At 72.1% G+C, this 113,244-nt stretch carries 111 protein-coding genes, 1 pseudogene and 1 riboswitch (2 of these 113 cut by a window edge); of the genes and pseudogenes, 68 read left to right on the top strand and 44 right to left on the bottom strand.

Going from position 1 to position 113,244, the window contains the following annotated elements; all coding sequences use genetic code 11:
• The 3 genes from aceA to KME79_RS12815 all read left to right on the top strand — a co-directional run.
• On the top strand, positions 1-937 hold the 3' portion of the coding sequence (aceA, locus tag KME79_RS12825) for an isocitrate lyase (protein ID WP_148032372.1). It extends 350 nt beyond the left edge of the window; 937 of the gene's 1,287 nt are visible here — the last part of the coding sequence; the start codon falls outside the window, past its left edge; its stop codon occupies positions 935-937.
• 140 nt (positions 938-1,077) lie between these two features.
• On the top strand, positions 1,078-1,611 hold the full coding sequence (locus KME79_RS12820; protein WP_308248890.1) for a SigE family RNA polymerase sigma factor: 534 nt from the start codon (positions 1,078-1,080) through the stop codon (positions 1,609-1,611).
• Positions 1,608-2,909: a TolB family protein gene (locus KME79_RS12815; protein ID WP_219544606.1), complete on the top strand. Its 1,302-nt coding sequence runs from the start codon at positions 1,608-1,610 to the stop codon at positions 2,907-2,909. The genes KME79_RS12820 and KME79_RS12815 overlap by 4 nt, the downstream gene beginning before the upstream one ends.
• Here KME79_RS12815 and KME79_RS12810 read toward each other — a convergent pair.
• Together KME79_RS12810 and KME79_RS12805 are read right to left on the bottom strand one after the other, a co-directional pair.
• Complete coding sequence (locus tag KME79_RS12810; RefSeq protein WP_219544605.1) at positions 2,902-3,735, bottom strand: siderophore-interacting protein; 834 nt, start codon at positions 3,733-3,735, stop codon at positions 2,902-2,904. The two genes, KME79_RS12815 and KME79_RS12810, sit on opposite strands and share 8 nt — an antisense overlap.
• Positions 3,736-3,864: 129 nt before the next feature.
• Positions 3,865-4,845: an alpha/beta hydrolase gene (locus KME79_RS12805; RefSeq protein WP_219544604.1), complete on the bottom strand. Its 981-nt coding sequence runs from the start codon at positions 4,843-4,845 to the stop codon at positions 3,865-3,867.
• Between the two features lie 349 nt (positions 4,846-5,194).
• Between KME79_RS12805 and KME79_RS12800 the strand changes: the two genes are divergently transcribed.
• The 3 genes from KME79_RS12800 to KME79_RS12790 are packed head-to-tail and all read left to right on the top strand — an operon-like array spanning position 5,195 to position 7,423.
• Entirely contained in the window at positions 5,195-5,890 is a 696-nt protein-coding gene (locus tag KME79_RS12800; protein WP_308248889.1) for an ABC transporter permease, read from the top strand.
• Positions 5,883-6,671 (top strand): ABC transporter permease, encoded by a 789-nt coding sequence (locus KME79_RS12795; RefSeq protein ID WP_219544603.1) that lies wholly within the window; start codon positions 5,883-5,885, stop codon positions 6,669-6,671. Before KME79_RS12800 ends, KME79_RS12795 begins: the two co-directional genes overlap by 8 nt.
• A gap of 2 nt (positions 6,672-6,673) precedes the next feature.
• The gene (locus tag KME79_RS12790) at positions 6,674-7,423 is read left to right on the top strand and encodes an ABC transporter ATP-binding protein (RefSeq protein ID WP_246639719.1); all 750 of its coding nucleotides are present in this window, start codon (positions 6,674-6,676) and stop codon (positions 7,421-7,423) included.
• Here the strand turns inward: KME79_RS12790 and KME79_RS12785 are convergent.
• Positions 7,420-7,878 carry a hypothetical protein gene (locus KME79_RS12785; protein WP_246639718.1) on the bottom strand — a complete coding sequence of 153 codons (459 nt, stop codon included), beginning with the start codon at positions 7,876-7,878 and terminating at the stop codon, positions 7,420-7,422. The two genes, KME79_RS12790 and KME79_RS12785, sit on opposite strands and share 4 nt — an antisense overlap.
• Positions 7,879-8,024: 146 nt before the next feature.
• Between KME79_RS12785 and KME79_RS12780 the strand changes: the two genes are divergently transcribed.
• Together KME79_RS12780 and KME79_RS12775 are read left to right on the top strand one after the other, a co-directional pair.
• The gene (locus tag KME79_RS12780; RefSeq protein WP_219544601.1) at positions 8,025-8,561 is read left to right on the top strand and encodes an MFS transporter; all 537 of its coding nucleotides are present in this window, start codon (positions 8,025-8,027) and stop codon (positions 8,559-8,561) included.
• 48 nt (positions 8,562-8,609) lie between these two features.
• Positions 8,610-9,320 (top strand): YcnI family copper-binding membrane protein, encoded by a 711-nt coding sequence (locus KME79_RS12775; RefSeq protein WP_219544600.1) that lies wholly within the window; start codon positions 8,610-8,612, stop codon positions 9,318-9,320.
• Positions 9,321-9,389: 69 nt separating this feature from the next.
• On the opposite strand, the gene KME79_RS12770 is transcribed toward KME79_RS12775, so the two are convergent.
• From KME79_RS12770 to KME79_RS12760, 3 genes are read right to left on the bottom strand one after another with little or no spacing between them, the layout of a single operon-like run.
• Positions 9,390-10,343 carry an ABC transporter permease gene (locus tag KME79_RS12770; protein ID WP_219544599.1) on the bottom strand — a complete coding sequence of 318 codons (954 nt, stop codon included), beginning with the start codon at positions 10,341-10,343 and terminating at the stop codon, positions 9,390-9,392.
• Positions 10,330-11,307 (bottom strand): ABC transporter ATP-binding protein, encoded by a 978-nt coding sequence (locus KME79_RS12765; protein WP_148032382.1) that lies wholly within the window; start codon positions 11,305-11,307, stop codon positions 10,330-10,332. The genes KME79_RS12770 and KME79_RS12765 overlap by 14 nt, the downstream gene beginning before the upstream one ends.
• Positions 11,304-12,452, bottom strand: coding sequence for a LolA family protein (locus tag KME79_RS12760; RefSeq protein WP_219544598.1), 1,149 nt, complete (start codon positions 12,450-12,452; stop codon positions 11,304-11,306). Before KME79_RS12760 ends, KME79_RS12765 begins: the two co-directional genes overlap by 4 nt.
• Positions 12,453-12,579: 127 nt before the next feature.
• On the opposite strand from KME79_RS12760, the gene KME79_RS12755 reads away from it, so the two are divergent.
• Positions 12,580-13,254 carry a response regulator transcription factor gene (locus tag KME79_RS12755; RefSeq protein ID WP_148032384.1) on the top strand — a complete coding sequence of 225 codons (675 nt, stop codon included), beginning with the start codon at positions 12,580-12,582 and terminating at the stop codon, positions 13,252-13,254.
• The gene (locus tag KME79_RS12750; RefSeq protein ID WP_148032385.1) at positions 13,247-14,605 is read left to right on the top strand and encodes a sensor histidine kinase; all 1,359 of its coding nucleotides are present in this window, start codon (positions 13,247-13,249) and stop codon (positions 14,603-14,605) included. Before KME79_RS12755 ends, KME79_RS12750 begins: the two co-directional genes overlap by 8 nt.
• Positions 14,606-14,753: 148 nt before the next feature.
• On the opposite strand, the gene KME79_RS12745 is transcribed toward KME79_RS12750, so the two are convergent.
• Entirely contained in the window at positions 14,754-15,623 is an 870-nt protein-coding gene (locus KME79_RS12745) for a LysR family transcriptional regulator (protein WP_148032386.1), read from the bottom strand.
• 765 nt (positions 15,624-16,388) lie between these two features.
• Between KME79_RS12745 and KME79_RS12740 the strand changes: the two genes are divergently transcribed.
• Both KME79_RS12740 and KME79_RS12735 read left to right on the top strand, forming a co-directional pair.
• Positions 16,389-17,396 (top strand): neutral zinc metallopeptidase, encoded by a 1,008-nt coding sequence (locus KME79_RS12740; RefSeq protein ID WP_219544597.1) that lies wholly within the window; start codon positions 16,389-16,391, stop codon positions 17,394-17,396.
• 1,257 nt (positions 17,397-18,653) lie between these two features.
• On the top strand, positions 18,654-19,976 hold the full coding sequence (locus KME79_RS12735) for an LCP family protein (RefSeq protein WP_308248887.1): 1,323 nt from the start codon (positions 18,654-18,656) through the stop codon (positions 19,974-19,976).
• A 68-nt stretch (positions 19,977-20,044) separates the two neighbouring features.
• On the opposite strand, the gene KME79_RS12730 is transcribed toward KME79_RS12735, so the two are convergent.
• Both KME79_RS12730 and KME79_RS46255 read right to left on the bottom strand, forming a co-directional pair.
• Positions 20,045-20,725: a glycoside hydrolase family 25 protein gene (locus tag KME79_RS12730; RefSeq protein ID WP_219544596.1), complete on the bottom strand. Its 681-nt coding sequence runs from the start codon at positions 20,723-20,725 to the stop codon at positions 20,045-20,047.
• A gap of 213 nt (positions 20,726-20,938) precedes the next feature.
• Positions 20,939-22,975 carry a spermine/spermidine synthase domain-containing protein gene (locus KME79_RS46255; RefSeq protein WP_219544595.1) on the bottom strand — a complete coding sequence of 679 codons (2,037 nt, stop codon included), beginning with the start codon at positions 22,973-22,975 and terminating at the stop codon, positions 20,939-20,941.
• 183 nt (positions 22,976-23,158) lie between these two features.
• On the opposite strand from KME79_RS46255, the gene KME79_RS12720 reads away from it, so the two are divergent.
• On the top strand, positions 23,159-24,514 hold the full coding sequence (locus KME79_RS12720; protein ID WP_219544594.1) for a S8 family serine peptidase: 1,356 nt from the start codon (positions 23,159-23,161) through the stop codon (positions 24,512-24,514).
• Between the two features lie 7 nt (positions 24,515-24,521).
• Here KME79_RS12720 and KME79_RS12715 read toward each other — a convergent pair whose 3' ends face one another.
• Together KME79_RS12715 and KME79_RS47415 are read right to left on the bottom strand one after the other, a co-directional pair.
• The gene (locus KME79_RS12715; protein WP_219544593.1) at positions 24,522-24,959 is read right to left on the bottom strand and encodes an ABC transporter permease; all 438 of its coding nucleotides are present in this window, start codon (positions 24,957-24,959) and stop codon (positions 24,522-24,524) included.
• Complete coding sequence (locus KME79_RS47415) at positions 24,848-25,081, bottom strand: ATP-binding cassette domain-containing protein (protein ID WP_372452422.1); 234 nt, start codon at positions 25,079-25,081, stop codon at positions 24,848-24,850. Before KME79_RS47415 ends, KME79_RS12715 begins: the two co-directional genes overlap by 112 nt.
• Here KME79_RS47415 and KME79_RS47410 point away from each other — a divergent pair.
• Positions 25,008-25,205 carry a hypothetical protein gene (locus KME79_RS47410; RefSeq protein ID WP_372452423.1) on the top strand — a complete coding sequence of 66 codons (198 nt, stop codon included), beginning with the start codon at positions 25,008-25,010 and terminating at the stop codon, positions 25,203-25,205. The two genes, KME79_RS47415 and KME79_RS47410, sit on opposite strands and share 74 nt — an antisense overlap.
• Positions 25,202-25,633 carry a TetR/AcrR family transcriptional regulator gene (locus KME79_RS46915; protein WP_308248886.1) on the top strand — a complete coding sequence of 144 codons (432 nt, stop codon included), beginning with the start codon at positions 25,202-25,204 and terminating at the stop codon, positions 25,631-25,633. Before KME79_RS47410 ends, KME79_RS46915 begins: the two co-directional genes overlap by 4 nt.
• On the opposite strand, the gene KME79_RS12700 is transcribed toward KME79_RS46915, so the two are convergent.
• Entirely contained in the window at positions 25,630-25,935 is a 306-nt protein-coding gene (locus KME79_RS12700; protein WP_148032393.1) for a DUF4190 domain-containing protein, read from the bottom strand. The two genes, KME79_RS46915 and KME79_RS12700, sit on opposite strands and share 4 nt — an antisense overlap.
• Before the next feature lie 86 nt (positions 25,936-26,021).
• Between KME79_RS12700 and KME79_RS12695 the strand changes: the two genes are divergently transcribed.
• Positions 26,022-26,480 (top strand): nitroreductase family deazaflavin-dependent oxidoreductase, encoded by a 459-nt coding sequence (locus KME79_RS12695; RefSeq protein WP_219544592.1) that lies wholly within the window; start codon positions 26,022-26,024, stop codon positions 26,478-26,480.
• Between the two features lie 57 nt (positions 26,481-26,537).
• Positions 26,538-27,350, top strand: coding sequence for an ion transporter (locus KME79_RS12690; protein WP_219544591.1), 813 nt, complete (start codon positions 26,538-26,540; stop codon positions 27,348-27,350).
• Positions 27,351-27,381: 31 nt separating this feature from the next.
• On the opposite strand, the gene rpsD is transcribed toward KME79_RS12690, so the two are convergent.
• Positions 27,382-27,996, bottom strand: coding sequence for a 30S ribosomal protein S4 (gene rpsD, locus KME79_RS12685; protein WP_148032396.1), 615 nt, complete (start codon positions 27,994-27,996; stop codon positions 27,382-27,384).
• Positions 27,997-28,062: 66 nt separating this feature from the next.
• Here rpsD and KME79_RS12680 point away from each other — a divergent pair, with 66 nt between their 5' ends.
• Together KME79_RS12680 and KME79_RS12675 are read left to right on the top strand one after the other, a co-directional pair.
• Complete coding sequence (locus KME79_RS12680) at positions 28,063-28,791, top strand: DUF2470 domain-containing protein (protein WP_219544590.1); 729 nt, start codon at positions 28,063-28,065, stop codon at positions 28,789-28,791.
• Positions 28,792-28,867: 76 nt separating this feature from the next.
• Entirely contained in the window at positions 28,868-29,386 is a 519-nt protein-coding gene (locus KME79_RS12675) for a hypothetical protein (RefSeq protein WP_219544589.1), read from the top strand.
• A gap of 464 nt (positions 29,387-29,850) precedes the next feature.
• Here KME79_RS12675 and KME79_RS12670 read toward each other — a convergent pair whose 3' ends face one another.
• Positions 29,851-31,053: an ROK family transcriptional regulator gene (locus KME79_RS12670; RefSeq protein ID WP_219544588.1), complete on the bottom strand. Its 1,203-nt coding sequence runs from the start codon at positions 31,051-31,053 to the stop codon at positions 29,851-29,853.
• 136 nt (positions 31,054-31,189) lie between these two features.
• Between KME79_RS12670 and zwf the strand changes: the two genes are divergently transcribed.
• The 4 genes from zwf to eda all read left to right on the top strand — a co-directional run bounded on the left by zwf (position 31,190) and on the right by eda (position 36,548).
• Positions 31,190-32,665, top strand: coding sequence for a glucose-6-phosphate dehydrogenase (zwf, locus tag KME79_RS12665; RefSeq protein ID WP_271277664.1), 1,476 nt, complete (start codon positions 31,190-31,192; stop codon positions 32,663-32,665).
• Positions 32,666-32,670: 5 nt separating this feature from the next.
• Complete coding sequence (edd, locus tag KME79_RS12660; RefSeq protein ID WP_219544636.1) at positions 32,671-34,617, top strand: phosphogluconate dehydratase; 1,947 nt, start codon at positions 32,671-32,673, stop codon at positions 34,615-34,617.
• A gap of 232 nt (positions 34,618-34,849) precedes the next feature.
• Positions 34,850-35,809, top strand: coding sequence for a glucokinase (gene glk / locus KME79_RS12655; RefSeq protein ID WP_219544587.1), 960 nt, complete (start codon positions 34,850-34,852; stop codon positions 35,807-35,809).
• A gap of 127 nt (positions 35,810-35,936) precedes the next feature.
• A complete protein-coding gene (eda, locus tag KME79_RS12650; protein ID WP_219544586.1) occupies positions 35,937-36,548 on the top strand; it encodes a bifunctional 4-hydroxy-2-oxoglutarate aldolase/2-dehydro-3-deoxy-phosphogluconate aldolase in 612 nt (203 codons plus the stop codon).
• Here eda and KME79_RS12645 read toward each other — a convergent pair whose 3' ends face one another.
• Complete coding sequence (locus KME79_RS12645; protein ID WP_219544585.1) at positions 36,549-37,130, bottom strand: hypothetical protein; 582 nt, start codon at positions 37,128-37,130, stop codon at positions 36,549-36,551.
• A gap of 134 nt (positions 37,131-37,264) precedes the next feature.
• Between KME79_RS12645 and KME79_RS12640 the strand changes: the two genes are divergently transcribed.
• The 4 genes from KME79_RS12640 to KME79_RS12625 all read left to right on the top strand — a co-directional run bounded on the left by KME79_RS12640 (position 37,265) and on the right by KME79_RS12625 (position 40,176).
• Positions 37,265-38,323 (top strand): helix-turn-helix domain-containing protein, encoded by a 1,059-nt coding sequence (locus tag KME79_RS12640; protein ID WP_219544584.1) that lies wholly within the window; start codon positions 37,265-37,267, stop codon positions 38,321-38,323.
• A 94-nt stretch (positions 38,324-38,417) separates the two neighbouring features.
• Complete coding sequence (locus KME79_RS12635) at positions 38,418-39,413, top strand: alpha/beta hydrolase (protein ID WP_219544583.1); 996 nt, start codon at positions 38,418-38,420, stop codon at positions 39,411-39,413.
• A 126-nt stretch (positions 39,414-39,539) separates the two neighbouring features.
• Positions 39,540-39,758: a hypothetical protein gene (locus KME79_RS12630; RefSeq protein ID WP_219544582.1), complete on the top strand. Its 219-nt coding sequence runs from the start codon at positions 39,540-39,542 to the stop codon at positions 39,756-39,758.
• Positions 39,759-39,954: 196 nt separating this feature from the next.
• Positions 39,955-40,176 (top strand): hypothetical protein, encoded by a 222-nt coding sequence (locus KME79_RS12625; RefSeq protein WP_219544581.1) that lies wholly within the window; start codon positions 39,955-39,957, stop codon positions 40,174-40,176.
• Positions 40,177-40,260: 84 nt separating this feature from the next.
• Here KME79_RS12625 and KME79_RS12620 read toward each other — a convergent pair whose 3' ends face one another.
• Positions 40,261-40,815, bottom strand: a complete 555-nt coding sequence (locus KME79_RS12620) for a hypothetical protein (protein WP_219544580.1) — start codon at positions 40,813-40,815, stop codon at positions 40,261-40,263.
• Between the two features lie 215 nt (positions 40,816-41,030).
• Between KME79_RS12620 and KME79_RS12615 the strand changes: the two genes are divergently transcribed.
• The 8 genes from KME79_RS12615 (at position 41,031) to KME79_RS12580 (ending at position 49,576) form a co-directional block, all read left to right on the top strand.
• Entirely contained in the window at positions 41,031-42,419 is a 1,389-nt protein-coding gene (locus KME79_RS12615; RefSeq protein ID WP_219544579.1) for a hypothetical protein, read from the top strand.
• Positions 42,420-42,604: 185 nt separating this feature from the next.
• Positions 42,605-43,954 (top strand): extracellular solute-binding protein, encoded by a 1,350-nt coding sequence (locus KME79_RS12610; RefSeq protein WP_219544578.1) that lies wholly within the window; start codon positions 42,605-42,607, stop codon positions 43,952-43,954.
• Positions 43,954-44,919, top strand: coding sequence for a carbohydrate ABC transporter permease (locus KME79_RS12605; RefSeq protein WP_246639717.1), 966 nt, complete (start codon positions 43,954-43,956; stop codon positions 44,917-44,919). The genes KME79_RS12610 and KME79_RS12605 overlap by 1 nt, the downstream gene beginning before the upstream one ends.
• A complete protein-coding gene (locus tag KME79_RS12600; protein WP_308248885.1) occupies positions 44,916-45,737 on the top strand; it encodes a carbohydrate ABC transporter permease in 822 nt (273 codons plus the stop codon). Before KME79_RS12605 ends, KME79_RS12600 begins: the two co-directional genes overlap by 4 nt.
• Positions 45,734-46,996, top strand: a complete 1,263-nt coding sequence (locus KME79_RS12595; RefSeq protein WP_219544577.1) for a 6-phospho-beta-glucosidase — start codon at positions 45,734-45,736, stop codon at positions 46,994-46,996. Before KME79_RS12600 ends, KME79_RS12595 begins: the two co-directional genes overlap by 4 nt.
• The gene (locus KME79_RS12590; protein ID WP_219544576.1) at positions 46,993-47,961 is read left to right on the top strand and encodes an N-acetylglucosamine kinase; all 969 of its coding nucleotides are present in this window, start codon (positions 46,993-46,995) and stop codon (positions 47,959-47,961) included. The genes KME79_RS12595 and KME79_RS12590 overlap by 4 nt, the downstream gene beginning before the upstream one ends.
• A 102-nt stretch (positions 47,962-48,063) precedes the next feature.
• Positions 48,064-48,276, top strand: coding sequence for a hypothetical protein (locus KME79_RS12585; protein WP_372452419.1), 213 nt, complete (start codon positions 48,064-48,066; stop codon positions 48,274-48,276).
• Between the two features lie 22 nt (positions 48,277-48,298).
• Positions 48,299-49,576 (top strand): ROK family transcriptional regulator, encoded by a 1,278-nt coding sequence (locus KME79_RS12580; RefSeq protein WP_308248884.1) that lies wholly within the window; start codon positions 48,299-48,301, stop codon positions 49,574-49,576.
• 60 nt (positions 49,577-49,636) lie between these two features.
• On the opposite strand, the gene KME79_RS12575 is transcribed toward KME79_RS12580, so the two are convergent.
• Positions 49,637-50,593, bottom strand: coding sequence for a cyclase family protein (locus KME79_RS12575; protein WP_246639716.1), 957 nt, complete (start codon positions 50,591-50,593; stop codon positions 49,637-49,639).
• 121 nt (positions 50,594-50,714) lie between these two features.
• On the bottom strand, positions 50,715-51,878 hold the full coding sequence (locus tag KME79_RS12570; protein WP_219544575.1) for an MSMEG_1130 family ribosome hibernation factor: 1,164 nt from the start codon (positions 51,876-51,878) through the stop codon (positions 50,715-50,717).
• 188 nt (positions 51,879-52,066) lie between these two features.
• Between KME79_RS12570 and KME79_RS12565 the strand changes: the two genes are divergently transcribed.
• From KME79_RS12565 to KME79_RS12545, 5 genes are all read left to right on the top strand, one after another.
• Complete coding sequence (locus KME79_RS12565) at positions 52,067-53,245, top strand: cytochrome P450 (RefSeq protein WP_219544574.1); 1,179 nt, start codon at positions 52,067-52,069, stop codon at positions 53,243-53,245.
• Positions 53,242-53,430, top strand: coding sequence for a ferredoxin (locus KME79_RS12560; RefSeq protein ID WP_219544573.1), 189 nt, complete (start codon positions 53,242-53,244; stop codon positions 53,428-53,430). The genes KME79_RS12565 and KME79_RS12560 overlap by 4 nt, the downstream gene beginning before the upstream one ends.
• A complete protein-coding gene (locus KME79_RS12555; RefSeq protein ID WP_219544572.1) occupies positions 53,427-54,527 on the top strand; it encodes an NAD(P)/FAD-dependent oxidoreductase in 1,101 nt (366 codons plus the stop codon). Before KME79_RS12560 ends, KME79_RS12555 begins: the two co-directional genes overlap by 4 nt.
• A 12-nt stretch (positions 54,528-54,539) precedes the next feature.
• On the top strand, positions 54,540-55,460 hold the full coding sequence (locus KME79_RS12550) for a LysR family transcriptional regulator (RefSeq protein ID WP_219544571.1): 921 nt from the start codon (positions 54,540-54,542) through the stop codon (positions 55,458-55,460).
• 69 nt (positions 55,461-55,529) lie between these two features.
• Complete coding sequence (locus KME79_RS12545) at positions 55,530-55,925, top strand: RidA family protein (protein ID WP_219544570.1); 396 nt, start codon at positions 55,530-55,532, stop codon at positions 55,923-55,925.
• On the opposite strand, the gene KME79_RS12540 is transcribed toward KME79_RS12545, so the two are convergent.
• The 4 genes from KME79_RS12540 to KME79_RS12525 all read right to left on the bottom strand — a co-directional run bounded on the left by KME79_RS12540 (position 55,922) and on the right by KME79_RS12525 (position 59,609).
• Positions 55,922-56,914 carry a DUF5937 family protein gene (locus KME79_RS12540; RefSeq protein ID WP_219544569.1) on the bottom strand — a complete coding sequence of 331 codons (993 nt, stop codon included), beginning with the start codon at positions 56,912-56,914 and terminating at the stop codon, positions 55,922-55,924. The two genes, KME79_RS12545 and KME79_RS12540, sit on opposite strands and share 4 nt — an antisense overlap.
• A gap of 111 nt (positions 56,915-57,025) precedes the next feature.
• The gene (locus KME79_RS12535; RefSeq protein ID WP_219544568.1) at positions 57,026-58,093 is read right to left on the bottom strand and encodes an ABC transporter substrate-binding protein; all 1,068 of its coding nucleotides are present in this window, start codon (positions 58,091-58,093) and stop codon (positions 57,026-57,028) included.
• On the bottom strand, positions 58,090-58,623 hold the full coding sequence (locus tag KME79_RS12530; RefSeq protein ID WP_148032423.1) for a SigE family RNA polymerase sigma factor: 534 nt from the start codon (positions 58,621-58,623) through the stop codon (positions 58,090-58,092). The genes KME79_RS12535 and KME79_RS12530 overlap by 4 nt, the downstream gene beginning before the upstream one ends.
• Positions 58,624-58,700: 77 nt before the next feature.
• Positions 58,701-59,609 (bottom strand): LysR family transcriptional regulator, encoded by a 909-nt coding sequence (locus KME79_RS12525; RefSeq protein ID WP_219544567.1) that lies wholly within the window; start codon positions 59,607-59,609, stop codon positions 58,701-58,703.
• Between the two features lie 85 nt (positions 59,610-59,694).
• Between KME79_RS12525 and KME79_RS12520 the strand changes: the two genes are divergently transcribed.
• From KME79_RS12520 to KME79_RS12500, 5 genes are all read left to right on the top strand, one after another.
• On the top strand, positions 59,695-60,555 hold the full coding sequence (locus KME79_RS12520; protein ID WP_148032425.1) for an FAD binding domain-containing protein: 861 nt from the start codon (positions 59,695-59,697) through the stop codon (positions 60,553-60,555).
• 1 nt (position 60,556) lies between these two features.
• Positions 60,557-61,024, top strand: a complete 468-nt coding sequence (locus tag KME79_RS12515) for a (2Fe-2S)-binding protein (RefSeq protein WP_148032426.1) — start codon at positions 60,557-60,559, stop codon at positions 61,022-61,024.
• Positions 61,021-63,369, top strand: coding sequence for an aerobic carbon-monoxide dehydrogenase large subunit (locus KME79_RS12510; RefSeq protein ID WP_219544566.1), 2,349 nt, complete (start codon positions 61,021-61,023; stop codon positions 63,367-63,369). Before KME79_RS12515 ends, KME79_RS12510 begins: the two co-directional genes overlap by 4 nt.
• Positions 63,366-64,142, top strand: a complete 777-nt coding sequence (locus KME79_RS12505; protein WP_219544565.1) for an XdhC family protein — start codon at positions 63,366-63,368, stop codon at positions 64,140-64,142. Before KME79_RS12510 ends, KME79_RS12505 begins: the two co-directional genes overlap by 4 nt.
• A 117-nt stretch (positions 64,143-64,259) precedes the next feature.
• On the top strand, positions 64,260-66,140 hold the full coding sequence (locus KME79_RS12500; RefSeq protein ID WP_219544564.1) for a serine/threonine-protein kinase: 1,881 nt from the start codon (positions 64,260-64,262) through the stop codon (positions 66,138-66,140).
• Between the two features lie 65 nt (positions 66,141-66,205).
• Here the strand turns inward: KME79_RS12500 and KME79_RS12495 are convergent, their stop codons facing one another.
• From KME79_RS12495 to KME79_RS12485, 3 genes are all read right to left on the bottom strand, one after another.
• Positions 66,206-67,084, bottom strand: coding sequence for a carbohydrate kinase family protein (locus KME79_RS12495; protein WP_219544563.1), 879 nt, complete (start codon positions 67,082-67,084; stop codon positions 66,206-66,208).
• A 213-nt stretch (positions 67,085-67,297) separates the two neighbouring features.
• Positions 67,298-68,323: a LacI family DNA-binding transcriptional regulator gene (locus tag KME79_RS12490; RefSeq protein WP_219544562.1), complete on the bottom strand. Its 1,026-nt coding sequence runs from the start codon at positions 68,321-68,323 to the stop codon at positions 67,298-67,300.
• A gap of 257 nt (positions 68,324-68,580) precedes the next feature.
• Positions 68,581-70,050: a glycoside hydrolase family 13 protein gene (locus KME79_RS12485; RefSeq protein ID WP_148032431.1), complete on the bottom strand. Its 1,470-nt coding sequence runs from the start codon at positions 70,048-70,050 to the stop codon at positions 68,581-68,583.
• A gap of 230 nt (positions 70,051-70,280) precedes the next feature.
• Between KME79_RS12485 and KME79_RS12480 the strand changes: the two genes are divergently transcribed.
• Positions 70,281-71,564: an ABC transporter ATP-binding protein gene (locus KME79_RS12480; protein ID WP_148032432.1), complete on the top strand. Its 1,284-nt coding sequence runs from the start codon at positions 70,281-70,283 to the stop codon at positions 71,562-71,564.
• 84 nt (positions 71,565-71,648) lie between these two features.
• Here the strand turns inward: KME79_RS12480 and KME79_RS12475 are convergent, their stop codons facing one another.
• The 5 genes from KME79_RS12475 to KME79_RS12460 all read right to left on the bottom strand — a co-directional run bounded on the left by KME79_RS12475 (position 71,649) and on the right by KME79_RS12460 (position 75,702).
• Entirely contained in the window at positions 71,649-72,833 is a 1,185-nt protein-coding gene (locus KME79_RS12475; RefSeq protein WP_219544561.1) for a type 1 glutamine amidotransferase family protein, read from the bottom strand.
• A 487-nt stretch (positions 72,834-73,320) separates the two neighbouring features.
• Positions 73,321-74,538: an acyltransferase family protein gene (locus KME79_RS12470; protein ID WP_308248883.1), complete on the bottom strand. Its 1,218-nt coding sequence runs from the start codon at positions 74,536-74,538 to the stop codon at positions 73,321-73,323.
• Positions 74,539-74,651: 113 nt separating this feature from the next.
• Positions 74,652-75,254: an ACT domain-containing protein gene (locus KME79_RS12465; RefSeq protein ID WP_187281236.1), complete on the bottom strand. Its 603-nt coding sequence runs from the start codon at positions 75,252-75,254 to the stop codon at positions 74,652-74,654.
• Positions 75,255-75,418: 164 nt separating this feature from the next.
• Positions 75,419-75,541 carry a hypothetical protein gene (locus KME79_RS46250; RefSeq protein WP_281429356.1) on the bottom strand — a complete coding sequence of 41 codons (123 nt, stop codon included), beginning with the start codon at positions 75,539-75,541 and terminating at the stop codon, positions 75,419-75,421.
• Positions 75,538-75,702, bottom strand: a complete 165-nt coding sequence (locus KME79_RS12460) for a VOC family protein (RefSeq protein WP_219544559.1) — start codon at positions 75,700-75,702, stop codon at positions 75,538-75,540. Before KME79_RS12460 ends, KME79_RS46250 begins: the two co-directional genes overlap by 4 nt.
• Before the next feature lie 177 nt (positions 75,703-75,879).
• Here KME79_RS12460 and KME79_RS12455 point away from each other — a divergent pair, with 177 nt between their 5' ends.
• Positions 75,880-76,437, top strand: coding sequence for a hypothetical protein (locus KME79_RS12455; RefSeq protein ID WP_148032436.1), 558 nt, complete (start codon positions 75,880-75,882; stop codon positions 76,435-76,437).
• A 2-nt stretch (positions 76,438-76,439) separates the two neighbouring features.
• Here the strand turns inward: KME79_RS12455 and KME79_RS12450 are convergent, their stop codons facing one another.
• From KME79_RS12450 to KME79_RS12430, 5 genes are read right to left on the bottom strand one after another with little or no spacing between them, the layout of a single operon-like run.
• On the bottom strand, positions 76,440-77,696 hold the full coding sequence (locus KME79_RS12450) for a right-handed parallel beta-helix repeat-containing protein (RefSeq protein WP_246639715.1): 1,257 nt from the start codon (positions 77,694-77,696) through the stop codon (positions 76,440-76,442).
• A gap of 52 nt (positions 77,697-77,748) precedes the next feature.
• On the bottom strand, positions 77,749-79,539 hold the full coding sequence (locus tag KME79_RS12445; RefSeq protein ID WP_219544558.1) for a glycoside hydrolase family 13 protein: 1,791 nt from the start codon (positions 79,537-79,539) through the stop codon (positions 77,749-77,751).
• Between the two features lie 3 nt (positions 79,540-79,542).
• Complete coding sequence (locus KME79_RS12440; RefSeq protein WP_219544557.1) at positions 79,543-80,382, bottom strand: sugar ABC transporter permease; 840 nt, start codon at positions 80,380-80,382, stop codon at positions 79,543-79,545.
• Complete coding sequence (locus KME79_RS12435) at positions 80,379-81,947, bottom strand: ABC transporter permease subunit (protein ID WP_219544556.1); 1,569 nt, start codon at positions 81,945-81,947, stop codon at positions 80,379-80,381. The genes KME79_RS12440 and KME79_RS12435 overlap by 4 nt, the downstream gene beginning before the upstream one ends.
• Before the next feature lie 6 nt (positions 81,948-81,953).
• Entirely contained in the window at positions 81,954-83,213 is a 1,260-nt protein-coding gene (locus tag KME79_RS12430) for a sugar ABC transporter substrate-binding protein (protein WP_219544555.1), read from the bottom strand.
• A gap of 329 nt (positions 83,214-83,542) precedes the next feature.
• Between KME79_RS12430 and KME79_RS12425 the strand changes: the two genes are divergently transcribed.
• From KME79_RS12425 to KME79_RS12410, 4 genes are all read left to right on the top strand, one after another.
• Positions 83,543-84,892, top strand: a complete 1,350-nt coding sequence (locus KME79_RS12425) for a sensor histidine kinase (RefSeq protein ID WP_219544554.1) — start codon at positions 83,543-83,545, stop codon at positions 84,890-84,892.
• A gap of 98 nt (positions 84,893-84,990) precedes the next feature.
• Complete coding sequence (locus KME79_RS12420) at positions 84,991-87,033, top strand: N-acetylneuraminate synthase family protein (protein ID WP_148032440.1); 2,043 nt, start codon at positions 84,991-84,993, stop codon at positions 87,031-87,033.
• Between the two features lie 5 nt (positions 87,034-87,038).
• Entirely contained in the window at positions 87,039-88,016 is a 978-nt protein-coding gene (locus KME79_RS46245; RefSeq protein ID WP_219544553.1) for a glycosyltransferase family 2 protein, read from the top strand.
• Positions 88,013-89,296 carry a polysialyltransferase family glycosyltransferase gene (locus KME79_RS12410; RefSeq protein WP_219544552.1) on the top strand — a complete coding sequence of 428 codons (1,284 nt, stop codon included), beginning with the start codon at positions 88,013-88,015 and terminating at the stop codon, positions 89,294-89,296. The genes KME79_RS46245 and KME79_RS12410 overlap by 4 nt, the downstream gene beginning before the upstream one ends.
• A gap of 37 nt (positions 89,297-89,333) precedes the next feature.
• Here the strand turns inward: KME79_RS12410 and KME79_RS12405 are convergent, their stop codons facing one another.
• On the bottom strand, positions 89,334-90,494 hold the full coding sequence (locus KME79_RS12405) for a DUF6716 putative glycosyltransferase (protein WP_308248892.1): 1,161 nt from the start codon (positions 90,492-90,494) through the stop codon (positions 89,334-89,336).
• 2 nt (positions 90,495-90,496) lie between these two features.
• Positions 90,497-91,450, bottom strand: a complete 954-nt coding sequence (locus tag KME79_RS12400; RefSeq protein WP_219544550.1) for a hypothetical protein — start codon at positions 91,448-91,450, stop codon at positions 90,497-90,499.
• Positions 91,451-91,547: 97 nt separating this feature from the next.
• Here KME79_RS12400 and KME79_RS12395 point away from each other — a divergent pair, with 97 nt between their 5' ends.
• The 11 genes from KME79_RS12395 to KME79_RS12345 all read left to right on the top strand — a co-directional run bounded on the left by KME79_RS12395 (position 91,548) and on the right by KME79_RS12345 (position 103,242).
• Complete coding sequence (locus KME79_RS12395; RefSeq protein WP_219544549.1) at positions 91,548-92,363, top strand: aldo/keto reductase; 816 nt, start codon at positions 91,548-91,550, stop codon at positions 92,361-92,363.
• 48 nt (positions 92,364-92,411) lie between these two features.
• Positions 92,412-93,368 carry a Gfo/Idh/MocA family protein gene (locus KME79_RS46910; protein ID WP_219544548.1) on the top strand — a complete coding sequence of 319 codons (957 nt, stop codon included), beginning with the start codon at positions 92,412-92,414 and terminating at the stop codon, positions 93,366-93,368.
• Between the two features lie 114 nt (positions 93,369-93,482).
• Positions 93,483-93,620: riboswitch (cyclic di-AMP (ydaO/yuaA leader) on the top strand.
• Positions 93,621-93,633: 13 nt separating this feature from the next.
• Positions 93,634-94,332 carry a CHAP domain-containing protein gene (locus KME79_RS12385; RefSeq protein ID WP_246639714.1) on the top strand — a complete coding sequence of 233 codons (699 nt, stop codon included), beginning with the start codon at positions 93,634-93,636 and terminating at the stop codon, positions 94,330-94,332.
• 93 nt (positions 94,333-94,425) lie between these two features.
• A complete protein-coding gene (locus tag KME79_RS12380; protein WP_246639750.1) occupies positions 94,426-94,857 on the top strand; it encodes a YciI family protein in 432 nt (143 codons plus the stop codon).
• 181 nt (positions 94,858-95,038) lie between these two features.
• A complete protein-coding gene (locus tag KME79_RS12375) occupies positions 95,039-96,283 on the top strand; it encodes an RNA polymerase sigma factor (RefSeq protein WP_219544546.1) in 1,245 nt (414 codons plus the stop codon).
• A 270-nt stretch (positions 96,284-96,553) separates the two neighbouring features.
• The gene (locus tag KME79_RS12370; protein WP_219544545.1) at positions 96,554-97,882 is read left to right on the top strand and encodes an ABC transporter substrate-binding protein; all 1,329 of its coding nucleotides are present in this window, start codon (positions 96,554-96,556) and stop codon (positions 97,880-97,882) included.
• Positions 97,883-97,951: 69 nt separating this feature from the next.
• A complete protein-coding gene (locus KME79_RS12365) occupies positions 97,952-98,908 on the top strand; it encodes a carbohydrate ABC transporter permease (protein ID WP_148032449.1) in 957 nt (318 codons plus the stop codon).
• Positions 98,905-99,756, top strand: coding sequence for a carbohydrate ABC transporter permease (locus KME79_RS12360; RefSeq protein ID WP_148032450.1), 852 nt, complete (start codon positions 98,905-98,907; stop codon positions 99,754-99,756). Before KME79_RS12365 ends, KME79_RS12360 begins: the two co-directional genes overlap by 4 nt.
• Positions 99,753-101,162 (top strand): GH1 family beta-glucosidase, encoded by a 1,410-nt coding sequence (locus tag KME79_RS12355; protein ID WP_148032451.1) that lies wholly within the window; start codon positions 99,753-99,755, stop codon positions 101,160-101,162. The genes KME79_RS12360 and KME79_RS12355 overlap by 4 nt, the downstream gene beginning before the upstream one ends.
• Positions 101,143-102,141 carry a LacI family DNA-binding transcriptional regulator gene (locus KME79_RS12350; RefSeq protein WP_219544544.1) on the top strand — a complete coding sequence of 333 codons (999 nt, stop codon included), beginning with the start codon at positions 101,143-101,145 and terminating at the stop codon, positions 102,139-102,141. Before KME79_RS12355 ends, KME79_RS12350 begins: the two co-directional genes overlap by 20 nt.
• A gap of 63 nt (positions 102,142-102,204) precedes the next feature.
• Positions 102,205-103,242 carry a phosphotransferase family protein gene (locus KME79_RS12345; RefSeq protein ID WP_219544543.1) on the top strand — a complete coding sequence of 346 codons (1,038 nt, stop codon included), beginning with the start codon at positions 102,205-102,207 and terminating at the stop codon, positions 103,240-103,242.
• Here the strand turns inward: KME79_RS12345 and KME79_RS12340 are convergent.
• From KME79_RS12340 to KME79_RS47400, 3 genes are read right to left on the bottom strand one after another with little or no spacing between them, the layout of a single operon-like run.
• Positions 103,186-103,674 (bottom strand): flagellar hook assembly protein FlgD, encoded by a 489-nt coding sequence (locus tag KME79_RS12340; RefSeq protein WP_219544542.1) that lies wholly within the window; start codon positions 103,672-103,674, stop codon positions 103,186-103,188. The genes KME79_RS12345 and KME79_RS12340 overlap by 57 nt on opposite strands.
• A 12-nt stretch (positions 103,675-103,686) precedes the next feature.
• A complete protein-coding gene (locus KME79_RS47405) occupies positions 103,687-103,881 on the bottom strand; it encodes a zinc ribbon domain-containing protein (protein ID WP_372452421.1) in 195 nt (64 codons plus the stop codon).
• 4 nt (positions 103,882-103,885) lie between these two features.
• Entirely contained in the window at positions 103,886-104,140 is a 255-nt protein-coding gene (locus tag KME79_RS47400) for an IS200/IS605 family accessory protein TnpB-related protein (RefSeq protein WP_372452418.1), read from the bottom strand.
• A gap of 153 nt (positions 104,141-104,293) precedes the next feature.
• Here KME79_RS47400 and KME79_RS44735 point away from each other — a divergent pair.
• Positions 104,294-104,452: pseudogene (locus KME79_RS44735) on the top strand (transposase); the annotation flags it as partial.
• Positions 104,453-104,583: 131 nt separating this feature from the next.
• On the opposite strand, the gene KME79_RS12325 reads toward KME79_RS44735, so the two are convergent.
• A complete protein-coding gene (locus KME79_RS12325; protein ID WP_219544541.1) occupies positions 104,584-105,339 on the bottom strand; it encodes an anti-sigma factor in 756 nt (251 codons plus the stop codon).
• Positions 105,340-105,484: 145 nt separating this feature from the next.
• Here KME79_RS12325 and KME79_RS12320 point away from each other — a divergent pair, with 145 nt between their 5' ends.
• Positions 105,485-106,828 (top strand): class II 3-deoxy-7-phosphoheptulonate synthase, encoded by a 1,344-nt coding sequence (locus KME79_RS12320; RefSeq protein ID WP_148032458.1) that lies wholly within the window; start codon positions 105,485-105,487, stop codon positions 106,826-106,828.
• Positions 106,829-106,919: 91 nt separating this feature from the next.
• Positions 106,920-107,687: an SAM-dependent methyltransferase gene (locus tag KME79_RS12315; RefSeq protein WP_219544540.1), complete on the top strand. Its 768-nt coding sequence runs from the start codon at positions 106,920-106,922 to the stop codon at positions 107,685-107,687.
• Between the two features lie 63 nt (positions 107,688-107,750).
• On the opposite strand, the gene trxA is transcribed toward KME79_RS12315, so the two are convergent.
• Both trxA and KME79_RS12305 read right to left on the bottom strand, forming a co-directional pair.
• Positions 107,751-108,125: a thioredoxin gene (gene trxA / locus KME79_RS12310; protein ID WP_148032460.1), complete on the bottom strand. Its 375-nt coding sequence runs from the start codon at positions 108,123-108,125 to the stop codon at positions 107,751-107,753.
• Between the two features lie 162 nt (positions 108,126-108,287).
• Positions 108,288-109,979: an ExeM/NucH family extracellular endonuclease gene (locus KME79_RS12305; RefSeq protein ID WP_219544539.1), complete on the bottom strand. Its 1,692-nt coding sequence runs from the start codon at positions 109,977-109,979 to the stop codon at positions 108,288-108,290.
• Between the two features lie 106 nt (positions 109,980-110,085).
• Between KME79_RS12305 and KME79_RS46240 the strand changes: the two genes are divergently transcribed.
• Both KME79_RS46240 and KME79_RS12295 read left to right on the top strand, forming a co-directional pair.
• The gene (locus tag KME79_RS46240; RefSeq protein WP_219544538.1) at positions 110,086-111,135 is read left to right on the top strand and encodes a pentapeptide repeat-containing protein; all 1,050 of its coding nucleotides are present in this window, start codon (positions 110,086-110,088) and stop codon (positions 111,133-111,135) included.
• A 64-nt stretch (positions 111,136-111,199) separates the two neighbouring features.
• A complete protein-coding gene (locus tag KME79_RS12295) occupies positions 111,200-111,859 on the top strand; it encodes a permease prefix domain 1-containing protein (protein ID WP_219544537.1) in 660 nt (219 codons plus the stop codon).
• Here the strand turns inward: KME79_RS12295 and KME79_RS12290 are convergent.
• The gene (locus KME79_RS12290) at positions 111,837-112,181 is read right to left on the bottom strand and encodes a PadR family transcriptional regulator (RefSeq protein WP_148032464.1); all 345 of its coding nucleotides are present in this window, start codon (positions 112,179-112,181) and stop codon (positions 111,837-111,839) included. The two genes, KME79_RS12295 and KME79_RS12290, sit on opposite strands and share 23 nt — an antisense overlap.
• An 87-nt stretch (positions 112,182-112,268) precedes the next feature.
• Here KME79_RS12290 and KME79_RS12285 point away from each other — a divergent pair, with 87 nt between their 5' ends.
• Positions 112,269-113,244, top strand: the 5' portion of a protein-coding gene (locus tag KME79_RS12285) for a cytochrome ubiquinol oxidase subunit I (protein ID WP_219544536.1). 191 nt of this gene lie beyond the right edge of the window; 976 of the gene's 1,167 nt are visible here — the first part of the coding sequence; its start codon is at positions 112,269-112,271; the stop codon falls past the right edge of the window.

The raw sequence follows: 113,244 nt of genomic DNA, 5'->3' as shown, positions 1-113,244 counted from the left end.
GGCCGTGGTGCGCCGCATCAACAACGCGCTGCTGCGCGCCGACCAGATCACCTGGTCGGAGGGCCGGGAGGACGCGCCGCACTGGCTGGCGCCCATCGTGGCCGACGCCGAGGCCGGGTTCGGCGGCGTGCTCAACGCCTTCGAGCTGATGAAGGGCATGATCGCCGCCGGCGCCGCCGGCGTGCACTGGGAGGACCAGCTCGCCTCCGAGAAGAAGTGCGGCCACCTCGGCGGGAAGGTGCTCATCCCGACCGGCCAGCACATCAAGACCCTCAACGCCGCCCGCCTCGCCGCGGACGTCGCGGGAGTCCCCTCACTGGTCATCGCGCGGACCGACGCCCAGGCCGCGACGCTCCTGACCAGCGACGTGGACCCGCGCGACCAGGAGTTCTGCACCGGCGAGCGCACCGCCGAAGGCTTCTACCGGGTGCGCAACGGCATCGAGGCGTGCATCGCCCGCGGCCTCGCCTACGCCCCGCACTCCGACCTGCTCTGGATGGAGACCGGCACGCCCGACCTGGACGTGGCCCGCGAGTTCGCCGAGGCGATCAAGGCCCGGTATCCGGACCAGATGCTGGCCTACAACTGCTCGCCTTCCTTCAACTGGAAGCAGCACCTGGACGACTCCACCATCGCCAAGTTCCAGCGCGAGCTGGGGCACATGGGGTACAAGTTCCAGTTCATCACCCTCGCCGGGTTCCACTCGCTGAACTACTCGATGTTCCACCTCGCCCAGGGGTACGCGACCGACGGCATGACCGCGTACGTGGACCTGCAGGAGGCGGAGTTCGCCGCGGAGGCGCACGGATACACCGCCACCCGCCATCAGCGCGAGGTCGGCACCGGCTACTTCGACCTGGTCAGCACGGCCATCTCGCCCGACTCCTCGACCACCGCGCTCAAGGGGTCGACCGAGGAGGAGCAGTTCGCCCACTGACCGCATGAGCTCGCCGGTTACCTCCAGGGCATGGGTGGTTCCCCCCGGCGAACGGCCGCGCCAGACCTTCCCCGGCCTGGCGCGGCCGACCCATGTCCGCCAGCCCGTGCAACGGATCGGCCGCGTTCCTTCTCTGAGAGGTGGAAGGAATCGACGGAAGGCTGGAGCAGGTGGATGGAGACGCCCGATTCGCGGAGTTCGTCGCCGAGCGGGGTGAGGCGCTGATGCGCTACGGCTACGTGCTCGCGGGCAACCCGCACGACGCCGCCGACCTGGTGCAGGAGGCGCTGCTCAAGGTGCGGGCCGCCTGGCCGCGGCTGCGCTCGAAGGACAACCCCGAGAGCTACGCGCGCACCACGATGGCACGGCTGCACATCGCGGCCTGGCGGCGGCGCAGACGCGAACAGCTCACCTGGGAGCCACCTGACAGGGAGCACCGCGACGCGCTGCCCAGCGGCGACGAGCGCGCCATGTGGCTGGCGCTGTCCGGCCTGCCCCGCAAGCAGCGCGCCGTCCTGGTGCTGCGCTACTACGAGCAACTCGACGACGCCGAGATCGCCAAGGTGCTCGGCGTCTCCCGCGGCACCGTGCGCAGCCAGGCGTCGCGGGCGCTGGACAAATTGCGCGCCGCCGTCCCCGCCGAGTGGAGCGCGGTCGGGGAGGGAGCGCGATGAACCGGACGCCCGACGTGGAGGACACCCTGCGCAGGACGCTGCGGCAGGCCGCAGGCCAGGCGCCCGGACTGCCCGCCGAGGCGGCCGCCTCCCAGGTGGAGGCCCGCTACCGGCGGCGCAGGCAGCGCAGGCAGGCGCTGCTCGCCGGCGCGGCGGTCGTGGTGATCGCGGGCGGGGTCGCGGGCGGCCTGCGCGCCGCAGACCGGGCCGCCGACCGGGCCGCCACCGTGACCCCGGACGCGACGGCGACGGCGGCAGTGTCGCCGCCCGTGTCGCCGGCTGTGTCGCCGCCCGTGTCGCCGCCCGTGTCGCCGGCCCAGTCCCACGCCCCGTCCTACGACGTCAAGCCGGAGCCGATCGGATCGGTGTGGCCGGAGGCGCTGCGCGAGGTTCCCGCCAAGACGCCCGACGGCAAGAAGATCCAGCCGATCCTCCTCCTCGACGACCGGACCCTGCTCGTCTCCACCTGGGCCTCGTTCGAGAAGACCGACGCCCTGTACGCCTACGACCTGGACACGCTCGCCCTGCGCGAGATCACCCACGTGGTGACCCCCGAGGGGACCGTGCTGTTCGCGTCGGGCTTCGACGCCGCAGGCGGGCACGTCGCCTGGTGGACGCAGCTCAAGGACGGCACCGCCCAGATCTGGGCGGCTCCCCTGACGGGCGGCGAGGCACGGGTCATCGGGAGCCGCGAGCTGGACGAGCGCGGCGTGGACAAGGTCGAGATCGTCGGTGACCGGGTCGCGTTCTCCGCCCGCTCCGGGGGCGTGTTCACGGTCCCGCTCGGCGGCGGTGAGGTGGAGCCGGTCGCGAACGGGGCGGGCATGCACCTGCTGTCCTGGCCGTGGATCGGCACTCCCGGCCCGTACGGCGCGGGCGAAGGCACACGCTACGGCCTGATCCGCAACCTGCGGACCGGCGAGACCGACCGGGCCCTGGTACGGGACGGCGAGCGGGTGCATGCCTGCGGCGTGACGCTCTGCGTCGGCAGCTCCGGGGCGGCCCCCTTCCACCGGATGCGCGACGGCTCCCAGCAGCAGGAGCTGCCCGGCGGCATGGCCAGGACGCCGCCCGCCCTGGATCGCTTCCACGTCGCCTCGGTCCGCTACGGCCGGCACGCGGGCGGCGTCGCGCTCTTCGACCTGCGCACCGGGGCTTCCGCCGACCTCGGCATTCCGTCGAAGCGTACGGCGGGCGGATTCAGCCTCATGAGGCCCGGTTTCGACGACGACGGCAGGTTGCTCGCCTACCCGGTCGGGGACACCCTGCGCGTGATCGACGTCACGAAGATCAAGTGAGGATGGCGGCTTCCTCGGCCTCGACCTGCTTGTTCCAGTCCTTCTTGACCGCGCGCCACGACTCGTCGTCCGCTCCGGCCCGCCAGTAACCGGAGATCGACAGGTGCGCCATCGGGATGCCCAGGCCGACCCGCAGGTGGCGGCGGAGCTGCTTGACGAACCCGGCCTCGCCGTGCACGAACGCCTGCACCCGCCCGGCCGGGAAGCCGAAGGAGCACACCGCCTCCACCAGGGCCTGCCCGACCGGGCGGTCGCCCCGGTACAGCCAGACCACCTCGACGTCGCCGGGGGTGCTCAGCTTGATCTCCTCCTCCGGCCCCGCCACCTCGATGAACGCGAACGCCCGCGCCCCCTCGGGCAACGCCTCCAGGGACGCGGCGATGGCGGGCAGCGCGCTCTCGTCACCGGCGAACAGGTGCCAGTCGGCCTCCGGGCCGGGCGCGTAGCCGCCGCCGGGTCCGATCATGAGCAGCTCGTCACCCGGTCCGGCGTTGGCCGCCCACGGGCCGGCCAGGCCCTCGTCGCCGTGGTAGACGAAGTCGAGCGTCAGCTCGCGGGTGTCGGGGTCCCAGGCGCGCACGGTGTAGGTGCGCAGCCGCGGCCAGAACTCGCGCGGCATGGTCTCCCGTACCTGCTTGACGCTGAACGGCTCGGGGTAGTCGACCCCCTCGTGCGGGAACACGATCTTCACGTAAGTGTCGGTGTGGCCGGACGTCTCGAAGTCGCGGAGTCCGTCACCTCCGACGATGACCCGGATCATGTGCGGCGCGATGCGCTCGGTACGCAGCACGACGCCTCGGTGGTGATCCCTCGGCTTACCGGTCATGCGGAACAGCTCCTTGCTTAGGGGTGCCTAACCTACACTCTGCTCCCCGCGCGGCGTCAGCGCGATGCGAAATGTCACTCTCGCCCCTCTGCCCCTGTCCCGGCAGCCGATTCACCCCGTGCGCGACCTTCAGGCGGCGGCCTCGTCCTCCGCCGCCAGCTCCTCCAGACCGGCCACGGCCGCCAGGAACATCGCCATGTGCCGGAACGCCAGCCGCGCCTCCGGCAGCACGTCCGCCAGGATCGGGAACACGTGCGGCATGCGCGGCCACTCCTCGTACGTCACCGGCACGCCGCCGTCCCTGGCCCGCTCGGCGACGCGGCGGGCCTCGTCCCTGAGCACCTCGGTCGACCCGGTGACGATCATCAGCGGCGGCAGCCCGGTGAAGTCGCCGAGCACCGGGGAGACCAGCGGGTCGCGCGGGTCCAGCCCGTCGGTCCAGCGGCGGGCCAGCCAGCGCACCCGCCCGGCCGGCAGCATCGGGTCCTGCCAGCGGTTCGCGCGCCGGGGGAAGTCGGTCAGGTCGGCCCAGGGCGACAGGCACAGGGCCGCCGACGGCAGCGGCAGGCCGCGGTCACGCAGCGCCAGCAGCGTCGCCAGGGTCAGGTGCCCGCCCGCGGAGTCGCCCGCGATGATCATGTCTTCCGGCTCGTACCCGCGCCCCAGCAGACAGTCGTAGGCTTCGAGGGAGTCGCTCAGCGAGTCGGCCAGCTTGTGCACCGGACCCTGGCGGTAGTCCAGCGCCAGCACCGGGCGGCCCGCCACCGCCGACAGGCGCCAGGTGATCGGCCGGTGCGTGCGGGGTGAGCACGAGAAGTAGCCGCCGCCGTGCAGATACAGCACCACCTTGTGCTCGTCCAGCGTGTCACGCCCGCGCACCCACTCGCCGCCGCACGCGGAGAACGCGGCGGGAACCAGCGAGACGTGGTCGGGCGTCGCCGCGGGGAGCAGCCTGACCAGCTCTCCCAGCTGGGACGCGGCGGTCAGCGCCAGGGCGTGGCGCAGGAACAGATGGGAGGCCGGCTTGAGGGTGTGACGCATGAGGCCGGTGAGAGCGCGGGCCTGCCAGCTCAGTGGATACTCGGGAGCGACATCCCTGTCCAGGTGCATTTCGGGCCTCCGGCATGTTGATTCCCCGCCAGAACATCGCTCTACCCGTCGGTAAGTATCTCATCGCTTTTCCCGGACATTTCGGCAATGCTGCCTGCTAGAGGGTTATGCCCGCCGACGCCGGGGCGCCATCTATCCCGTTGCCAACCGCTGACCGCCGGTTGGATAATTCCAGGCCTTCCATCCGACCGGCCCGTGCGCGCGCACGGTCCCGGGCACGCGCCGTCACCGTGCCCTCACCCTCCGGAGGTGCCAAACCATACCTCTCTACCTGCGACTCGCCCGGTACGGCTTCCGCAAGCACGCCACCTACGTCTGGGCCGCGCTCGCCGGCGCCTTCACCAACACCGTGTTCGGCATCCTGCGCGCCTACATCCTCATCGCCCTCTGGCAGGCCAGGCCCGGCCTGGCCGGCTACGACGTCGCCCAGGCCGTCACCTTCTGCTTCGTCACCCAGGCCTTCATCGGGCCGATGCAGCTGTTCGGCGGCGGCCTCGCCATCCCCCAGCGCATCCGCAGCGGCGACATCGCGCTCGACCTGGTCCGCCCCGCCCCGCTCCAGCTCTGGACACTGGCCGAGGACCTCGGCCGCGCCGGCTACCTCCTGCTCGTCCGGGGCATCCCGCCGATGCTCGTCGGCGCCGCCCTGTTCGGCATCGTCGTGCCCGACGGACCGGGCCGCTGGGCGGGGCTGCTCGCCGGCCTGCTCCTCGGCGTCATCACCAGCTTCGGCTGGCGCTACCTGGTGGCGCTGTCGGCCTGCTGGCTCGCCGACGACCGGGGCGTCAACATCGCCTCCACCGTGCTCACCACCTTCCTCAGCGGCCTGGTCCTGCCGCTGACGATCTTCCCCGGCTGGCTCGGCGACGTCGCCAGGGTGCTGCCCTGGGCCGCCATGGCGCAGGCCCCCGCCGACCTCTACCTCGGCACCGCCCCCGTCCTCGACACCCTCGCCTTCCAGGCGTTCTGGGCCGCCGCGCTGCTCGCCCTGGGCGCGCTCGGCACCCGCGCCATCCGCCACAAGGTGGTGATCCAGGGTGGTTAGGACCTACCTGCTCCTCGCCTGGACCTGGACCCGCGCCGCCGCCGCCTACCCCGCCTCCTTCGCGCTGCTCCTGGCGCTCGGCTGCGCCACCGCCGCGCTCGACCTCGCCGCCATCCTGATCATCTTCGCCAACACCACCTCGCTCGGCGGGTTCACCCGCGAGGAGGTCCTCTTCCTGTACGGGACCGCCGGGATCGCCTTCACCCTCACCGACCTGCTGTTCAGCAACCTCGACCGGGTCAGCGCGCACATCAGGGACGGCACGCTCGACACGTTCCTGATCCGGCCCGTGAACGCCTGGATCCAGATCGCCACAGACCGGTTCGTGCCCGCCAGGATCGGCCGCGTCCTACAGGCCGCCGCCGCCCTCGGCTACGCCCTCGCCGCGCTCGACCTGGACCCGCGGCGGCTCTGGATGGTGCCCGTCATGATCCTCTCCGGCGTGGTGATCTTCACCTCGCTCTGGACGCTGGCCGCAGCTCTCCAGTTCGCGCTGGTCGACGCACCGGAGGTGAGCAGCGCCTTCACCTACGGCAGCGCGCAGCTCGCCCAGTACCCGTTCAGCGTCTACGGCCGCGAACTCGTCCGCGGCGTCACGTACGTGCTCCCGCTGGCCTTCATCAACTGGCAGCCGGGCCTGTACGCGCTGGGCCGCGACGACCCGTTCGGCACGCCCGGCTTCATGCGCTTCCTCGGGCCCGTCGCGGCCCTCGTCCTCGCCCTGCTGGCCGCGCTCGCCTGGCGCCAGGGGCTGCGCCGTTACCGATCGACAGGGAGTTGACCATGACCATGATCGAGCTGAACCAGGCGGGCCGCACCTTCAAGGTGAAGCGGCGGACCGTGCACGCCGTACGCGACCTGACCTTCACCGTCGCGCCCGGGGAGTTCGTCGGCTACCTCGGCCCGAACGGCGCCGGCAAGTCCACCACGATCAAGATGCTGTGCGGCATCCTGACGCCCAGCTCCGGCACCGTGCGGGTGGCGGGTCTCGACCCGTCGCGCCGGCGCACCACGCTGGCCCGGCACATCGGCGTGGTCTTCGGCCAGCGCACCACGCTCTGGTGGGACCTGCCGCTCAAGGACAGCTTCGAGCTGATCCGGCTCCTTTACAAAGTAGATCGTAAAGTGTTCGCGGAACGGCTGGCGGAGCTGACGGCGACGCTGGACCTCGGCCCGTTCATGAGCACGCCGGTGCGCCAGCTCAGCCTTGGCCAGCGGATGCGCGGCGACCTGGCCGCGGCGCTGCTGCACGCCCCGGAGGTGCTCGTGCTCGACGAGCCCACGATCGGGCTCGACGTGGTGAGCAAGGCCGGCATCCGCGAGTTCCTGGCCAGGATCAACGCCGAGCGCGGCACGACCGTGCTGCTGACCACCCACGACCTGGGCGACATCGAGCGGCTGTGCCGCCGCGTGATGCTGATCGACCACGGCCGGCTGGCCTTCGACGGGACGCTGGACGACCTGATGGCGAGCGCTCCCGGCCTCTCCTCCATCGAGGAGGTGGTCACCCACCTCTACACCGCCGGGCGCTAGTAGTAGCTGCCCTCCCGGGTCTGCTCCTCGTAGTCGTCGTCGTCCTCGTCGTAGCGGCGCGCCCAGCGCGAGGGCATCAGCACCGGGATGAACAGCGCGACGCCCAGGAGTGCCAGCACGCCGCCGCGGAGCAGGATGTGGGCGCCGGAGACGATCTCCCTGACGATGCCGTTCACCGCCGGGCCGTCGGGCAGCAGGGTCAGCGCCCGGTTCGCGTCCAGCGCGTACACCACGGTCCAGGCCAGCAGGACCATCGACGGGATGAAGGTGGCGACCGGTGACACCCGGCCCGCCACCACGAGCCCCACGACGAGGCCGACGGCGGCCATGGAGCCCAGCGCGATCCAGAGCGACGGGCCGACCGGCGGTGCGGCCTGGACGTCCGCCATCGTCTGCTGCACCGCCCAGCCGCCACCTCCCAGCACGGCCGCGGTCACCACAAGCCCGAGGAGCAAACCACCTAAGTGCCGCAACGTTCTCACCTCATGTCGACGTGGTCGGCACGACCCTAGCGAACAAACGCCGCGAATCACCCGGTCATCACGCGGCTTCCCGCTTGAGCTTTCGCACGTCTTCTGCCCGTGGCACCATGAGCACACTCATGCGAGCGCACCTGCCTTTCCGGCTCATCCGGACGGCGGCCTTCGCCGCCGTCTGTGTGCTCCTCGCGGCCCTGGCCCACTGGCTGAGCGGCGGATCGCGGCCCCCGCCGTGGACCCTGCCGGCCGGGGGCGGCGCGGTGTTCGGGCTCGCCGCCGCGCTGGGCGGCAGGGAGCGCTCACCGGCCCAGGTCGGCTGGCTGCTGGTCGCGGCCCAGCTCGGGCTGCACGAGCTGTTCGGCGGCGACGGCACGGGCTACGTCGCCGCCCACATCCACGGGCAGGGGCTGGGCGAGGCGCTCGGCATGCTGGTGGCCCACCTGACGGCCACGCTCCTCACCGGCTGGTGGCTGTCGCGCGGCGAGGCCGCGCTCTGGGCGCTGCTGCGCCGCCTGGCCCGCCGCCTCCTGTTCCCCCGGCCCGTCCCCGCGCGTCCCGCCGCCCGGCCGCCCGTGCCCGTCGTACGGGTGCGCGACGTGCCGCCGGACCCGGCGGTCCGCCACAGCGTCACCAGGCGAGGTCCTCCACTTCCCGCCTGACCTGCTGACACCTCTCATCCCCTATGCCCACCAAGTGGAGTTATCGCCATGTCCTTCTTCAGACGTGCGGCGACCGTGCTCGCCGCCACCACCGCTCTCACCGCCGCGCTCGCCCTGCCCGCGCTGGCGCACGTCACGATCAACCCCGGCACCGCCGTCGCGGGCGGGTTCACCAAGGTCGCCTTCCGGGTGCCGAACGAGCGCGACGACGCCAGGACGACCAAGATCGAGGTGACCTTCCCCACCGATCACCCGCTGGCGTTCGTCTCCGTCAGGCCGGTGCCCGGCTGGACCGTCAAGGTCACCGAGGGCAAGCTGCCCAAGCCCGTCACCACCGAGCACGGCGAGCTCACCGAGGCCGTCACCACGATCGCCTGGTCGGGAGGTGAGATCGGCCAGGGCGAGTTCCAGGAGTTCGAGGTGTCGATGGGACGGCTGCCGACCGGGGTCGACCAGCTGGTGTTCCCGACCAAGCAGACGTACTCCAGCGGCGAGGTCGTCTCCTGGGCCGACGCCCCGGCGGCCGACGGGTCCGAGCCGGAGCACCCGGCGCCCGTGCTCAAACTGACCCCGCCCGCCGAAGCCTCCCCCACGGCGTACGCCTCCCCGGCCGCCGGCCCCACCGCGGCGCCGGCCGCGTCCGGTGCGGCCCCCGCCTCCTCGGACGGGACGGCCCGCCTGCTGGGCGGCGCCGGCCTCGCCGTCGGCGTCGCCGGCGTGGTGATCGCCGTCCTGGCCCTCCGCCGCCGCCCCTCCTGATCAACACCTTCGCCCCGTACGCGACCCGTACGGGGCGAAGCCCTTACCCCCGCACCGGCCCTATGGGGGTCAGGACGTGACGTCCTTGCCGGTGAAGTGGGCCCAGGCGATCGAGAGGGACATCACGATGTAGGCGCCGAACGTCAGCAGGCCCTCCGTCAGCGCCCCGGTGTCGATCGGGCTGCGCAGGACCGCGTCGAAGCCGGTGAACCTGGTCGGCAGCAGGTAGGGCGCGATCGCTTCGAGCGCGGGGATGGCCCGCAGCACCTGGCAGGCGATGATCAGCACGACGGTGCCCGCGATCGCCCCGATGGGCACCTCGGTGAACGCCGAGATGGCCAGCGCCACCGCCGCGACCGCCGACAGGGCGAAGCCGACGTAGCCGACGGTGAGCGCGATGCGCAGCAGCCCGTCGGTCATGGTGACGGTGGTGCCCGACAGCAGGACCACGTCACCGGCGGGGAACAGCACGAGCCCGGTCACCAGCGCCGACAGCGCCACGACCGCGGTGACCGCGTACGCGTACACGACCGCGTTCAGGTACTTGACGGCCAGCAGCCGGGTGCGCCCGGCGGGCGCGGCGAGCAGGTAGCGCAGCGTGCCGCCGCCGGCCTCGCCGGCGAGCGCGTCGCCGGCCACCACGCTGACCGCGATCGGCATCATCAGCAGCACCAGGGCCGAGAGCGCGAGGAACGTCAGCATGAGGCTGTTGCCGGCCACGGCGGCGATCATGCCGCCGACCTGGTCGTCCCCGGCGAACAGCCGCAGGGACACGCCCATGATCACGGGCACCGTCGCGAGCGCGGCCAGCATGGCCAGGTTGCGCGGCCGGTGGAAGGTGAGGCTCAGCTCGGAGACGAGTAGCCGCCAGAACGCGCCCGCGCGGCGCCCGGCCTGCGGCGCCAGCGGGGCGGGCCGGTCGGAGGGCTCCTCCGGGCGGCGTTCGACGGTGCTCAGGGTCTCGGTCACGGGCACCAGCCCGGGGGTGCGACGGGTGCGGGTGCCCGTGTCAGCCGTCGACATCGAATCCCTCTCCTGTCAGTCCGACGAACACGTCCTCCAGGCTCGGCCGCACGACGGCGAGCCCCCGTACGGCCACGCCCTCGCCGACGAGGGCGGCGTTGACCCGCTCGGGAGCGTGACCCCCCAGCTCGGCGGTCACGGCGCCGGCGGCGGAGCGCACGTCGGCCAGCCCGAGCGCCGCGAGCACGCGCGCCGCGTCGGCCGCGTCGGGCGTCTCGACGCTGACGCGGGTGGCCAGGCCGCCGCTCAGCGAGGCGATCGTGCCGTCCGCGACGAGGCGGCCGGTGCGCATGATGGCGGCGTGCGTGCACATCTGCTCGACCTCGGCCAGCAGGTGGGAGGAGACGAACACGGTGGTGCCGCCGGCGGCGATCTCCTTGACCAGTGCCCGCACCTCGCGGGTGCCCTGCGGGTCGAGCCCGTTGGTGGGCTCGTCCAGGATGAGCAGCTCGCGCGGCCCGAGCAGGGCGGCCGCGATGGCGAGCCGCTGGCGCATGCCGAGCGAGTAGTTGCGGTAGCGCTTGCCCGCCGCGGCGGTGAGGCCGACGCGTTCCAGCGCCTCGCCGACGCGCCGCCGGACGGTCGCCCCGGAGGCGGTGGGGTCGGCGGCGTCGAACCGGCGCAGGTTGGCCTCGCCCGTCAGGTAGGGGTAGAAGGCCGGGCCCTCGACCAGCGCGCCCACCCGGGGCAGGGCCAGCGCGAGCGGCAGGCCGAGCAGGGAGCAGGTGCCGCCGGTGGGCGTGATCAGGCCGAGCAGCATCCGGATCGTGGTGGTCTTGCCCGAGCCGTTCGGCCCCAGGAAGCCGTAGACGGAGCCGCGCGGCACGGTCAGGTCGAGCGCGTCGACGGCCGTCTGGCCGCCGCGGAAGCGCTTGGTCAGCCCGGACGTCACGATGGCGGCGCCGGGGTCGGAGGGCGGGGCCGCCCCGGTGGGCGCCCCCGCTTCCTGCGCGACGGTCGTCACCTGACGCCCGCCGCCTTCATGATCTCCTCCGGGGTGACCGCGCCGACCAGCAGGCGGCCGTCGTCGGTCAGCAGCACGGTGACGAGCTTCGTCCTGATCATCTTGCCGGAGCCCCAGGTGCCGCTCACCGGGGTGGCCGTCTTCAGCACGTTGTCGAAGAGCGCCCGCGCGTCGGCGCCCTCGCCGCCGGGAGCGCCGGGAGCGCCGGGAGCGCCGTCCGTGTCGCCCTGCGGCATCGCGGCGTCGGCGGGCAGCACCGCGACCGCGGTCCAGCCCTCGCCGCGCACCTTCAGGTCCCCGGCGGTGCGCCTGGCCTCCTCGGCGTGCTCCTGTCGCGCGTCGGACGGCCCGAACGTCTTCTCCTCCACCTTGGCCCCGGCCGGCGGGGTGAAGGCGAAGTTCTCCTCGGCGGGCGGGGTGAAGGTCAGCTGGGTGAACCCGACCTGGAAGGCCGGCTCGGCCGAGCCCTTGGCGAACACCTGGACCCGCAGCGGCACGTAGTGCTCGCCGTCGATGGCCAGGCGCACCTCCTGGACCAGGGACGCGGGGTCCTTAGGGGTGAGCGTGAGCTGGTAGGCCGGGCGGCCCGCGACCTCGGCGGTGTTGCTCACCGAGATCGTGGTCGACTCGTCCACCTGCTCCAGGAGCCGCTGCGCCGCCTGGTCGGGCGTCATGACGGTCGGGGCGGCCGTGGGCAGGCCCTCCCGGGGGTGCTCGCCCTGCAGCTTGACCCTGGTGGCGGTGTTGCTGTCGCTGTCCCAGTACCACACCTGGTCGCCGTTGACGATCACGTTGGTCTCGTTGAACTGGGTGGGCAGCGCCAGCCGCATCTTGTCCTCGTCGCCGTACCAGAGCTTCACCTCGTGGGAGCCGGACAGCAGCGACAGCGGCGAGCCGTCGCCCGTGTCGGGCAGCGCCGGCAGGCCGAGCGAGGCCGTCTGCTGGACGGTGCCGGACATGGGGGGCATGCCCTCGCTCTTCTCCGCCGCCGCGGCGGCGTCGGCCAGCAGCTGCTGGGCCGACCGTTCGGGAAGCACGGGGTCGCCGCTCACCGCGGCGATCACCGGCCCGGCGCCTATCGCCGCGCCGATCACGGCCGCCGCCGCGATCGGCACTCCCCACCTCACGTACGTGCCTCTACGCATGTCACTCCTCAACGGTATGTCGATACACGCAGCCTGCGTGATGCATCCTTAGGCGAACCTGAGACGGGCTGAGATCCCTCTCAGCGTTCTCAGCGGGCTCTCAGCGCACGGACGGGAGAATCGGCACATGCGGGTACTGGTCGTCGAGGACGAACGCCGGATGGCGGCCGCGCTCCAGCGCGGGCTGCAGGCGGAGGGGTTCGCCGTCGACCTCGCCCACGACGGCGAGCAGGGGCTCCACGAGGCGAGACACGGCGACTACGACGTGGTCGTGCTCGACATCATGCTGCCCAGGCTGTCCGGCTACAACGTGTGCAAGCAGTTGCGCGCGGAGGAGAACTGGGTGCCGATCCTCATGCTGTCGGCCAAGGACGGCGAGTACGACATGGCCGACGGCCTCGACCTGGGCGCCGACGACTACCTGACCAAGCCGTTCTCGTACGTGGTGCTGGTGGCCAGGCTGCGGGCGCTGCTGCGGCGCGACTCGGGGCGGCGGCCGGCCGTGCTGGCCGCCGGCGACCTGTCGCTGGACCCGGCGCGGCGGCGGGTGCGGCGCGGCGAGCGCGACGTCGAGCTGACGCCGCGCGAGTTCGCGCTGCTGGAGTACCTGCTGCGCAGGCGCGACGAGGTGGTGTCCAAGTCGGAGATCCTGGAGCACGTCTGGGACACCTTCGACACCGACCCGAACGTGGTCGAGGTGTACGTGGGCTACCTGCGGCGCAAGATCGACGCCCCGTTCGGCAGGAACGCGCTGCAGACCGTGCGCGGCGCGGGCTACCGGCTGGCCGGCGACGGTGGCTGAGTTCCCGGCCGCGCGCCCGTCGGCCTGGTGGCGGCGGCAGGGGTTGCGGTTCCGGCTGACGGTGGTGGCCGTCGCCGTGCTGGCGGTGGCGCTGGCGGTGTCGGCGTCGGTGCTGCTCTCGGTGCTGGACCGGACACTCCTGGCCACCGTGGACGAGTCGGTCAGCCGGCAGGCGCACACCGTGCGGGTGCAGGCCGACGCCGGCACGCTGACCACCCCGATCACCACCCACGACGGCACGATCGTGCAGGTCATCGGCGCGGACGGGCGGATCACGCACGTCACCTACGGCGCGGACCGGCTGGTGCCGCTGCTGGACGCGCGGGGCCGGGCGCGGGCGCTGGAGGACGGGCGGGCCACGTTCGTCGACGGTCATCCGTACGCGATCCCGGCGCAGTTGCGGGTGGTGGTGCTGAGCGCCGACCGCGGGCAGACGGTGATCGCGGCCCGGTCGGTGTCGGAGATCCAGACGAGCGTCCGCACGGCCGGGCGGGTGCTGCTGGTGGGCACGCCGCTGCTGGTGGTGCTGCTCGCGGGCGCCAGCTGGATGATCGTCGGGCGTACGCTGCGGCCCATCACGGCGCTGCGCAGGGGCGCGGCCGAGATCACGCACACCGCCCGGTCGCGCCGGCTGCCGGTGCCGGAGTCGCGCGACGAGGTGCACTCGCTGGCCACCACGCTCAACGACATGCTGGCACGGCTGGAGGAGGCCGAGAAGCGGCAGCGGGCGCTGGTCTCCGACGCGGCGCACGAGCTGCGCAGCCCGCTCGCCAGCATCCGGCTGCAGCTGGAGGTGGCGCTCGGGCACCCGCAGGGGCAGGACTGGCCGGAGACGGCCGAGGGCGTGCTGGAGGACACCCTGCGGCTGTCACGGCTGGCCGAGGACCTGCTGGCGCTGGCCAGGCTGGACGAGCGCGGCGGCGTCCCGGCCCGGCGCGAGCCCGTCGACCTGGACGAGGTCGTGCGGCAGACGGCCGAGCGGTACGCCGAGGTGAGGCTGGCCGCCTGCGACCCGGTGGAGGTGCGCGGCGACGCCATGGACCTCAGCCGGGTGCTGACCAACCTGATCGACAACGCGGTGCGGCACACCGCGTCGAAGGTCGAGGTCGCGCTGACCGCCGACGGGATCCTCACCGTCACCGACGACGGGCCGGGCATCCCGGAGGAGGACAGGGAGCGGGTGTTCAACCGGTTCACCCGGCTCGACACCGGGCGCAGCCGGGACGAGGGCGGTGCGGGGCTGGGGCTGGCCATCGTCCGGGAGACGGTGCGCGCGCACGGCGGCACCGTCCACCTGGAGGACGCCTCCCCCGGCCTCCGCGCCGTCGTCTCCCTCCCCCCGTCCCTCTGAACGGGACGTCCGTCACCGGGGCGTTCACCAGGAGCGCGTCGGCACGACTGCACGCCGACCGGTGTGACGGTGGAGCCTGACGGCGCCTGCCACGTGTCCACGGGGGCACACGGGCCGGCGACGGCGAGGTGCTGAGAATCCGACCGCGCTAGGCGGTCGTGCCCCTCTCGGCGGTCGCCAGGAAGTCCTGGGCGATCAGCGGGAGGCGGCGGCGCGTGTGCACGACGGCGATCACGCGTCTGACGGCGGGCTCCAGCGAGCGGACCACGAGGCCCGCCCTGGCGGCCTGTTCGGCCATCCCGCGGTACCACAGCAGCGACGCCTTCCCGGCGCGCACTGCGTTCAGCCAGCCGTTGCGTTCGTCGGTTTCGAGCACCACGACGGGGCTCACCGAGAACTTGCCGAACATCGCGTCGAGCTCCCTGCGGCGGACGCTGCCGCGCGCGGGCAGGGCCAGGCGCATGCCGTGGAGTCTGCCCATGGGAACGGGGTTGGGGAGTTCGAGCCCGGGCGGGGAGATCAGCACGATCTCCTGGCGCTCGAGCGGGTGGGTGATCAGGTCGCCGGGGACGGGCAGATCGGTCAGGCCGAGGTCGGCCCGCTGGTCCCGGATGGCGCTGACGACGGCCTCACGGCCCTCGCAGCGGACGATGTGCACGCGGACGCCGGGGTGCTCGGAGGCGTAGGCGGGCAACAGCCGCCCCGCCAGACCGGGCTCCAGGCTGGGGGTGGAGGCGATGCGGAGCTCCGCTTCGCCGGCGCCGCCGTGGTTGGCGAGGCCTTCGATCTCGCGGACGGCGTCGAGCGCCTCCCGAGCCAGCTTCACCACGCGGCGACCTTGCGAGGTCACCACTACCCCCCGCCCCGAACGCGCGAAGAGCGTCATTCCGAGCTCTCGTTCCAGATCGCGGATCGCACGCGAAAGCGCAGGTTGTGCGATATAGAGCGACCTTGCCGCGTCAGTCATGGTGCGGTGCTCCGCAGTCGCGACCACATAGCGGAGCTGCTGGAGGTTCATGGCAAAGAACGCTAGGACAACGGCAGGTCCGTGGTCCGGAACATGACTGAGATCACCTCGAATGATTTCGGACCGTAACCGAGTACCGCTACATCCGTGACGGGTGGGAAATCAGTATGCTTCTGCCCCATATTCGGCAAAGGCACGATGTGTGACAGGAGAGGTCGCGCATCTCGGACAACCGAGTAAAGGGGCGACACGGTGACAGGGAACGGGCAATATCCTCCCGGGCCACAGGGGCCAGGACAGCCCCAGAGGCCGCCCTCGCTACCATGGCCGCCGCCTGGCCACCGCCAGCCACAGCCGCAGGGCAACCCATACCCCGGTCAAGGCGTTCCCAATCCTGGCGGACCTCATCCGGGTCAGGGACCGTACCCCGGAGGGGGCGCCCCGCCGCCGGGGCAAGGCCCCTACCCGGGCCAGCCACCGCCCGGCCAGGGGCCGTACCCGGGCCAGGGACCTTATCCAGACCAGGGGCCGTATCCCGGACAGGGACCGCATCCCGGACAGGGCGCACCCCCGGGCGCGGGGCCCTATCCCGGCCAGGGGCCCTATCCGGGCCAGGGCACTCCACCCGGCCAAGGGCCGTACCCGGGCCAGGGCCCGCCGCACGGGCAGGGGGCGTACCCCGGGCAGGGGGGCGGCTATCCGCCGGGCGGCGGGTACCCGGGCGGTCCTCCGCCCCCGCAGGGGTCCTGGCCGGGCGGGCAGCCGTCCTTCCCGCCGCACGGGCAGTGGCACCACCGGCCGCGCCGCAAGTCCGGCATGGGCGTGGTCGGCGTGCTCGGGCTGGTGTGCGGGACGATCGCGGGGCTGTTCGTGCTGGTGATCGTCGGGGCGGCGTTCCTGGGCTCGTCGTCGGGTTCGGACACGACGACGCCGATCGCGCAGCCGACGTACTCCCCGTACGACGAGCCGACGCGGTCGAGGGGCGAGCCGACGAGCAGCCCCACCCGGGACGACGTGCCCACCGAGCGTCCGACCCAGCGGCCCACGCAGGACGACGAGCCGGACGACGACCCGCCGAGGCAGGTGACGCTCGACCTCAGCCTGAAGAACAACACCGTCTACCGGGCCGGCGTGCTGCCCAGGCTCACCTGCCGGGCGGGCAACGTGAGCATCTTCAGCCACAGCCAGCTCAAGTCGCTGATCCTCAAGACCGGTAAGTGCATGGACCAGGCATGGGGCCCGATCCTGCAGAAGCAGGGCATCCCGTTCAGCCCGCCGAGGTACGCCATCGCGGCCAGGAGCGGCAGGGGCGCCTGCGGCGACTACCCCCAGCGGGGCAGCATCGTGCCGTACTACTGCCCGCGCAACAACACGATCTACGCCTCTACCTCGGCCATGGCCAGGGGCAACGGGAACTCGCGCGGCTACGGCCAGATCATCAGCTGGCACGGCGGCATCATCAGCATGATGGCCCACGAGTACGGGCACCACGTGCAGAACCTGACCGGGCTGCTGGACTCCTGGTGGGGTCAGACGCTGGAGACCTCGAACCAGAACGGCAAGCTGGCGCTGAGCCGACGGCTGGAGCTCCAGGCAACCTGCTTCGGCGGGATGTGGATGCGGTCGGTCGCGGCCTCGTACCCGGTGAGCACGAGCAGCCGGCAGCGGTTGTTCTGGTTCTACGGCCAGGTGGGCGACCATCCGGGATACCCGCGTGACCACGGGTCGACGGCGAACAACCACCGGTGGTTCCGGCAGGGCTGGGAGAAGAACAAGGCCTACCAGTGCAACACGTGGGCCGCGCCGTCTTCGGCCACCTCCTGATGGTTACTTGAGGTTCATCTCATGTTGGGCACATGTCTTTGATGTCCATATATGGCGACTAGAATCCTGGCAATCTTGTGCCATCGGGGGGCAAACCCAGCGGGTTATGCCTGGTAGGCGTGCGAAGGAGCCGGTGTGAGCAAACGCGATGGGGTGGACGCCGTGCCCGGAGGCCGGAAACGGCGCCCCCCTCGCCGACCCCGGCCCGCGCCGGGCAATTCCGCCGACCCCTCGCCCGACCCGGCCGCCCCCCATCCGGACCCGTCCGGCGCCGTCGACCCCAGGGCCGCCGAACCGCGAGCCGGCGAGCCGCGGAGCGGGCGGACCCGCAGGACCCGGCGCTCCGGCGACCCGGCGTCAGGCACCCCACGCCCCCGCAGGGACCCCGCGGACGCGCCGGGCCAAACCCCGGACACCCACGAAACCCCACACGCCGGCACCCCCACCCGAGGCGAAACCTCCGCCCGGGGCGAGACCTCCGGCAGAGGCGACCATCTGGCACGGGGAGCTTCCGGCAGAGTCGACCACCCGGTTGGGGGAACCTCCGGCGACCACGGCTCCGCCGGGAGAGGAAGCTCCGGCGGAACCGGCCGCCCCCGCGAAGAGGCGGCCGGGAGAGGTGCGGGCTCCGCTCCGGGCCTGAGCGGCAGAAGCGCGGGCGAAGGCCCTGTCACAGGCGGCTCTGGCCATGGCAGCGTCGGCAGGGGCGTCCACCCCCGCGCCGGCACAGGCAGAGGCTCCGGCAGGAGCGCCGGTGCCGACAGCGGCGGCCCCGGCGGCGGCCCTGGCGCCGGAGACAGTTCCGGCAGAGGCCCTAGCGCCGGAGGTGGTTCCGGCAGCGGCCCAGGTGCCGCCGGCGGCTCCGGAAGGGGCCCAGGTGCCGGCGGCGGCTCTGGCAGCAGGGGCTCAGGTGCGGGAAGGGGCTCTGGCAGAGGCTCAGGGGCCAGTGGCGGCTCTGGCAGAGGTTCAGGGGCTGGAGGCGGTTCCGGCAGGAGCGGTGGCTCTGGCGCCGGGGGTGGCTCGGGGCCAGGTCGTGGCGATGACGGGCGGGCACGTTCGGGCGGCAACCGGAGTGGGGGGATCGCGGGGAGGCTTGCCGGGATCGGTGGGGGGAGCGCGGCGCCGCGGTTCGCGAAGCCGCTCACGCCGGCGTCCATCCTGGGCTGGACCCTGCTGTCGATCTTCGTTCCGGGCGCCGCGCACCTGCGGGCCGGGCACCGGCGCACCGGTCTGGTCCTCGTCGGCGTCTTCGTCGCCGTGCTGCTCGGTCTGCTGGCGTTCGTGCTGGCCAACCTGGACAACGCGGGGATCGTCACGCGCGACAGCGTGATGATGACCGTCGTGGTCCTGGCCTCCGTGGGCGCGCTGAGCTGGTTCGCGCTAGCGGTCTCCTCGTACGTCGCACTCGGCCCGAGCCGGCTCACCCAGCAGGGCCAGATCATCTCCGGCGTCGCGGTAGGACTGCTGTGCGTGGTGGTGATGGCCCCGTTCGCGCTGTCGGCCACGTCGGTCTACACGGTGTGGGACGCGAAGAAGCACGTCTTCAAGAGCGCGGAGGACAACCCGGACGTCGCGCCGATCAAGGAGGAGGACCCGTGGAACGGCAAGGACCGGGTCAACTTCCTGCTGGTCGGCGGTGACGCCGCGGGCAACCGCACCGGCGTGCGCACCGACAGCATGAACGTGGCCAGCGTGCACATCCCGACGGGCGCCACGGTGCTGTTCAGCCTGCCCCGCAACCTGCAGCACGTGCGCTTCCCGCCGTCGTCGCCGCTGCGCAGGCACTTCCCCAACGGCTTCATGGCGGAGCTGCCCAACGGCGGCCTGCTGAACGAGGTGTGGCAGTACGCCAACGACCACCCGGAGCAGGCGGGCGGCAAGAACCGGGGCCCGCGCGCGCTGATGGACGCGATCAGCTACACGCTCAACCTGGACATCGACTACTACGTGCTGATGAACATGTACGGGTTCGCCGACCTGGTGGACGCCATCGGCGGGCTGACCATCCACGTGGAGCAGGACGTCAAGTGGGGCGGCCTGTACGGGACCGCGGGCACGATCAGGGCGGGCACCCGGCGGCTGTCGGGCGAGGAGGCCCTCTGGTACGGCCGGTCCCGGGTGGGCAGCGACGACTTCTCCCGGATGAGCCGCCAGCGCTGCGTCATCGGCGCGTTCGCGCAGCAGGCGACGCCGCAGAAGATCCTGGCGAACTTCAACAGCATCGCCACGGCGACCAAACGGCTGGCCGAGACGAACATCCCCGAGGAACTCCTGGAACCGCTGCTGGACCTGGCGCTCAAGGTCAAGGACGCGAAGATGAGCAGCCTGCAGTTCGTGCCGCCGAAGTACTGGCCGGGCAGCCCCGACTGGGTCAAGATCCGGCGGGCGTCGGCCAAGGCGGTCCAGGACTCGCTCAAGCCGCGTCGCGCCAAGGCCGCCACGCAGGCCGCGCCGACGGCGTCGGCCTCCCCGTCGGTCTCGCGTACGCAGGTGCGGGCGGCCCAGCCGACCGAGACGCCGACCCGCAACTCGCAGAAGGCGAACGAAAGCGCCGAGTCGCTCGACGAGCTGTGCGGATGAAACGACCTCGCCCCGCCTCCCGCCGGTCGGCGGGAGGCGGGGCGAGGTGCGTCGGCGTACCCCGGGGGTCAGCTACGGCCGAGGGCGCGCAGCTGGTCGATGCTCAGCGCGGAGACGTTCTGGTCGACCGGCGCGTCGGAGTACTGGTGGATGGTCCAGGACTTCCAGTCGGCCGGCGTGGCGACCGTGCCCTTGGCCTTGTCGTAGTGGGCGACCCACAGCGGGTACGCGCCCAGGCCCTTGCCGTACTGGTCGGCGAAGGCGTAGCCGCTGTAGAACAGCGGGGTGACGCCGGTCTTGGCCTTGACCCGCTCCAGGAACGTCTTGGCCCACTTGTTCACGTGCTCGACCGACTTGCCGTCGCTGGTCTCCAGGTCGAGGGCGAGCAGGTCGCCCTTCTCGGCGGGCTGGCTGTTCACTACGGACAGGAAGAAGTCGGCCTCGGCGACGGGGTCGTTCTTCGGGTGCCCGAAGTGGTAGGCGCCGCGCACGACCTCGTGCTTGTCGAGTTCCTTCCAGTGGCGGGCGAAGGTCTTGTCCTTGAAGTCCAGGCCCTCGGTGGCCTTGACGATGCCGAAGTCGGCGCCGCTGGCACCCCAGTCGTGGGTGGGCTGGTAGTTGGAGACGTCCTGGCCGTACGGGAGCTCGGCGGCCTGGGCGGGGGCGGTGAAGGCGGGAGCCGCCACGGTGGTGGCGACGGCCAGGGCCGCGGTGGCGCCGAACTTGCGCAGGGTACGGGTGATCGTCATGGTGTTCCTCCAGAGTCGCGCACACTTAGTGATCATTCGTACGCATAGAGCTACGTGAGCACCTCTGCGGGACACGCTGCGGAGCGAGGTGCGCTGGGAGTGGAGCGGCCGCTGTCAGATTGATGGGCGCTCAGATGTTGGTTACAACGGCACGGCTTTCCCAGGCATTCCAAAACCGCAGGTAAAGCCTCACATGGCCGGGCAAACAGGGGCTTACGCGAGCGCCCGCCGGGGCAACAGCAGGAACGCGCCGAGGTAAAGCACGCCGGCGACGATGAGCAGCCCTTGATAGCCGATGACCAGCGCCAGGTACTCCAGGCAGCCGCCGACCATGGCGCCGAGCAGGTTGGCGCCGAAGGAGGTGGTGGCGTCGGCGGTGTCGGCGAACCGCTTGGCGAACACCACGTTCGCGGCGAAGATCGGCAGGAAGGCGACGATGACGGCGGCCACCGCGCGCACCGGCACGGGCAGCGACAGCAGCCACGCGTTCGGCACCAGCCAGGCCAGCAGCAGTCCGGCGAAGAGCACCCCGTACATGACGGGCAGCGGCGGGGTGCGGAAGCGGCGGGTCACCTCGACGGCGGCGAGCACGGCGACGAGCACCCCGGCGAACACGATGGCGTTGACCACCCAGGTGGTGCCGAACAGCAGCGCGAACCCGGTCACGCTCTTGGTCTCCAGCAGCAGGAACGCCACCCCGAGCAGGAACAGGTCGGCGTACGGGCGCATCCTGCGGTACGGGCCGGCCACGACGCGGACGGCGAGGAGGCTGACCGCGAGGATCAGGCCGAGCGTGACGAGGTAGAGCGACGGGATCGTGCGGTCCTTCAGGTAGAGGAAGGGCCGGTCGTCGTCGGCGGGCGGTGGGGTGCCGGCGGCCGCGCCCGCCCAGGGGGCGCCGCAGCGCTGCGCCTCGGGGGTCGCCCCGGCGGTGATGACGGCCTGCTGGCCGGTGGTGCTGACCACGTCCACGCAGGGGGCGTGGCCGAAGGCGCGCTGGGCGGTGGTGGCGAGCCGGTCCACCAGCCAGCTCTCGCGGTAGTAGTTGTACATGGAGAACGCGCCGCCGGGCTTGAGGCGCTCGCGGGCGGCCCGCATGGCCTCCTCGGTGAACAGGTAGCTCTCCAGCCGCAGCGAGCTGGCCCCCGACACGAGCGTGAGCGAGTCGGGCAGCGCGAACAGGATCAGGTCGTACGAGCGATCGGTCTGTTCCAGGAAGGCGCGGCCGTCGGTGACGTGCGTGGTCACGCGGGGATCGTCGTACGGCTTGTCCGGGTGGGTGGAGCCGCCGAGCTCGCGCAGCTTGGGGTCGATCTCGACGGCGTCGACGTGGCGGGCGCCCTTGGACAGCGCGATGGAGACGTCGGTGCCGCTGCCCGCGCCGATGATGAGCACGTCGTCGGGCCGGGCGGCGGCCCGCTCGTAGGGCAGCCCGTACTGGGCCTCCCACTGCAGCCGGGCGTGGGCGGGCACGGCCTGCTGGTGGGGGATGCCGTTGACGGAGATGTCGGTCACCGGCACGCCGAGCTGCTCGAACTGGCGGTGGGTCACCTTGTAGTACGGCGACCAGAGCGCCCCGGCGGTGAGCGTCTCGGCCAGCAGCAGGCCGACCACGGCGAGCGAGGGGACGGCCACCAGCCCGATGTAGGCGGCGCGGGGCCGGGGCACGAGCAGCACCGCGTACGCGGCGGCGGCGAGGATTCCCCAGAAGACGGGCGGCGCGCTGAGGAACGACAGCCCGGTGAACACCGCGATGCCGGTCAGGCTGCCGATGAGGTCGTAGCGGTAGGCCTCCAGCCGGGGCAGCTCGGGGAAGCAGCGCCCGACCAGCTCGGCGGGGCCCATGAGGACGAGCGCGGCGGCGCAGAAGACGATGGGCAGGCTGATCCAGGCGGGCGGCCCGACGGTGGACAGGCTCGTCCAGTAGAGCACCCCGTCGGTGTCGCGGTCGACCGTCACCGGGAACGCCAGCACCACCATGACCAGCCCGAACAGCACGACCGGCGAGTAGTAGGGCTGGGCGGTGGTGCGGCCGACGCGCAGGAACCCGAGCCCGATGCCGAGGAACGAGCCGAGCAGCACGAAGTTGGTGAAGTAGCTCAGGTGCACGATGTTGGAGCCGGTCCAGCGGATCAGCGCCAGCTCCAGGAAGAGCATGAACGCGCTGGCGAGGATCAGCCGGGGCCGCACCGCCAGCCAGTGTCCGCCCGTGCCACCGCTTTCGACGGGCTTGCGCGCCTGAAGCGTCATGGTGACTCAACCTAGTCAACAGATCGCCCGCACGGAAGCCTCACGATTACGCGAGGATGTCGTCCCATTCGTCGCATTTTGCGGCGTTTCCGCAGGTCACAGGCTTGGCAAAACCCTGGACGGCGACGGCGCGATGACGCACGGTAAGGGGGTCGCTCCATCCATACACGCTCGGTGGTGATCATGCGGGTCCTCATCCAACTCCGCCCCTCCCCTGACCTCGTCGCGGCCGTGGCCGACCCCGGCCGCGCCGTGACCACGGCTGACGTCGCGGACGGCCTGCCCGGTGTCGACCTCGACACCGGGTTCGCGCCTGTGGCGCTGCCGCGCCCGGTGCCCGCCACGGGCGGCGATCCGCTCTCGCTCAACCAGCCGCTGCGGTTCTCGATGGCCGCAACGGACGCCTCCGTGCTGGTCCGCGGCACGATCTCCGACGACGAGGTGGCCACCAGGGTCTCGCTGCTGCCCGGGCTGCGTCCCGACGTGGTGGGCGTGTTCTCCGACCCGGTCATCGAGACCTGCCCGACGTGTGGCGGCGACCCACCGGCCGGCACCTGGCGTGACGTGGAGCGGCTGCTGGACGGGCCCCGGATGCGCGCCGAGGGCCTCGACGGGTCCGACGTGCACGTGGCCGTGGTCGACACCGGCGTCAACCTGGACCACCTGAGCGGCAAGCTGGGGCGCGACGTGTGCCTCGACGCCGGGCGGAGCTGGCTGCCGCCGACCGTGCCGGGCACGCCCGGGGAGTTCCCTGTCGACCACGGCACGATGTGCGCCTTCGACGCGCTCATCGGCGCTCCGGCGGCGACCCTGCTCGACCTGCCGCTGCTGCGCTCCACCCGGCCGGGCGGCTCGGTCATGGACGGGCTGCTGTCCGACGCGGTGGCCGCGTTCGCGCACCTGCGCGGCGTGCTCGACGCCCAGCCCGAGGAGTCGCGGGCACTGGTGGTCAACAACTCGTGGGGGTCTTTCTCCCCGGAGTGGGACTTCCCGGTGGGGCATCCGGGCAACTACTCCGACAACGGGGCGCACCCGTTCAACCTGATGGTGGCAAGCCTCGACCAGGCGGGCGCGGACATCCTGTTCGCGGCGGGCAACTGCGGGCGCGACTGCCCCGACGGGCGCTGCGCCTTCCCCGAGCGGCCGATCACCGGCGCCAACTCCCATCCGCGGGTGCTCTCGATCGGCGGGGTGAACGTGCGCGGCGAGCGCGTCGGCTACTCCTCGCAGGGCCCGGGGCGGCTGGCCGAGCGCAAGCCGGACGTGTGCGCGTACACGCACTTCGCCGGCTCCGGCGCGTACGGCGACGAACCCGACTCCGGCACGTCGGCGGCGGCCCCGGTCGCGGCCGGGCTGGTGGCGGCGGTGCGGACGCGCTGGCCCGCCTCACGGCTGTCGCCGGCCCAGCTGCGCGCCCTGCTGCGCCGCACCGCCGAGGACCGCAGCACGGTGGGCTTCGACTACGACTACGGCTACGGCATCGTGGACCCGGCCGCGATCCTGGCCGCGCTGGGGCGGCGGGCCAGGAGCGCGGCCTGAGCCGTCGCTACGCGGCCTGGCGGTTGAACACGCGGGTGCCGACCGCCAGGCCGGCCACGGCGAACAGCGCCGTCACCACCACTCCGGCCAGCACCGTGCCCGTCAGGTAGTGGCCGGCGAACAGCTCGCGCAGCGCCTCCACCGCATATCGGAACGGGCTGACGTACGAGAGCGCGTCGAGCCAGCCGGGGGCCATCGACATCGGCAGGAACGACCCCGACAGCAGCGCCAGCGGGATCACCGCGGTGCTCATCGCGGGCGCGAACAGCTGCTCGTCCATGGTGAGCGCGATCGCGTACGAGAGCGCGGCCATGCTGGTGCCGAGCACCACGATCAGCGCGAGCCCGGCCGGCAACCCCGCGGCGGGGGCGCGCAGCCCGAAGGCGTAGCCGACCGCGACCAGCAGCACGACCTGGACCACCAGCGTGACCACGTTGGTGAGCACGCGGCCACGGTCGCGGTGCCCCCGGTGGGCGGTAGCAGGGTGGTCAGCATGCGCATGGTCGTGGTCTTGCCCGCGCCGTTCGGGCCGAGGAAGCCGACGATCTCGCCGCTCCGCACGGACATGGTCACGTTCCTGACGGCTTCGACGCCGCCGGTGCCGCCGGTGAAGGTCTTGCTCAGACCTGATGTCTCGATCACTTCATCGCCTCCAAAACGACTCGCCCGGCGCGCGGGTTCGACAACGTGACCGTGGCCGAGGTGGCGCGGGCCGCCGACGTGTCGGTGAACACGGTGTTCAACTACTTCCGCACGAAAGAGGACCTGTTCGCCGACCGGCAGGAGTTCGTCGAGAGCCTGCCGGTGGAGGTGCTGCGCGCGCGGGAGAAGGGCGAGAGCGCGGTGCGGGCGTTCCGCCGCGACTTCGTGGCGGCGGTCGAGACCCGGGGGTGGCAGTACGGCCTGCAGGACGGGGCCGACGTGTTCGCCAAGATGGTGGGCGAGAGCCCGTCACTGCTGGCCCGGATGCGGGAGATCCATCAGCAGCGGGAGGAGGCGCTCGCGGAGGCGCTGGCCGACGAGCTCGACGCGGACGCCGACGATCTGGCCCCGCGGCTGGTGGCCGCCCAGATCCTCACCACGGCCCGGCTGCTGTCGGACTACGCCGTGCGGCGCTAGCTGACCGACGCCATGACGATGGCGAACACGATGAACACCCCGTAGATGAGGATGATCCCGCCCATGATGCAGGTGCTGACGATGCCGCAGATCCGGCCGGCCTGCACCATGCCGCGGTTCTCGTACACGTAACCGCTGGCGTCGATCTCCCGCAGCGCCTTGGTGCCCATGTTCCAGGCGAACGGCCCGAGGATCTGGCAGATGACCAGGCTGAGGATGCCCATCACCAGGATGGTCGTCCCGTTGGGGTGCGTCTGCGGTGGCGGGCCGTAGTAGCCGGGGCCGTAGTGGGGATAGGACATGGGTGACTTGACCCCTCGGTTGTCAGGCAATCAGGTGGGTTTTATACCACAGCAGCCTCATTGCCAGCCGCTTGTACACTGCTTGAATGATCAAGGGCACGTTCCAGTGGCTGGCCGGTACCGAGTGGTTCATGCGAGCCGGCCCGAGGATGGTGCCGAAGGTCGAGCGGCTGATCGACAAGATGTCCGGCGGCAAGCCGGTCGGCGGCGACCGCTCCCTGGTCCTGATGACCACCGGCGCCCGGTCCGGGGAGCCGCGCCGCACCCGGCTGGCCTGCGTCCGCGAGCCCGGCGGCTCGCTGCTGGTCGTGGGCAGCAACTTCGGCGCCGAGCGCCACCCCGCGTGGACGGCCAATCTGCTGGCCCGCCCGGAGGCGGCCGTGTCCTTCCAGGGGCGCGAGATCCCGGTGAGCGCGCGCCTGCTGACCGGTGACGAGCGGGCCGCGGTGTGGCCGGGGCTGGTGGCGGGCTCGCCGTTCTACGAGCGCTACACGGCCAGGTCCGGGCGGGAGCTGCGGGTCTTCCGGCTGATACCGGAGCAGTGATCCTTTTACTCCAAAATAGTCGGGCAATCCATCCCTTTCGAGGAGGAGCCCTCCCCCGTGCGTGAACGCCTCGGCGCCGTCCTGGCGCACCGGCACTTCCAGCGGTTCATCGTCGCCGTGATCCTGGTCAACGCCGCGGTCCTCGGTCTGGAGACCGTCCCCTCCGTGGCGTCCCGCTACGGCGACCTGCTGGCCCTGCTGGACCAGCTCGCGCTGGCGATCTTCGTGGTCGAGCTGGCGGCCAAGGTCTACGTGCAGCGTTCACGGTTCCACCGCGACCCGTGGAACATCTTCGACACGGTGATCGTCCTGATCGCGGTGGCGCCCGCCACGGCGAGCAGCCTGTCGGTGCTGCGCTCGCTGCGCATCCTGCGCGCGCTGCGCCTGCTGTCGGCGGTGCCGAGCCTGCGCAAGGTGGTCTCGGCCCTGCTGCGCGCGATGCCGGGGATGAGCTCGATCGTGGTACTGCTGTCGCTGGTGCTCTACGTGGCCGCGGTGCTGGCCACCAAGCTGTACGGGCAGACGGCGCCGGAGCGCTTCGGCAGCCTGCCGACGTCGTTGTTCACGCTGTTCCAGACGATGACGGGCGACGACTGGGGCAACATCGCGCGTGAGGTGATGGAGGTCCACCCGTCGGCCTGGATCTTCTTCACGATCTTCATACTGCTCTGCACGTTCGTGGTGCTCAACCTGTTCATGGCGGTGGTGGTGAGCGCCATGGACGAGGAGGCGAAGGAGGAGCGGGCCGAGATGGAGGACCTGTCGGCCGCCTCGACCCAGCGCATCCTGGACGAGCTGGCGGAGCTGCGCAAGGAGGTGGCGGCACTGCGCCGCGTCACCCCGCGGGCCAAGAAGCGCACCAGCGCCTGACGGCCCGCCGGGCACGCGCGCGCAGCGAGGGTCAGCGGGAGTAGAACTCGACCACGAGCAGCTCGTCCACGGGCACGGGCACCTGCTCCCGCATCGGGACGGCCAGCAGGGTGAAGGTCAGCGCGGGCAGGTCCACGCTCAGGTACGGGGCGGTGCGCTCGTCCGCGTGGATCCCCTCGGCCGCGGCCACGAACGGCTGCATCCGGCGCGACCGCTCCCGCACCGACACGACCTGGCCGGGCTTGACCAGGTAGCTGGGGATGTCCACCTTGCGGCCGTCCACCGCGATGTGCCCGTGCGCCACGTACTGGCGGGCGGCGTAGATCGACGGCGCGAGCCCGGAGCGCATCACCAGCGAGGCCAGCCGGGACTCCAGGATGGAGACCAGCTCGGCGCCGGAGGCCCCCGGCCGGCGCTCGGCCAGGTCCCAGTAGCGGCGCAGCTGCCGCTCCGACACGTCGTAGTACCAGCGCAGCTTCTGCTTCTCCAGCAGGCGGACCCCGTAGTCGCCGGTGTTGCGGCGATTGGTCTTGCGGCCGTGCTCGCCCGGGGGGTACGGGCGCTGCTCGAAGTAGCGGACGGCTTTCCTGGTCAGCGGCACTCCCGCGCGGCGCGACAGGCGCACCTTGGGACCGGTGTAGCGCACGTTCACCTCATTGTGCTTAGGTAATGCTTACTTAGGTAAGGCTAACCTACACGCCAAGGAGGCGCCATGCTGCCCATCCCACAGCGGATCCGCACTCTCGCCGCGACCGCCTCGGTGGTCAAGCTGACCGTCGACGGCGTCCCTGCCCGCGCCAGGGGCGGGGTCGACGAACGGGGCAGGCCGGTGCTGCTGGCGCTGCCCGGCGAGCCGCTGCACGGGCTGCACCGGCTGCACGAGGACGCCGTGGTGGCGGTCAACCTGGCGGCGATGCGCAGGCTCGGGGACGACGAGCACCCGCGCGGGCTCATGGAGGTGCAGGGCTGGGCGCAGCCGGTGCCGGCGGGCGAGGCGCGGGCGGCGGCGGTCACGGTGGCGGCGAACACGGCCGACGAGGCGCTGTTCGACGCCCTGGAGCGCTACGGGCGGCCGGACGCGCCCCGGCTGCTGCGGGTGGACGTGGCCCAGGTGGTGTACCTGACCGGGCAGGAGTCCGGGGTGCTGGACGCCGACGACTACCTGGACGCCGAGCCCGACCCGCTCGCCGAACCGGCCGAGCGGGTGCTGGCGCACGTCAACGCCGCGCACCGGGAGCAGCTGGCCAACGGGGTGTCCCGGCATCTCGGCAGGCCCGCCGGGGAGGTGTGGCTGTGGGAGCTGGACAGCCGGGGGGTCACGGTGCGGGCGGACGGCTCGCTCGTCCGCTTCCTCTTCCCGGCGCCCACGAGCAGCGGGAGCGACCTGGAGGCGGCGCTGAACGGCCTGCTCTGCACCTGCGGCCACCACCCGGCGGCCTGAACCGGGACGCCCTTCTTGATCACGATTCTCCGCTTCGCCGTTCGAGCACCGCCAGGGCTGACTATCATCTGCCTCTGTGAGAGAGACCGAACGGCGCGGGCGGATCCTGCAGATCGCCGGCACGCTGACCGGCACCCTCATGCTCGTCCTCGCCGGCGTCCTGGCCGCCGCCGGGTCGCCGGGCACGTCGCTCTCCACCGCCAGCATGCCCCAGCCGGGCGTGCCGGGTCTCGCCGAGCCGCGAGGGGCGATCGAGTCGGCGTCCGGCCGGGCCGACCCGCGTCACCTGTCGATGCCCCGCCGTGACGCGCGCCCGTCCCCCACGGGCACCCCTGACCGGCCCACCGCCCAGAGCTCCCCCCGCCCCTCGCCGTCGTCCGCACCGTCCTCGGTGGCGCCGTCCCCGGGCGAGACCTCCCTTGCCACCCCGTCCTCCCGTACGGACAGGGAAAGCCGGGCGGGCGCCCTCGCCCCCGCCGGCCCGGCCCTCACCACGGCCCACCCCGCCCCGGGCACCCGCCCGACCCCGACGGCCACCAAGACCAAGACGAAGAAGCGCCTCACGCGCCCCAACCGCATCCCCGGCCACCGCTGAGCACCCAGGAGAGCCCTCCTCCCCAACCCGGCACTACGGCGAGCTGAGCGGGCCAAAGGCACGCACGACGGCGCCCAGCCCGAGGGGGTTCCCAAAAGGTTTTCTCCCCCCGACACCAGAGAGATCGAGCCTGCGGCGCCCAGCCGGGGGTCCCCCGAAGGTTCCCTCCCCGACGCCTGCGGCGCCCAGCCCGGAGTCCCCACAGAGGTTTCTCTCTGCGACGCGTGCGGCGCCCAGCCTGAGGGGGTTCCCACGAAGGTTTCCCTCCCCGACACGTGCGACGCCCAGCCTGAGGGACTTCCTGAGGGGTCTCTCCCGACGGGAGAAAGATCCAGCCTGCGGCGCCCAGCCTGAAGGGGTTCCCACGAAGGTTCCCTCTCCCCCGCACGTGCGACGCCCAGCCCGAGAGTCCCCGAAGAGATTCTCTCCCTGACGCGTGCGACGCCCTGGTGGATCGGGGGTCGTCAGAGGGGTTTCGTGGGGTGCAGGGGGCGGCGGGTGGCGAGGGACTCGTCGACGGCCTCGGGTGAGAGGACGTGGTCGAGGACCATGACGGCGCAGCCGCTGATGCCGGCGGCCGGACCCAGCCGGCTCGGCTCGATGCGCAGCCGTCTGGTGGCCAGCGCGGTGGAGCGGCGGTAGACGACCTCGCGGATGCTGGACACCAGCGGCCCGAACGCCTCCGCCATGTCGCCGCCGAGCACCACGACCGACGGGTTGAGTATGTTGACCGCCCCGGCCACGACCTCGCCGATCCGGCGCCCTGCCTCGCGCACGGTCGCCATCGTCTCGGCGTCACCGGCCCGCACGAGGCGGGTCACGTCGGCGATGTTCTTGACGTCCTTGCCGGCGGCGCGCAGGTCACGCAGGAGCGCGGTGCCGCTGGCGACGGAGTCGACGCAGTCGACGTTGCCGCACCGGCACAGCACGCCGCCGCCGTCGCGTACCGGGATGTGGCCGATCTCGCCGGCCGCGCCGAGCGCGCCGCGCAGGATGCCGCCGCCGGCGATGATGCCGGCGCCGATCCGGGTGGACACCTTGATGAACATCAGGTCGTCCAGGTCGGGGTAGGCGCCCCGGTGCTCGCCGATGGCCAGCACGTTCACGTCGTTGTCGACCAGCACGGGCACCGGGAAGCGGGCCCGGACCAGCGGCGGGATCACCACGCCCGTCCAGGACGCCATCACCCTGGCGCTCTCGGTGCGGCCCTCGGCGAACTCGACGGTGGCGGGCATGCCCATCCCGACGCCCTTGACCATGGAGCGGGGCCGGTCGCCGAGCAGTTCGTCCCAGGTGTCCATGACGAGGGGCAGCACCACGTCGGGGCCCTGCTCGACGTCGATCGCGAAGTCCTGCCCGGCGAGCTCGCGGGCGCTCAGGTCGCAGATGGACACGCGGGTGCGGCTCGCGCCCAGCGCCGCGACCAGGACGACGCCGCCGGACGCGTTGAACTCCAGCCGCACCGGCGGGCGCCCGCCGGTCGAGGGAGCGTCCGCGCGCTCGACGACCAGGCCGCGTTCCAGCAGCTCGTCGACGCGGAGCTGCACAGCGGGGCGGGACAGGCCGGTGACCCGGCCGATGTCGGTCCGCGTCACGGCCGTACCGGTGCGGATCAGCTGCAGTACGTCACCGCTGGTGGCGAGGGTGGCTGCGGTACGTCGAGACATCGGCTAAGTGAACCACACCTAGTTGTGTCATGAAAAGTCGCTACTTTTTCATCTCAAATAGCAAAACTGTGCTTGTGTAGGACCGAAACCCTAGCTAGTGTCCGTTCTGTCCCCGCATTGGTAGATCATCGGAGTCGTGTTCGTGTCCCCGCTCTCGCCCTCCCCGGCCGCCCACACCGCCGACCTGGTGGTCTTCGGCGGTACGGGTGACCTGTCCATGCGCAAGCTGCTCCCCGCGCTGTACCACAGCGACAGGGACGGCCGGCTCTCGCCGGAGACGCGCGTCATCGCCCTGTCCAGGGGCGGGCTGACGGACGCGGACTTCCGCGGCAAGGTGGACGCCCAGGTACGCGACGTGGTGCCGGTCGACGACCACGCCATGTGGCAGCGCTTCCTGGGCCGCCTGCACCATCTGACGGTGGACGTGGGCGGGCAGGACCGCACCGGCTGGGACGCGCTGCGCGCGACGCTGGCCGAGGACCGCGACCGCGTGTTCTACCTGGCGAGCCCGCCCAGGACGTTCGGCCCGTTCTGCCGGGAGGTGGACCGGGCGGGCCTGGTGACCCCGCGCTCCCGGGTGGTGCTGGAGAAGCCGCTCGGCCACGACCTGCCGAGCGCCCAGCGGATCAACGACGAGGTCGGCGCCATCTTCGACGAGCACCAGATCTTCCGCATCGACCACTACCTGGGCAAGGAGACGGTGCAGAACCTGCTCGTGCTCCGCTTCGCCAACGCGTTCCTGGAGCCGATCTGGAACTCCCTCTGGATCGACCACGTACAGATCACCGCCGCCGAGACCGTCGGCACGCCCGGCCGGCGCGGCTACTACGACCACGCCGGCGCGCTCCGCGACATGGTGCAGAACCACCTGCTGCAGCTGCTGACGCTGACCGCGATGGAGCCGCCCGCGCGCAACGACCGCGAGGCGATCCGCGACGAGAAGGTGAAGGTGCTGCAGGCGCTGCGCCCGATCACCGGCGGCGAGGTCGGCCGCTTCACCGTGCGCGGCCAGTACACCGCCGCCGACGGCATGGCCGGCTACCTGGAGGAGCCCGGCTCGACGCCGCCGACCGAGTCGTCGGAGCGGGTGGAGACGTTCACCGCGATCCGCGCCGAGATCCGCAACTGGCGCTGGGCCGGGGTGCCGTTCTACCTGCGCACCGGCAAGCGGCTGCCGAACCGGCGCTCGGAGATCGTGGTGCAGTTCAAGGACGTGCCGCACTCCATCTTCCCCGGCGGCTCGCCGAACCGCCTGGTGCTGCGGCTGCAGCCGGAGGAGGGCATCGAGCTGCACATCATGGCCAAGGAGCCGGGCGCGGGCGAGGTGTCGCTCAAGCCGGTGCCGCTCAGCCTGAACTTCGGCGAGACGTTCCCCGCCCGCGTTCCCGAGGCGTACGAGCGGCTGCTGAGCGACGTGCTGGCCGGCAACCCGACGCTCTTCATGCGCCGTGACGAGGTGGAGGCCGCGTGGCGGTGGATCGACCCGATCCTGGACGCCTGGCGCTCCTCCCCCGAACTGCCCGAACCGTATCCCGCCGGGACGACCGGCCCCGCAGGCGCGCACGAGCTCCTCGGCCGCAGTGGCCGCGCCTGGCACGAGGAGGAGGCGTGACTTCTATGACTTCCATGCACCCCGTCATCCAGCGGATCACCGACCGCATCGCCGGACGCAGCGCGACCAGCCGGGCCGCGTACCTGGCCAGGATCCGCCGCGACGGCGAGAACGCCCGCGCGAAGGGCCCGGCCCGCGCGCACCTGGGCTGCGCGAACCTCGCGCACGGCTTCGCCGCCGCGCCCGACTCCGACAAGCCCGCCCTGCGCGGCACGGCCAAGCCGGGCGTGGCGATCGTCACCAGCTACAACGACATGCTCTCCGCCCATCAGCCGTACGAGACGTACCCGCCGGAGCTGAAGGCGGCGGTGCGCGCGGCCGGGGGCGTGGCCCAGGTGGCGGGCGGCGTGCCCGCCATGTGCGACGGCATCACGCAGGGCAGGGCCGGCATGGAGCTGTCCCTCTACAGCCGCGACGTGATCGCGATGTCGACGGCCATCGCGCTGTCGCACGACATGTTCGACGCGAGCCTGCTGCTGGGCGTCTGCGACAAGATCGTGCCGGGCCTGCTGATCGGCGCGCTGCACTTCGGCCACCTGCCCGCGATCTTCGTGCCGGCCGGGCCGATGACGTCGGGCCTGCCGAACAAGGTCAAGGCCCGCACCCGCCAGCTCTTCGCCGAGGGCAAGCTCGGCAGGGGCGAGCTGCTGGACGCCGAGGCGAAGTCCTACCACTCCCCCGGCACGTGCACCTTCTACGGCACCGCCAACTCCAACCAGGCGCTGATGGAGGTCATGGGCCTGCACCTGCCGGGCTCGACGTTCGTCAACCCGCACACCGAGCTGCGGCACGCGCTGACGGCGGCGGCGGGCCGCCGCGCGGTCGAGATCACCGCGCACGGCGCCGAGTACACGCCGATCGGCGAGCTGGTCGACGAGAAGGCGATCGTGAACGCGTGCGTGGCGCTGCTGGCCACGGGCGGCTCCACCAACCACACGCTGCACCTGGTGGCCATGGCGGCCGCCGCCGGGATCGTGCTGACCTGGGATGACCTGTCGTGCCTGTCCAAGGTGGTGCCGTCGCTCACCAGGATCTACCCGAACGGCCAGGCGGACGTGAACCACTTCCGCGAGGCGGGCGGCATGCAGGTGCTGATCGGCGAGCTGCTGGACGCGGGCCTGCTGCACGCCGACGTGATGACCGTGGCCGGGCCCGGCCTGGACCGCTACCGGTCGGCGCCGGAGCTGCGTGACGGCGAGCTGGCGTGGGAGCCGGTCATCGGCAGCTCCGACCTGGACGTGCTGCGCCCGGTGTCGGACCCGTTCGCGGCCGACGGCGGCATCCACGTGCTCTCCGGCAACCTGGGCACGGCCGTGAGCAAGGTGTCGGCGGTCAAGCCGGAGCACCTGGTGATCGAGGCGCCGGCGAAGGTCTTCGACGACCAGCTCGACCTGCTGCGCGCCTTCGAGGCGGGCGAGCTGGACGGGCAGGACTTCGTCGCGGTCATCCGCTACCAGGGGCCGAGCGCCAACGGCATGCCGGAGCTGCACAAGCTCACGCCGCCGCTGGCGGTGCTGCTGGACCGGGGGCAGCGGGTGGCGATCGTCACCGACGGCCGCATGTCGGGTGCCTCCGGCAAGGTGCCCGCCGCCATCCACCTGTCGCCCGAGGCGGCGGACGGCGGGCCGATCGCGCTGGTCCGCGACGGCGACGTGGTCCGCCTCGACTCGGCCGGGGGCACCCTGGAGCTGCTCGTGCCGGTCGAGGAGCTGGCCCGCCGTACCCCCGCGGGCCGCGCGCTCAGCGACGCCGAATGGGTCGGCACCGGCCGCGAGCTGTTCGCCACCTTCCGCCGCATGGCGGGCCACGCTGAGCAGGGGGCCGGCATCTTCGGCGTCAGCGGCGCCGAGTCGCCGCACCACGGCCCCGGGCTGGCGTTCCCCGCCGAGTCGGGCGCCTCCCACCTGGAGACGGGCATCCCGCTGCCCGCTCCCTCGGGAGCCTCCCGGTGACTCCTTCCTGGTCTCCCTCCGAGGGCACGCCCGCCCTTCGGCCCTCGGAGGGCATCTCCCGCGGCGGGAAACTCCCGGCCGCGCCCGGCCACCACCCTTCGGAAAGCATCCACGGCGGCGACCGCCTGGCCGGGTCCGTCCTCCGGGCCTTCGGCGGCGGGAGCCTCATGCTCTCGCGGGGCATGCGCTTCTCCCGGCCCTGCGGCTGTTCGGCACGCGCCGGACGGTCGCGATGAGGGCGCCGGAGCTGCCGTGGCTGGTCGCCGACATCGGGGGGACGAACGCCCGGTTCGGTCTCGTCACGGCGCCAGGAGCCGCGCCGTCACACGTGGCGGTGCTGTCCGGGGCCGTCTACCCGACGCTGCCCGACGCCGTGGCCGCCTATCTCTCCGAGCATGCGGGCGGGGTGCGGCCGGGTGCGGCGTGCCTGGCCGTGGCCGGGCCGATCGACGGGGACCGCTACCGGCTGACGAACTCGCCCTGGGCCGGGTCCACGCGAGACCTGGACGTCCCGTACGTGAAACTGCTCAACGACTTCGAGGCGCTGGCCGTGTCGCTGCCGCACCTGCGCGCGGACGAGCTGGTGCCGCTGGGCGGCCCCGAGCCTTCGTACGGGGTGAAGGCGGTGCTCGGCCCCGGGACCGGGCTCGGCGTGGGCGGGCTGGTGCCGACCGATCACGGCTGGGTGCCGATCCCCGGCGAGGGCGGTCACGTCACGGTGCCCGCGGCCGACGACAGGGAGCTGGAGATCGTCCGCGCGCTCCGTGCGGAGGGCCTGGACCAGGTGGTGGCCGAGCACGTGCTGTCGGGGCCCGGCCTGGCCCGCCTGCACCGGGCGCTGGCCCGGGTCAACGGCGTCGCGGCGCCGTCCCTGGCCGCTTCGGAGATCGTGGCGCGGCTCGGCGACCCGCTGTGCGCGGAGACGGTGGAGGTGTTCTGCGGGATGCTGGGGAGCTTCGCCGGGAACGTCGCGCTGACTCTCGGCGCGCGGGGTGGTGTCTACCTGGGCGGAGGCGTCCTTCCCCGTATCGTGGAACGCGTGTGCGCCAGCAACTTCCGCGCCAGGTTCGCCGCTAATCCCGACATGTCCGCATACCTGGCGGAGATCGGCACCTCGCTCATCGTCGCGCCGCAGCCCGCCCTGACGGGCGCCGCCGCCTGGCTCACCCAGCACGCGCCGGCGGCCCGATGACCGCCCACGCCACCCACCGGCCCACGCGGTGGCGGGCCTGGCGGCCGGCGTGGCCCGTCCCGATCGACCACCGTGCGCCGGGCGCCTCGCCGCGTCCCGGGCGTTTTCCGTACCTGAGGAGTTCCCGATGAGCCTGCTCGACCTCGCCCCCGTGATCCCCGTCGTGGTGATCGACGACGTGGAGACCGCCGTGCCGATGGCGCGGGCGCTGGTGGCCGGCGGCCTGCCCGTGATCGAGGTGACGCTCCGTACGGCCCACGCGCTGGAGGCCATCGCCCGGATCTCCGCCGAGGTCCCCGAGGCCAAGGTCGGCGCGGGCACGATCCGCCGCTCGGAGGACATCGCGGCCGCCCTGGAGGCGGGAGCGGGCTTCCTCGTGTCCCCCGGCACGACGCTGTCGCTCGTGGAGGCGATGGAGTCCAGTGGCCTGCCCTACCTGCCGGGCGCCGCCACCGCCTCGGAGGCGATGGCGCTGGCGGAGCGGGGCATCAAGGAGCTGAAGTTCTTCCCGGCCGAGGCGGCGGGCGGCGTCGCGTACCTGAAGTCCCTCCAGGGCCCGCTGCCGGACGTCCGCTTCTGCCCGACGGGCGGCATCCGCCCCGCCACCGCCCCCGACTACCTCGCCCTGCCGAACGTCGGCTGCGTCGGCGGCACCTGGCTCACCCCGGCCGACGCCCTGTCCGCCGGCGACTGGTCCCGCGTCGAGAAGCTCGCCTCGGAGGCCGCCGCCCTGAGGTGATCACCACCCGTCCCAGCCGCGGGAGCCGTACCAGTCGCCCACGATGCGCACGTAGATGTCGTCGGCGGTTTCCTGCGGGACGGCTCCTGGATGCCAGGCGAAGCCGGTGTTGCTGTAGATGGCCCATTCCGTCGTCGTGAAGCCGGCGCTGCCAGGGACCGGCACGCCGTCCAGGCTTCCGTGCTCGGCTCCTCCACCGCACACCCGGTACAGCCCCGCCCACTCGCAGGACTCGTAGTGGATCGGCCCTCGTTCCATGATCCTCTCCGCGTAGGCGCCCAGGGCCGGCGCCGACAGCGAGAACCGCAGCGCGAAAGGGGCGTTGTAGGCCAGCGCGACCACGGTCGCCCAGGTGATCAACCAGGGCGCCAGGCAGCGTCCGGCCCGGCCGGTGACCCCGCCTCTGTCAGCCGCCAGGGCGAACCGCAGCGCCCAGTAGACCATCAGAGGAAGACCGACGAGGACGACCGCCAGGAGCATCTCGACCCCGTACCAGAAGGGCACGCTCGCCCAGTACATGATCACTAGGGCCAAGGTGGACCACACGATCACAAAGGGCCATCCGGGCGGCTTGGCGATCATCGCCGCACACTAGCGCAATCTCGGGACGATCCGGCTCGTTCCCGGCAAGCTGTGGCCCGGTCTGTGTGGGACCGGGTGAGAGCGGGTCGTCACGGATCGCTACCGCTGTGGTCCGGCTCACCTAGGCTGAGGGGATGAGAGAGCTGGTGGGCCGGGTGTCGGCGCTCGACACCGAGGCCGGGGCCGCGGTGCGGGTCATCGCCTACTTCGACCGTCTCGTCCAGGCCCATGCCGGTCTGGAGGCGATCGTGCGCGGCGCCGCCATGCTGGCCGGTTGCCCCGCCTGCCTCTCCGACCCCGACCGCCACCTGCGGATCCGCGTAAGGGCCGACGGCGAGCGCGAGGACGCCCGGACCGCGCCCGACCCGGGCTGGCCCGCCCACCACGTGGGCAGCGGAGCGGCGGCGCTCCGGCTGGAGCGTCCCGGACGAGCGGGGCCCGTCGACGCCATCGTGCTCGAACGGGCCGCCGCCGCGGCGCGCGACGTGCTCGACCGCACCTGGGGCCGCGCGCCCGCCCGGCCGGGTGAGGATCCCGCCCTGGTCGAGCTGCTCTTGGACGCGGCCGCGCCGCCGCAGGCCCGGCTGATCGCCGCTCGGCGGCTCAACCTGGCAGGTGACGTACGGGTCCGCGCGGTCGCGGAGGAGGGCGGGCGGGCCCGGATCGAGCGTGACCCGGTGATCATCACTGACCGGCCCGGCGAGAAGCGCCAGGGGGTCGGCCCCGCCGTGCCCGTGCCGGAGCTTCCCGAGTCGTGGCGGCTGGCCCGCGTCGCGCTGCGCCTGGCGGCCGAGGGATCCGCCCAGGATCCCGGCCCTCGCGTGGTGTTCGCGGACGAGCTGGGCGGGCTGATGGTGCTCGCCGCCGCGGCCCGCCCGGACGGCGAGGCGGTCCCCGACGTCCTCGCCCTGGAGCGGGCCGGGTCGGCGGCGCCCTGGACTCTCGCCACCCTCCACGCCGTCGCCTACGCCCAGAGCCTGCGCGCGGCCGCCACGGAGCTGACCATCCACCACTCCACCCTGCAGGAACGGATGGCCCACGCCGAGCACCTGCTGGGCTGGGACGTACGCACCCCGCAGGGCCGCCTGCGCCTGCAGCTCGCGTTCGCACTCCGGCGGCTGGCCCGCCACCCCGAGCCGGGCAGGCCCGCCGATCGGCGGGGTCGCCGGGTAAACCCGCCGAGTGGCGGGTAAGGCCCGCCATCTGGCGGTCGATCCACCGGCCCGGCCGTGGCCACCATGGTCCCAGCGGCAAGTCGGCCGCGACGTCCGACCGAAAGGTTCTCCGATGAGCATCGACGAGTCCCCCGCCCGGCCGGCCGCGCCGGTGCCGTTCGACCCCGAACTCGGCGCGGCCCTGACCCTGATCCAGCAGCACATGCCCCCGCTCACGTCGCTGGACGAGATCCCCGCGCTGCGCGCGAACTCGGCCCTGATGCCGGTGCCCACCGCCGAGCAGCTCAGTCGCGACGGGGCGTTCGACGTGGAGGAGCGCGAGGTGCCCGGCCCGGCCGGAGCGCCCGACGTCACCCTGCTCATCTGCCGCCCCACCGGCGCCACCACTCCGCTGGCGGCCATCTACAACATCCACGGCGGCGGCATGATCGGCGGGAACCGGCTCGTCGGCCTGGACTCGCTGCTGGACGTGGCGCAGGAGCTGCGTCTGGTGCTCGTGTCGGTCGAGTACCGGCTCGCGCCCGAGCACCCGCACCCGGCCCCGGTGGAAGACTGCTACGCGGGTCTGGTGTGGACCGCCGAGCACGCCGCCGAGCTGGGCATCGACCCGGCCCGCATCCTCGTGGCCGGCGGCAGCGCGGGCGGCGGGCTCGCGGCGGCCGTGGCCCTGCTGGCCCGCGACCGCGAGGGCCCGGCCCTGGTGGGGCAGATGCTGATGTGCCCGATGCTGGACGACCGCAACGACACCCCCTCGTCCCTGCAGATGGCCGGTCTCGGCATCTGGGACCACGCGGCCAACGAGATCGGCTGGACCGCCCTGCTCGGCGACCGGCGCGGCGGCCCCGACGTCTCCCCCTACGCGGCCCCGGCCCGGGCCACCGACCTGTCGGGGCTGCCCCCGGCGTTCATCGACGTCGGCTCGGCCGAGACCTTCCGCGACGAGGACGTCGCCTACGCCACCCGCATCTGGCAGGCCGGCGGCCAGGCCGAGCTGCACGTCTGGCCGGGCGGGTTCCACGGCTTCGAAGGCATCGTCCCGCACGCCGCGATCTCCCAGGACGCCGGTGTGCCCCGGATGCGCTGGCTCCGCCGTATCCTCGCCCCCTGAGCCGCCCGCGCGCCCCAGCTGAACGGTCAGGAACGGAGAAGCGCCGGCCGCCGCGCCGCGCCTAGCGTGATCGTCATGGATGTCCCCGCTCACCGGAGCGGGGTCGCTCGTCTCGCAAGGAGAGCCATGAACGGGAACACGTGGGTCCGGCGGGCGCACCGCTGGCTGTCCATGACCTTCACGGTGACCGTCGTCGTCACCGTCGTCGCCATCGCCGTCGCGGGGCAGGAGGGGCCGGCCGAGTGGATCTACTACCTGCCGCTCCTGCCCCTTGCCCTGCTCCTGCCCACCGGCCTGTACCTGTTCGTCCTGCCGTATACCGCCAAGCGGCGCAGCAGGCGGTGACGCGCCCGAGCTTGTCGTCACGTTGGGTAAAGTGTTCATTACCTCAGGTGCCCGGCGACGGTTGCCGAGCGACCGCACCGGACTGCCGCCTCGTGGTCTCTCGGCGACCAGCCAGGCACCGACTAACCTTGACGACAGCCGGGACCTGACTGCGGTCATCAGCCAGGTCCCTGCCCCCACGGTAAGGGAGATCGACTTGAGCACCAAGAGCACGGAGGAGCGTGTGAGCGCCTTGGAGTCTTGGGCTTTCCAAACCGGCCGGGACCTCGCCGAGATCAAAGCGGTTCAGGCGGAGCATACGAATCGGCTCGCCGCCATGGACGAACGACTGACCGGCATGGACGAGCGGATGGTCCGCCTCGAATACGGCGTGGGCCTGCTGCTCGATCACCACGGCATCCAACGTCCTCAGCCATAGCCCTCAGAAGGGAGAGTGCTTCCGGTAGTGATGCCGGAGGCGTTCTCCGCGAACGGCCAGTGCGGGCTGCGACCTGCCGTCAGGTCAGCACAGTCTCCTGAGGTCGGCGAAGTCCGCGTTGATGTCCGCGATCACCTGGTTGGGATCGCCGCCCGTCATACCGGTCAGGCGGAAGTTCAGCTCCTGGAACTCGTCTGCCAGCCGGCGGATGGTCGCTCCCACCGCTCCTTGCGCGTCGAGGCCCGCGCCCATCAGGTCCTGGTAGGCCTGGCGGGCCGCGGCTGCCTGGCCTGCGCGGGTGGTCCCGGCGTCCCGGCGGTATGTGGCCAGCGCCGTCTCCGTTTCGTCGCAGCCGGCGGGCCGGACCGCTGGCAGCGTTGCGGGGGGATCCTCGGCCACCGGGGTGGAGCTCGGCACCGGCGGTTCGGGAGTGCGGGATTCGGGAGTGCGGGATTCGGGGGTGCTGGATTCGGGGGTGCTGGGCTCGGGCGGAGGGCTCGAGGTCTGCGGTGCGGGCGAGGTGGGCGCGGGATCCGGTGACGACTGCGCGGCCGAGGGGGTGGGTTCCGGGCCGGGCTGCGGGGGCTGCGGCATCAGGTACGCGACCAGGGCGACCACGGCGGCAGCCGCGGTCGCCATAGCGCTCACGGCCGTCCAGTCCGGGCCACCTTTCGGCCGTGCTGATCGCTTCTCCGCCATGGCCTCATCCTCGCCGAGCCGCCGGGCCGGGTCCAGAAACGCCTCCTGCCGATCTTGATACGCCCGCGTGGAGATCCCCCGGCGTTCCAGGAAGCGGCCGGCGACTACCCGCACGGTTAAGATCGCCTTTCCGGCGATCTCCAGGGCAGGCCACCGTGTACCTGATCTACCGCTCATGGGACCAGGGCGTTCTCGGCAAGCGCGTGTGGCGGATGCCCCAGCCGACGGTGCTGGAGTGGGTCCATGACGTGTGGGAGGACGCCACCGCCGGGGACACGTACGAGTGGTTCGAGCGCGAACTGGGCACGGGGATCTGGGATCTCGCGGCCCTCTTCAGAGGCGGCGCACGGCCGCGCAACATGGAGGAGCTGCGCACCCTGGCCCGGACCGGGGTGTCGGAACTCCAGCAGTGCAACGTCGACGCCCACAGCGTGCGCGTGCTCGCCGACTCCCTTTGGTATGAGGTGGCGTACTACCTCGTCGACGACTCCGCCGTGGCGGCCAGCCCCGGCCTCTGGTCCTACGCCGTGCACGACGGGCCGCTGCCCGCGACCGTGAACACCCCCGCCGGCGGGTTCACACCACCGTGGAAGACCGTCGACCTGGCCGGATCGTCCGGGACGGGCACCGTCTACGCGGTCCTGCTCACCTGCAGGGCGAGGCACTTCAGCATCGGACGGGACGACACCTACGCCTTCCGGGGCGTCCGGCTCCCGGAGTTCGCCGCCGCGCTGCGCTCGCTCGGCACCACCGGCGAATGGCCGCTGGAACTGATGGTGTTACGGTCGCTGATCGCGCCGGACGAGGACGGCATCGCGGCGGCGCTGGAGCGCTGCAACCGATGGCCCGGCTATGCCGAGCCGCCGGACGACTACCTCGCCGACCTCAGCTCCCACGCGGCGGCGCTGGAGCTGATCCGGACCGCCCGCGGCCGCGAAGGCACGGTCATCCACGTGGACGAGCATGTGGTCCAAATGCTCATCGCGGAATGGGGCGAGACACGTGAGCAGTGGTTCTTCTTCGACGACCGGTGGGCCGGCGGCCATCCCGATCTCGCCGCGTCGCTGATGTGGTTCGCCTACCACTGGGATCCTCTCTGCTCGCGCCACCACTTCAGAGACAAGCCGTGCTCTGACAACCGCGTGCTCTACATCGCCGTGATGGAAGAGGACGGCCGGGTACGGGTGCGCGAGGCGGGGCCGATGGACGACGAGCGGTTCTGGAAGTTCTACCGTTGGCACCACAGCAGGCGACCGCTCGGCGAGGTGACCGCCGGCGACGTGCTCGGCGCGGTGGAGGTCCAGTTCCAGCAGCCGGCGCCCGACTCGTGCAGGTTCACCGAGTTCCAGATCACCCGCACGAGCCACGGCCCGGCCGTCGCCGCGATGCTCGCGGACCGCATCCGGCACGACCTCAAGGAAGCGGGCATCACCCGGTCCGACGGCTGGTTGCAGACCCGCTATCCGCACGGGAGTCGTTTCTTCCGCGCCGTCGGCCGGCTGCGCCGGTCCGCTGATGGGCCCGACTTCCTCGTCATTGCCTGACCGGCCTCTCGATAGTCAACATTCTTACCCTTGATGCTCCGTACCGCTCGCCTTGGGCGGCGTAACGAGGTGGTTTCGGGCCTTGACCGCTCCGGTCTGCCCGCTTACCGTCACCTTTGAGTTAGGAAGCTTTACTATCTCTTGGTGGACGACGTAACCCCCACACCAGCTCATAGGAGACTCTCGTGCGCTTCGTCCCTCTCGTGGCGGCCGGGCTGCTGGCCCTGTCGCTCACCGCATGCACCGCGGGCAAGGAGGCACCGCCGTCGCTCGGCGCCCAGCCCGCCGCGAGCGGCACCGGCCAGGCCGCCGCCGCGCTGCCCCCCGCCACGCTGGAGCTGTGGCACGGCTTCTCCACCGACGTCGAGACGAAGGCCTTCGAGGAGGCGGTCGCGGGCTTCACGGCGAAGTTCCCGCAGATCAAGGTCACCACGAAGAAGGGCATCCAGGACGCCCAGATCACCCAGGCGATCCGCGGCGGCAAGGCGCCCGACGTGGCGGCCTCGTTCACCACCGACAACGTCGCCCAGTGGTGCAGGAGCGGCGCGTTCCAGGACCTCACCGCGGTCATCGAGCAGGACGGCATCGATCTGGGCGTGCTCCCGGCCGCGGCCCGCGCCTACACCGAGTTCGAGGGCAGGCGGTGCACGATGCCGCTGCTCGCGGACGCGTACGGGCTCTACTACAACAAGGCGCTGATGAAGGGCGGGCAGCCGCCGAAGACCCTGTCGGAGCTGACCGAGCTGACCAAGAAGCTCACGGTCCGCGACGCCGACGGGAACATCGAGGTCGCCGGGTTCATCCCGAGCTTCCAGTATTACGAGAACTCCCCCAGCCACCTCGGCCCGATGGTCGGCGCGAAGTGGTACGAGGACGACGGCACCTCGGCCATCGGCTCCGACCCGGCGTGGAAACAGCTGCTGCGGTGGCAGAAGGAACTGGTCGACTGGTACGGCTACGACAAGCTGGAGAAGTTCCGCAAGGGCCTGGGCGACGAGTGGGGAGCCGAGCACCCGTTCTTCGAGGGCAAGGTCGCCATGATCCTCGACGGCGAGTGGCGCAACGCCATGATCGCCAACGACCCCGAAGCCAAGGACCTGGACTACGGCACCGCCCCGCTGCCCGTCGCCGACGACAAGCCCGAGCTGTACGGCAGCGGCTTCACCGCCGGCACGGTGATCGGCGTGCCGAGGGGCGCCGCGCACCCGCAGCACGCCTGGGAGCTGGTCAAGCACCTCACCACGGACACCGAGTCGCTGGTGACGCTGTCGAACGCGCTGCGTAACGTACCGACCACCAAGGCCGCCATGGAGCACCCGGACCTGGCCAAGGACGCGAACTTCGCGACGTTCCTCGACATCTTCGACCACCCGAAGACGACGTCGATGCCGGCCAGCGTCAACAGCGTCTTCAACCAGGACGCCTTCTCCACCTTCCTCATCCAGTGGGAGAAGGGCGCGGTCAAGGACCTCGACGCCGGGCTGGCCGGGGTGGACAAGCGGATCGACGACAAGCTGAAGCTGTCCGGGGGCTGATGATGGCCTCCACCCACGTCGCGCGGCGCGGGCACGCCCTCGCCCGGCCGTCGCGCCGGCGGCCCGGCGAGGGCCTGCGCGCCCTGCTGTGGCTGTCGCCGTGGATCGCCGGCGTGACGGTCTTCTTCGTCTACCCGCTGCTGTCCACGGTCTACTTCTCCTTCCACCGGTACGACCTGTTCACGCTGGAGTTCATCGGCCTGGACAACTACCGCTACGCCTTCTCCGACCCGCGCGTGCTGCAGTCGGCGCTGAACACCCTCTGGCTCGTCGTGTTCATGGTCCCGGCCCAGGTGGTGTTCGCGCTGGGCGTGGCGCAGCTGCTGGCCAAGCTGAAGAGCGGCGGCGGGATCCTGCGGACGATCTTCTACCTGCCGTCGCTGGTGCCGATGGTGGCGGGCACGGTCGCCTTCGTCTACCTGCTCAACCCGGCGACGGGCCCGGTCAACCAGCTGCTGGCCTGGTTCGGGATCGCCGGCCCCGACTGGTTCGGCAGCGCCGCCTGGGCCAAGCCCACCCTCACCCTGCTCGCCCTGTGGGGCGCCGGCAACACCATCATGATCTTCCTGGCGGCGCTGCTGGACGTGCCCAGGCATCTGTACGAGGCCGCCGCGATCGACGGGGCGGGCGCCTGGCGGCAGTTCCGCAGCATCACGCTGCCGACGATCTCCCCCGTGCTGATGTTCTCCGCCGTCACCGGCGTGATCTACGCCGTGCAGTACTTCACCCAGGCGATGATCGCCTCCCGGGTGGCGTCCGGCGCGACCGACTCGGCCGGCACCACGTTCACCCCCGGCTATCCGGACGGGTCGCTGCTCACCCTGCCCCAGCACCTGTTCCACACCGGGTTCCGCGACTGGTCGATGGGGCTGGCGTGCGTGCACGCGCTGCTGCTGTTCGCGGTCGCGATGCTGTTCACGCTGATCCTGCTGCGTCAGTTCGGCAAGGCGGAGGTGACGTCGTGAGGCGCCGCCTGATGTGGGTCGCCCAGCACTCGCTGGCCATCGCGCTGGCGCTGATGTTCCTCGGACCGGTCGCGTTCGTGACCCTGACCGCGCTCATGACGGACGAGCAGGCTCTCACCAGCCGGCTCTGGCCGGAACAGTGGAACTGGGCCAACTTCGCCGACGTCTTCGCCCGCTCGGAGCTGCTCACCTGGACGCTCAACACGTTCCTGTACGCGTCGCTGGCGACGGTGTTCATGCTGGTGTCGTCCATCCCGGCGGCCTACGCCCTGTCCCGCTTCCGCTTCCGCGGCCGCAAGGCGGCGTTCCTCGTGGTGATCAGCGCGATGATGCTGCCGCCGCAGGTCGTGGCGGTGCCGATCTACCTGGTGTGGGCGCGGCTGGACCTGACGGACTCGCTGTGGCCGCTGATCCTGCCGATGCTCTTCGGCGACGCGTTCTCGATCTTCCTGCTGCGCCAGTTCCTCATCACGATCCCGCGCGACTACACCGACGCGGCCAAGGTGGACGGCTGCTCGGACGCGCGGATCCTGTTCCGCGTCATCCTGCCGATGGCCCGCCCCGCGATCGCGGCGGTGGCGCTGTTCTCGTTCTTCTACTGCTGGAACGACTACTACGGGCCGCTGCTGTACGCCGGGGTCGACCAGGAGGGCTGGACCCTGTCCCTCGGGCTGGCCACCTTCAAGGCCTTCCACAGCGTGCAGTGGAACCTCACCATGGCCGCCACCCTGCTGGTGACCGCCCCGGTGATCATCGTTTTCCTCTTCGCCCAGCGGGTCTTCATCGAGGGCGTGACATTGACGGGGGTGAAGGGTTGAAGCTCGCCGTGGTCGGGGGCGGCTCGACGTACACGCCGGAGCTGGTCGACGGGTTCGCCCGGCTGAGTGAGGATCTGCCGCTGACCGAGCTCGCCCTGGTCGATCCGGCCGCGGAGCGGCTGGAACCGGTGGCGGGCATGGCCCGCCGGATGCTGCGGGCGGCCGGGCACCCGGCCGCCGTGACCGCGACCGGCGACGTCCGGGCGGGGGTCGAGGGGGCGGCGGTCGTGCTGCTGCAGCTCCGGGTGGGCGGGCAGGCGGCGCGCGAGGTGGACGAGACGCTGCCGCCGCGCTGCGGCTGCGTCGGCCAGGAGACGACGGGCGCGGGCGGGCTGGCCAAGGCGCTGCGGACGGTGCCGGTGGTGCTGGACATCGCCGAGACGGTCGCCCGGCACGCTCCCGGGGCGTGGATCGTCGACTTCACCAACCCGGTCGGCATCGTCACCAGGGCGCTGCTGGACGCCGGGCACCGCGCGATCGGGCTGTGCAACGTGGCGATCGGCTTCCAGCGCCGCTTCGCGGCCACGCTGGGCGCCGACCCGTCGCGGGTGTCGCTCGGGCACGCCGGGCTCAACCACCTCACCTGGGTGCGGTCGGTCCTCCTGGACGGCGAGGACGTGCTCCCCGGCCTGATCCGGGAGCACGGCCGGGAGATCGCGGCCGACGTCGGGCTGCCGGTCGAGCTGATCACCAGGCTGGGCGCGGTGCCGTCGTACTACCTGCGCTACTTCTACGCTCACGACCTGGTGGTGGCCGAGCAGCGGACCGAGCCGTCGCGCGCGGCGCGGGTGGCGGAGATCGAGCGGGAGCTGCTGGCCCTGTACGCCGACCCGGCGGTGACGGCCAAGCCGGAGCTGCTGGGGCAGCGGGGCGGCGCGTTCTACTCCGAGGCCGCGGTGGCGCTCATCGCCTCGCTGCTCGGCGACCGCGGCGACGTCCAGGTCGTCAACGCGCGCAACGGCGGCGTGCTGCCGTTCCTGCCGGACGAGGCGGTCGTCGAGGTGCCCGCCAGGATCACCGCTTCGGGCGCGGAGCCGCTGCCGGTCGCCCCTCTTGAGCCGCTGTACGCCGGGCTCGTCGCGCACGTCTCGGCGTACGAGACGCTCGCCCTGGAAGCCGCCCTGCGCGGCGGGCGCGAACGGGTCGCCGACGCGCTGCTCGCCCACCCGCTCGTCGGCCAGGAGCATCTGGCGCGCGAGCTGACCGGGCTGCTGCTGGAGGCCAACCGCGCGCATCTGCCCTGGGCGGGGACCCGTTGAGGACGATCCTGGCGGTCGACGGCGGCAACAGCAAGACCGACCTCGCGCTGGTGGCCGAGGACGGCACCGTGCTCGCCACCGGCCGGGCCGGGCCGTTCGTGCCGCAGAGCGCCGGAGTGAGCGCCGCCGCCGACGTGGTGGAGCGCGCCGCCCTGGCGCTGCGCGACGGCATGGCCGCGCCGTACGCCGACGTCCTGGCGGCCTTCCTGGCCGGCGCCGACTTCCCGCGCGAGGAGGAGGCGCTGCGCGCGGAGTTCCTGGCGCGCGGCTGCGCGGGCGAGGTATCGGTGGCCAACGACACCTTCGCGGTGCTGCGCGCGGGCGCGTCCCGGCCGTGGGGCGTCGTCGTGGTGTGCGGGGCCGGCATGAACGCCGCCGGCGTCTCCCCCACCGGCGAGGTGGCCCGCTTCCCCGCGCTCGGCCGGCGCAGCGGCGACTGGGGCGGCGGCGAGGACCTGGCCGAGCACGTGCTCTGGCATGCCGCCCGCGCGGAGGACGGGCGCGGCCCGGACACGGCGCTGGCCGAGCTGGTCCGCACGCGGTTCGGCACGGCGAGCGTCACGGAGGTGGTGCTGGCCCTGCACTTCGGCGAGCTGGACCCGGCCCGGCTCCACGAGCTGGTGCCGGGCCTGTTCGCCGTCGCGGCCGGCGGCGATGCCGTGGCCAGGGGCCTGGTCGCGCGGCAGGCCGACGAGGTCGCGGTGATGGCCAGGGTGTGCCTGGACCGGCTCGGCCTGCTGGACACGCCCGCCGAGGTCGTGCTCGGCGGCAGCGTGCTGACCGCGCGCGACCCGTACCTGCACGGTCTGATCGAGACCTCGCTCGGCGCGAGCGCGCCGCACGCGCGCGTCCTCGTCACCGCCCTTCCCCCGGTCGCGGGCGCCGCCCTGGCCGGGCTGGACCTGCTCGGCGCGGCCGAGGCCGCGCACGCCCGAGTTCGCGAACACTTCAGGAGGAGCACGTGAGGAAGCTGATCCCCGCCGCGCTCGCGCTGGCGCTGCCGGCCACCGTGAACGGTCCCGCCGCGGCCACCGACCAGCCCGCCCGCCAGGCCCGCCACCGGCGCGGTGGTCAACGGGCCCAACGACGCCGGGCTGTTCGAGGACGGCCTCGGCGGGCACTTCGAGGAGATGCCGCCCTGCCCGGCGGACGGCACGGACCGCTACGAGCGGTTCACCGGCCACGGCAGCCGTTTCGTCGACGACGTGCGCTCCTGGCAGGCCTCCGAACCGGCCGACGATTTCGCGGCGATCGCCCTGTACGCTCTCACGTTGACGTGACGCTGCTCACCCCGGAGGTGACGTGAAGCCCTCTGTCCACGGGACGCCGCGGCTGATGCGCGCGATCAACGACCGCGCCGCGCTCCGCATCCTGCTGGAGAAGGGCCCGCTGACCCGCCCCGAGCTGAGCAGGCTCACCGGCCTGTCCAAGCCGACGGCGTTCCAGCTCCTGGCCCGCCTGCAGGAGGCGGGCCTGGTCGTCAACGACGGCGTCCGCACGGGCCAGGCCGGGCGCACGGCCGAGGTCTACCGGGTCAACGGCGCCGCCGCGTACGTGGCCGCGCTGGATGTCACCCCGGGGCGGATCGGCGTCCGGGTGGCCGACATCACCGGCGCCGTCGTCGGCGAGGCCGACTACCCCGCGCCTTTCCCCGAACCTTCACCCGCGTCTTCACCGGCACCCTTTCCCGCGTCTTCCCCCGTACAGCCGCCTGAAGGGGGCGGCCTCGTCGAGCGGCTGCGGGCGGCGGTGGAGGCGGCACGACCGCCGGGCCCGCTGCGCCGCGTCGTCATCGGCGTGCAGGGCGCCGTCGACCCCACGACCGGCAGGCTCGACCACGCCGCCGCCGAGGACATGCCCGGCTGGCAGATCCCCGATCTGGTGCCCACGCTCACCGCCGGGCTCGGCGTCACCGTCGACGTGGAGAACGACGTCAACCTCGCCGCCCTCGCCGAGCAGGCGCACGGGGCGGCGGCCGGCTGCCCGGACTTCGTGCTGCTCTGGGCCGGCGAAGGGCTGGGCGCCGCCCTCGTGATCGGCGGGCGGCTGCACCGCGGCTTCTTCGGCGGCGCCGGCGAGGTCGGCTACATGCCGATCCCCGGCGCGGCCACGGCCCGCGACGGCGGCCGGTTCGGCCACCACGGCTACCAGGCGCTGGCCGGTGGGCCTGCGCTGCAGGACCTGCTGCGCTCGTACGGGGTGCGCGGGGCCGACTTCCGCGAGTCGGTGGCGACCGCGGCACGCCTGGCCGAAGGCACCGGGAGAGCCGCCCAGGAAGCGGCGGCGGGCCTGCGGACGGTGGCCTCCCGGGTCGCGCTCGGCCTGGCGACCATCGCCGCGGTCGTCGACCCTGGGCTCGTGGTGCTGGCCGGGGGCCTGATGTCCGCCGGGGGCGAGCCGCTGCGCGACCTCGTCGAGCGCGAGCTGCGGGTGCTCGACGTCGACCGGCCGCAGGTCCGGCTCTCCGCCGTCGACGGCAACCCGGTGCTGGTGGGCGGGCTGGACCTGGCACTGGCCCGGGTCAGGGACGAGGTCTTCGGCCACGCCCGCGACGGCGCCCCGGCCGAGGCGGGCCGCTGACCGCTGTCGCGTACGGCGACCTGGGCCGGGTCCTTGAGCGTCCTCGTCGTAGAAACGCGGTCAGAATGTGGCGATCGGGTTGACCGGACTGCCGGACGTGCCGGCGAAGCGGACCGGCGCGACCGCGAGGTGGAAGTCCCACTGGCCGAGCTCGGCAGCCGTCGTCGCGCACGCCTCCAGGTCGCAGTTGTCGAGCATCCACAGACCCATCGCGACGAGGCTCACGGCGTGGACCGGCATCAGCACGCCTTCGTACCCCGATGGCAGAACGTCCTGCGGGGTGTCGGCGCCGATCAGCGCGACCTCCCGTTCGTGCAGCCACGGCAGGCAGGACGCGTGCCACCCGGCCTGGCTGAAACCGCTGACCGGACCGGTCTCGTGCCGGACGCGGCCGTAACCGGTCCGCAGGAGCACCGCATCGCCGGATCGCACCCGCACACCCTGGCGACGCTCGGCCTCCTCCAGATCGTCGGGGAACACCCCCTGCCCCGGTTCCAGCCCCGGCACATCCCGCGCGCTCGCGACGTCCAGCAGGACACCCCGCGTGACGATCCCGTTCGCCGCCGCCGTGACGGCCGCCCACGCCGAGCCCGTCGCGGCGTCGACCAGCGCGTGCGACCGCCCGTTGTACATCGTGCCGTCCCAGAAGATGTGGCACGGCGAGTCGACGTGGGTGATGGCGTTGCCGTGGAACGTGACGCCGATCCGCTCGGACGAGAAGCCCCAGTGCCGGTCGTTGCGGAATCCGGGCGCCGGCATGTCCTCGGCACCCGGCATGTCGGCGGCGCACGGGCAGGTCGTCGTCGACCGCTCCATGTCCTCCGGTACGGCGACCTCCCATGCGCATGACACGCTCCTGCCGTGACGCACGGCCCGCGCCGCCGCCAGCCGGACGTCGTCGGTGATGTGGTTCAGCGTGCCGAGCTCGTCGTCGTCGCCCCACCGTCCCCAGTTCGACAGCGTGTCGAAGTATCCGAGCACGTCGTCCTGCGTGGGCACCGGTCGCCCTGCCGTCATCCCGGCATCGACTCCTCCGGTCGCGATGTTGGAGGCACCGCAGGCAGGGTATCCCGCTCGCTCCCTCAGGAACCAGCGAGTCAATCGTGACGGCGGACGATCCCGGGGCCCGCCGCATGCCTCACCATCGGAGCAGGGCGCCGATGCCTCCGGCGTCGCCGAGGACTCCGGCGCCGGCGCCCTCGATCGGGCTGACCCTGGCTCCGGTGGCGAGGGCCCGTTCCACCAGCCGCTCGGTCAGCCGGGGCTCGGGCGTGTGCCGCCGGACTCCGGTCTCGGTGTCGGCGTACAGGGTGCCGTCGGCGTCCACCGAGCCGACGTAGCGCACCTCCGGGTCGTACGCCAGGTGGGCGACCCGGCCCTCGTTCAGCGCCCCGGCCACCTGGGACAGGCCCAGCGCGCCCTTCTTGCTCAGCCCGGCGTCCAGGACCTGTTCGAGCAGCCGGCGCTCGCTCGCGGTGTGCTCGGCGTGGAGCCGTTCGGTCACCGCGGCCAGCAGCCCTGAGTCGTCGAGCCCGGCGAGCACGCGCGTGTCCCGGATCACCCGGTCCCGCAAGGGCTCCGGGAGCTTGCCGGCGAGGATCTCGGCCCACTGATCGCCGCCGCTGACCAGGATCCGCTCCCACCGCCGTTCCTCGGTCAGGTTCGTGACGGTCTCCGCCACCCGGTCCAGGAACCGCTGCGCCCAGGCCCGCTCGCGGGCCTTGCGCTGCTCCCGCATCGGCGTGTTGTACTGGCCCGCCGGTCCACCGCCGATCTGGCCGGCCCGCTCGTGCGGCGCCTCCAGGTCCTCCTGTTCCAACTGGCTCACCTGCCGCAGGCGGCCGAGCCGCCATTCCAGCAGCCGGGCCTCGTCGCTGGAGACGAGCACGACCCCGGCCGGCCGGCCCTCGTCCAGCAACTCCAGCAACGGGTGGACGAACGGGCCGTCGTCGAGCACGACCCGATTCGGCACCGGCATCTGGCTGTCCAGGCGTACCACCCAGTCGTCGCCGAGCGCGGCGAAGGCGATCCGGCCGCGGCCGGACTCGATGGGTGTGGCGAGCTCTTCCACCTCGGGACCGAGCCGGTCCAGCGCGGCGACCACCTCGCGACGGCGCTCCGCCGGTCCCTCCTCGGCCACCCGGCGCCGCAGCTCCCGGTACCGGTTCTTCAGGTCGATCGCCGCGGCGTTCCGGTCCCCGCCCGGATCGGCGTTCACGTACACCGACAGCACCCCGGCCGCGTCGGTGCGCCCCGACAGCTCCAGCAGGGCCTTGTCATCCAGTTCCTCGATGGCCGCCAAGACTCTCATCCTTTCCCCCGGTGGCTGTGAGCTGCTCCCTACCCGAACGTGTCCACTTCGCACCGTTTTGAGGTGTTTGGCGCATTAACCATGCATCGCATTCATGTCCGTCCATACAGAACATGCGTTTGCCTGATGTGACGCCGCTCGCTTCACTGGGTTACGCGATGACCGACCCGAGGTGAACGATGACCGACTCCGCCCCCGTCTCCGATCTCGACCTGTTCGACGACACGGTGCTCGTCGACCCTTACCCCTCCTACGCGACGCTGCGCGACCTGGGAGGCGTCGTCCGCCTTCCGGCGAACGACGTGTACGCGCTCACGAGGTACGACGTGATCCGCAACGCCCTGGGCGACTGGGAGAGCTTCTCCTCCGCCGGGGCCATCGGCTTCAACCCGATGGTCAACGAGGCGCTGACCGGCACATCCCTGTCCTCGGACCCGCCGGTGCACACCCAGTTGCGGGCGACCTTGACCGCCAACCTGTCGCCGCGGGCGCTGCGCGGGCTCAAGGCCGGCATCGACGCCAAGGCCGACGCGCTGGTCGGGGAGCTGGTCGACCGGGGCTCGTTCGAGGCCATCGACGCGCTGGCCCGCGCGTTCCCGCTGGAGGTCGTCGCGGATCTCATCGGGTTCACCGGTCACGTCCGCGACAACATGCTGCGCTGGGGACAGGCGGCGATGCAGGTGATCGGGCCGATGAACCGGCGCACCGCGGAGAGCTTCCCCATCGCCGGCGAGCTGTACGGCTGGTGCTCGGGCGTGACCGCCGAGGATCTGGCGCCCGGCTCGGTGGGGCGGGGGATCTTCGAGGCCGAGGCGCGCGGCGACATCCCGCCGGACACGGCCGGCCACATCATCCACCAGTATCTCGGCGCCGGCGTCGACACGACGATCGCCGCCATCGGGAACGTCGTCGCGCTCTTCGCCGCGCACCCCGGCCAGCTCGCGCTGGTGCGGGAGAACCCGTCGCTGGTGCCGGCCGCGCTGAACGAGGTGCTCCGCTACTGGGCACCGCTGCACGCCTGGGGGCGTCGTACGACCCGGGACGTGGAGATCGACGGCGTCGTGGTCCCGGCGGGGGCGCAGGTGGCGATCCTGTTCGGGGCGGGCAACCGGGACCCGCGCCACTACGAGAACCCTGAAGCGTTCCTGGTCGAGCGGAACCCGGTCGACCACCTGTCGTTCGGCTACGGCCCGCACGGCTGCGCCGGCCAGGGGCTGGCCCGGCTGGAGGCGCACGCGGTCATCGAGGCCCTGGCGCGCCGCGTGCGGCGGCTCGTCGTCGGCCCCGAGGTCCGGGTGCCGAGCAACGTCACCCGGAGCATCGAGGAGCTCCCCGTCCTGGAGGTGGTCCCGGTATGAAGATCGTCCTCGACCGTCCCCGCTGTGAAGGGCACGGCCTGTGCGAGGAGGCCGCGCCGGAGCTGATGCACCTCGACGACGACGGCGAGCTGGTCCTCGACCGCGAGGAGATCGGCGACGCCGAGGTCCCGCTGGCCAGCGCCGCCGTCCGGGTCTGCCCGGTGGCGGCCCTGCGGCTCGCGTGAGCACGCGGATCAGGCGCGTCGTCGTCGTCGGCAACGGCGTCGCCGGGCTCACCGCGGCCGACTCGCTGCGGGCGAGCGGGTTCGACGGGGAGCTGACCGTCGTCGGTGACGAGCCGCACGCCGCCTACAGCCGTCCGGCGCTGTCGAAGGCGCTCCTGCTCGACGGCGCCGGGGCGGCCCACGAGCTCCCGCCGGCCACGCACGGGGCGACCGAGCTCCTCGGGGTCCGGGCTCGCGGGCTCGACCTGGAGCGCCGGCTCGTCACCCTCGGCGACGGCACCGAGCTGCCGTACGACCGGCTCGTGATCGCCACCGGGGCCCGCGCGCGGCGGCTGTCCGGCCTGCCCGAGGAGCACACGCTGCGTGGCCTGGACGACGCGCTGGCCCTGCGCGACCGGCTGGCCGCGAGCCCGTCCGTGGTCGTGGCCGGCGGCGGCCCGCTCGGCATGGAGATCGCCTCGGCGTGCCTGGCCGCGGGGTGCGAGGTCACGCTCGTCTCCCAGGGGGTGCCGCTGATCGGGCACCTGGGACCGTACCTGGCCGGGGTCTTCGGCGAGGCCGCGCGGGAGCGTGGGCTCACCGTCGTGGAGACCGGCGCCGCGCGGGTCGAGCGGGACGCGGGCGGCGTCCGCGTCGTCCTGGACGACGGCGCGGTCGTCGAGGCCGAGCTGCTGGTGTCGGCCGCCGGTGACGTCCCCAACACGGAGTGGCTCGCGGGCACGGGCCTCGCCGCGGGCGGGGTCGTCCGGGTCGACGCGCGCGGGCTGGCCCGCCCCGGCGTCGCGGCGGCCGGCGACCTGGCGGCGTTCCCGACACCGTACGGGCCGCGCCGCGTCCCGCTGTGGAACAGCGCGGTCGAGCAGGCGAAGGTGGCCGCGGCCGCCCTCGTGCGCGGGGACGGGGCGCCGCCGCTGCGGTTCCAGCCGTACTTCTGGACCGAGCAGTTCGGGCTCAGCCTCAAGGCGGTGGGCTATCTCCCGGTGGACGGCGAGCCGGAGCACCTGGAGCCGGGCCTGATGCGCTGGTCCCGCGCCGGTGTGGCCGTGGCGCTGAACCACCGGATCCCGATCCCGCGGCTGCGCCGGGCCGCCGCGTAGAGTTTCCTCACGATGAGCGGCGAGGGTGCGGACACCACGGGTTCGGGGCTGGATCGGCTGGCGTCGGTCAACCTCAACCTGCTGGTGCCCCTCCTGGCGATGCTGGAGGAGCGCTCGGTGACCAGGGCCGCCGAGCGCGTCGGGCTCTCCCAGTCGGCGATGAGCCACGCCCTGGGCCGCATGCGACGCCTGCTCGGCGACGACCTCCTCGTCCGGCAGGGCAACGCCGTCACGCTGACCCCGCGCGCCGTGCAGTTGATCGCCCCGTTGCGGGCGACGCTCCAGCAGGCCGCGGACCTGGTCAGCCTGCCCGTCTTCGACCCGGCGACCGATCGCCGGGTCATCACCGTCGCGATGACCACCAGCACGGCCTTCGTCCTCGGCGCGCGGCTGGGGCGGCTGGTGGCGGAGCGGGCGCCGCACGCGACGCTGCGCCTGCGCACGATCACCGTGCCGGCCGAGTCGACCTTCACCGAGCACGGCGTGCACGTCGTGCTGATCTCCGAGGCGTTCGCGTCGCCGCACCCGCGCGAGCGCCTGTACGACGACCGCATCGTGGTGGTGGCCTCGGCGGACACGCCACCGGAGATGAGCGCGCTCGACCTGCTGACCACGCAGTCGCACGTCGTCGTGGACGCGGAGCGGCGGGTCTTCCCGTATCCGGTGCTCGACGAGCAGGGCGTCCCCTACCGGGTCGGGCTGCGGGTCTCCGACTTCCTGCTCGTCCCGTACCTGGTCGGACGGGCGGGCGGGGTCGCCCTGCTGCGCCACCGGGTCGCCGCGGAGATGCGGGCGCTCGTCGGCCTGCGGATCGAGGAGTTCCCGTTCCCGATCCCCGGGCTGGGCATCGACATGGTCTGGAACCCGCATCTGGGTGACCATCCCTTCATGGCCTGGCTGCGTCAGCTCCTGTTCGACGCCGCCCGGCCCTGAAGGGGTCTCGATTAGACGGATCGGCGAAGGGTTTGCGGCCCGCGCGGGCGGGTTCCTAGGGTCACCGCCATGGACGATCTTTTGGTACGGCCCGTCGATCCCGCGTCGTTGCCGGCGGCGACAGGCGACTACACGCACGGCACCGTGGTGACCGGTGCCCGGCGCACCCTGTTCGTCAGCGGCCAGGTCCCCTGGGGCGGGCCGGGCCCGCTGCCGGATGACTTCGACTCCCAGTGCCGCCTGACGTGGCGCAACGTGCTCGCCGTGCTGGCCGAGGCCGGCATGGGGGTGCGCAACCTCGCCAAGGTCACGACGTACCTCTCCGACCGCCGGTATCGCGAGGCCAACAACCGCATCCGCCAGGAGGTGCTCGGCGACCACCGGCCCGCCCTCACCATCGTCATCACCGGCATCTACGCCGAGGAATGGCTGCTGGAGATCGAGGCGATCGCCGTCGAGGGCTAGCCGGCGTTCAGGTCGAGCAGGTCCCAGCCCAGCGGGGTCAGCTCGTGCCGGGCCGTGCGCGCCACCCGGGTGGTGACGACCAGCCCGGCGCGCCGCAGGTTGGCCACGTGCGCCGAGGCGGTCGCCGGCGTGACCCCCAGCGCCGCGGCGAGGTCGGCGGTGCCGCGGCCGGAACGGCGGGCGAGAGCCCGCAGGACGGCCGCCCGGCGCTCGCCGACCGCCCCCGCCAGGCGTCCGTCCGGCCAGTCGCGTCCCCCGCTGTCGCGCCAGAACGCCCCGGCGGTGCGCGCCGGGTAGAAGAGCATCGGCTGCTGCCGGTCGTTGAGCTGCCGGTGCACCCCGTCGGTCAGGAACATGCTCGGCGCCAGGACCAGCCCCCGGCCGCCGAGGGCGTAGTCGGGCGCGACCGGCCCGGCGAACTCCAGGTACGGGTGTTCCCAGCGCACGTGGGGAGGGCAGAGCGTGGCGAGCATGGCCTCCACCCCGTGCCGCGCCGCGAGCCGGGCACGATAGGCCACGTCCGCCGCGAGCTGGGCGCGCAGCCGCGGCCAGTCGGCGGCCAGCACCGCCCGGTGGAACGCCGCGAACGCGTCCCGCAGCGCTCGCCGGGCCCGGGTGGGCTGGCGCAGCAGCGTGCCGACGACCGGCGGGACGGTATCCAGCACCCCGGCGAACGCGGCGGTGTCCTGCAGCACCGGCGCGGCCGGGTCGTCGAGTGCCGCGTGAAGCTCGTCCTCGAACGTCATCGGGCCGGCGGCGGGCTGCGGCGTCAGGAAGTCGGGCAGATGCCTGGGGTGCGCCGAGCACAGGGCCACCACCGGCCGGGCCGCCGCGGGCAGCGCCGCCCGGCCGGCGTGCCGCCAGGCGGCCAGGCCGGGCGGAGGCGCCGGCAGCCCGAGGCCGCGCGCCGCCTTCAGCGTCTCCTGGAAGGGCAGGACGGCGAAGCGGACGCGGCCGAGGTCCGAGTCGGAGAACACCAGGCGCGGCATGCGCCCGAGGCTAGCCGCACCGGGCGCCTGCCGACGGGGCTCTCTTCGCATCCGGGCGACCACCCACCCTCCTGTACGACGCGGCACGGCCTGGGTCTCGGGCGTGCCGGATCACCCGCCGACGGCATCACCGAGATCCACCTGGCGTTCCGTGAACCCGTGGGCGTGGGTCAGGTCGGCGACCCGCTTGAGCTCCGTCATGTCGAGTTCGGCCGGATAGGAGCCGAACGTCATGGCGGCCGCCTCCTCGGGGGAGGTTTTCGTGTAGGTCGGCACCACCTCACGCACCTGCCGGGGATCGCTCGCGATCAGGTGCCGCGCCTTGGCCAGGGCGCGCTGGAAAGCCGCCAGCGTGCGCGGGTGCTTCCGGACCCACTCGGCGGTGGCCGCCAGGCCGGCGGTGTGCAGGCCCGCGAACTCCCGGGGGATCGCGTCCGCCAGGATCCGCGAGCGCTCGCCGCCCACGGTGACGAACGGCTCTGCCAGCAGGGCGGCGTCGAACTGCCCGCTGTTCAGCGCGTGGAGCATCTCGGGATAGGGCTTCTCGACCATCACGACGTCCCGCGGCTTCAGCCCGGCCCGCTTCAGCGCGGCCGTCACCGTCAGCTGCCCGAGGCCCCCGAGGTTCGGGACCGCGATCTGCTTGCGCTTCAGGTCGCGCACTGTCCTGATCCTCGACTTGGCGCTCACGACGATCGCGAGGTCTCCCGGCGAGGACCGGTACAGGCCGGCGACGATCCTGAAGTCCTTGCCCTTCTCGTTCGCCCGGAAGAGGGTGGCGTAGTCGGTGTACGCCAGATCCAGCATGCCAGCTTCGACCTGCGGCGTCGCGGCCCCCGCGCCGGTGACGACCACCGGCTGCACCGTGAGACCCTCCTCCTGGAAGTAGCCCTCGGACTGGGCCACGAACACGGGCGCCGACTCCACGGTCGGCACCGTCCCGACCTTGATGACCGGCAGCTCCGGCGGGGCGGACGGGCGGGCGGCGGCGCGCGGCTCACCGGGCAGCGCCCGCACCGCGACGGTGACCGCGATCATGGTGACGACGACCACCGCGGCGGCGGCGAACGCCATGACGTTGCGCCGCCTGCGCTGATGGACGGCGACCGCCCGGGCGGCCAGGTCGCGCTCCGGCATGTCGTCCGCGATGCGGCCGAGCTGTTCTCCGAGCCAGGTCATCGGCGTGCCCCCTCACTTCGGGCAGGGTCCTCCAGAACGGGCAGTCTGGGCGCCAGTTCCGGCGCGAGCGCGCGCAGGCGCGCCAGGGCGTGGTGCGCCTGGCTCTTCACGGTGCCGACGGAGCATCCCAGCAGGTCGGCGACGTCACGTTCGGTACGGTCCTCGTAGAAGCGCAGGACGAGCACCGCGCGCTGCTTGGGCGTCAGCCGCATGAGCGCCTGGCGCAGGACGATCCGCAGGACGGCGGAGTCCTCGCAGGAGTAGGCGCGCTCGGGCGGCTCGGCGCTCGGCACCTCGCCTGCACCGCGCCGCCGTCGCCACGAGATGTACTGGTTCACCATGATCCTGCGCGCGTAGGCGTCGAGGTTGTCGATGTGGCGTAACTTCGGCCACCGCCCGATCATGCGGACCAGCACGCTCTGCCAGAGGTCCTCCGCGAGGTGGACCTCTCCGGTGAGCAGGTAGGCCAGGCGCATCAACGGGCGTTGGTGAGCATCCACGAACGCCCGGAAACCGGCATCGCGATCCAACGTCTCTCCTCAGGTCGATACCCCCCAGACGCCGTGGCCGCCGTGGAAGGTTGGCACTTCTGAGGAGGGAGTGACGGTCAGCTCCAGATCGACACGTGCACCGGGGGGCGGAAGCGCGCTCGGGGGATGCCCTCGTCCGGGGAGCGCATCACCTGGGTGGCCGCCGGGGTCGTGAGGAAGTCCAGGAAGGCGTCCGCCGAGGCCGATCGGGTGCCGGGTTCCAGGACGGTCGCGTACCAGGAGACCGGCATGGGGGTGGCCGCCGTCTCCACGACCACCAGTTCCCCGCGCCGGACCTGGGACGCCACCAGGTGCGCGACGGCGGGGGCGACGCCGGCGCCCTCCGCCGCCGCCTTCCAGGCCGCCGTCTGGTTGGCGAAGACGCGTACGTGCGACTCCGGTACGCGCAGCAGCCGCAGCAGCCGGCCGCTGTCGCCGGCCGGGTCGGTGCCGGAGGGGCCGACGAGCCAGTGGTCGCGGTGGCCGTGCGGGGCGGCGACGGCGACGAGGCGGCAGCGCAGGACCGGCCGGCTGACCAGTCCGGGGCCGGTCAGCTGCGGTCCGACGGCGACGTCGGCGAGGCGGCTGGTGAGCAGCAGCGGCATCTCCGCGGTGGCGGCGACGCCGGTGCTGGCGTCCATGGACTTGCGCTGGTTGAACAGGCAGACCAGCGGCCCTGCGACATGCTCGGAAAGGACGCCGTCCATGACCACGTGCAGCCGGGCCGGGCCGCCGGGCTGGACGGCGGCGACGGCCTCGGCGCCGAGTGCGACGATCTGGGAGGCGATGCCGAGCAGGCGGCGGCCGCCCTCGGTGAGCACCATGCCGCCGGCGGAGCGGATGAGCAGGGGGTCGCCGAGGTGGCGGCGGAGCTGCGCCAGCGATTGCGACACGGCGGGCTCGCTGATGCCGAGCGCGCGGGCGGCGGCCTTGACGGAACCGAGGCGGGCCACGAAGACGAAGGCGCCGAGCTGGCTCAGGGTCACCCTTTCTTCATAGATTCCCGGCGCGGATTAAGGAATCCCTTATTTCTGGATTGTCCAGCCGAAAGGGTGACAGCACTGTGCAGGCATGCAAGTTCCCGCGACGTTCGCGTACGAAAGAGCGGGCAGCGTCCCGCACGCGTTAGAGCTGCTGGACAGGTACGGCCCCGACGCCCGGGTCGTGGCCGGCGGCCACAGCCTGATCCCGATGATGAAACTGCGCCTGGCCCAGCCCGAGGCGCTGATCGACATCAACGGCCTGTCCGAGCTGGCCCAGCTCTCGGTGGAGGACGGCGAGCTGGTCATCGGCTCGATGGTGCGCCACGCCGAGCTCCTGGCCGGCGCGGTCGCCACCGGCCCGTACCCGATCTTCGAGGACGCCGAACGGGTGATCGCCGACCCGATCGTCCGCAACCGGGGCACGGTGGGCGGCTCGCTCTGCCAGGGCGACCCCTCGGAGGACCTGGCGGCGGTGTTCGCGGCGCTCCGCGCCACCGCGGTCATCCAGGGCCCGGCGGGTGTCCGGAAGGTCCCGGTCAGGGAGTTCCACGAGGGACCGTACGAGACCGCCGTCGGCGACGGGGAGCTGCTGCTCGCGCTCCGGGTGCCGATCCTGGACGGGGCGGGGAGCGCGTACGAGAAGGTGGAGCGGCGCGTCGGCGACTGGCCGGTGGCGGCGGCCGGGGCGGTGCTCCAGCTGGACGGCGGGGTGATCGCGCGGGCCGGGATCGGGCTCACGGCGGTCGGCGCCGAGCACTTCTGCGCGCCCGAGGCGGAGGCGCACCTGATCGGGAAGCCGCCGGGCGCGGAGGTGTTCGCGGAGGCGGGCCGGATCGCCGCCGAGCACTGCGAACCCCACTCCGACCAGCGCGGACCCGCCGACTACAAGCGCCACCTGGCCGCCGAGCTGACCCGGCGGGCACTGGCCAGGGCTGTGGAGAGGATCTGACATGCGGATCACGGTGACGGTGAACGGGCAGCCGTACGAGCGCGACGTGGAGCCGCGGCTGCTGCTGACCCACTTCCTGCGCGACGAGCTGGACCTGACGGGCACCCACTGGGGCTGCGACACCTCCAACTGCGGGGTGTGCACCGTCCAGCTCGACGGGGTGCCGGTCAAGTCGTGCACGGTGCTGGCGGTGATGGCCGACGGCCACGAGGTGACGACCGTCGAGGGGCTGGAGAAGGACGGCGAGCTGGACGCGGTGCAGAAGGGGTTCGTGGAGTGCCACGGCCTGCAGTGCGGGTTCTGCACGCCGGGGATGCTGCTGACGGCGCGGTGGCTGCTGGACAACAAGCCCGACCCGGACGAGGGCGAGATCCGCGAGGCGATCTCCGGCCAGCTCTGCCGGTGCACCGGTTACGAGAACATCGTCCGGTCCATCCGCTGGGCGGCAGAGGCGGAGGCCAAGTCATGAGTTTCGGACGCATGCACCGCAAGGAGGACGCCCGTTTCATCCGGGGCCGCGGCACCTACGTCGACGACGTCAAGCTGCCCGGCATGCTGCACGGCGCGATCCTGCGCAGCCCCTACGCGCACGCGCGGATCGTGTCGATCGACACCTCGGCGGCCGAGGCGCACCCCAAGGTCAAGGCCGTCGTCACCGGCGCCACCCTGGCCGGGCTGAACCTGGCCTGGATGCCCACCCTGTCCAACGACGTGCAGGCGGTGCTCGCCACGGACAAGGTGCGCTTCCAGGGGCAGGAGGTCGCGTTCGTGGTGGCCGAGGACCGCTACGCGGCGCGCGACGCGCTGGAGCTGATCGAGGTCGAGTACGAGCCGCTGGACGCGGTCATCGACGCCAGGACCGCGCTCGACGCGGGCGCCCCGGTGATCAGGGACGACCTGGAGGGCAAGGCCGACAACCACATCTTCGACTGGCAGGCGGGCGACAGGGCCAGGACGGACGAGCTGTTCGAGCGGGCCGAGGTGACGGTCGCGCAGGACATGCTCTACCCGCGCGTGCACCCGGCGCCGCTGGAGACGTGCGGCGCGCTCGCCGACTTCGACAAGGTGACCGGCAAGCTGACCGTGTGGTGCCCTACGCAGGCGCCGCACGCGCACCGGACGCTGTACGCGATGGTGGCGGGCCTGCCCGAGCACAAGATCAGGGTGATCTCGCCGGACATCGGCGGCGGGTTCGGCAACAAGGTCGGGATCTACCCCGGGTACGTGTGCGCGATCGTCGGCTCGATCGTCACCGGCCGCCCGGTCAAGTGGATGGAGGACCGCTCGGAGAACCTGATGAGCACCTCCTTCGCCCGCGACTACCACATGCACGGCGAGATCGCCGCCGACCGGGACGGCCGGATCAAGGCGATCCGGGTGAAGGTGCTGGCCGACCACGGCGCGTTCAACGGCACGGCCCAGCCGACGAAGTTCCCCGCCGGGTTCTTCCACGTCTTCACCGGCTCGTACGACCTCGAAGCCGCGCACTGCGAGGTCACCGGCGTCTACACGAACAAGGCGCCAGGAGGCGTCGCGTACGCGTGCTCGTTCCGCATCACCGAGGCCGTCTACCTGGTGGAGCGCCTGATGGACGTGCTGGCGGCCGAGCTGGGCGTGGACCCGGCCGAGCTGCGCATGCGCAACCTGCTCAAGCCCGACCAGTTCCCCTACACCTCACCCACCGGCTGGGAGTACGACTCGGGCGACTACCCCAAGACGCTGAGGCTGGCGCTGGACATGGCCGGCTACGACGAGCTCCGCGCCGAGCAGGCCGCCAAGCGGGCCAGGGGCGAGCTGATGGGCATCGGCATCAGCTTCTTCACCGAGGCGGTCGGCGCCGGGCCGCGCAAGCACATGGACATCCTCGGCCTCGGCATGGCCGACGGCGCCGAGCTGCGCGTGCACCCGACGGGCAAGGCGGTGCTGCGGGTGTCGTGCCAGTCGCAGGGCCAGGGGCACGAGACCACGTTCGCCCAGATCGTCGGGAACGAGCTGGGCATCCCGGCCGACGACGTGGAGGTGGTGCACGGCGACACCGACCAGACGCCGTTCGGTCTCGGCACGTACGGGTCGCGCTCGACGCCGGTGTCGGGCGCGGCGACCGCGGTGGTGGCCAGGAAGGTGCGCGACCGGGCCAAGCTGGTGGCCGCGGCCATGCTGGAGGCCAGCCCGGACGACCTGGAGTGGCAGGACGGCAAGTGGTCGGTGGTCGGCGACCCGTCGACCGCCAAGTCGCTCGCGGAGATCGCGCTGGCCGCGCACTCGAACCTGGAGCTGCCCGAGGGCGTCGAAGGGCACCTGGACGCGGTGACCGTCTACAACCCGCCGAACCTCACCTACCCGTTCGGCGCCTACATCTGCGTGGTCGACGTCGACCCGGGCACCGGGCAGGTGAAGGTGCGCCGGTTCGTGGCGGTGGACGACTGCGGGGTGCGCATCAACCCCATGATCGTCGAAGGGCAGGTGCACGGCGGCCTGGCCGACGGGGTGGGCATGGCGCTCATGCAGGTGATGGCGTTCGACGAGGACGGCAACCACCTGGGCGCCTCCTTCATGGACTACCTGCTGCCCACGTCCATGGAGTGCCCGTCGTGGGAGCTGGGCGAGACGGTCAGCCCGTCGCCGTTCCACCCGATCGGGGCCAAGGGCGTCGGCGAGTCGGCCACCGTCGGCTCCCCCGCCGCCGTGGTCAACGCCGTGGTGGACGCGCTCGCGCCGTACGGGATCCGGCACGCGGACATGCCGCTGACCCCGGCGAACGTGTGGCGGACCATCGACGGGCGGCCGTTCAGGACGGACCTGGCCATCTCATGAGCGAGTTCATCGGCATGCCGGCGCCCCGCCGCCGTGATCGGACGGGCGGGGCGCCGGCCCCGCCGCGTGACGTGCGGGAGCGGGCCGCCGAGCTGCGGTCGGGGCGGGAGCCGTACGTGCTGGCCACGGTCGTGCGCGCGCAGCGGCCGACCAGCGCGAAGGCCGGCGACCGGGCGCTGGTGCTGGCCGACGGGACCGTGGAGGGGTTCGTCGGCGGGCACTGCGCGCTCGACACGGTACGGGCCCAGGGGCTGCGGCTGCTGGAGCCGAGGCGCACTGGGCACTCGACGCTGCTGCGCATCACGCCCGAGGAGGGCGAGCCGCGCGAGGAGGAGGGGCTGGTCGCCGTCGGCCAGCCGTGCCTGTCCGGCGGCACGCTGGAGATCTTCCTGGAGGCCGTGCTGCCGCCGGTGCTCGTGCACGTGTACGGTGACGGGCCGATCGCGCGGGCGTTCGCCGAGGTCGGGCGGGCGCTCGGCTACCAGGTGGAGGCGTCGGCCGACCCGTGGGCCGCCATCGCCGCCGACACCACCGCGGTGCTGGTGGCCTCGCACGGCGTGTCCGAGGAGCCGGTGCTGCGGGCCGCGCTGGCGGCCGGCGTCCCGTACGTGGGTCTCATCGCCAGCCGCAGGCGGGGAGCAGGGGTGCTGGCAGGGGTGGACGGCGGTGACCGGGTGCGGGTGCCGGCCGGGCTGGACATCGGCGCGCGGACGCCGGGAGAGGTGGCGGTGTCGGTCCACGCGGAGATCATCCAGCTCGGCGTCCGGTCCTAGCTCCCGGCCAGCGGGCAGGCCCTTACTCCGTTAGAGTCTGGGGTGCACAAAGGCATGCCGGGCGGAGGAAACGGTCGGTTGAGTCGACGGGATGACGACGGCGAGAGGACAGCGACGTTGGGGCAGCAGGGCCGCTCTGCTGGCACTCCGCTGACGCCAGAGGACCCGCCCGCGATCGGGCCGTACGAGCTGGCCGGCCGGCTCGGGTCCGGTGGCATGGGCACCGTCTATCTGGCGAAGGGGCCGGACGGCGCGACGGTGGCGCTCAAGGCGATCCGGCGTGACTTCACCGCCGACCCCGTCTACCGGGCGCGCTTCCACGAGGAGGTGTCGAACGCGCGCAAGGTCGCGTCGTTCTGCACGGCCCGGGTGCTCGACCACGGTGAGCACGACGGGGTGCTCTACCTCGTCACCGAGTTCATCGACGGCGTCTCGCTGGAGGACCACCTCATCGAGCACGGCCGGCTGTCGCCGTCGATGCTCCACTCCGCGGCCGTGGGGGTGGCCGCGGCGCTGACCGCCATCCACGCGGCCGGGCTGGTCCACCGCGACCTCAAGCCGGCCAACGTGATGCTGACGCTGGCCGGGCCGCGGGTGATCGACTTCGGGCTGGCCAGGTCCACGCACGTCAGCTCGCGTCACACGAACGCCGGCATGGTGATGGGCACGCCGGGGTGGATCGCTCCCGAGCAGGTCTTCGAGGGCCGCACCAGCCCGGCGGGCGACGTGTTCGCGTGGGGGTCGCTGATCGCGTACGCGGGGCTGGGCGGGCATCCGTTCGGCGAGGGCGACGCCTACGTCATGGCGGCCAGGGCCCGTACCGCCCCGCCCGACCTGCGCGGGCTGCCCGCGCCGCTCGACCGGCTGGTGGCCGCGGCCATCCATCCCGACCCGGCGCGGCGGCCGACGGCCAAGCAGCTGCTGCTGGAGCTGGTGAGCGCCACCGACGAGCCGGCGGCCCAGCTCGCGGCCTCCCGCCATCTCACGGACTCCTGGAACCCCGCGGAGTTCCCCCCGCTGGCCCACCGTCCCGGCGCGCACCCTCACCCGGGCCCGCGTGCCCCGCACCAGGGCGGCAGGGCGGAGCCGCACCCCGAGACCTCCGGCCGTTTCGCCCGCCCCGAGCCGGGCGCGCCCCACCAGCCCCCGCCGGGCGCCCCCAGCGGCCCCCCGCCCGCCGACACCTCCGGCCGCTTCCCCATGCCGGCTCCCGACGCGTCCCGTCAACCGGCTCCCGCAGGCCCCGCCCCGAGACCCGCCGACGCCCCACCCCCAGCCGAAACCCCCGGAAACTTCCCGGGCGCGCACCAGGCACCGCCTGCGGAGACGTCCGGGAACGTACCGCGACCGGGGCCGGGTGGGCCGCATCAGGGGCCGCGCCCCGCTGTGCCGCCTGCCGAGACGTCGGGGAACTTCCGGCGCTCCGGGCCCGGGGGGCCGTACCAGGCGCCGCCTGCCGAGACCTCCGGGAACGTACCGCGACCGGGGCCCGGTGGGCCGCATCAGGGGCCGCGCCCCGCTGTGCCGCCCGCCGAGACGTCGGGGAACGTGCCGAGGTCTGGGGGGCGTGGGCCGCGTCAGGGGCCGCCCGGCGAGACGGGGACCTTCCAGGGGCCGCGGCAGGCGGCGCCCATGCCGCCCGCCGAGACGTCCGGGCGCTTCCCGCGGCCGGGGCGTCAGGCGCCGCAGGTGCCTCCGCATCAGACCGGGCAGGGCCCGCTGCCCCGCCGTGGCCCGCTGCCGCCGGGCGCCCGGCCCGCCAAGCCGGGCCGGAACCTGTTCACCGGCTGCCTGGCCGCCGTGGTGATCATGCTGGTGCTGCTCGCGCTGCTCGTCGCCGTGCTGGTGTGGATGTCCCGTGGCCCGTCCGCGGGCGAGGCGGGCAACCCGGTGCAGGACGGCAAGCTGACCTTAACCGTCAGCGACACCGAGTGCGCCGAGCCGCCCTCGTCCGGGATGCCGCCCGCCTGCCGCGTAGCACTCGACCGAGTCAGGTGATCGGCGGACGCTCAGGGCTCGACCGAGGCTCAGGGCTCGACCGAGGCTCAGGGCTCGACCGAGGCTCAGGTGTCTGCTGAGGCGCGGGCCAGGAGGACGGGCTCGGTGATCGGGGACTCGTGGGTGCCCGGCACCGTGCAGGCGTGCGCCCCGGCGACCGCCCCCAGCGTGACGCACCGCTCCAGCGGCAGCCCGTTGAGCGTCCCGTACAGGAAGCCGGAGACGAACGCGTCGCCCGCGCCGTTGCTGTCGGCGACCGGTGCCGGCAGCGGGACGGCGGGGAAGGCGCGCACCTCGCCGCCGCGCGTCAGGACGAGGCAGCCGCCGGCGCCGCGGGTGCAGACGACGGTGCGGGCGCGCCCGCGGGCCAGGATGCCGCGCATCGCCGCCACCGGGTCCTCCAGCGCTGTGGCTGACAGGAACACCAGGTCGGAGCGGTACGCGAAGTCCCGGTGGAAGTCGTCGGCCCCGTCCCAGTCGTGCAGGTCGGTGGAGACGGGCACGCCGCCGAGGTCGTCGAAGACGTCGCGGCAGATGTCGGAGAGCGACACGTGCACCTGGCGGGCCCGGACGCCTGCGTAGAGCGCGCGGGGCAGGCGCTCGCCGGGGGTGGCCTTGGCGTCGAAGAACGACGTGCGGCGGCCGTCGGGGGCGACCAGCAGGACGCTGCGCCGGGTGCCCCCGGCGGCGGTGCCCCACGCGCAGGCGACGTGGCGCAGCGCGTCACGGACGAGCGCGCCCTGCGGATCGTCGCCGATCAGGTCGGCGAAGGCGACGTCCATCCCGAGGGCCGCGCACCCGAGGCTCACCCCTGACCCGGTGTTCCCGATCCGATCGACCACGGGCGGCACCGGGTAGGTGTCACGGTAGGCCAGCGGCAGCTCCGGCACGTAAACGGTGGTGTCGACCCCCGCCCCGCCCAGCACCAGCACGTCACACGTCACAGTCCCGCCCTCCTCCTCGCACGAGCACTTACGGCGGGCACAGCGGGCCGTAAGGCACGCATGACGGCGCCCGGCCCGAGGGGTTTCCCAAAAAGCCCTTGCCTGCCCCGACGACGGTCCGCGGCCACCCGGAGCCACACCCAGCCGGAGGTTCCCCGAAGAATCACCCGAACAGACCCTCAGCTGGCCCCCGGCCGGACATTGCCAGAAGCATCACCGGTTGACCAGCGGGCCGGAGCCGGTGGAGCCGCGGACCACCAGCTCGGGCTGGAAGATGAGCTCGACGTGCTTGGCGGACGCGCCGCCGACCTCTTCGAGGAGGGTCTGCACGGCGGCCGTGGCCATCGGGCCGATCGGTTTGCGCACGGTGGTCAGCGGCGGGTCGGTGAAGGCGATGAGCGGCGAGTCGTCGAAGCCGACCACCGACACCTCGCCCGGCACGGCGAGCCCGCGCTGGCGGCAGGCGCGGATCGCGCCCAGCGCCATCAGGTCGCTGGCGCACACGATGCCGGTGCAGCCGCGGTCGAGGAGCTGCGTGGCGGCGGCCTGGCCGCCCTCGACGGAGAACAGCGAGTGGGTGATGAGGTCGTCCACGTCGTCGGCGCCGAGGAGCACCCTCATGGCCTCGCGGAAGCCTTCGATCTTGCGGATGACGGGGACGAACCGGCGCGGCCCGAGCGCCAGCCCGATGCGCTCGTGGCCGAGGTCGGCCAGGTGACGGACGGCGAGGCGGGCGGCCATGCGGTCGTCGGCCGAGATGAAGGGGGCGTCGATGTGCTCGTTGTAGCCGTCGACCAGCACGATCGGCAGGCCGCGGTCGGTGAGCCGGGTGTAGCGGTCCATGCGGGCGGTGGTGTCGGCGTGTAACCCTGACACGAACACGATGCCGCTCACCCCGCGGTCGACCAGCAGTTCGGTGAACTCGTCCTCGGGGGCGCCGCCGGGCAGCTGGGTGCAGAGCACGGGCGTGTAGCCGTGCTGGGTCAGCGCCTTCTCGATGGCCTGCGCGAACGCCGGGAAGATCGGGTTGTCGAGCTCGGGGGTGACCAGCCCGATGAGGCCGTTGCTGCGCTGGCGCAGCCGGGGCGGCCGCTCGTAGCCCATGAGGTCGAGCGCTGTCATGACCGCCTGGCGGGTCGTCGCCGAGACGCCCGGCTTGCCGTTGAGCACGCGGCTGACCGTGGCCTCGCTCACCCCGGCCTGGGCGGCGATGTCGGCAAGGCGGGCGGGTCCGTTCATCAGAAACCTCCGAGTAAGCCCCCGCCTTCAGGCGAGGGAGGAATCGGACCCTTGCGGAGCATCACAAGAGGCAGGCGATTCACGGTCCGGCACATCGTCTCATATCGAACAGCAGTGCGAACCGGCCTCGATCGTCCGGCAGACGGTCCGAGGCGCTCGCCGACGGGCCGGCGGAGCGCCGGAAGGCCTGTGGAGCCGGTGTGGGACCTCAACGAGAATCCTCTCGCGCGGGCGACGGGCCGTGAAGCGGGAACCCGTCAGGCCGGATGCCTCATTCTCCACCAGGCCGCCGAATCGGGCGCGCCGGGCTCGTCCGAGGCCAGCAGGAGGTCGCCGTCGACGGCGAAGCCGACCGGTGACCCGGTCAGGTTGACGGTGCACAGCAGGTCGCCCCGCGACAGCACGAGGGTCCCCTCGGGAGAGTCGTGCCAGGTCAGGTCGCCGTCGAAGGAGCGGCGCAGCCGGAGCGCCTCCCGGTAGAGCTCCAGGGTGGAGCCGGGCACGCCCTGCTGGGCCTCCACGCTGAGCCCGGCCCACGCGGCGGGGATGGGCAGCCACGGCTCACGCCAGCCGAGGTCGCGCGTCCAGGGCAGCGGCACCCGGCAGCCGTCGCGGCCGCTGTCGGGGTCGCGCAGCCGCTGCGGGTCGCGCAGGACCTCTTCCGGCAGGTCGAGCACCTCGGGCAGGCCCAGCTCGTCGCCCTGGTAGATGTAGGCGGAGCCGGGCAGGGCGAGCGTGAGCAGGGCGGCGGCGCGGGCCCTGGCCAGGCTGCCGTAGCGGGTGACGTGACGCTTGACGTCGTGGTTGGACAGCACCCAGGTGGTCGGCGCGCCGACCGAGGCGGCGGTGGCGAGCGAGCTGTCGATCACCTCGCGCAGCGCCTGAGCCTCCCAGGGGGCGAACAGGTAGTGGAAGTTGAACGCCTGGTGCAGCTCGTCCGGCCGCACGTAGAGGGCCAGGCGCTCGGGGGTGGGCGCCCAGGCCTCGGCCACGCCGATGCGCTCCCCCGGGTACGAGTCGAGGATGCGCCGCCACGACCGGTGGATCTCGTGCACGCCGTCGTTGTCGAAGTACGGCACCACGTCGTTGCCGATGAGCCGGGTCTGCCCGGAGTGACCGATGTCGGGCAGGCCGGCCGGTTTGACCATGCCGTGCGCCACGTCGATCCGGAAGCCGTCGACGCCCAGGTCGAGCCAGAAGCGCAGGATCGACTCGAACTCGGCCCGCACCTCGGGATGCTCCCAGTTGAGGTCGGGCTGGGAGGGGTCGAACAGGTGGAGGTACCACTGGCCGTCGGCGACCTGCGTCCAGGCCGGGCCGCCGAAGATGGACTCCCAGTCGTTGGGCCGGTCGCGGAAGACGTAGCGGTCGCGGTTGGCCCCGCGCAGCGCCTCCTGGAACCAGGGGTGCTGGTCGGAGGTGTGGTTGGGCACGATGTCGACGATCACCCGCAGGCCGAGCCCGTGGGACTCGTCGATCAGCGCCTTGGCGTCGCCGAGCGTGCCGAAGAGCGGGTCGACGTCGCGGTAGTCGGCTACGTCGTAGCCGAAGTCGGCCATAGGCGAGGGGTAGAAGGGCGTCAGCCAGATCGCGTCCACGCCGAGCGCGGCGAGGTAGGGCAGGCGATCACGGACGCCTATCAGGTCGCCGACCCCGTCGCCGTCCCCGTCGGCGAAACTACGCACGTACACCTGGTAGATCGCGGCGTCCCGCCACCACGTCGCCATAAGCCACCCCCCTGAGTCCCGACCATTGAAAGACCTTACCGCAAGTTTTCGCAAGCCCTTCCAACTAACACATTTCGGAAATAACGGCGTAAGGCACCCCAAAACTCTCGACCGAAACCAGGTATCAGCAGAACTTTTATGTCAAGGGTGGACATGCAGTGTTAATGCGCGATGTACTACCTCTTCAATCCGTCCCCGTCACAGGTGACACGCGCGCAAGGTGTGGGCCCATGAGCTCAGTCGTTCTCGACAACGTGACCAAGGTGTATCCAGGTGATTACCTGGCGGTCGACAAGCTGAGCCTTAGGGCCGAGGACGGCGAGTTCCTCGTCCTCCTCGGCCCGTCCGGTTGCGGCAAGTCCACACTGCTGCGCATGATCGCCGGCCTTGAGGACATCACCGAGGGCGAGCTCTGGCTCGACGGCCAGCTCGCCAACCACGTGGCCCCGCGCGACCGCGACGTGGCCATGGTGTTCCAGAGCGGCGCCCTCTACCCGCACCGGACCGTGCGCGGCAACATCGCCTTCCCCCTGGAGATCGCCAAGGCGGACCCGCAGATGGTGCGCGACCGCGTCACCGAGTTGTCCAAGGCCCTGCACATCGACGAGACCCTGGAGCGGCGGCCGGGAACGCTCTCCGGCGGCCAGCGCCAGCGGGTGGCCATGGGCCGCGCGATCGTCAGGCAGCCCAAGCTGTTCCTGATGGACGAGCCGCTGTCGAACCTGGACGCGGGGATGCGGACCGAGCTGCGCATGGAGATCTCCGCGCTGGTCAGGTCGCTCGGCATCACCACCATCTACGTGACGCACGACCAGGTGGAGGCGCTGACGCTGGCCGACCGCATCGCGATCCTGAACCGCGGCGTGCTGCAGGACGTCGGCACTCCGGCCCAGATTTACAACGATCCAGCGACCGCCTTCGTCGCCGCGTTCCTCAACTCCCAGCAGCTCAACCTGCTCTCGGCCAGCGTGCACACGCCGCAGAACCAGTTCGTCCTGTTGGACTTCGGCCCGCACCGGCTGTCCATCCCGTGGAGCGACCCGCGCGCGTACGCGATCTCGCAGCACACCGGCGGGCAGGTGCTGGTCGGCATGCGGCCGGACGGGCTGGCGCCGGTGCCGGAGTCGTACGACGGACCGGCCTTCTACGGACGGGTGCGCACGCTGGAGTATCACGGCCACGAGTGGATGGCCTACATCGAGTGCGGGGTGCCGGCCGTGCCGGTGCCCGAGCCGCCGGACCCGCGCGAGGGGCGCAACGGCCATCACGCCGCCTCGGGCGGGATCGGCGCGCTGATGCGGCGCATGTTCCCGCAGCGGGAGGAGGAGCCGCAGGAACAGGAGCAGGTCGGCCAGAACGTCGGCAACGGCGTGCACCGCCGCGCCGACCTGACGGTCCGGCTGGGCAACCGCCCGGTGTGGCGTACGGGCGACGCGGCCAAGGTGGGCGTGGACATGAGCCGGTTGATGATCTTCACCCCCGACGGCGCCCGCATCGACAAGCCGCGCCGCTAGCCACCGCACGTCGCCGCCTCCCTCGCCGGAGCCCTCGCAGACAGGTACGCGCCCGCGCGCCCCGGGGTTCGATCCCGCGATGGCTCACCGAGGGCGCGGCGGGGGCACGACCGACCAGCGCGGGCCGTCGGGGGTGTCTTCCACCAGCACGCCGCCCTCCAGCAGGGCCTCGCGCAGCGCGTCGGCCACCTCGTAGCGGCCCTGGGCGCGCAGCTCGCCGCGGAGCGCCAGGAGCGGGCCCATGACGGTGTGGACGCCCGCCGTGGCCGCCTGCTCGCCGAGCCGGGCGATCAGCAGCCGCATCAGCTCTCTGGCCTGGTCGACGCCGCCCGCGTCTTCCTCGGTGTCGGCCGCCCAGGAGACGATCTCGGCCTCCAGCTCCAGCACCGCGCGGGCGGCCGCCGCCAGGTCGGGCGCGGCCACCGCCGCGGCGAAGGCGCGCTCGGCGGCACTCATGGTCTCCTCCAGCGTCACCCCGGCCTGCCGGACCGCCGGCGGCGGGGCCGGGACGGGCGTGCCGGCGCCGCCCTCGGCCAGGCGGCGCAGCTCGGCGAGCCCGGTGCGGGTGCCCGCGGGCAGCACGGTGACCGAGCCGGGCAGCCGGACCGTGACGCCGCCGCGGCCCGCCACCTCGACGGCCTCCGTCTCCAGGTCGACGACGAGCGCGGTGTGCTCGTCGACGCCGAGCACGGCGGTGCCCGGCGGCAGCTCGCGCTCCATCCGCGACAGCCGCCGCTCCCCCAGGTAGCAGTAGCGGGTGTCGTGGGTGCCGCCCTCGGCGTTGTCGAAGTGGGGGATCAGCACGGCGTGCAGCCCGAGCGGCTCCAGCAGGTCGATGCCCTCGCGCCAGCAGGGCTCGGCGCCGACCTTGTAGATCTCGTACACCGGCACCGTCGCCAGGCCGGCCGTGCAGGCGGCGGCGGAGGCGAGCACGGTCACCCCGGACCGCGCCCGCACCCGGGCCCGCAGGTCGCCGGCCACGCCGGAGTGGGTCCAGCGGTCGAGCGCGTAGGTGGGGCTGCCCGGCCCGGAGAACACCCAGTCGGCGCCGGCGACGCCGGGCGCCACCTCGACGTCCAGGCCGACACTGCGGGCGAAGTAGCGGCGGGCGCGCGCGGAGATGTCGGCCGCGTTCTCCTGGAACGCGTACGGCGTGTCGAGCAGCACGGCCCGCGCCCCCGGCCGCAGCCGGCGCGCGGCGGCGCGGTGCACCTCCACCATGGTCGGGCTCGTCTCTCCCGATCCCATCAGCACGAGCAAGCCGGGCATGGGCCCTCCCCCTTCCGTCGTCCGCCTCCCGGCCACTACCGCAAGAGAGGCGACACACATGCGGGATTTACGTTATTGCGTATGATTGGCAGTAAGCTGCGGACGGTGACGGGAAGACACGTGGTCTGGGTCGAGACGCTCATGCTAAGGGCGGACGCCGACAGTTCGTGGGCTTACCGGCGCGCCGAGACGCGTCCGGAGCCCGGCGAGAGCCCCGACGAGGCCGCGCGCCGCGCCTGCGGGATCTCCGCCGGCGACCCGCTCACCGTCGTCCACTCCACGAGCTGGCGCCACCTGGCGGGCGGCGAGATCGTGCTCACCTACGCGGTGTGCCCCGACCCCGCGCCGTGGCTGCCCGCCGTCGCGCTGCCCCGGCTGGAGCTCGCCATGGGCTCGGCTCCCGCCCGGCCCTCGCCGGAGCGGGTGGAGGTGGCCCACGTGGCCGCGCACGCGGTCCGCCACCTGGCGTTCCTGATGGCGGAGGACCCTATCGTGCGGCGGACGTTGCTGAGGCATCCTCTGCTGGCCCCCGCGCTGGAACGGTGGACGACCTCGACCGCGCGATCCGCCGGCCCAGCTCCTGCATGGGCCGCTCCACGAAGCGGTACGTGAACGCGCTCACCAGCACCACCATCGTCAGCGCCAGCGCCGTCATGGCGAGCTGGTAGGGCAGCGGCTCCGCCCGGAGATCGCCGGACACCCAGGTGAAGTACCTCAGCAGCGGGTGGTGCACCAGATAGAGCGAGTAGCTGACGAGCCCCAGCCAGACGAGCACCCGGGGCACCCGCCGCCCGCGCAGCGCCATGCCCGCCGCGAACGTGGCGGCCACGAGCACGATCGTGGTGATCCAGATGTCGGGCTGGACCCACCACCACCCGGCCATGATCGCCCAGAACGGCACGCAGGCGACCGCCACGAGCGTGACCGCCACCGGCCACAACCGGCCCTCGCCCCGCTCCCAGCGGTAGATCGCGGTCCCGGCGAACATCAGCGCCAGCACCGCCACCCCCACCCACGGCACCCGGCTGCCCAGCACCAGCAGCGTCAGCGCCATCACGCCCAGCACGGCCGCGGCCGTCCGGCGGAACCGCCCGGTGATCAGGCAGACGAGGCCGGTCGCGAACACCGCGCACGACACGTACGCGACCCAGCCGCCGGTCAGCACCCCCCGCGTCATCAGCACCCCGGTCGCCACCGCCCCGGCCGCGAACAGCATCGCCAGCAGCCCGCTGCGGTGGTGCAGCCGGACCATGAACAGGGCCGTGACCATCAGGTAGAACACCATCTCGTACGAGAGCGTCCACATGGTGTCGGCGACCCCGGCCACGTCCACGACGTCGAGCAGCATGGTGGCGTGGCCGGCGACCGACGCCCAGTCGCGCTCGACCGCCTCGCGGACCGGCACCCACCAGTGGAGCGCGACCACCAGCAGGCCGACGGCCAGGAAGAGCGGGTAGAGGCGGAACACGCGGCTGAGCCAGAACGTGCGCACGTCGCCGTGGCGCTCCAGCGACGCCGGGATGATGTAGCCGCTGACCAGGAAGAACACGAAGATCCCGTACACGCCGAGATGGAACCACTGCGGGCGCACGGAAGGCAGGAACCACGGGGTCATGTGCTCGGCGACCACGGCCAGCGCGCCGATGCCACGCAGCGCGTCCAGCCACGCCAGGCGTGGCTGGGCCGGAGCGGAGGCTTCTGACACCCGCCCAAACCTACCCGTACCCATAGGAGAAATGCTCGGCGATCAACAACAACCCCGAAATCTTCTCCCGAAAGCCACAGTCCTCCCATCCCGGACGAACTACCGGGTCCGCCTCAGACGCGGGCGGCCAGGGCGGAGACGACGTCCACGATGCGCACGGCCCGTTCCAGCTCGGCGCGGTGGAACCCGGGCCCGTCGGCCCGGGCCACGAGCAGGTGGAGCTGGTACGCGGTCATGGGCAGCAGCATGAGCCGCACCTTCTCGCCGTCCAGCGTGGCGGCGCGCGGCGGCGGCTCGGGCAGGTCGACGAGTTCGGGCGCGGCGATGGAGCTGTGGACCACCGAGCCGCCGGCGTAGGCCACCGACCATTCCGCGCCGCACAGGCCGGGCAGCGCGTCCACCAGCGTGGCGAGGCCGCGCGACGGCTCGGCCGCGACGTGCATGAGCAGGTCGTAGTCGGGCGCGGAGCCGGGGACCTCGCGGGTCGGCCACACGCCCTCCACCCGCACGCCGGGCACGGCGGAGAACCGCTCCCGCACCTCGTCCGCGCCCGCCGGGCCCGGCCAGGACACGACGAAGTCGTCCACCGCCCTGCCCATCTCACGTTCGAGCACGGTGACCTGGAGGATGTCGGCGCCCAGCGTGCCCAGCACCTTGGCGACCTGGCCGAGCCCTCCCGGCCGGTCGGCTAGCGACACCCTCAGTCGCAGCAGCATTGCCCCTCCCCTTTTCCGAGGCTTTCACAGTGCCGCGGAGAGGTTTCCGGCATGTTCCACGGATATGTCACGCTTGCTGCGCTTAATCCCAGCATGCAGCTTCCATACCGGTTCACGCCGCCAAGAACCGGGCAAGACTGACCGCGTATTGCGCCAAGCCGCCGTCAGGCGCGCTCCTGCAGCACCCGGCCGTCGCCGTCGAGGTCGTCGAAGAACACGAGTTCCAGCGGCCGCCCCGCCCCTTCGGCGAACGTGCCGTCCCGCTCGTAGTGCTTGACCGCGCTCACACGGAGCGGCCCGAGCCGGGCGGCGTCAGCCGGACCACCCGCGTCTCCTCGTTCACCCGCGAGTCGTGGTCCACGGTGAACCCCGGCCGCTCGCTGGAGGACCCCTTGGCCTTCTCCACGTCGGCGACGGGGATGGGGACGACTTCGATCTTCCAGCCCATGGGTCTCTCTCTCGTCGCTTTCACAGGAAGCGTCGTGCGGATCGCGCCCGTTTCGACACCACCGCAGGGTCGCGGATAGGTAATCATTGATCTCGGTCACGAGGGTGGCCTGAGAACGGTTGCAGAGAGCGCGGTACGGTGAGGCGCAGAGGATGGCCTGGATGGCTGCATGTCGGCGTGCTGGAGCACAGGCTGACGCGGATGTGGGAGCCGGGGACGCTGCCGCCGCCGGAGTCACTCGTGGCCGTCATGACGCTCGCGGCGGTGCCGCGCGCCCTGGGCGCCCGCCTGGCCGACCACCTCGACGGCGGCCTGGTGGTGGGCCCCGGCTCCGTTCCTGACCTGCCGGCCTTCGAGAAGCTGCGCGCCATCCCGCTGCCGCAGCAGGAGGGCACGTGGGAGCGGAGCGCCGGTGTCTACGACCCGGTCCTGCGCCGCATCGCGGTCGGCAGCGTGCCCTCGCCGTCGGTCAACGTGTGCGGTCACGAGCTGGGCCACGCCATCGACCACTCCGACGGCCGGCCCTCGGCCGACCGCTGGTGGACCTTCCTGCACGCGCTGCGCCGGCCGCGGCTGGAGTCGCCGTACCGGCAGGACGTGTCGGAGCTGTTCGCGGAGAGCTTCGCGTGCGTGCTGACCCGCCGCACCGGCAGGCTGATCACCCTGCTGGGCGGCGACGAGCCCGCCGCCCGCCAGGTCTACGACTGGATGTCGAGCCGTTACGGCATCGGCTGACGTTACTGGTAGGCGCCCGCGTGGCGGGTGGAGGAGGGCAGCGGCTTGCCGGTGATGTCCTTGGCCAGCGCGGCGCCGCCGAACCACGACGGGCCGAGGCGGACCGCGCGGCCACGGGCCGGCGACGAGGGCGCCAGGCGCAGGTTGGTCCGCGAGACGAAGCGCGGGTCGGCCATGACGGAGCCGGAGCCGAGCTTGAACTCGGCCTTGCGCGCCTTGTAAACACTGCTCGCCTCGTCGGCGCCCTTGGCGTCCTCGTAGCCGGCCGTGCCGCCCACCACGATGACGTTGTTGCGCAGCTTCAGGATCGACGGGGAGCAGCCGTCGTGGCAGGACCAGCCGATGGTGTCGCGGGCCGGCATGTAGACGGAGTTGTGCACGGCCGTGGTGCCCTTGACCGGGCCGACGACGTGGCGGGCGCCGCGGGTGACGAGGAAGGAGCCGGTCTTCAGCGAGGAGGTGACGACGTTGAAGGCGAACACGTTGCCCGTGGCGGTGTCGCCCTTCTTGGCGCCGAGCTCGCTGAAGGTGTTGTTGTCGTGGGTGCGGTTGTGGGTGATCCGGTTGCGGTTGCCACCGAAGATCTCGATGGCGGCGCCGTCGACGCCGTAGTCGTAGCTCTTGGCGTGGCTGCCGGTGATCGTGTTGCCGGTGACGAGGTTGTCGTCGCCGTTGAGCAGGATGCCGAAGGCGCCGGAGTCGTTGTCGCCGCCCTTGTCGTTGACGCTCATCCGGTTGTTCCTGGTGAAGGTGCTGTCCTTGATCGTGTTGCGGGACCCGCTGGGGGTGACGGTCGCGCCGGTCACGTTGCGGTCGGCCTGCACCTTGGACAGCACGTTGTGGTCGCCCTTGATCTCGAACCCCGCCCAGGCGCAGTTGCTGGCGCGCAGGCCGCTGATGCGCCAGTGGTCGCCGGAGACGACCACGCAGTTGGCGTCCCGGCCGCCGATCCTGGGCAGCGCGCCCTTGCCGTAGGCCTTGACGGTGATGGGCGATCGGGCGGTGCCCTTCGCGGCGAGCACGAGCGAGCCGGTGAAGCTGCTGCCCCGCTTGACGGCGACGGTGTCGCCGGGCTTGAGGTCGGCGGCGTTGACCGCGTCGAGCGACCGCCACGCCCGGTCGGCGGCGGTGCCGTCGGCGGCGTCGTCACCCGCCTTGGAGTCCACGTAGTAGGTGGTGCCGGCGTGGGCGGCCGCCTGGGCCGGCAGCGGCAGGGCGGGCAGGAGCGAAGCCAGGACGGCCACGGACAGCAACCTCATCGGGCACACCTATAACTCGATCAACTCTGACGGGGCGGCCCCAACCGTAGCGTCATCGGCCGATGACCCGCCACACGGACAGCGACGGTCCATCACCTGTTCCGTCATTCGTGTCGCCGCCGTTATGGACGAGGTCGGCGTGGGCGGGCAGGGCCAGCGGAGCCCCCGGCGCGCGGCGGGCGCACACGAGCAGCGTCTCCTCGTACGTCTCGCGTGCGAACACCAGGCAGTCGGCGTCGGCGTGCAGCCAGCGCAGCCCGCCGTGGCGCAGCGCGGGTTCGCGGCGGCGCAGCCCGAGCAGGTCGCGGTAGGCGGCGAGGGTGGCCGGGTCCCGGTCGGCGGGGCGGTTCCAGGGCATGGGGGTGCGGGAGTGCTCGCCGTTGACGCCGGTGAGGCCGAACTCGCTGCCGGCGAACACCATGGGCGTGCCGGGCAGCGTGGCCTGCAGGCCGAGCGCGACGAGGTGGCGCTCGCGCGAGCCGGTGACGGTGCGGATCCGCGGCGTGTCGTGCGAGTCGAGCAGCTGCCAGGAGTGCACGAGCGAGCGCCACGACAGGTGCGAGGCGAAGGACCGCAGCGTGGCCAGGACGGCGAGGCCGTCGCGGCGGGGCACGCCGCCGGGCACGCCGAGGAAGTGCTCCAGGCCGAGCGTGCCGGCGCGCAGCCAGGACCAGACGGGGCGGGTGAAGCCGCCGTAGTTCATCGTGCCGTGCCAGCCGTCGCGGTCCAGGTCGGACGAGGCGTCGTGGTTGTGCTCGGCGACGAACGCGGCGCCGGGCGGCAGGGCGCGGCGCAGCAGGGCCGCGGCCTCGTGGTTGTGGTCGTCGGCGCCGAACCGGCCGGTCATGTTGGCCACGTCCACCCGCCAGCCGTCGAACGGCCCGGTCCAGCGGGTGAGCACCTGGCGCATGCGGTCGCGGACGAGCGGGCTGCCCCAGTTGAGCTTGGGCAGCGACTTGAAGCCCCACCAGGACTCGTAGTCGCCGGTGTCGGGGTCGAAGTAGTACATGTCCCGTTCGGGGGCGCGCACGTCGGAGACGGCGGCGGTGAACCAGGCGTGGGCGTCGCCGGTGTGGTTGGCGGTGATGTCGCCGAGCAGCCGCATGCCGCGCCCGTGCAGCGCGTCCGCCAGCCGGCGCAGCGCGGCGTCGCCGCCGAGCAGGGGGTCGACGCGGTCGAAGTCGGCGGCGTCGTAGCGGTGGTTGGAGCGGGCCGGGAAGATCGGGGTCAGGTAGACGGTGTCGGCGCCGAGGCTCTCGATGTGGCCGAGGTGGCGGACGACGCCGTCGAGGTCGCCGCCGTAGAACTGCTCGGCGGTGCCGGGGCCGCTGGGGATGACCGGGTCGCGGTCCCAGTCGCGGGGCAGCGCCCATGCCGGGGCCGGGTCCGGCATGGGGCCCGAGCGGGCGAACCGGTCGGGGAAGATCTGGTAGACGATCGAGCCGGCCATCCACGCGGGGGGCGGCTCGTGGCAGACCAGGCGGAAGTCCCCGGAGTCGGGCACGTCGTGCGCGAACAGCCCGGCGGCGGTCAGCCACGCCTGGCCGCCGGTGGTCTCCAGCAGGAAGCGGTAGCGGGTGACCGGGTTCACCGGGGTGACCTCGGCCCGCCACCAGTCGTCGCCGGCACCGTACCCGCCGACGGGGCGGCCGGTCCTGGCGGGGTCGGGCGCGGCGCGGGCGTAGCGGGGCTCGCCGTCGTGGACGGCGCGCACGTGCGCGGCGGTGACCCCGGCGGCGCGCGGGGCGCGCAGCCAGAGCGTCACCGGGGCGCCGGGCTCGGGCGCCTGCGTGGAGACGTACAGCGGGGAGCCGTCGTGGTGCGGCAGATCCAGGAAGCGCATGAGTCACCCCTTGACGGCGCCGGAGGTGAGTCCGGAGACGATGTACTTCTGCAGCCAGAGGAAGACGCTGACGGTCGGGATCGCGGTGAGCAGCGTGGCGGCGGCGAACATGCCGAAGTTCTCGTTGCGCCGGTCGCCGGCGATCATCCCGTACATGCCCACGGCGAGCGTCTTGCTCTCCGGGTCGCGCAGGAAGACGTTCGCCATGAGGAACTCGCTCATGGTGGTGATGAACGCCAGCAGCGCGGTGACCGCGAGGATCGGCGTGACCAGCGGCATGATGACCTTCCAGAAGACCTGCGCGTGCGTGGCGCCGTCCACGGTGGCGGCCTCGTCGAGCTCCTTCGGCACGGTGTCCAGGAAGCCCTTCATCAGCCAGGTGTTCACGCCGAGCGCGCCGCCCAGGTAGAGCAGCATGAGCCCCCACACGGTGTCGAAGCCGAACGCCGGGTACAGCTCGGTCACCCTGGTGAAGATCATGAAGATCGTCACGATGGCCAGGAACTGCGGGAACATCTGGATGAGCAGCAGCGCCAGCAGCCCGACCCGGCGCCCGGCGAAGCGCATCCGGCTGAAGGCGTAGGCGGCGAACATCGACAGCAGCAGGCTGGCGAACGACGACAGCAGCGCGATGAACACCGAGTTGAAGAACCACCGGCCGAACGGGTAGACGTCCGAGGTCATCAGCTCGCCGAAGTTGGCCAGGCCGGCTCCGGTCGGCAGCAGCTCGGTCGAGGCGAGGGTGCCCAGCGGGTTGATCGCCGCGGAGACGACGAACAGGATGGGGAAGATCGCGAACGCGCACACGGCGAGCACGAACGCGTGCCTGAGCGCCAGCTTCACGCGTACACCTCCTCCTGCTTGCGGGTACGGCGGAACGCCACGGCAGAGACGATCGCCACGATGGCGAAGATGAACACCGAGATCGCGGCCGCGAAGCCGAACTGCGCGCCGCCGGTGCCGAAGGCCAGCCTGAACGTGTAGGTGATGAGCAGGTCGGTGCCGCCCACCTGCGGGTTCTCGGGCGGGAACGGCCCGCCCTCGGTGGTGAGCTGGATGGCGTTGAAGTTGTTGAAGTTGTACGCGAACGACGAGATGAGCAGCGGCGTCAGCGCCACCAGCAGCAGCGGCAGCGTCACCCGCCGGAACGCCTTCCACGGGGTGGCCCCGTCGATGGCGGCGGCCTCGGTCAGCTCCCGCGGGATCGCCTGCAGCGCCCCGGTCGTGACCAGGAACATGTACGGGAAGCCCAGCCACAGGTTGACCAGGACGACGGCGAGCCGGGCGGTGGTCACCTCGCCGAGCCAGTCCACGTTCAGCCCGAGCATCTGGTTGACCAGCCCGAAGTCGCGGTTGAACATGTCACGCCAGACCAGCAGCATCGCGAACGACGGCATGGCGTACGGCAGGATGAGCGCGATCCGGTAGGCCTTGGTGCCGCGCATGCGCGGGTGGTGCAGGGCCAGCGCGACGGCCATGCCGAGCCCGAACGTGCCGGCGACGGAAGCCAGCGCGAAGACCGCGTTCCAGCCGAACACCCCGAGGAAGTAGCCGGAGATCGTGGGGTTGGTCAGCACCCTGGCGAAGTTGGCCAGGCCGACGTTGACCTGCCAGCCCTGGGCCAGGTGCTCGCCGGCGGCGTTGACGAAGTAGCCCTGCGACCCGTCGGCGCGCCACGGGCCGCCCTCGCCCCGCATGCAGTCGCAGCCCGCGTCGTAGACGAGCGCCGCCCTGCCCTCGACGGCGCGGCTGAGCCCGTTGGCCTTGACGGCCCCGCCGTCGGTGGGCACGGTCAGCGCGGCGATCTCCTCGCCGCGGGCGGCGGCCTGCGGCGCGGTCAGGACGGTGACGCCGGGCGCGCGCAGCACCTTGCCGGTGACGCCGACCTCGGCGCCGGGCAGCGGCGACAGCCCGCCCGCGTCGCCGAGCCGGACCTGCTTGGTGGCGGGGTCGACAAGCAGGAAGACCAGCTCGCCGCCGCGCAGCGCGGTGGTGAGCTGGTACTCGGGCGAACCGGGCGCCTGCCGTACGGAGCCGCGCTCGATGGCGGTGATCGCCGCCGCCTTGTCACCGCGGTGGCCGTCGCCGAAGTTGGTGAAGGCGGTGGTCACCGTGTAGAGCACCGGGAACACCTGGAAGGCGATGAGGAAGACGGTGCCGGGGACGAGATACTTGGCCGGGACGTACCGCCGGGTCAGGTAGAGGTAGCCGATGACGGCGGTGGCCCCGAGCAGCACGGCCAGCCCGATCCAGGACCCGGTGGCGACCAGCGGCGGCGCGGCGTAGAGCAGGATCGCGGCGGCGACGGCGAGCACCGCGATCCTGCTCACCACGAAGGCGGTGGTGATGTTGCGGCGGGGCCGCGGAGCCTGTGACGCCTCCACGGTCTCGCGCACGTCGGGCGGCATGGGGCGTCAGTTCTTGAGCGAGCCGTCGATGGTCTTCTGCGCGGCGGCGGCCGCCTTGGCCGGGTCGCCGCCCTTGACCACGCCCGCCTCGGCGATGCCGAACGGCTCCCACACGGCCTGCATCTCCGGGATGGCGGGCATCGGCATGCCGTCCTTGCCCGCGTCCATGAACTTGCCGGCGTCGGCGTCGGCCGCCTTGACCTCCTCCAGGGCGGCGGTCAGCGCCGGGGGCCGGGGGTCGGCGTCGTACAGCGCCTTGGCGACGTCCTTGTTGGTCACGTAGTTGGTGACGAACTCCTGGGCGAGCGTCTTGTTCTGGCCCTTGGCCGCGACGAAGAACGACTGGACGCCGACGAACGGGGTGGCGGGCTCGCCGCCCTCGAACGACGGGACGGGCGTGATGTCGTAGCCGAAGCCGCCCTTCTTGACGTCGGTCATGGCCCACGGGCCGGAGATGAGGAAGGCGCACTTCTTCCCGGCGAAGCTGGGGATGTAGTTCTCGTTGGTGATCGACGTCTTGAGCGCGCCGTCGCCCTTCTCCCCCAGCTCGCGCAGCTTCCCGAAGGCCTTGACCGAGCCCTCGGAGCCGACCAGCACCTGCTTGGGGTCGGGGTCGCCGGCCGGGGTGGAGCCGAACAGCTTGCCGCCGCCGGCGGCGAACAGCGGGTAGACGTGGAAGGCGTCGCCCTTCTGGGCCACGGGCAGGCAGAGGATCTCCTGGACCTTGCCGTCGTCCTTGAGCTTCTTGCCGGTCGCCACCATGTCCTCGATCGTGGCGGGCGCGTCGGGGGCCAGGTCGGTGTTGCGGATCAGGGCGATGTTCTCGACGGCGTACGGGGCGCCGTAGATCTGGCCGTCGAAGGTGACCGCCTTGATCGCGATGTCGGAGAACGCCGCCTTCTGCTCCTCGGTCAGGTTGACCGGCTCGATGGCGCCGTTCTGCACCAGGTTGCCGATCCAGTCGTGCGCGCCGACCATGACGTCGGGGCCGCTGCCCTGCTGGGAGGCGGTCAGGAAGGTCTGCTGGTTGTCCTTGCTGATCTCCTTCACCTCGACGGTCACGCCGTTCTCGGTGCCGAACTGATCGGCGAAGGGGGTGAGGGCCTTGACCCGGTTAGGGTCGGCCCAGATGACGAGGTTGCCCGACGCGGGGGCGGCCGAGGCGGACTCGCTCGGCGCCGCGGAGGGGGCAGCGGGGTCGGAGCCGCCACAGGCGGTTAAGGCCAGCGTCGCGAGAGCGGCCACGCCCAGGGCTCGCTTGCTCATGAGACCTCCCGAAAGATCAGTGATCGACCGCTTTCGCGGCTCTTGTTTCCGGGACGTTAGCTGGATTTTGCAATTTTTGGAAGATTTTGCAAGAGGGCGTTACCCGATCCTCATCCACAGGCATTCCGGGGAGGCTCAACCTCCAGCGTCCGGCCGGTGTGCAAGTTTCGGCAAGCTTGCATACCCACCCGGCGGAAGCCGGCGGGGTCCCACCCGATTCTCCCGCGCCGGCCGGTGCGGGCCCGCCTTTGATGAGGATCGGGAGCATTTGACCTTTCTTTCCCTCGGCGCGGCAGTCCGCGAAGACTACGGTCGGTAGCGTCGGTGAGGTGCGCCTGTGGGCCCGATCCCTGCGGGGACGCGTCACCATCATCGCCACGGTCGTCGCCGCGCTCGTGCTCACCCCCGTGGCGATCGCGGGCGTCCTCATCACCCGCCATCTGATCGCACAGGCGACCTGGGACTCCACGGGAGACACCGCCGCCCGCATCGCCGCCCGGGTGCGCGGCGGCGAGCTGGGCGCCGGCCACGGGCTGCCGGTGCTCGACAGCGACGTCGACCTGATCCAGCTGGTCGCGCACGACGGCCGGATCCTCGCGGCGAGCGACGCGGCCAGGAAACTGCCGATGCTGAGCGGCGTGCGGCCGCGGCCGGGCGGCCGGGACGTCGACGTCACCGCTTGCCTGCCCGCCATGTGTATGCATATCACCGTGATGCGGGCCGGCCTGACCGCCGAGGCGCCGATCGTCTACGCGGCGCGGCGCACCCCGCCCCTGCTCTCCACCCGGAGCATGGAGATCAGCGCGGCCGTCCAGCTCGCCGCGATCCTCGCGCTCACCGCCTGGGCGACCTGGGTGGTCACCGGCTCGGCCCTGCGCCCGGTGGCGCGGATGCGGCGGGAGCTGGACCACATCACCGCCCGCGACCTGAGCCGCCGGGTGACGGAGCCGCCGGGTGACGACGAGGTGGCGCAGCTCGCCCGCTCCGTCAACGGCACCCTGGCCCGCCTGGAACGCGCCGGGCTGCAGCAGCGCCAGTTCGCCGCCGACGCCTCGCACGAGCTGCGCACCCCGATCGCCGGGCTGCGCGCCCAGCTGGAGAGCGCCCAGCTCTACCCGGACGAGGCCGACGTGCGGACGCTGGTGAAGTCCGCGCTGCGCGACACCGCCCGGCTGGAGGCCATCATCACCGACCTGCTGCTGCTGGCCAGGATCGGCTCCGGCGAGGACGCCGCCGCCAGGGAGCAGGTGGACCTGGCCGAGCTGGTCCGCCAGGAGCTCGCCAGGCGCACGGACAGGGTCCCGGTGAGGACCGAGCTCGCCGAGGGCGTCACCGTGCACGGCGTCCGGCTCCAGCTGGCCAGGGTGCTGACGAACCTGCTGGACAACGCCCAGCGGCACGCCGAGAAGCAGGTGTCCGTCGAGGTGCGGCGGCAGGACGGCCAGGCCGTGCTCTGCGTGGAGAACGACGGCGCGCCGATCGCCGTCGGCGACCGCAAGCGCATCTTCGAGCGGTTCACCCGGCTGGACGCCGCCCGCAGCCGGGACGCGGGCGGCACCGGGCTGGGCCTGGCGATCGCCCGCGACGTGGCGCTCGCGCACGGCGGGCAGATCCGGGTGGAGGACAGCCCGCACGGCGCCAGGTTCGTGCTGCGCCTGCCGGCCACCTGGCCCGGGTGACGCAACCCGATGCCCCCGGAAAGTTAAGAACGGGGACGCTGCCAGTTCAACCAGCGCCTCTAGCTTCTGGATGCAACCCGGAGGATAGAGGAGATACGTTGCGAGTCCTGGCCGTAGTTCCCGCCCGTGGAGGTTCGGCGGGCGTACCACTGAAGAACCTCGCCCCCGTCGGGGGCACCCCGCTCGTGGCCCGCGCGGTCCGCGCGTGCCTGCAGGCCGAGCTGGTGGACGAGGTGGTGGTGAGCACCGATCATCCGGGCATCGCCGAGGCCGCCGAGCGGGCGGGCGCGCGGGTGGTGGAGCGGCCGGCCGAGCTGAGCGGCGCCACGGCCTCCAGCGAGTCGGCCGTGCTGCACGCCCTCGACGCCCTGGGCGAGGACCCCGAGGTCGTCGTGCTCGTGCAGTGCACGAGCGCGTTCATCGATCCCGCCGACCTGTCGGCGGCCGTGCGCCGGGTGCTCGACGGCGAGGCCGACGCGGTCTTCTCCGGTACGCCGACGCACGAGTTCCTGTGGACCCCGGCCGGCGCGGGCGTCAACCACGACCCGGCGTCCCGGCCGCGCAGGCAGGACATGGAGCCGCAGTTCCGCGAGACCGGCGCCTTCTACGTGATGCGCGCGGCGGGGTTCCGCGAGCGCGGTCACCGCTTCTTCGGCGACGTGGCCGTGCAGGCGGTGCCGGCCCGGCACGCGGTCGAGGTGGACACGCCCGAGGACCTGGAGATCGTGCGGGCGCTGGCCCCGTTCGTGGACGCGCCCGAGCCGATCGACGTGGACGCGGTCATCACCGACTTCGACGGCGTGCACACCGACGACCGCGCCTACGTCGACTCCGAGGGCCGCGAGATGGTGCTGGTCAGCCGCTCGGACGGGATGGGCGTGTCGCTGCTGCGCCGCGCCGGGGTGAAGGTGCTGGTCATGTCGACCGAGCACAACCCGGTGGTGGCGGCCAGGGCGCGCAAGCTCGGCGTGCCGGTGCTGCAGGGCCTGGCCGACAAGCGGACGGTGCTGCGCGACTGGCTCGCCATCGAGAACCTCGACCCGGCCCGCGTGGCGTACGTCGGCAACGACGTCAACGACCTGGGCCCGATGGCCGAGGTGGGCTGGCCGGTCGCGGTGCCGGACGCGCACCCGCGGGTGCGCGCCGCGGCCCGGGTGGTGCTGACCAGGGCGGGCGGCGACGGCGCGGTGCGCGAGCTGTGCGACCGGGTGGTCGCGGCCCGGCCGGTCCCGGAGGAGCCGGCTCCGGCCGCGCCGCCGCGGCTCAGGTTCCGCCCGGTGTCCATCGGGGACGTGCCGGTCGGCGACGGCGAGCCGGTGTACGTGATCGGCGAGATCGGCATCAACCACAACGGCGACCTCGACATCGCCCGCCGGCTCATCGACGTGGCGGCCGACGCCGGCTGCCAGGCGGTGAAGTTCCAGAAGCGCACCCCGGCCATCTGCGTGCCCGAGGCGCAGAAAGGGCAGATCCGGCAGACGCCGTGGGGCGAGATGACGTACCTGGAGTACAAGGAGCGCACCGAGTTCGGCGCCGACGAGTACCGGCAGATCGCCGAGTACTGCGACGAGCGTGGCCTGCACTGGTTCGCCTCCCCGTGGGACGTGCCGTCGGTGGAGTTCCTGGAGGACATGGACGTCCTGACGCACAAGGTGGCCTCGGCCGGCGTCGCCGACCACCAGCTGCTGCGCGCGCTGGCCGCCACCGGCAAGCCGATCATCCTGTCGACCGGGATGTCCACGCTGCGGGAGATCGACGAGGCCGTGGAGATCCTCGGCACCGACAAGCTGATCATGATGCACGCGACGTCCACGTACCCGCTGCCTCCCGAGGAGGCCAACCTGCGCACGATCACCACCCTCAAGGAGCGGTACGGGGTGCCGGTCGGCTACTCGGGGCATGAGCGGGGCCTGCAGATCTCGCTGGCCGCGGTGACGCTCGGCGCGGTCTGCGTGGAGCGGCACATCACCCTCGACCGCACCATGTGGGGCTCCGACCACGCCGCCTCGCTGGAGCCGTCGGGCCTGGAGCACCTGGTGCGCGACATCCGGATCATCGAGCAGGCCATGGGCGACGGCGTCAAGCGGGTCTTCCCCGGCGAGGAGGCCCCGAAGGCGCGGCTGCGCCGGATCACCGTCTGACCTCGGTGATCACCCTCTCGGTCATCGTGCCGGTCCGCGACGGCGAGCGCTTCATCTCCGACGCGCTCGCCTCGCTGGCCCGCAACTTCCGGCCCGGCTTCGAGTTCGTCGTGGTCGACGACGGGTCGGTGGACGGCACCGCCGCCGTCGTCGAGGACTTCCGCGCCGACCTGCCCGGACTCGCCGTGATCCGCAACCCCGAGCCGCTCGGGCTGGCGGACGCGCGCAACGCCGGGCTTTCGGCCGTCTCCGGCCGGTACGTCACGTTCCTGGACGGCGACGACTGGCTGGCTCCCGGCTACCTGGCGCGGCTGGTCGCGGTCATCGACGGGCTCGGCTGCGACTTCGTACGCGCCGACCACGTCCAGGTCGAGGGCCGCAAGCGGGTCGTGCACCGGGCTCCCGCGGCGCGGCGGGGCGCGGTGCTCGACCCGCGCGGGGCGATCCTGCCGGCGGGCGCGCGCACGATGGTGGACTACCCGTACGCCTGGGCGGGCGTCTACCGGCGGTCGCTGGGTGACCTGCTGCGCTTCCCCTCCGGGCTGCACACCGCCGAGGACCGGCCGTGGATCTGGCGGCTGCACCGGGAGGCGGTGACGTTCGCCGCGGTGTCGATGGCGGGCGTGTTCTACCGGCGGCAGGTGGCCGGCTCGCTCACCCAGGTGGGCGACGAGCGGCAGCTGCACTTCTTCGACGCGTTCGAGCTGGTCTTCGCGGACCTGGAGGAGAAGTACCTGCCGAAGGCGGTGCGCAACTTCTGCGGCCTGCTCGCCCACCACCTGGAGCTCGCCGGCCGGTTCCCGCCGGAGCTGCGGGCCCGGTTCACCGAGCGCGGCGCGCGGATGGCGCAGGCGCTGCCGCGCGAGCTGGTGGCGGAGGCCGCGGCGGCGATGCCGGCCGAGCGTTCGGCCGTGCTGCGCGAGCTGCTGCCCGGCCTGCCCGTCCCGGCCCGCGGGCCGCGCCCCGATGGGGAGGATTCATGACGAGCCACCCGACGACGGTCTTCTACGCCTCGACGCTGTTCGGCGCGATGTCGCTGGCGGCGGGCATCGACGCCGGCCTGTTCGGGGACGGCCGCAGAGTGCTGCTGGTGTCCTCGAACACGCCGGTCCCCGAGGTCTCCACGCCGCTGGACGCGACGCCGGGCTTCGCCGCACTCGCCTCCCGGTTCGACGAGGTGCGCTCGTGGAACGAGCTGATCGCCCCGCTGCATCCGGCGGAGTGGCGGCCCAGGATCGTCGAGGCGCCGATGCTGGAGCGGCTGGTCCGCTCCCACCTGCGGCTGGACGTGGTCGACGAGCTGGTGGTCGAGTCGATCGCGGTCGCGCCCGCCCGCACGATCGCCGGGCTGGTCCGCGACTGCCCGATCACCGTCTACTCCGACGGGCTGATGAGCTACGGACCGACCCGTGACCCGCTGCCCGCCGAGATCTTCCACCGCGTCACCCGCCTGCTCCACCTCGACCTGGTGCCTGGGCTGGCGCCGCTGCTGCTGAGCGAGTACGGGGTGCCGGCCGTGAGGCTGCCGGAGGAGCCGTTCCTGTCGGTCGTCCGCGAGGTTGCCACGACCGCGCCGGCCATGGCGGGCGGCCAGGCGATGATCCTCGGGCAGTACCTGTCGGCGCTCGGCGTCGTCACCCCCGAGGAGGAGGCCGGGCTGCACGAGGCGATGCTGCGCGGCCTGGCCGCCCGCGGCTACACGGGCGTGCTGTTCAAGCCGCATCCCTCGGCGGGGCGTGAGCACGCCCGGCTGCTGCGCGCCGCCGCCGGGCCGCTCGGCGTCCAGGTGACGGTGGCCGGGGAGAGCGTGCCCGCCGAGGTCTGCTTCGCCACGCTCCGGCCGGAGCTGGTGGTGGGCTGCTTCTCCACCGCCCTGGTGACGGCGCGCCGCCACTACGGGCTGCGCGCCGTCTCCCACGGCACCGGCCTGGTGCTGGAGCGGCTGACCCCGTACGAGAACAGCAACCGGATCCCGGCCACGATCGTGGACGCGCTGCTCCCCCGGCTGTCGGAGGACGGCTTCGTCGACGAGCCGCCCGCGGCCGACCTGCCGGAGCTGGTCCGCGCGGTGGGCTACTGCATGCAGGCCGAGGCGTACCCGGACCTGCGGCCCGACGGCTTCTCCTTCGACGCCCGCTACTTCAAGCGCAGGCGCCTGGAGGCCCTGGGCCTCCTCGACAAGCCCGAAAAGCCCGGCAAGCCCGAGCAGCCCCCGCCGGGCCCGCTGGACCGCCTGCGCAGAAAACTCCGAACCACCCGCTGACCCCGCTCCACCTGCGGCGACCTCCGCGCCGTCCGCGTCAGGTCAGGACTTTGAGGTAGCGGCGGACGCGTCGCTTGGCGCGGTAGCCGGCGCGCAGCATGTTCGGCGGCACCTCGACCCGCAGCCGGGCGCGGCGGCGGGCGGCGGCGTGCTCGGGGCCGTCCAGCAGGGACGCGGCCGGCACCCGGGACCGGGAGAGCACCAGCCCGGTCAGCAGCCCGGTCCAGTCGCCCCGCTCGTCCGGGTGGAAGTAGTTGGCCGCGCACCACTGCGGGTCCGCCTGCCGGAAGCCGCCCTCGGCCAGGTCGTCGAGCGTGCCGAGCAGGCCGCTGTCCTCGAACACCAGGTTGATCATCTCCGCGTTCACCCCGAAGTCGCTCAGCACCAGCGACGGCACGCCCATGGCGATGGCCTCCAGCGCCGCCGTGGAGCTGACGGTGACGAACCCGGCCGCCCGGGAGAGCTGGTCCTGCATCGACCCGGCGGCGAACCGCAGCCGGCCCGGCTCGCCCAGCTCCCGCCAGAGCTTCTGGTAGTGGTGGCGCTCGCGGTGGGTCTGCCGCTCGCCTTCGAGCGCGCGCAGCTTGACCACGACGTCCAGGCCGGGCTCGCGGACGGCCAGCTCGGCCAGCGCGAGCAGGATCCGCTCGCGGTCCTCGCGCGCCTTCGGCACCTTGGCCTGGGTGGCGAAGACCACCCGGTCGCCGCCGGACCGCTCCTGCCGGGGCCGCAGGAACGGCAGCCTGGCCAGGCCGACCGCCCCTCCCCCGCCGAGCCGGGCCGCGATGGCCGCGAACTCGGCAACCTCGCGCTCGCTGTGCACCACGAACAGGTCGCAGCCGCTGCGGAACAGCCACGCCTTCTCCGTCGCGGGCACCGAGATGCCGGGCAGCCCGGTGGCGAACACCGGCCGCGGGCGCAGCCCGTCCAGCACGCCGGACACCAGCACGTCCACGACCGGACCCGTGCAGGACACCAGGATCACGTCGGGCCTGGACCGTTCCGCCAGGCGGCGCAGCACGCGGGCGCTCAGCACCGGCGGCGCGGGCCGGTCCCCCACGGCGGCGGCGATCTGCTCGGCCGACGGCGCGATCGGGGTGCGCACCACCACCAGTTCGGTGTCACAGCCGTCCGGCAGGTCCTGGAGCAGGCAGGCCGCCCACTTCAGGTACGAGTCGGAGTCGGCCACCGCCAGCACTCTCAACCGGTCACTCCTGTCACTCCTGTCAGATGCGAGCGCAGCGCGGGGGCCGCCCTGCTCGTCCACCAGTCGTCGGGCACGTCCACCGGCTCCACCGCCACTCCGCGCGGGCCGAGCAGCACCCGCAGCGAGGAGATCGCGGTCGACGGCAGGCTGACCACCCGCTGGCCCGGGTCGAGGCCGCGCAGCGTCAGCTCGGCGGGCGCGCCGCCGTCGTGCACGGTGATGCCGGGCCGCTCGCGGATGACCGCGACGTCGACCGGGTCCTCCCGCCGGTGCGGGTAGTACGCGAGCGGCTCCTCGGCCGCCAGGTCGGTCAGCCAGCGCAGGTAGCGCTCGCGGTGCACCAGCCCGTTGCGCACCAGCGAGGTGCCGAGCACGACCGTCCGCTCGGCGGGCCCCGGCTCGCTGGGCGGCTGGCCGCGCAGCCACACGAACTCGTGCCGCACCAGGTCGACGCCCGCCCGGCGGACCGCCTCCGCCAGGTGTGGCGGGACGGGCAGCGCGGTGAAGACCGTGACCCCGCCCGCGCGCAGCCTGATCGCGGCGGCCAGCCCGAGCGCCGCGCGCAGCGCGCCCGGCTGGGCGCGGGCCCGCAGCAGCGGCCGGTACGGTTTCGCGGCGAGCAGTTCCAGCAGCCGGATCGTGGCCATGCCGTCGTCCACCACGACGACCCTGCCGGGGAAGGCGGCCAGCCAGCGCAGCTGCACCCGGCCGGAGAAGGCGTCGCCGACGGCGGCCGGCCGGCGCGGCATGCGCTCGCTCGGCTCGGCCAGCTCCAACCCGGCGGGCAGGTCGAGGCCGCGCAGCTCGCGCCCGGTCGCCTTGAGCGCACGCAGCCGCGCCCGCGGCACCACGGTGGTGGCCGGGCCGAGCAGCCCCGCGTGATGGGCCTCGACGGCGCACAGCATCTGGAGCGGGGATTCCACCCAGGCCGACGCCTGTTTGACCACGTTTGCTCTCCCAGCCAGGTGATGGCCCGTTCACGACCGCTTCAAGCTAGCCCGGGCGGCTTAAGCCGTGCGGAACGAGACGTGAACAATGGGAAGTATGAACTCGCTACGGCTTTACAGAGACGGTGTCGAGATCCCGCAACTCGGCCTCGGCGTCTGGAAGGTGACCGACGACGAGGCGGAGCGGACCGTGCTGACCGCGCTCGAGGCCGGCTACCGCCACATCGACACGGCCACGCTCTACCGCAACGAGGAGGGCGTCGGCCGGGCCGTGCGCGCCTCCGGCATCCCGCGCGAGAAGCTCTTCGTCACCACCAAGCTGTGGAACTCCGACCACGACCGGGTGGAGCGGGCCTTCGACGAGAGCCTGGCCAGGCTCGGCCTCGACCACGTCGACCTCTACCTGATCCACTGGCCGGCGCCGAAGCAGAACAAGTACGTCCAGGCCTGGCGCGGCCTGGAGAAGATCTACCGGGACGGCCGGGCCAGGGCCATCGGCGTGTCCAACTTCACGGTCGGCACGCTCACCCGGCTCATGGACGAGACCGACATCGTCCCCAGCATCAACCAGATCGAGCTGCACCCGTACTTCCAGCAGCACGAGATGCGCGAGTTCCACGACAAGAACGGGATCCTCACCGAGGCGTGGAGCCCGCTCGGCTCCGGCCGGGGCCTGCTGGAGGACCCGGCGCTGGCGGTGCTGTCGGACAAGCACAACCGCACGCCCGCGCAGATCGTGCTGCGCTGGCACATCCAGATCGGCAACGTGGTGATCCCGAAGTCGGTCACCCCGTCGCGGATCAAGGAGAACATCGACGTGTTCGACTTCATCCTGGACCGCGAGGACATGGCCGCGATCGGGGCGATGAACGCCGGCCGCCGCCTCGGGCTCGACCCCGAGACCAGCGGGTGAATGAGCTTCACATATCGCTTTCGCGGATGAATCTGTACGATCTTCCGCGTGCGTGACTTATCGTGGGGCATCGCGGCGACCGGCGGCATCGCCAGGACAGTGGGCGCCGTCATCGCCGCCGAGCCGGGGATGAGGGTGGCCGCGGTCGGCTCCCGCGACCTGGGCCGGGCCAAGGCGCTGGCCGCGACGCTGGGCGCCGAGTCCGCCCACGGCTCCTACGCCGAGCTGTGCGCCGATCCGGCCGTGGACGCCGTCTACGTCGCCACCCCGCACGCCCAGCACCTGGAGGTGGCCGAGGCGGCCATCGCGGCGGGCAAGGCCGTGCTGTGCGAGAAGCCGCTCGCCGCCACCACGGCCGACGCCGAGCGGATGGTCCGGCTGGCCCGCGAGGCCGGGGTCTTCCTCATGGAAGCGATGTGGATGCGGTTCAACCCCCTGATCCGCATGCTCGCCGGCGACGGGCGTTTCGGCGAGATCCGCTCGGTGCGCGCCTCGTTCGGCTTCGCGCACCCGTACGATCCCGCGCACCGGCTCTGGGCGCCGGAGCTGGGCGGCGGCGCCCTGCTCGACCTGGGCATCTACCCCATGGGGCTGGCCCAGTTGTTCCTGGGGCTGCCGGAGAGCACGCACCTCACCGGGTCGCTGTCCCCGGGCGGCGTCGACGCCGAGGCGGGCGGGCTGATGAGCTATCCGGGCGGCAGGCGGGCGCTGGTGGAGTGCTCGCTGCTCGGCGCCTACTCCAACGACGCCACCGTCGTCGGCACCGGGATGCGGGCCGACATCGACGCCCCGTTCTGGGCTCCGCGGCGGGTCGTGCTCAGCGGGCCGGGGATGGAGCCGGAGGAGCACGTGCTCGACGATCCGGCGGACAACGGGTACGCGGGCGAGCTGCGCGAGGTCCGCGACTGCCTGGCGCGGGGTCGTACCGAGAGCGCGATCATGCCGCTTGACGAGAGCCTTGCCATCATGCGGGTTCTGGCGGAGGCGCGGGCGCAGATCCGCTAGCCGCGGCTTTGAAGACTTGCCAGTTTCTTGCCAGATGCGTTACTTTACTCCGCATTCACGGTAGACGTCCGGTTTGTCCGGTCGTGTCCGAGAACACCGTCGTATCGCAGGATCGTCCTGCGACCGCTGAATCCGCCTTGCGCGGAACCGGGGACCCACTTCTTCCGGGGTGAATCGGCGCCTCGCGCGCCGTAGGGCAGCTTCCACGCCCGAACCCGTCAGCTAACCCGGTAAGCGGCATGGAAGCAAGGAGTACATCCCCTCGATGGTCATGCATCGCCTCCCCCGTGTCACCAAACCGCATTACGTCCGCGCCGCCCTCGGCGCCACCTTCGTCGCCTGCTTCATGGGCTCCGCCCTCCCCGCCCACGCCGACCCGGTCAACGGAGACGATCTCTCGCTGACGGCCCAGGCGGAGACCGGCCAGACCGCCTCCCAGGAGGCGAAGCCCGCAGAGAAGGACAGGATCGACGTCACCGCAGCCCAGGTGCTCGCCCTGGCCAGGGAGCAGATCGGCATCAGGGAGAACGCGCGGGGCGGCGGCACGAAGTTCCAGGAGTGGTACGCGAACTCGCAGCGCGCCCAGGAGACCATCGCCCGTGACGGCGGCCACCCCGCCGCCTACCTGAACGCCCCCTGGTGCGCGATGTTCGTCTCCTGGGTCGGCGAGCAGACCGGCGCCCGCGCGCAGGTGGGCTGGGACGCCTACACGGTGACGCACGCGCGGTGGTTCCAGAACAACGGCCGCTGGGGCACCCTGGCCAAGCCGGGCGCCGTGGTCTTCTTCGCCTGGAACGGCAGCAAGAGCCTCGGCTCCATCCAGCACGTCGGCTTCGTGGTCAAGGACAACCGCGACGGGACGATCTCCACGATCGAGGGCAACACCGGCAACGGGCTCGTCGAGGAGCGCATCCGTCCCAAGTCTCAGGTCGTCGGCTACGGCTACCCCGAGTACGCCGCCTGATTGTCCGGAAGAATCCCTGAGGTGTCGATGCGGGCGCCGCTCGTTCGACGCGTCGGCGAGACCGGGATTCGAAGGAGAAGCACCGTGAAGTTCATGATCATCGGAAAGGGCGGCGCCGAGACCGAGGCGGGCGTCATGCCAAGCCGGCAGCTCGTCGACGACATGATGGCCTACAACGAGTCGCTGGCCAAGGCCGGAGTCCTGCTGGCGGCGGAAGGGCTGGCCCCCAGCTCCCGCGCCGCCCGCATCGCCTACGGCCCCGGCAAGCCCAAGGTCATCGACGGGCCCTTCGCGGAGACCAAGGAGATCATCGCCGGCTTCTGCCTGATCCAGGTCAAGTCCCGCGAAGAGGCCGTCGAATGGGCCCTGCGCGTCCCCGTCCCCGAGGGCGGCGAGGGCGTCGGCCTGGAGCTCTGGGAGGTCTTCGACGCGGCCGACATGCCGGAGACCTCCCTCACTCCGGAGACCGCCGAGCGCGACAAAGCCCTCCGCGAGTCCCTGGAGACCAACCCCCCGAACGCCTGACGACAGCCCCAGGGCGCCCCCCGGACGCCTGCCGAAAACGCGCCACCCATGCCCCGCATGCGTGCCGCCCTCAACCAGGGCGGCACGCCCGCCGTGGACGACCGTCCGCCGCGGTTTCTCGCTTCCTGCGCTGAGGTGAGCGCCGGGCATGTCCCGGACGGGGTGACCATACGATGGGCCCGTGACAGCTTCGGAGACGCATGGGGCCATCGAGGCCGTGTGGCGGATCGAGGCGGCGCGGCTGATCGCCGGGCTGGCCCGGCTGGTGCGCGACGTCGGCCTGGCCGAGGAGCTGGCACAGGACGCGCTGGTCGCGGCGCTGGAGCAGTGGCCCCGCGAGGGCGTGCCACGCAATCCGGGCGCCTGGCTGATGACCGTGGCCAAGCGCCGGGGCGTCGACCTGATCCGCCGCAGGGAACGCTACGAGCGCAAGCTCGCCGAGATCGGCCGCGCCCTGGAGGACGACCCCGGGCAGGAGCCGCCCGGCCCCGAGGAGATCGAGGACGACCTGCTGCGGCTGGTGTTCACCGCGTGCCATCCGGTGCTGTCCACCGAGGCCCGGGTCGCGCTGACGCTGCGGGTGCTGGGCGGCCTGTCCACCGACGAGATCGCGCGCGCGTTCCTGACGCCCGAGCCGACGGTGGCGCAGCGGATCGTCCGCGCGAAGCGGACCCTGGCCACGCGGAAGGTGCCGTTCGAGGTCCCCGCGGGCGAGGCGCTGGCCGGACGGCTGTCGTCCGTGCTGGAGGTCATCTACCTGATCTTCAACGAGGGCTACTCGGCCACCGCCGGCGACGACTGGATGCGGCCCGGCCTCTGCGAGGACGCGCTGCGCCTGGGCCGGGTGCTGGCCGGGCTGATGCCGAAGGAGCCCGAGGTGTTCGGCCTGGTGGCGCTCATGGAGATCCAGGCGTCCCGCTCGGGCGCCAGGCTGGGCCCGTCCGGCGAGCCGATCCTGCTGCTGGAGCAGAACCGCGCCCGGTGGGACCGGCTGCTCATCCGCCGCGGCCTGGCCGCGCTGGAGCGGGCCGAGGAGCTGACAGACACCATGGGCCCGTACACGCTCCAGGCCGCCATCGCGGCCTGCCACGCTCGCGCGTTCACGCCCGGGGAGACCGACTGGGTCCGCATCGCCGACCTGTACGCGCGGCTCGCGGCCCTGTCGGGCTCGCCGGTGGTCGAGCTCAACCGCGCGGTGGCCCTGGCCATGGCGTACGGCCCCGAGGTGGGCCTGGAGCTGGTCGACCAGATCGCCGGCGAGCCGGCCATGCGGGACTACCACCTGCTGCCGGGCGTACGCGGCGACCTGCTGTTCAAACTGGGCCGGCTCGGCGAGGCCCGCGCCGAGTTCGAGCGCGCGGCCGCGCTGACCCGCAACGAGCGCGAACGCGTTCTCATGGAGGCGCGGGCCGCGGCCTGCCGGTGAGACGCCTCTGGTTCTGGTGCGCTTTTGTGCCGGTGTGCGGGAGAAACGGTGCCCGTGGGATGGGAGCGCTCCCAAGTAGCGCTTTGGGCGATATATCCCTGTACGGCTACTTCTAGGGTCACAAAATACCCCAGAGGTAACGGTTGAGTTTCGGGACGTTGACGCCTGGACGCGCTACGGGCACTCTTTGTGGGAGCGCTCCCAAAGACACTCCAATCGCGGGACTGTCGCGATGCACCTCCCAAGATCCACACCCAAGAGGGGTACGGTATGACGAACCACAAGCGCTTTGCAGTAACCGGAGTCCTGGTCACGGCCCTGGCCGCGATGACCGCCGCCTGTGGTGGCGGTGAGGCTCCGGCCCCCTCAGCCGATGCGAGCACGCCGGCGGAGCCCGTCACCATCAACGTGCACACCTTCGGCGGCGGCGAGAACTTCGGCTACGACGAGGCCGTGAAGAAGTGGAACGCCGAGCACCCGAACATCCAGGTCAAGTACTCGAACCTGACCGACAGGTTCGAAGACGTCTATCTGCCGCAGCTGCTCCAGCGCCTGCAGGCCGGCAGTGGCGCCGGTGACATCGTCGGCATCGACGAGGGCGCGATGGGCCTGATGGCCGCCCGCCCGCAGTTCTTCACCGACCTGGGCGAGTACGGCCTGCAGGACCGCAAGGCCGACTTCCCCGCGGCCAAGTGGGAGACGGGCGTCAACGCCGAGGGCAAGCTGTTCGCGCTGGGCACCGACATCGGCGGCATGACCATGTGCTACCGCAAGGACCTGTTCGAGAAGGCCGGGCTGCCGACCGACCGTGAGGAGGTCGCCAAGCTCTGGCCGACCTGGGACGCCTACCTCGAGGCCGGCAAGAAGTTCTCGGCCGCCGACACCGGCGCGAAGTGGATGGACGGCCCGAACACCATCTACAACGTGATCCTGTCGCAGGAGGCGCCGAAGAACGGCAACGTCTCGTACTTCGACAAGGAGAACAACCTCGTCCTGGAGACGAACCCGGCCGTCAAGACCTCCTTCGACTGGGTGCAGAAGTTCAGCCAGCAGGGCCTGACGGCCAAGCTCCAGGCGTTCACCCCGCCGTGGAACAAGGCCATCAAGGGCGGCGACTTCGCCACCATGGGCTGCCCGTCGTGGATGCTCGGCGTGATCTCCGGCGCGGCCGGCGAGGAGAACAAGGGCAACTGGGACGTCGCGGCGGTGCCGGGCGGCACGGGCAACTGGGGCGGCTCGTGGCTGGCCGTCCCCAAGCAGACCAAGCACCCGAAGGAAGCCGCCGAGGTGCTCAACTACCTGACGGGCAAGGACGGCCACATCGCGGCCTTCAAGGAGGCGGGCGCCTTCCCGAGCTCCATCCCCGCCCAGCAGGACCCCGAGGTCGCGGGCCTCAAGAACGAGTACTTCAACGACGTGCCGACCGGCGAGATCTTCTCGGCCTCGGTCAAGGACCTGCAGCCGGTCTTCCTGGGTGAGAAGCACGCCCAGGTGAAGACCTCGGTGGAGAAGGTGCTGGAGGGCATGGACCAGGGCGCGGTGGGTTACGACGAGGCCTGGACGAAGTTCGTCGAGGCGGGCGTCAAGGCAGCGGGCTGACGCTCCCACTGGACCGGGTGGCGCCCGCTCCGGGCGGGCGCCACTCCCGATCTGGCTCGAAAGGCTTCCATGACTCTCCAACTCGCGCCGCCGCCCCGGCACGCGTCGCCCAGGCGGGCGAGGCCGAGCAGGCGGGCCGGGCGCTTCGACCTCAGGGGCATGCCCTACCTCCTGGTCTCGCCCTACTTCCTGCTGTTCGCCGTCTTCGGCGTCTTCCCTCTTCTCTACACCCTCTGGCTGTCGCTGCACGACGCCGAGCTGGCCGGCAAGCGGGAGTTCGCCGGCCTCGCGAACTACGCCGAACTGATCGCCGACGCGGAGTTCTGGAACGCGGTGTTCAACACGGTCGGCATGTTCGTGCTGGCCACCGTGCCGCAGATCATCATGGCCCTGGTGCTGGCCAACGCGCTGAACAAGCGCCTGCGCGGCAGGCTGCTGCTGCGCCTGGGCGTGCTGCTGCCGATGGTCACCTCGGTGGTCGCGGTGGCGGTCGTCTTCAGCCAGCTCTACAGCCGTGACTACGGCCTGTTCAACTGGATACTCGGGTTCGCCGGCATCGAGCCGATCGCCTGGCAGAACGAGAAGTGGTCCGCCTGGATCGCCATCGCCACCATGGTCGACTGGCGGTGGACCGGCTACAACGCGATCATCCTGCTCGCCGCCATGCAGACGATCCCCAAGGACCTGTACGAGGCCGCGGCCATCGACGGCGCCTCGGCGCGCCGGCAGTTCTGGCAGATCACGCTGCCGATGCTGCGGCCGACCATCGTGTTCGTCGTCTTCATCTCCACCATCGGCGGCCTGACGCTGTTCACCGAGCCGGTGATGTTCGAGGGCGAGCAGATGATGACCGGCGGCACCACCGGCCAGTATCAGACCGTGGCGATGTTCATCGTCGAGGCCGCCTTCCGCGGCGGGTTCGAGATCGGCTACGCCTCGGCCGCCGCCTGGCTGCTGTTCGTGCTGATCCTCTTCGGCACCATGATCAACTACTGGTTCACGCGCCGCATCGGGGGTGCACGATGACCACCAGGCAACCGGTCAACCGGCTGTGGGACGCGGGGGCTCTCACTAAGGTCGTGCTCGCCCTGGCGCTGCTGCTGTCGGCCTATCCCGTCTACTACATGTTCATCATGGCGACGCGGACCAACGACGACGCGCTCGACACCCCGCCGCCGATGCTGCCGGGCGGCCATCTGGGCGAGAACGTCGAGCGGCTGCTCGCCACCGAGGACGCCTACTTCCTCACCGGCCTCATCAACTCGGCGATCGTGGCGACGACCGTGACCGTGTCGGTGGTGTTCATCTCCACCCTGGCCGGCTTCGCCTTCTCCAAGCTGCGCTTCCGCGGCTCGAAGATCCTGCTCGGGCTGATCCTGGTCACCATGATGGTGCCGCTGCAGCAGATGGGCATCGTGCCGTTGTACGAGCTCATGGTGACGCTCGGCTGGACCGGCCAGCTCCAGGCGGTGATCCTGCCGTTCCTGGTCAACGGGTTCGGCGTGTTCATGATGACCCAGTACGCCTCCCAGGCGGTGCCGGACGAGCTGGTCGAGGCGGCCAGGGTCGACGGGGCGTCAACACTGGGCATCTATCGCAAGGTCATCCTGCCCGCGCTCCGGCCGGGCATGGCGGTGCTCGCGCTGCTGGTGTTCATGCAGACGTGGAACGAGTTCATGTGGCCGCTCATCGTGCTGCTGCCGGAGAACCCGGTGGTGCAGACCTCGATCGCGGCGCTGAACCAGGCCCACGGCACCGACTACGTGATGCTGTTCACCGGCACCGCCGCCTCGGTACTCCCTCTCTTCGTAGTTTTCGTACTGTTCGGCCGTCAGATCGTGGGCGGCCTGATGGAAGGTGCGGTCAAGGCGTGACGACTCAGGAGGAACAGACCCGCTCCGAGCTGCGATTCCCTACCGGGTTCGCGTGGGGCGCGGCAACCTCGGCCTATCAGATCGAGGGCGCGGTGACGGCGGACGGCCGCGGCACGTCGATCTGGGACACGTTCACCAAGACGCCGGGCAGGGTGGTGGGCGGCGAACACGCGGACGTCGCCATCGACCACTACAACCGCTACCGCGACGACGTACGGATCATGGCGGATCTGGGCCTGAGCGCCTACCGCTTCTCGGTGTCCTGGCCGCGCGTGCAGCCGGACGGATCCGGGGCCGTCAACCAGAAGGGGCTGGACTTCTACAAGCGCCTGGTCGACGAGCTGCTGTCGCACGGGATCGACCCGTGGCTGACGCTCTACCACTGGGACCTGCCGCAGGCCCTGGAGGACAGAGGCGGCTGGCCGGCCAGGGACACGGCGCTGCGCTTCGCCGACTACGCGGCGATCGTGCACGAAGCGCTGCACGACAGGGTGCACACGTGGAGCACCGTCAATGAGCCGTGGTGCGCGGCCTTCCTCGGATACGCCTCGGGTGAGCATGCTCCGGGACGCCGCGAGCCCGAGAACGCCATCCGGGCCGCGCACCACTTGAACCTCGCCCATGGACTAGGGGTCCAGGCCATGGGCGCGCGCCGGGTGGGAGGTTGCGTGAACCTCTACGCGATCACCCCGGCCACGGCCAGCGAGGCTGACCAGGACGCGGCACGTCGCATCGACGGGCTGCAGAACCGGTTCTTCCTCGACGCGCTGCTGACCGGCCGCTATCCGCAGGACGTCCTCGACGACCTGCGGATGGACCTGGCCTTCATCGAGGACGGCGACCTGAAGACCATCAACGCGCCGATCGACGTGCTGCTGGTCAACTACTACAGCCGGTTCACGGTGTCCGGGGCGCCGGGCGGCCGGGCCTCGGCGGCGGCCGCGCCGACCGACTCGGCCTCGCCCTGGGTGGGCAGCGAGCACGTCTCGTTCGTGAACGGCGGCCGCCCGGTCACCGCGATGGGCTGGGAGATCGACGAGGACGGCCTGGTGGAGGTGCTCGCCAGGGTGGCCCGCGACTACCCGCGGATCCCGCTGGTCGTCTCGGAGAACGGCGCCGCGTTCGAGGACGTCCTGGCCGACGGCCGGGTGCGCGACGAGGAGCGGCGGGCCTACTTCGAGGCCCACCTGGGCGCCTGCCGCGAGGCGATCGACGCCGGAGTGCCGCTGGAGGGCTATTTCGCCTGGTCGCTCATGGACAACTTCGAGTGGGCCTGGGGCTACGGCAAGCGCTTCGGCATCGTCCGGGTCGACTACGAGACGCAGGAGCGGCTGCCCAAAGACAGCGCGACATGGTATGCCGAGATCATCCGGCAGAATAGGAACCATGAACCGACCGACTCTTGAGGCAGTCGCCGCCCGGGCCGGGGTCGGCCGAGGCACGGTGTCGAGAGTCATCAACGGCTCCCCCAATGTGAGCCAGCGAGCGCGCGACGCGGTGCAGGCGGCGATCCAGGAGCTGGGCTACGTCCCCAACCGGGCGGCCCGCACCCTGGTGACCCGCCGCACCGACACCGTCGCGCTGGTCGTCTCCGAGTCCGAAGGCCGGCTCTTCGACGAGCCCTACTTCGCCGGCACCATCCGGGGCATCGGCTCGGCGCTGTCGGAGACCGGCCTGCAACTCCTGCTGGCCATGGCGCGCACCCCCCAGGAGCACGCCAGGCTGCAGCACTACCTGACGGGACAGCACGTCGACGGCGTGCTGCTCCTGTCGCTGCACGGCGCCGACCCGCTGCCGGGCAGGCTGGAGGCGATGGGCGTGCCGACCGTGCTGGGCGGCCGCCCCGTCGGCCTGTCCCCCTACAGCTACGTCGACATGGACAACAGGGCAGGGGCCCGGCAGGCGGTCAAACACCTGCTGGGCCTCGGCCGCACCCGCATCGCCGCCATCGCCGGCTCGCAGGACATGGGCGTGGGCGTCGACCGGCTGGCGGGCTACCGCGACGCGCTGCTGCCTTCCGGCTTTCCCGAGCTGGTCGCGTACGGCGACTTCTCCGAGGAGAGCGGGGAGGCGGCGATGACCGAGCTGCTGGCCGCCCATCCCGACCTCGACGCGGTGTTCGCCGCCTCCGACCCGATGGCGCTGGGCGCGGTCCGGGTGCTGAAGGCGGCGGGCCGGGCGATCCCCGGCGACGTGGCGGTGATCGGGTTCGACGACTCGAAGGCCGCCCTGCACGCCGACCCGCCGCTGACGACCGTCCACCAGCCGACGGAGGCGATGGGCCGCCAGATGGCGCTGCTGCTGGTGGCCCGCATCAACGGCGAGGAGCTGCGCCAGCCGGTGGTGATCCTCGACACCCACCTGGTGCGGCGCGAGTCGGCCTGAGGCGCGGCGCTGGAACGCGCGGATGGGCTTGGTACGGCGGGAGCCGGTCTGAGGAGGGCGTGGGTGGACAGCAGGACCAAGCGCCGCTTATCGCGGCAGGAGCTCGACGCGCTGGCCCGCAGGGCGCTCGGCGCGGGCGTGCTCGATCACGCCGAGCTGACCGACGGCTTCGCGAACGCGGTGTGGCGGCTGCGCCTGGACGACGGCCGCGACGTGGTCTGCAAGCTGTCGCCGCCGCCGGAGCTCGACCAGCTGAGCTACGAGCGCGATCTGCTGCGGACGGAGGCGGCGGCCTGCGAGCTGGCCGCGGCGGCGGGCGTGCCGGTGGCGGCGCTGCTGCGGGCCGGGTTCGACGACCCGGTGCTGGGCGGCGACTACCTCATGCTGGCGGCGCTCGACGGCGTCTCCTGGAACCACGTCTCACGGCACGACGGCGCCCTGGGCGAGGGCTCTCCGAAGGTCACGCCCGAGGACCAGGCGAGGCTCCGCCGCGAGCTGGGCCGCCTCCTGGCCCGGCTGAACGCGGTCACCGGCCCGGTGTTCGGCTACCCGCACGCCGGCATCACCGGCTCGACCTGGCGCGAGGCGTACCTCGCCATGGTCGACGCGCTGCTCGGCGACACCGTCCGCTACCCGACGGCGCTGCCCGCGCCGGTGCCGCGCATCCGCGCGCTGCTGGCGGGGGCCGCGCCCGCGCTCGACGAGGTGACCACGCCCCACCTGGTCCACTTCGACATCTGGCCGGGCAACGTGTTCCTGGACCTGTCGGGGCCGCCCCGCATCCAGGCGATCATCGACCACGAGCGGGCGTTCTGGGGCGACCCGCTGGCCGAGTTCATCACCCCGACGATCTTCGCCGAGCTGCGTGAGGACGACCCGCTGGTGGCGGGCTACCGCGAGGTGACCCCGTTCGAGCTCACCCCGGCCGCGCATGTACGGCTCGACCTGTACCGGGCGTACCTCTACCTGATCCTGCTGGTGGAGAACGGCCCCCGGCAGTATCCGGAGGCCGAGTACGCCCGCGTGCGCGACCAGGCCACGGCCTCACTCGCCGAGGTGCTGGACCGCCTCGTACCTCTCGCCCCCGGCACCGTCGCGTAGCTCGCGGCGCTGCCCGGCGCCCGCGCCGCGCAGCGCGTTGGGCACGCCCAGGTCGGCGGGCGCGGGCGTGTTGCCGGTGCAGGCGAGCGCGCCCCCGACGGTGCTGCCCGACAGGACCGGCGCGTCGTTCCCGGTGAGCAGCACGGCGGCGGCCTCCGACGCGGTGAGCGTGCCGGTGACGGCCAGCGGCCCGCGGTGCTCGCCGGTGATCGTGGTGACGGTGAACTCCCCCGGCGCGCCGTGGTTGCCGGCCGCGTCGATCGAGCGGTACTCGACCGTGTGCAGGCCGCGCGGCAGCTTGCCGAAGACGAGGTGGTCGATGACGGTGCCGTCGTCGCTGAACGTCCACGGCAGCTCGGATGAGGTGGGCCAGCCGAAGTAGGTCAGCTTCCCGGTCTCGAAGGACCGAGCTCGCAGCTCTTCACCGCACATGGCATGTACGGGTCAGGCCGCATCGTCGGCAGTGTGACTCACTGCCCAGCCCGCCGCACCGCGCAAGGCGATGTTGCGGGCCGCGTGCACGTCGGCGTGCTCAGCGAAGCCACACGACGTGCAGACGAAACTCGCCTGATCGGTCCGATTCCTGCGGTCGGTGTGCGCACAGGCCGAACATCGCTGAGAGGTGTAGGCCGGATCCACATGCTCAACCGGCACGCCTGCCCTCAGTGCCTTTGTAGGCGATGAACGCCCCCGACTGCTGGAAGCTCCACGAATGCAGCGCGACCCGCTGGGGCTTGCGTAGCCGTACCCTCTCACGGATTCCGCCCAGATCTTCCAGGGCTATGCCGCGTGAGGTGCGTTCAGCCTCGGTCACGATGCTCTTGGAAATGCGGTGGTTGACGTCGGCCGCGAACCGCGCCTCCCGGCCGGAGATCCTGTGCAGCAGCAGGACAGACACCGGTCGTCGAACGGCTGGGCGGCGTCCTTGCGGACCCGGATCGGGCTCGCCTTCGCCCTGGCCCTCTGTCTGGCCCCCTGAGGACCGTAGTTGCCCGCCGTCAGGTGGCCATTCAATGTGGCATAGGCTCCGGCCACCTTGCGGATGGTGTGAATGGTGGGCTGTGCTCTGCTGGTGCACTATCCGCCGAAGCTGGCGGTCTCCACGCTGGTTAACCGGCTCAAGGCCGTATCAGCGCACTACCTGGCCATAGAGTTCACTGGCCAGATCGATCAGGCCTTCGTGGATGGTCACCTCTGGTCGCCGTCGTATTTCGCCGCCTCGTGCGGCGGCGCACCGCTCAAGATCATTGAAGACTACATCGAGGCCCAGAAGCTCCCGATCCAGCAGAGGCAGCGCAATGGTCATTCGAAGGATTCCCGCGGCCTGGGCGACGGTCCGGCTCAGGCCGCGGGAAGCTCGGCGAACAGGATGGGGCGGGTGGTCGGCCGGTCGGAGCCGCCCGCGGGCTCGACGGTGAGGCCGAGGCGGACGTCGTCGCGGAGGTCGGCGACGACGGGTGCGGTGAGGCCGTCCTCCCCCCGGTCGAGCAGCCCGGCCGGGCGGACGCCGTCCGGGTTCATCAGCCACAGAGCGTAGACCTTGGACGGCGGCAACTCCGGCATTCCCGATGAAGTGAACAGTATCCGTCCCCGCTCGCGGGAGACGACGGCGACGCCGGTGCCGCCCGAGGCGATGCGGTGCCGTACCGTACGGGCGTCCGGGGCGGCCAGGACGGCGGCCACCTCCGTGACCAGCGCGCCGTGCCCGGCCCGCAGGTCGCCCAGGTCGCGGCGGGCGTCGAAGGCGACCACGCCGAGCGCGACGGCGGCGGCCGCGGACACGGCGGCGAGCCCCGCCACCGCCTTGGCCCGCCACCCGCGCCGCGGGGGAAGGACGTCGGCACGCGGAGTCCGGTCCGCCGCCGGGTGGACCGTGTCGTGCCGCCGGTGGGCGGCGGTCAGGACGCGGGGGCGCAGGGAGGCGGGCGGCGGGGTGGCGACGGCGAGGGCCAGGCGGGCGGCCGTCTCCCGGAGGCGGCTCACCTCGGACGGGCAGGTGCGGCAGCTCGACAGGTGCTCCTCGAACGACGCCACGTCGGCCGGCGGCAACGCGTGCGCGGCGTAGGCGCCGGACAGGGCGTGGAGTTCGTCGTCCATGTCCACTCCCGAGGTGGTGAGAGGCGGCTCACACCCGGTGATTCGGGCGCTCGGCGCTCATGGATGCCGTCAAGCTTTGACCGCCTTCTCACAACGTGGACATGGAGGTCGGCCAGAGGGATCCGGTGGAATACCCTCGTATCTCGTGAGCGCATTGAGCAATTCGCTGAATCTCGATTCCTGGCGAGCCCTGTCCGCGGCCCAGCAGCCTGACTGGCCTGAGCGCGACGAGCTCGAGAAGGTCGTCGCCGAGCTCGGCGGCCTGCCCCCGCTGGTCTTCGCGGGAGAGTGTGACCAGCTCAAGGAGGAGCTGGCGGCCGTCACCCGGGGCGAGGCGTTCGTCCTGCAGGGCGGCGACTGCGCCGAGACGTTCGCCGGCGCCACGGCCGACAACGTGCGCAACAAGCTCAAGACGCTGCTGCAGATGGCGATCGTGCTCACCTACGCGGGCAAGGTGCCGGTGGTCAAGATCGGCCGGCTCGCCGGCCAGTTCGCCAAGCCGCGGTCCAAGGGCACCGAAGTGCGCGACGGCGTGGAGCTGCCCGCCTACCGGGGCGACATGGTCAACGGGTTCGACTTCACCCCGGAGTCGCGCAGGCCCGACCCGTGGCGGCTGCTCAAGGCCTACCACTCCTCGGCGGTGACGCTCAACCTCGCCCGGGCGTTCACCAAGGGCGGCTACGCCGACCTGCGCCAGGTGCACGCCTGGAACCAGGACTTCGTGGCCGGGTCGCCGGCCGGTCAGCGCTACGAGCGGCTGGCCCGCGAGATCGACCAGGCGCTGGCCTTCATGCGGGCCTGCGGGGCCGAGCCGGAGGAGTTCCAGTCGGTGGAGTTCTACTCCTCCCACGAGGCGCTGATCCTCGACTACGACCAGGCGCTCACCCGCATCGACTCGCGCACGGGCCTGCCCTACGACGTGTCGGCGCACATGGTCTGGATCGGCGAGCGCACCCGCCAGCTCGACGGCGCGCACGTGGAGTTCTTCTCCAGGATCCGCAACCCGATCGGCGTCAAGCTGGGCCCGTCCACCTCTCCTGAGGACGCGCTGGCGCTGGTGGAGAAGCTCAACCCGGACAACGTGCCGGGGCGGCTCACGTTCGTCACGCGGATGGGCGCGTCCAAGATCCGCGAGCATCTGCCGCCGCTGGTCAAGGAGGTCACGGCCGCGGGCGCGCAGGTGGCCTGGGTGTGCGACCCGATGCACGGCAACACCTTCGAGGCGCCGAGCGGCCACAAGACCCGGCGCTTCGACAACGTGCTCGACGAGGTGGCCGGGTTCTTCGAGGTGCACCGCGCGCTCGGCACGCACCCCGGCGGCATCCACATCGAGTTCACCGGCGACGACGTGACCGAGTGCGTCGGCGGCGGCCACGAGATCGCCGAGGGCGACCTGGCGACCCGCTACGAGACGGCCTGCGACCCACGGCTCAACCGGAGCCAGTCGCTCGATCTGGCCTTCCGGGTGGCCGAGCTGTACCGCGGCTGAGTAACTCTCACCTTTCCGGGCCATCGCCGAGCGGTGGCCCGGAACATCTTCTATGATCAGCGGCTAAAGGCCGGGAATATTGGGAGATGTGGTGGACAGAGCTCCAGATGGCGTCGATCCGAACGTGCCCAACGTCGCGAGGATGTACGACTACTACCTCGACGGCAAGGACAACTTCGCGGCGGATCGGGAGGCGGCCGAGCGCATCCTGAAGCTGTTCCCCAACACCAAGACCTCGGCCGCGGTCAACCGTGGTTTCCTGCGCAGGGCCGTACGCCTGGTGACGGAGAACGGTGTCGACCAGATCGTGGACCTGGGGGCGGGTTTGCCGACCCAGGGCAACACGCACGAGATCGCGGTGGGCTCGCGGGTGGTGTATGTCGACAACGACCCGGTGGTGTGCACGCACGGCCGGGCGCTGCTGGCGCGCGGCGACAACGTCGACTTCCTCCAGGGTGACGCGCGCAAGCCGGATGAGCTGCTGGAGCAGCTCAAGCCCTTGATCGATTTCGACCGGCCGGTCGCGTTCATGATGCTGACGATCCTCCACTTCCTGTCGGACGAGGAGGCGTTCGGGCTCATCGCCCGGCTGCGCGAGGTCTGCGTGCCCGGCAGCCACCTGGTGATCAGCCACGCGATCGACGACAACACCGATCTCACGCCGCAGGCGCTCGAGGTCTACAAGCAGTCCACGGCGGCGCTCAACCTGCGCACGCACGAGGAGATCCTGCGCTTCTTCGAGGGCTACGAGCTGCTGGAGCCCGGCCTGGTGGACCCGAAGGACTGGCGCCCGGACGACGAGCTGGCCGCCTCGGGACGGCGCAGCCCGGGATACGCGGGCGTCGGCCGCAAGGCCTAGAAAGCACGGAAAGCACGGAAAGCACGGCGGCCCCGCCCGAGGGCGGGGCCGTGCCGGAGTGGGTCAGTTCTTCTGGGCGTTCTTGAGCTCCTTGTCGAGCTCCGCCCTGATCTCGTCCATGTCGAGCGCGCGCACCTGACGGATCAGGTCGTCGAGGGCCGGCGCGGGAATGGCGCCGGGCTGCGCGAAGACCACGATGCCGTCGCGGATGGCCATCAGGGTCGGGATCGACCTGATCTCGAAGCCCTGCGCGAGCGCCTGCTCCTGGTCGGTGTCGATCTTGCCGAACGTGATGTCCTCGTGCTTCTCGGAGGCCTTCTCAAAGATCGGCCCGAACATCTTGCAAGGACCGCACCACTCCGCCCAGAAGTCGAGCAGGACGATCCCCTTGTCGGCGATGTCGTTGAAGTTGGTCTCGGTTACTTCGATGGTCGCCACAAGTGGCTCCTCTGACGTCGGTCCGCTTCCGGTGATTGTCTCCGTGACAACCACGTACCCCTCACCAGCATTCCATGCTCCGGGCCGGGCCGCGCGCACGCGGCCCGGCCAGGGGACAGGCCCGGGGACAGGCCCGGGGACAGGCCCGGGGACAGGCACGGCTCAGCGGCCGGGCAGGGTGAGGCCGACGACCAGGGGGTCGTGGTCGGAGGACCGGTAGGCGTCCGGCCGGTAGAGGTGGGGCGGGTTGAACTCGGTGTTGTAGTCGCGGATGCGCGGCTCGTCCGCGTTGACGTGCCAGATGGCCGCGCTGGTGACGCGCCTGAGCAGCTTTTTGCTCGCCATCATGTGGTCGAGCTCGCCGGCCAGCCCGTCGAAGAGGTAGCTGTAGCGCAGCGGGGCGGGCACGTACCGTTTGGTGAGGCTGGTGAGGCCGCCCGCTTCGAGGGTCTCGATCGGGTCCTCCTCGCCGTAGGCGTTGAGGTCGCCGAGCACCAGCGGGGCCGGCAGGTCCTCGATGAGGCCGAGCAGCGCCTGTGCCTGCGCCACCCGGGTGGGGTTCCAGCAGCCCTGGCCGTCGCCCTGGTCGGCGTCGGGCCCGCTGTCAGGGCAGGAGCCCTTGGACTTGAGGTGGTTGACCACCATCGTGAACGGCTGGCCGCCGTGCTTGCGGCGGAAGCTCTGGACGAGCGGCGGGCGGCTGAACACCGGGTCCTCTGATGAGCGGGCCTGACCCACCGGGGTCAGCTTGCCCGGCTTGTAGATGAGCCCGACCTGGATCGCGTCGGTGCCCGGGTAGGGGTGGGTGAGCGCCGCGTACGTGCCCGCGCCCATCTCGGCGTTGACCGCGTCGACCAGGGCCTGCAGGGCGGTCTGGCCGTTGTTCTCGACCTCCATGAGGCCGACGGCGTCGGCGTTGAGTCCCTTGAGCGCGGAGACGAGCTTGGCGAGCTGGCGCTGCTGCTCCTCGGCGGTGCTCGCGCCGCGCGAGCCGATCGTGGTGAACCAGTTGAGCGTGTTGAAGGAGGCCACCGTGACGTTGCCGATCACCGGGAACGGCCGCGGCAGGCGCGGGTTGGTGCTCTGGTAGCGGATCGGCTCGGTGGGCTGCAGCCGGTAGCGGTCGAAGCCGTAGCCGAGCACGCCGGTGATGCCGGCGGCGCTGTCCCCGGCGCGCACGACGGGCGGCAGCGTGGCCGGGTTCTGCTGGTTGGAGCCGTCGTCGACGAGCAGGGAGCGGCGGGCGTTGTCGTCGGGGGTCACGCCCGGCCGGTCGGTCGGCTGGTAGAGCCTGCCGCCGGAGGACAGCGTGACCTCACCGAAGCGGCCCAGGTTGTAGTTGTCGTTCACGGTGAGCCGCTGGGGGAAGGTGAGCAGCATGTTCTCCACCGGCTCCAGGTCGGCGCTGGGCAGCCGGTGGCGCTGTGGCGCGATGGAGCCGGTGCCGCACACGTCGACGGCGGTGACGGGCGACAGCTCGGTCCAGCCGTTGAACTCGATCGCCCGGCCGGTGACGAGCACGCGGTCGCCGACCTTGACGTCCTTGAAGGACTCGCGGGCGAAGGCGAACAGCGCGTCGGAGGTGGCCGGATCGGCGTCCGGCGTCGGGTCCTGCAGGAAGAAGCCGCTGAGCTGGTCGGTGCGCTGGAAGTCGGCGGTGACCACGCCCTCGACGCGGACGGTCTGCCCGGCGAGCGGGGTGGCGGCGCCGCCGCCCTGGACCTCGGCGATCTCCCGGTCGGGCGGGGTGTCGCAGGGGCCGGCGGGCGTCGCGGCGGCGGGGGCCGACAGGAGGCCGGCGGTGAGTGCGGCCGCGGTGATCGCGGCCCAGGAAGCCCGGGGTAAAGCATGCATAAGCCGCACTCTAGAGCCAGGGTCCGTGACAGGTGTCTACAGAGATGTGACCTCAAGCTTCCATCGCCGAACCTTGACAGTGCGGCCCACCGGGTATGAGCAGGGCATGGACTGGGTCACCTGCGCGCAATCGGCGGCCTGCACAGGGATCGCCCGCCGGCCGTACGGCCTCTGCCTCGCCCACCTCTCCCCCGACCAGGTCTCCGCCGTGCTGGCGGGCATGGCTCCGGGCCGGCTGCTCGACCTGCGCGGCACGACGCTCAGCGGCGACCTGCTGGGCAGGGTCGTGGAGGCCACCCTCGGCCGGCCCGGTCGCGCCCGGCTCGACCGCGCCCGCTTCACCGGCGACGTGCGGCTCGCGGGGGTGACGTTCACGGGCGACGTGTCGCTCGACGGCGCCCGGTTCGAGCGGCTCGCGTCGTTCTTCGGCGCCCGCTTCGAGGGCAACGTGTCGCTGGCGAGCGCCAGGTTCGCCAGGGAGCTGTCGTTCCACGGGGTGACGGTGCGCGGGCACGCCTCGCTCGACGGGGCGGTGATGACCAGGGACGCGCTGTTCAGCCAGGCGGTGTTCGAGCACGGGCTGTCCTGCGAGGCCGCCAGGTTCGAGGGGTACGCGACGTTCGACGGCGCCCGGATGGGCGAGGCGGCGCACTTCCGCGGCGCCCGGTTCGGCCGCACGCTCTCGTTCCGCAAGGTGAGCGGCAGCGCCGGGTTCGACTCGGTGCGCTTCGCCGCCGACGCCTACCTGTCGGCCACCGGCAGGTTCTCGGCCACGCGGGCCCAGGCGGGCGGCACCCTGGACCTGGCCGTCCGCGGGTGCGGGGTCGACCTGCGGCGGCTGGTGGTGGCGGGGGCCACGACGGTGCGGCTGACCGACTCGCAGGCCGACCTGGAGGGCGCGGTCCTGCGCGGCCCCGCGACGGTCACCGGCGGCGGCACGTCCACGCTGACGTCGCTGCGCGAGGTGGACGCGGCCAGCCTGGCCCTGACGGGGCTCGACCTGTCGGCCTGCCTCTTCACCGGGCTGGCGCACCCGGCGGGGGTGCGGCTGAAGGAGTGCACGTTCGCTCTCACCCCGCGCGGCATGCGGGTGAGCATGCGCCTGCCCATGCTGCGCTGGTTCTCCCGCCGCCGCGCGCCGGCGCAGCACGGCTAGCGTGACCGCATATCAGGGAGATCCCCGATGGGGGCCCGGGGTGCCGCTTCGTAGACTTGAGTCCATGCTCATCGACGACTACGTGACCGAGCTGCGCCGGTCCCTGTCGGGTCCGTACGGGCCGAAACATGACATGGTCGTCGAGGCGCGCGACAGTCTGGTCGACTGCGCCGAGGCCTACGAGGCCGAAGGGCTGCGCCGGGCCGACGCGGAGCGGCGGGCGGTCGAGGAGTTCGGGCCGGTCCAGGAGGTGGCGCCGGGCTACCAGGAGGAGCTGACCGCCTCTGCGGGGCGCAGGCTGGGGCTGCTGCTGTTCGTCAGCGTGCCGGCGACCGTGCTGGCGTGGGGCCTGGTCTGGAACTTCGCGCCCGCCGATCCGGTCGTGTGGGAGAGCCGGCCGAGCTGGTTCATGCCCGCTTCCCGGCTGCTCGACGTCATCCAGCTCGTCACCGGCCTGTACGGCGGGCTCGCGCTGCTGGCGCTGGGCCGGGGCGCCCGCTGGATCCCGAAGGCGCGGCTGGTGACGCGCTCGCTCGGCCTGGCGGTCTGGCTGATGCTGCCGCTGACCTCGCTGCTCGGCCTGATGCTCTCGCAGGGCTGGTACGTGTCGGCGAGCATGGGGCTGTCCCTTCCCGTCGTCCTCGCCAACCTGATGACCTACGCCTGCGCCGGGCTGCAGCTCTACTGCGCGACCCGGTGCGTCAGGCTGACCCGGAGGGCCTGACCTCCCCGGGCCCCAGCACGCTCCCGATGGCGCTGGTGAACGCCTGCCAGGCCGACCGCTCCCCCTCCAGCTGTTTCCTGCCGGAGTCGGTGAGCCGGTAGGTGCGCCGCCTGCGCCCGCCCACCGTCGCCCACTCGCTCACCAGGTGGCCGGTGCGCTCCAGCCTGCGCAGCGCCGGGTAGACGGTGCCGGTCGGCACGTTGAGCGCTCCCCCGCTCCGCTCCTGCAGGGCCTCGATGATGGCGTAGCCGTGCAGCGGCTCCCGCTCCAGCACGGAGAGCAGCAGAGCGTCCATGTGGCCGCGCAGCGCGTCGGGGTTCATGGCAACGATCCTAAGCACCGTCTCGCATGTAGGCAGTCTACATGTAGGCTGTCTATATGTAGACAGGCACAACGACGGAGTGGAGAGATGGACGCACTCGATCTGGCCCGCTTACAGTTCGCCCTGACGGGGAGCCTGCACTTCCTGTTCGTCGTGCTCACGCTCGGGCTGGCGCCGCTGGTGGCGATCATGAACACCCGGTGGGCGCGCACCGGCAGGCCGCTGTTCGAGCGGATGACCCGCTTCTGGGGGCAGATCTACGTCATCAACTACGCCCTGGGCATCGTCACCGGCCTGGTGATGGAGTTCCAGTTCGGCCTGTCGTGGAGCGGTCTGTCCCACTACGCGGGCGACGTGTTCGGGGCGCCGCTGGCCATGGAGACGCTGGTGGCGTTCTTCCTGGAGTCGACGTTCCTGGGGTTGTGGATCTTCGGCTGGGGGCGGCTGCCGAAGTGGGCGCACGTGGCCTGCATCTGGGCGGTCACCGCGACCGCGTACGCCAGCGCGTTCTTCATCATGGTGGCCAACTCGTTCCTGCAGAACCCGGCCGGGGCGGTGGCCGCGGGCGACCGGCTGGCCCTGGTGGACGCCGGCGCGCTGTTCACCAACAAGACGCTGGTGTTCGCGCTGCCGCACGTGCTGGGCGCCGGGCTGTTCACCGGGGCGATGGTGCTCGTCGGGGCCAGCGCCTACCAGTTGCGGCGGCGCACCCACGAGCAGGAGTTCTTCACCAGGTCGATGAAGACGGGGATCGTGGCCGCGGCCGTCGGCATCACGCTGACCGTGGCGTACGGCTACGCCCAGTTCGGCGGGATCCAGGACGGCAAGTTCGACGACAACCCGGCCGCCGCGGTGCCGCTGGGGCTGATGATGGAGGGCGGCAACCTGCTGTCCATGGTGGTGCTGCTCTTCATGCTGCCGCTGATCAGGAAGCTGCCGCGCTGGCGGTGGGCGCATCCCCTGCTGATGGCGCTGACGCCGGTGCCGTTCGTGCTGGCCATCCTCGGCTGGCTGGCCAGGGAGCTGGGGCGGCAGCCGTGGATGATCTGGGAGAAGCTGACCG

Source organism: Nonomuraea harbinensis, assembly GCF_019396385.1.
GTDB lineage: Bacteria > Actinomycetota > Actinomycetes > Streptosporangiales > Streptosporangiaceae > Nonomuraea > Nonomuraea ferruginea.
This window is presented reverse-complemented; position numbering and strand designations above follow the sequence as displayed.

Coding starts and splice junctions, on each gene's coding strand:
- KME79_RS12815 (WP_219544606.1), top strand. CDS start 1,608: ATGAACCGGACGCCCGACGTGGAGGACACCCTGCGCAGGACGCTGCGG.
- KME79_RS12810 (WP_219544605.1), bottom strand. CDS start 3,735: ATGACCGGTAAGCCGAGGGATCACCACCGAGGCGTCGTGCTGCGTACC.
- KME79_RS12805 (WP_219544604.1), bottom strand. CDS start 4,845: ATGCACCTGGACAGGGATGTCGCTCCCGAGTATCCACTGAGCTGGCAG.
- KME79_RS12790 (WP_246639719.1), top strand. CDS start 6,674: ATGACCATGATCGAGCTGAACCAGGCGGGCCGCACCTTCAAGGTGAAG.
- KME79_RS12780 (WP_219544601.1), top strand. CDS start 8,025: ATGCGAGCGCACCTGCCTTTCCGGCTCATCCGGACGGCGGCCTTCGCC.
- KME79_RS12775 (WP_219544600.1), top strand. CDS start 8,610: ATGTCCTTCTTCAGACGTGCGGCGACCGTGCTCGCCGCCACCACCGCT.
- KME79_RS12770 (WP_219544599.1), bottom strand. CDS start 10,343: ATGTCGACGGCTGACACGGGCACCCGCACCCGTCGCACCCCCGGGCTG.
- KME79_RS12760 (WP_219544598.1), bottom strand. CDS start 12,452: ATGCGTAGAGGCACGTACGTGAGGTGGGGAGTGCCGATCGCGGCGGCG.
- KME79_RS12755 (WP_148032384.1), top strand. CDS start 12,580: ATGCGGGTACTGGTCGTCGAGGACGAACGCCGGATGGCGGCCGCGCTC.
- KME79_RS12745 (WP_148032386.1), bottom strand. CDS start 15,623: ATGAACCTCCAGCAGCTCCGCTATGTGGTCGCGACTGCGGAGCACCGC.
- KME79_RS12740 (WP_219544597.1), top strand. CDS start 16,389: ATGGGCGTGGTCGGCGTGCTCGGGCTGGTGTGCGGGACGATCGCGGGG.
- KME79_RS12730 (WP_219544596.1), bottom strand. CDS start 20,725: ATGACGATCACCCGTACCCTGCGCAAGTTCGGCGCCACCGCGGCCCTG.
- KME79_RS46255 (WP_219544595.1), bottom strand. CDS start 22,975: ATGACGCTTCAGGCGCGCAAGCCCGTCGAAAGCGGTGGCACGGGCGGA.
- KME79_RS12720 (WP_219544594.1), top strand. CDS start 23,159: ATGCGGGTCCTCATCCAACTCCGCCCCTCCCCTGACCTCGTCGCGGCC.
- KME79_RS47410 (WP_372452423.1), top strand. CDS start 25,008: ATGCGCATGGTCGTGGTCTTGCCCGCGCCGTTCGGGCCGAGGAAGCCG.
- KME79_RS47415 (WP_372452422.1), bottom strand. CDS start 25,081: ATGTCCGTGCGGAGCGGCGAGATCGTCGGCTTCCTCGGCCCGAACGGC.
- KME79_RS12700 (WP_148032393.1), bottom strand. CDS start 25,935: ATGTCCTATCCCCACTACGGCCCCGGCTACTACGGCCCGCCACCGCAG.
- KME79_RS12695 (WP_219544592.1), top strand. CDS start 26,022: ATGATCAAGGGCACGTTCCAGTGGCTGGCCGGTACCGAGTGGTTCATG.
- KME79_RS12680 (WP_219544590.1), top strand. CDS start 28,063: ATGCTGCCCATCCCACAGCGGATCCGCACTCTCGCCGCGACCGCCTCG.
- KME79_RS12670 (WP_219544588.1), bottom strand. CDS start 31,053: ATGTCTCGACGTACCGCAGCCACCCTCGCCACCAGCGGTGACGTACTG.
- edd (WP_219544636.1), top strand. CDS start 32,671: ATGACTTCCATGCACCCCGTCATCCAGCGGATCACCGACCGCATCGCC.
- glk (WP_219544587.1), top strand. CDS start 34,850: ATGAGGGCGCCGGAGCTGCCGTGGCTGGTCGCCGACATCGGGGGGACG.
- eda (WP_219544586.1), top strand. CDS start 35,937: ATGAGCCTGCTCGACCTCGCCCCCGTGATCCCCGTCGTGGTGATCGAC.
- KME79_RS12645 (WP_219544585.1), bottom strand. CDS start 37,130: ATGATCGCCAAGCCGCCCGGATGGCCCTTTGTGATCGTGTGGTCCACC.
- KME79_RS12640 (WP_219544584.1), top strand. CDS start 37,265: ATGAGAGAGCTGGTGGGCCGGGTGTCGGCGCTCGACACCGAGGCCGGG.
- KME79_RS12635 (WP_219544583.1), top strand. CDS start 38,418: ATGAGCATCGACGAGTCCCCCGCCCGGCCGGCCGCGCCGGTGCCGTTC.
- KME79_RS12630 (WP_219544582.1), top strand. CDS start 39,540: ATGAACGGGAACACGTGGGTCCGGCGGGCGCACCGCTGGCTGTCCATG.
- KME79_RS12620 (WP_219544580.1), bottom strand. CDS start 40,815: ATGGCGACCGCGGCTGCCGCCGTGGTCGCCCTGGTCGCGTACCTGATG.
- KME79_RS12605 (WP_246639717.1), top strand. CDS start 43,954: ATGATGGCCTCCACCCACGTCGCGCGGCGCGGGCACGCCCTCGCCCGG.
- KME79_RS12575 (WP_246639716.1), bottom strand. CDS start 50,593: ATGACGGCAGGGCGACCGGTGCCCACGCAGGACGACGTGCTCGGATAC.
- KME79_RS12565 (WP_219544574.1), top strand. CDS start 52,067: ATGACCGACTCCGCCCCCGTCTCCGATCTCGACCTGTTCGACGACACG.
- KME79_RS12560 (WP_219544573.1), top strand. CDS start 53,242: ATGAAGATCGTCCTCGACCGTCCCCGCTGTGAAGGGCACGGCCTGTGC.
- KME79_RS12550 (WP_219544571.1), top strand. CDS start 54,540: ATGAGCGGCGAGGGTGCGGACACCACGGGTTCGGGGCTGGATCGGCTG.
- KME79_RS12545 (WP_219544570.1), top strand. CDS start 55,530: ATGGACGATCTTTTGGTACGGCCCGTCGATCCCGCGTCGTTGCCGGCG.
- KME79_RS12540 (WP_219544569.1), bottom strand. CDS start 56,914: ATGCCGCGCCTGGTGTTCTCCGACTCGGACCTCGGCCGCGTCCGCTTC.
- KME79_RS12535 (WP_219544568.1), bottom strand. CDS start 58,093: ATGACCTGGCTCGGAGAACAGCTCGGCCGCATCGCGGACGACATGCCG.
- KME79_RS12520 (WP_148032425.1), top strand. CDS start 59,695: ATGCAAGTTCCCGCGACGTTCGCGTACGAAAGAGCGGGCAGCGTCCCG.
- KME79_RS12515 (WP_148032426.1), top strand. CDS start 60,557: ATGCGGATCACGGTGACGGTGAACGGGCAGCCGTACGAGCGCGACGTG.
- KME79_RS12510 (WP_219544566.1), top strand. CDS start 61,021: ATGAGTTTCGGACGCATGCACCGCAAGGAGGACGCCCGTTTCATCCGG.
- KME79_RS12505 (WP_219544565.1), top strand. CDS start 63,366: ATGAGCGAGTTCATCGGCATGCCGGCGCCCCGCCGCCGTGATCGGACG.
- KME79_RS12490 (WP_219544562.1), bottom strand. CDS start 68,323: ATGAACGGACCCGCCCGCCTTGCCGACATCGCCGCCCAGGCCGGGGTG.
- KME79_RS12485 (WP_148032431.1), bottom strand. CDS start 70,050: ATGGCGACGTGGTGGCGGGACGCCGCGATCTACCAGGTGTACGTGCGT.
- KME79_RS12480 (WP_148032432.1), top strand. CDS start 70,281: ATGAGCTCAGTCGTTCTCGACAACGTGACCAAGGTGTATCCAGGTGAT.
- KME79_RS12475 (WP_219544561.1), bottom strand. CDS start 72,833: ATGCCCGGCTTGCTCGTGCTGATGGGATCGGGAGAGACGAGCCCGACC.
- KME79_RS12465 (WP_187281236.1), bottom strand. CDS start 75,254: ATGCTGCTGCGACTGAGGGTGTCGCTAGCCGACCGGCCGGGAGGGCTC.
- KME79_RS12460 (WP_219544559.1), bottom strand. CDS start 75,702: ATGGGCTGGAAGATCGAAGTCGTCCCCATCCCCGTCGCCGACGTGGAG.
- KME79_RS12450 (WP_246639715.1), bottom strand. CDS start 77,696: ATGAGGTTGCTGTCCGTGGCCGTCCTGGCTTCGCTCCTGCCCGCCCTG.
- KME79_RS12445 (WP_219544558.1), bottom strand. CDS start 79,539: ATGCGCTTCCTGGATCTGCCGCACCACGACGGCTCCCCGCTGTACGTC.
- KME79_RS12435 (WP_219544556.1), bottom strand. CDS start 81,947: ATGCCGCCCGACGTGCGCGAGACCGTGGAGGCGTCACAGGCTCCGCGG.
- KME79_RS12430 (WP_219544555.1), bottom strand. CDS start 83,213: ATGAGCAAGCGAGCCCTGGGCGTGGCCGCTCTCGCGACGCTGGCCTTA.
- KME79_RS12410 (WP_219544552.1), top strand. CDS start 88,013: ATGACGAGCCACCCGACGACGGTCTTCTACGCCTCGACGCTGTTCGGC.
- KME79_RS12395 (WP_219544549.1), top strand. CDS start 91,548: ATGAACTCGCTACGGCTTTACAGAGACGGTGTCGAGATCCCGCAACTC.
- KME79_RS12385 (WP_246639714.1), top strand. CDS start 93,634: ATGGTCATGCATCGCCTCCCCCGTGTCACCAAACCGCATTACGTCCGC.
- KME79_RS12380 (WP_246639750.1), top strand. CDS start 94,426: ATGATCATCGGAAAGGGCGGCGCCGAGACCGAGGCGGGCGTCATGCCA.
- KME79_RS12370 (WP_219544545.1), top strand. CDS start 96,554: ATGACGAACCACAAGCGCTTTGCAGTAACCGGAGTCCTGGTCACGGCC.
- KME79_RS12365 (WP_148032449.1), top strand. CDS start 97,952: ATGACTCTCCAACTCGCGCCGCCGCCCCGGCACGCGTCGCCCAGGCGG.
- KME79_RS12360 (WP_148032450.1), top strand. CDS start 98,905: ATGACCACCAGGCAACCGGTCAACCGGCTGTGGGACGCGGGGGCTCTC.
- KME79_RS12350 (WP_219544544.1), top strand. CDS start 101,143: ATGAACCGACCGACTCTTGAGGCAGTCGCCGCCCGGGCCGGGGTCGGC.
- KME79_RS12340 (WP_219544542.1), bottom strand. CDS start 103,674: ATGTGCGGTGAAGAGCTGCGAGCTCGGTCCTTCGAGACCGGGAAGCTG.
- KME79_RS12325 (WP_219544541.1), bottom strand. CDS start 105,339: ATGGACGACGAACTCCACGCCCTGTCCGGCGCCTACGCCGCGCACGCG.
- KME79_RS12305 (WP_219544539.1), bottom strand. CDS start 109,979: ATGCATGCTTTACCCCGGGCTTCCTGGGCCGCGATCACCGCGGCCGCA.
- KME79_RS46240 (WP_219544538.1), top strand. CDS start 110,086: ATGGACTGGGTCACCTGCGCGCAATCGGCGGCCTGCACAGGGATCGCC.
- KME79_RS12295 (WP_219544537.1), top strand. CDS start 111,200: ATGCTCATCGACGACTACGTGACCGAGCTGCGCCGGTCCCTGTCGGGT.
- KME79_RS12290 (WP_148032464.1), bottom strand. CDS start 112,181: ATGAACCCCGACGCGCTGCGCGGCCACATGGACGCTCTGCTGCTCTCC.